Annotated in this window: 113 protein-coding genes and 4 riboswitches (2 of these 117 only partly in view); of the genes, 18 read left to right on the top strand and 95 right to left on the bottom strand. The window is 41.0% G+C overall.

The window, feature by feature from the left end:
* The 21 genes from MKY17_RS12140 to MKY17_RS12040 all read right to left on the bottom strand — a co-directional run.
* On the bottom strand, positions 1–1,219 hold the 5' portion of the coding sequence (locus tag MKY17_RS12140) for a DUF1343 domain-containing protein (protein WP_098372013.1). The gene continues 11 nt to the left of window position 1, outside the view; the window shows 1,219 of its 1,230 coding nt (coding positions 1–1,219); its start codon is at positions 1,217–1,219; the stop codon falls past the left edge of the window.
* A 22-nt stretch (positions 1,220–1,241) separates the two neighbouring features.
* Positions 1,242–3,182 carry a glycoside hydrolase family 3 protein gene (locus MKY17_RS12135; protein ID WP_098371913.1) on the bottom strand — a complete coding sequence of 647 codons (1,941 nt, stop codon included), beginning with the start codon at positions 3,180–3,182 and terminating at the stop codon, positions 1,242–1,244.
* A 202-nt stretch (positions 3,183–3,384) separates the two neighbouring features.
* Positions 3,385–4,395, bottom strand: coding sequence for a MupG family TIM beta-alpha barrel fold protein (locus MKY17_RS12130; RefSeq protein ID WP_098371912.1), 1,011 nt, complete (start codon positions 4,393–4,395; stop codon positions 3,385–3,387).
* A complete protein-coding gene (locus MKY17_RS12125) occupies positions 4,392–5,762 on the bottom strand; it encodes a PTS transporter subunit EIIC (RefSeq protein ID WP_098371911.1) in 1,371 nt (456 codons plus the stop codon). Before MKY17_RS12125 ends, MKY17_RS12130 begins: the two co-directional genes overlap by 4 nt.
* A 32-nt stretch (positions 5,763–5,794) precedes the next feature.
* On the bottom strand, positions 5,795–6,652 hold the full coding sequence (locus MKY17_RS12120) for a MurR/RpiR family transcriptional regulator (RefSeq protein WP_098371910.1): 858 nt from the start codon (positions 6,650–6,652) through the stop codon (positions 5,795–5,797).
* An 11-nt stretch (positions 6,653–6,663) separates the two neighbouring features.
* Positions 6,664–7,572 carry an N-acetylmuramic acid 6-phosphate etherase gene (gene murQ, locus MKY17_RS12115; protein WP_098371909.1) on the bottom strand — a complete coding sequence of 303 codons (909 nt, stop codon included), beginning with the start codon at positions 7,570–7,572 and terminating at the stop codon, positions 6,664–6,666.
* Positions 7,573–7,949: 377 nt separating this feature from the next.
* Complete coding sequence (locus MKY17_RS12110; protein WP_098371908.1) at positions 7,950–9,131, bottom strand: ABC transporter substrate-binding protein; 1,182 nt, start codon at positions 9,129–9,131, stop codon at positions 7,950–7,952.
* Between the two features lie 22 nt (positions 9,132–9,153).
* Positions 9,154–9,861 carry an ABC transporter ATP-binding protein gene (locus MKY17_RS12105; protein ID WP_098371907.1) on the bottom strand — a complete coding sequence of 236 codons (708 nt, stop codon included), beginning with the start codon at positions 9,859–9,861 and terminating at the stop codon, positions 9,154–9,156.
* A complete protein-coding gene (locus MKY17_RS12100) occupies positions 9,854–10,618 on the bottom strand; it encodes an ABC transporter ATP-binding protein (protein WP_098371906.1) in 765 nt (254 codons plus the stop codon). The genes MKY17_RS12105 and MKY17_RS12100 overlap by 8 nt, the downstream gene beginning before the upstream one ends.
* 2 nt (positions 10,619–10,620) lie before the next feature.
* Positions 10,621–11,589, bottom strand: a complete 969-nt coding sequence (locus tag MKY17_RS12095) for a branched-chain amino acid ABC transporter permease (protein WP_286177092.1) — start codon at positions 11,587–11,589, stop codon at positions 10,621–10,623.
* A 28-nt stretch (positions 11,590–11,617) separates the two neighbouring features.
* The gene (locus MKY17_RS12090; RefSeq protein WP_076371380.1) at positions 11,618–12,481 is read right to left on the bottom strand and encodes a branched-chain amino acid ABC transporter permease; all 864 of its coding nucleotides are present in this window, start codon (positions 12,479–12,481) and stop codon (positions 11,618–11,620) included.
* A gap of 859 nt (positions 12,482–13,340) precedes the next feature.
* Entirely contained in the window at positions 13,341–15,038 is a 1,698-nt protein-coding gene (locus MKY17_RS12085) for a sigma 54-interacting transcriptional regulator (RefSeq protein WP_260398162.1), read from the bottom strand.
* Between the two features lie 129 nt (positions 15,039–15,167).
* On the bottom strand, positions 15,168–15,569 hold the full coding sequence (locus MKY17_RS12080) for a MaoC/PaaZ C-terminal domain-containing protein (protein WP_098371904.1): 402 nt from the start codon (positions 15,567–15,569) through the stop codon (positions 15,168–15,170).
* The gene (locus MKY17_RS12075; RefSeq protein ID WP_098371903.1) at positions 15,566–16,018 is read right to left on the bottom strand and encodes a MaoC family dehydratase N-terminal domain-containing protein; all 453 of its coding nucleotides are present in this window, start codon (positions 16,016–16,018) and stop codon (positions 15,566–15,568) included. The genes MKY17_RS12080 and MKY17_RS12075 overlap by 4 nt, the downstream gene beginning before the upstream one ends.
* Positions 16,019–16,036: 18 nt before the next feature.
* The gene (locus MKY17_RS12070) at positions 16,037–16,801 is read right to left on the bottom strand and encodes an SDR family NAD(P)-dependent oxidoreductase (protein ID WP_098371902.1); all 765 of its coding nucleotides are present in this window, start codon (positions 16,799–16,801) and stop codon (positions 16,037–16,039) included.
* A 20-nt stretch (positions 16,802–16,821) separates the two neighbouring features.
* Positions 16,822–17,997: an acyl-CoA dehydrogenase family protein gene (locus MKY17_RS12065; protein WP_098371901.1), complete on the bottom strand. Its 1,176-nt coding sequence runs from the start codon at positions 17,995–17,997 to the stop codon at positions 16,822–16,824.
* Positions 17,998–18,023: 26 nt separating this feature from the next.
* Positions 18,024–19,175 carry an acyl-CoA dehydrogenase family protein gene (locus MKY17_RS12060; RefSeq protein ID WP_063233560.1) on the bottom strand — a complete coding sequence of 384 codons (1,152 nt, stop codon included), beginning with the start codon at positions 19,173–19,175 and terminating at the stop codon, positions 18,024–18,026.
* Between the two features lie 38 nt (positions 19,176–19,213).
* Positions 19,214–20,815, bottom strand: coding sequence for a long-chain fatty acid--CoA ligase (locus MKY17_RS12055; RefSeq protein WP_098371900.1), 1,602 nt, complete (start codon positions 20,813–20,815; stop codon positions 19,214–19,216).
* A 335-nt stretch (positions 20,816–21,150) separates the two neighbouring features.
* Positions 21,151–23,595 (bottom strand): DNA topoisomerase IV subunit A, encoded by a 2,445-nt coding sequence (parC, locus tag MKY17_RS12050; RefSeq protein ID WP_098371899.1) that lies wholly within the window; start codon positions 23,593–23,595, stop codon positions 21,151–21,153.
* Entirely contained in the window at positions 23,585–25,570 is a 1,986-nt protein-coding gene (gene parE, locus MKY17_RS12045) for a DNA topoisomerase IV subunit B (RefSeq protein ID WP_098371898.1), read from the bottom strand. The genes parC and parE overlap by 11 nt, the downstream gene beginning before the upstream one ends.
* A gap of 386 nt (positions 25,571–25,956) precedes the next feature.
* Positions 25,957–26,367 (bottom strand): CoA-binding protein, encoded by a 411-nt coding sequence (locus tag MKY17_RS12040; protein WP_098371897.1) that lies wholly within the window; start codon positions 26,365–26,367, stop codon positions 25,957–25,959.
* 492 nt (positions 26,368–26,859) lie between these two features.
* On the opposite strand from MKY17_RS12040, the gene plsY reads away from it, so the two are divergent.
* Entirely contained in the window at positions 26,860–27,447 is a 588-nt protein-coding gene (plsY, locus tag MKY17_RS12035) for a glycerol-3-phosphate 1-O-acyltransferase PlsY (protein WP_098371896.1), read from the top strand.
* Positions 27,448–27,503: 56 nt separating this feature from the next.
* Here plsY and MKY17_RS12030 read toward each other — a convergent pair whose 3' ends face one another.
* Positions 27,504–28,802, bottom strand: a complete 1,299-nt coding sequence (locus MKY17_RS12030) for a globin-coupled sensor protein (RefSeq protein ID WP_098371895.1) — start codon at positions 28,800–28,802, stop codon at positions 27,504–27,506.
* 326 nt (positions 28,803–29,128) lie between these two features.
* Here MKY17_RS12030 and MKY17_RS12025 point away from each other — a divergent pair, with 326 nt between their 5' ends.
* Positions 29,129–29,272, top strand: coding sequence for a YycC family protein (locus MKY17_RS12025; protein ID WP_098371894.1), 144 nt, complete (start codon positions 29,129–29,131; stop codon positions 29,270–29,272).
* Between the two features lie 53 nt (positions 29,273–29,325).
* On the opposite strand, the gene MKY17_RS12020 is transcribed toward MKY17_RS12025, so the two are convergent.
* Complete coding sequence (locus MKY17_RS12020; protein ID WP_098371893.1) at positions 29,326–29,541, bottom strand: helix-turn-helix transcriptional regulator; 216 nt, start codon at positions 29,539–29,541, stop codon at positions 29,326–29,328.
* Between the two features lie 156 nt (positions 29,542–29,697).
* A complete protein-coding gene (locus MKY17_RS12015) occupies positions 29,698–30,186 on the bottom strand; it encodes an NUDIX domain-containing protein (RefSeq protein WP_098371892.1) in 489 nt (162 codons plus the stop codon).
* Positions 30,187–30,276: 90 nt separating this feature from the next.
* On the opposite strand from MKY17_RS12015, the gene MKY17_RS12010 reads away from it, so the two are divergent.
* On the top strand, positions 30,277–30,573 hold the full coding sequence (locus tag MKY17_RS12010) for a HesB/YadR/YfhF family protein (protein WP_098371891.1): 297 nt from the start codon (positions 30,277–30,279) through the stop codon (positions 30,571–30,573).
* A gap of 37 nt (positions 30,574–30,610) precedes the next feature.
* On the opposite strand, the gene MKY17_RS12005 is transcribed toward MKY17_RS12010, so the two are convergent.
* The 7 genes from MKY17_RS12005 to acnA all read right to left on the bottom strand — a co-directional run bounded on the left by MKY17_RS12005 (position 30,611) and on the right by acnA (position 36,104).
* On the bottom strand, positions 30,611–30,904 hold the full coding sequence (locus MKY17_RS12005) for a hypothetical protein (protein ID WP_098371890.1): 294 nt from the start codon (positions 30,902–30,904) through the stop codon (positions 30,611–30,613).
* 25 nt (positions 30,905–30,929) lie between these two features.
* The gene (locus MKY17_RS12000) at positions 30,930–31,361 is read right to left on the bottom strand and encodes a thioesterase family protein (RefSeq protein ID WP_098371889.1); all 432 of its coding nucleotides are present in this window, start codon (positions 31,359–31,361) and stop codon (positions 30,930–30,932) included.
* A gap of 162 nt (positions 31,362–31,523) precedes the next feature.
* Entirely contained in the window at positions 31,524–31,769 is a 246-nt protein-coding gene (gene tlp, locus MKY17_RS11995) for a small acid-soluble spore protein Tlp (RefSeq protein ID WP_098371888.1), read from the bottom strand.
* 58 nt (positions 31,770–31,827) lie between these two features.
* A complete protein-coding gene (locus MKY17_RS11990; protein ID WP_057275900.1) occupies positions 31,828–31,971 on the bottom strand; it encodes an acid-soluble spore protein N in 144 nt (47 codons plus the stop codon).
* 140 nt (positions 31,972–32,111) lie between these two features.
* Positions 32,112–32,240 carry an FbpB family small basic protein gene (locus MKY17_RS11985; RefSeq protein WP_072272906.1) on the bottom strand — a complete coding sequence of 43 codons (129 nt, stop codon included), beginning with the start codon at positions 32,238–32,240 and terminating at the stop codon, positions 32,112–32,114.
* Positions 32,241–32,651: 411 nt separating this feature from the next.
* Entirely contained in the window at positions 32,652–33,185 is a 534-nt protein-coding gene (locus tag MKY17_RS11980; protein WP_098371887.1) for a TlpA disulfide reductase family protein, read from the bottom strand.
* 207 nt (positions 33,186–33,392) lie between these two features.
* A complete protein-coding gene (gene acnA, locus MKY17_RS11975) occupies positions 33,393–36,104 on the bottom strand; it encodes an aconitate hydratase AcnA (RefSeq protein ID WP_098371886.1) in 2,712 nt (903 codons plus the stop codon).
* A gap of 385 nt (positions 36,105–36,489) precedes the next feature.
* On the opposite strand from acnA, the gene sspO reads away from it, so the two are divergent.
* Positions 36,490–36,642 carry a small acid-soluble spore protein O gene (sspO, locus tag MKY17_RS11970; protein WP_034312428.1) on the top strand — a complete coding sequence of 51 codons (153 nt, stop codon included), beginning with the start codon at positions 36,490–36,492 and terminating at the stop codon, positions 36,640–36,642.
* 140 nt (positions 36,643–36,782) lie between these two features.
* Here sspO and MKY17_RS11965 read toward each other — a convergent pair whose 3' ends face one another.
* Positions 36,783–37,046: a hypothetical protein gene (locus MKY17_RS11965; protein WP_098371884.1), complete on the bottom strand. Its 264-nt coding sequence runs from the start codon at positions 37,044–37,046 to the stop codon at positions 36,783–36,785.
* A gap of 114 nt (positions 37,047–37,160) precedes the next feature.
* Here MKY17_RS11965 and MKY17_RS11960 point away from each other — a divergent pair, with 114 nt between their 5' ends.
* The gene (locus tag MKY17_RS11960) at positions 37,161–37,304 is read left to right on the top strand and encodes a small acid-soluble spore protein P (RefSeq protein WP_063233544.1); all 144 of its coding nucleotides are present in this window, start codon (positions 37,161–37,163) and stop codon (positions 37,302–37,304) included.
* A 171-nt stretch (positions 37,305–37,475) separates the two neighbouring features.
* On the opposite strand, the gene MKY17_RS11955 is transcribed toward MKY17_RS11960, so the two are convergent.
* The 27 genes from MKY17_RS11955 to MKY17_RS11825 form a co-directional block, all read right to left on the bottom strand.
* A complete protein-coding gene (locus MKY17_RS11955; protein ID WP_098371883.1) occupies positions 37,476–38,495 on the bottom strand; it encodes a thiazole biosynthesis adenylyltransferase ThiF in 1,020 nt (339 codons plus the stop codon).
* On the bottom strand, positions 38,492–39,259 hold the full coding sequence (locus MKY17_RS11950; protein WP_076371424.1) for a thiazole synthase: 768 nt from the start codon (positions 39,257–39,259) through the stop codon (positions 38,492–38,494). The genes MKY17_RS11955 and MKY17_RS11950 overlap by 4 nt, the downstream gene beginning before the upstream one ends.
* A 1-nt stretch (position 39,260) precedes the next feature.
* Positions 39,261–39,464, bottom strand: coding sequence for a sulfur carrier protein ThiS (thiS, locus tag MKY17_RS11945; protein WP_076371426.1), 204 nt, complete (start codon positions 39,462–39,464; stop codon positions 39,261–39,263).
* 14 nt (positions 39,465–39,478) lie between these two features.
* On the bottom strand, positions 39,479–40,603 hold the full coding sequence (gene thiO, locus MKY17_RS11940; protein WP_098371882.1) for a glycine oxidase ThiO: 1,125 nt from the start codon (positions 40,601–40,603) through the stop codon (positions 39,479–39,481).
* Position 40,604: 1 nt separating this feature from the next.
* The gene (locus tag MKY17_RS11935; protein ID WP_098371881.1) at positions 40,605–41,216 is read right to left on the bottom strand and encodes a thiamine phosphate synthase; all 612 of its coding nucleotides are present in this window, start codon (positions 41,214–41,216) and stop codon (positions 40,605–40,607) included.
* 40 nt (positions 41,217–41,256) lie between these two features.
* Positions 41,257–42,033, bottom strand: coding sequence for an energy-coupling factor transporter transmembrane component T (locus MKY17_RS11930; RefSeq protein ID WP_098371880.1), 777 nt, complete (start codon positions 42,031–42,033; stop codon positions 41,257–41,259).
* Positions 42,034–43,497 carry an ABC transporter ATP-binding protein gene (locus MKY17_RS11925; RefSeq protein ID WP_098371879.1) on the bottom strand — a complete coding sequence of 488 codons (1,464 nt, stop codon included), beginning with the start codon at positions 43,495–43,497 and terminating at the stop codon, positions 42,034–42,036.
* A gap of 12 nt (positions 43,498–43,509) precedes the next feature.
* Positions 43,510–44,094 (bottom strand): ECF transporter S component, encoded by a 585-nt coding sequence (locus MKY17_RS11920; RefSeq protein WP_098371878.1) that lies wholly within the window; start codon positions 44,092–44,094, stop codon positions 43,510–43,512.
* Positions 44,095–44,108: 14 nt separating this feature from the next.
* A complete protein-coding gene (gene tenA, locus MKY17_RS11915; RefSeq protein WP_098371877.1) occupies positions 44,109–44,792 on the bottom strand; it encodes a thiaminase II in 684 nt (227 codons plus the stop codon).
* Positions 44,793–44,926: 134 nt separating this feature from the next.
* Positions 44,927–45,055, bottom strand: a riboswitch (TPP riboswitch).
* 135 nt (positions 45,056–45,190) lie between these two features.
* Entirely contained in the window at positions 45,191–45,937 is a 747-nt protein-coding gene (locus tag MKY17_RS11910) for an SDR family NAD(P)-dependent oxidoreductase (protein WP_218925114.1), read from the bottom strand.
* A gap of 52 nt (positions 45,938–45,989) precedes the next feature.
* Positions 45,990–47,627: an AMP-binding protein gene (locus MKY17_RS11905; RefSeq protein ID WP_098371875.1), complete on the bottom strand. Its 1,638-nt coding sequence runs from the start codon at positions 47,625–47,627 to the stop codon at positions 45,990–45,992.
* An 18-nt stretch (positions 47,628–47,645) separates the two neighbouring features.
* Positions 47,646–48,446, bottom strand: a complete 801-nt coding sequence (gene menB, locus MKY17_RS11900) for a 1,4-dihydroxy-2-naphthoyl-CoA synthase (protein ID WP_098371874.1) — start codon at positions 48,444–48,446, stop codon at positions 47,646–47,648.
* Between the two features lie 169 nt (positions 48,447–48,615).
* Positions 48,616–49,770: an acyl-CoA dehydrogenase family protein gene (locus tag MKY17_RS11895; RefSeq protein WP_286177065.1), complete on the bottom strand. Its 1,155-nt coding sequence runs from the start codon at positions 49,768–49,770 to the stop codon at positions 48,616–48,618.
* Positions 49,771–50,039: 269 nt separating this feature from the next.
* Positions 50,040–51,362, bottom strand: coding sequence for a sigma 54-interacting transcriptional regulator (locus MKY17_RS11890; protein ID WP_339201956.1), 1,323 nt, complete (start codon positions 51,360–51,362; stop codon positions 50,040–50,042).
* A 5-nt stretch (positions 51,363–51,367) separates the two neighbouring features.
* On the bottom strand, positions 51,368–51,796 hold the full coding sequence (locus MKY17_RS11885) for a MaoC/PaaZ C-terminal domain-containing protein (protein WP_098371872.1): 429 nt from the start codon (positions 51,794–51,796) through the stop codon (positions 51,368–51,370).
* 411 nt (positions 51,797–52,207) lie between these two features.
* Positions 52,208–53,569 carry an aromatic acid/H+ symport family MFS transporter gene (locus tag MKY17_RS11880; RefSeq protein ID WP_286177064.1) on the bottom strand — a complete coding sequence of 454 codons (1,362 nt, stop codon included), beginning with the start codon at positions 53,567–53,569 and terminating at the stop codon, positions 52,208–52,210.
* 25 nt (positions 53,570–53,594) lie between these two features.
* A complete protein-coding gene (locus MKY17_RS11875; protein WP_098371871.1) occupies positions 53,595–54,368 on the bottom strand; it encodes a fumarylacetoacetate hydrolase family protein in 774 nt (257 codons plus the stop codon).
* Positions 54,365–55,384: a 4-hydroxy-2-oxovalerate aldolase gene (gene dmpG, locus MKY17_RS11870; RefSeq protein ID WP_098372009.1), complete on the bottom strand. Its 1,020-nt coding sequence runs from the start codon at positions 55,382–55,384 to the stop codon at positions 54,365–54,367. The genes MKY17_RS11875 and dmpG overlap by 4 nt, the downstream gene beginning before the upstream one ends.
* A gap of 34 nt (positions 55,385–55,418) precedes the next feature.
* Positions 55,419–56,300, bottom strand: coding sequence for an acetaldehyde dehydrogenase (acetylating) (locus MKY17_RS11865; protein WP_098371870.1), 882 nt, complete (start codon positions 56,298–56,300; stop codon positions 55,419–55,421).
* A gap of 16 nt (positions 56,301–56,316) precedes the next feature.
* Positions 56,317–57,099: a 2-keto-4-pentenoate hydratase gene (locus MKY17_RS11860; protein ID WP_098371869.1), complete on the bottom strand. Its 783-nt coding sequence runs from the start codon at positions 57,097–57,099 to the stop codon at positions 56,317–56,319.
* Between the two features lie 17 nt (positions 57,100–57,116).
* Complete coding sequence (locus MKY17_RS11855) at positions 57,117–58,592, bottom strand: aldehyde dehydrogenase (RefSeq protein WP_098371868.1); 1,476 nt, start codon at positions 58,590–58,592, stop codon at positions 57,117–57,119.
* Between the two features lie 47 nt (positions 58,593–58,639).
* Entirely contained in the window at positions 58,640–59,101 is a 462-nt protein-coding gene (locus MKY17_RS11850; protein WP_098371867.1) for a RidA family protein, read from the bottom strand.
* Positions 59,064–60,110: an amidohydrolase family protein gene (locus tag MKY17_RS11845; protein ID WP_179891083.1), complete on the bottom strand. Its 1,047-nt coding sequence runs from the start codon at positions 60,108–60,110 to the stop codon at positions 59,064–59,066. The genes MKY17_RS11850 and MKY17_RS11845 overlap by 38 nt, the downstream gene beginning before the upstream one ends.
* A complete protein-coding gene (locus MKY17_RS11840) occupies positions 60,095–60,655 on the bottom strand; it encodes a 3-hydroxyanthranilate 3,4-dioxygenase (protein WP_098371865.1) in 561 nt (186 codons plus the stop codon). The genes MKY17_RS11845 and MKY17_RS11840 overlap by 16 nt, the downstream gene beginning before the upstream one ends.
* A gap of 38 nt (positions 60,656–60,693) precedes the next feature.
* Positions 60,694–61,443: an IclR family transcriptional regulator gene (locus tag MKY17_RS11835; RefSeq protein WP_098371864.1), complete on the bottom strand. Its 750-nt coding sequence runs from the start codon at positions 61,441–61,443 to the stop codon at positions 60,694–60,696.
* Positions 61,444–61,474: 31 nt separating this feature from the next.
* The gene (locus MKY17_RS11830; RefSeq protein WP_098371863.1) at positions 61,475–62,956 is read right to left on the bottom strand and encodes a 4-hydroxyphenylacetate 3-hydroxylase N-terminal domain-containing protein; all 1,482 of its coding nucleotides are present in this window, start codon (positions 62,954–62,956) and stop codon (positions 61,475–61,477) included.
* Positions 62,957–62,967: 11 nt separating this feature from the next.
* Entirely contained in the window at positions 62,968–63,435 is a 468-nt protein-coding gene (locus tag MKY17_RS11825) for a flavin reductase family protein (protein WP_098371862.1), read from the bottom strand.
* 259 nt (positions 63,436–63,694) lie between these two features.
* Between MKY17_RS11825 and MKY17_RS11820 the strand changes: the two genes are divergently transcribed.
* Complete coding sequence (locus MKY17_RS11820; RefSeq protein ID WP_311609721.1) at positions 63,695–64,480, top strand: protein kinase; 786 nt, start codon at positions 63,695–63,697, stop codon at positions 64,478–64,480.
* A gap of 517 nt (positions 64,481–64,997) precedes the next feature.
* Here MKY17_RS11820 and MKY17_RS11815 read toward each other — a convergent pair.
* The 16 genes from MKY17_RS11815 to MKY17_RS11740 all read right to left on the bottom strand — a co-directional run bounded on the left by MKY17_RS11815 (position 64,998) and on the right by MKY17_RS11740 (position 79,617).
* Complete coding sequence (locus tag MKY17_RS11815; protein ID WP_098371861.1) at positions 64,998–65,270, bottom strand: HU family DNA-binding protein; 273 nt, start codon at positions 65,268–65,270, stop codon at positions 64,998–65,000.
* A gap of 149 nt (positions 65,271–65,419) precedes the next feature.
* Positions 65,420–66,937 (bottom strand): cobyric acid synthase, encoded by a 1,518-nt coding sequence (locus MKY17_RS11810; RefSeq protein ID WP_098371860.1) that lies wholly within the window; start codon positions 66,935–66,937, stop codon positions 65,420–65,422.
* A 13-nt stretch (positions 66,938–66,950) separates the two neighbouring features.
* A complete protein-coding gene (locus MKY17_RS11805) occupies positions 66,951–67,487 on the bottom strand; it encodes a cob(I)yrinic acid a,c-diamide adenosyltransferase (RefSeq protein ID WP_098371859.1) in 537 nt (178 codons plus the stop codon).
* Positions 67,488–67,501: 14 nt separating this feature from the next.
* Positions 67,502–68,065, bottom strand: a complete 564-nt coding sequence (locus tag MKY17_RS11800) for a nitroreductase (protein ID WP_098371858.1) — start codon at positions 68,063–68,065, stop codon at positions 67,502–67,504.
* Positions 68,044–68,853 carry a uroporphyrinogen-III C-methyltransferase gene (cobA, locus tag MKY17_RS11795; RefSeq protein ID WP_098371857.1) on the bottom strand — a complete coding sequence of 270 codons (810 nt, stop codon included), beginning with the start codon at positions 68,851–68,853 and terminating at the stop codon, positions 68,044–68,046. The genes MKY17_RS11800 and cobA overlap by 22 nt, the downstream gene beginning before the upstream one ends.
* Before the next feature lie 35 nt (positions 68,854–68,888).
* Entirely contained in the window at positions 68,889–70,283 is a 1,395-nt protein-coding gene (locus MKY17_RS11790; RefSeq protein WP_098371856.1) for a cobyrinate a,c-diamide synthase, read from the bottom strand.
* A gap of 15 nt (positions 70,284–70,298) precedes the next feature.
* Positions 70,299–71,423, bottom strand: a complete 1,125-nt coding sequence (locus MKY17_RS11785; protein WP_339201947.1) for a cobalamin biosynthesis protein — start codon at positions 71,421–71,423, stop codon at positions 70,299–70,301.
* Positions 71,420–72,196, bottom strand: coding sequence for a precorrin-4 C(11)-methyltransferase (gene cobM, locus MKY17_RS11780; protein WP_098371854.1), 777 nt, complete (start codon positions 72,194–72,196; stop codon positions 71,420–71,422). Before cobM ends, MKY17_RS11785 begins: the two co-directional genes overlap by 4 nt.
* Positions 72,193–72,900: a precorrin-2 C(20)-methyltransferase gene (gene cobI, locus MKY17_RS11775; protein ID WP_098371853.1), complete on the bottom strand. Its 708-nt coding sequence runs from the start codon at positions 72,898–72,900 to the stop codon at positions 72,193–72,195. Before cobI ends, cobM begins: the two co-directional genes overlap by 4 nt.
* Entirely contained in the window at positions 72,893–74,107 is a 1,215-nt protein-coding gene (gene cbiE / locus MKY17_RS11770; protein ID WP_098372007.1) for a precorrin-6y C5,15-methyltransferase (decarboxylating) subunit CbiE, read from the bottom strand. Before cbiE ends, cobI begins: the two co-directional genes overlap by 8 nt.
* Positions 74,091–75,203, bottom strand: coding sequence for a cobalt-precorrin-5B (C(1))-methyltransferase (locus MKY17_RS11765; RefSeq protein WP_098371852.1), 1,113 nt, complete (start codon positions 75,201–75,203; stop codon positions 74,091–74,093). Before MKY17_RS11765 ends, cbiE begins: the two co-directional genes overlap by 17 nt.
* Positions 75,204–75,208: 5 nt before the next feature.
* Complete coding sequence (locus MKY17_RS11760; protein WP_098371851.1) at positions 75,209–75,856, bottom strand: precorrin-8X methylmutase; 648 nt, start codon at positions 75,854–75,856, stop codon at positions 75,209–75,211.
* Positions 75,857–75,868: 12 nt separating this feature from the next.
* Entirely contained in the window at positions 75,869–76,639 is a 771-nt protein-coding gene (gene cobK / locus MKY17_RS11755; protein WP_098371850.1) for a precorrin-6A reductase, read from the bottom strand.
* Entirely contained in the window at positions 76,636–77,559 is a 924-nt protein-coding gene (locus tag MKY17_RS11750; protein WP_098371849.1) for a sirohydrochlorin chelatase, read from the bottom strand. The genes cobK and MKY17_RS11750 overlap by 4 nt, the downstream gene beginning before the upstream one ends.
* Before the next feature lie 18 nt (positions 77,560–77,577).
* Positions 77,578–79,233: a precorrin-3B C(17)-methyltransferase gene (cobJ, locus tag MKY17_RS11745; RefSeq protein WP_098371848.1), complete on the bottom strand. Its 1,656-nt coding sequence runs from the start codon at positions 79,231–79,233 to the stop codon at positions 77,578–77,580.
* Between the two features lie 15 nt (positions 79,234–79,248).
* Positions 79,249–79,617: a (2Fe-2S) ferredoxin domain-containing protein gene (locus MKY17_RS11740; RefSeq protein ID WP_098371847.1), complete on the bottom strand. Its 369-nt coding sequence runs from the start codon at positions 79,615–79,617 to the stop codon at positions 79,249–79,251.
* A 149-nt stretch (positions 79,618–79,766) separates the two neighbouring features.
* Positions 79,767–79,958: riboswitch (cobalamin riboswitch) on the bottom strand.
* Positions 79,959–80,159: 201 nt separating this feature from the next.
* Positions 80,160–80,356: riboswitch (cobalamin riboswitch) on the top strand.
* On the opposite strand from MKY17_RS11740, the gene MKY17_RS11735 reads away from it, so the two are divergent.
* The 5 genes from MKY17_RS11735 to MKY17_RS11715 all read left to right on the top strand — a co-directional run bounded on the left by MKY17_RS11735 (position 80,339) and on the right by MKY17_RS11715 (position 83,213).
* Positions 80,339–80,509 (top strand): hypothetical protein, encoded by a 171-nt coding sequence (locus MKY17_RS11735; RefSeq protein ID WP_179086154.1) that lies wholly within the window; start codon positions 80,339–80,341, stop codon positions 80,507–80,509. Its footprint overlaps the riboswitch before it by 18 nt.
* A 20-nt stretch (positions 80,510–80,529) precedes the next feature.
* On the top strand, positions 80,530–81,273 hold the full coding sequence (locus MKY17_RS11730; protein ID WP_098371846.1) for an energy-coupling factor ABC transporter permease: 744 nt from the start codon (positions 80,530–80,532) through the stop codon (positions 81,271–81,273).
* Position 81,274: 1 nt separating this feature from the next.
* The gene (locus tag MKY17_RS11725) at positions 81,275–81,586 is read left to right on the top strand and encodes an energy-coupling factor ABC transporter substrate-binding protein (protein WP_098371845.1); all 312 of its coding nucleotides are present in this window, start codon (positions 81,275–81,277) and stop codon (positions 81,584–81,586) included.
* Positions 81,573–82,349, top strand: coding sequence for a cobalt ECF transporter T component CbiQ (gene cbiQ, locus MKY17_RS11720; protein WP_098371844.1), 777 nt, complete (start codon positions 81,573–81,575; stop codon positions 82,347–82,349). Before MKY17_RS11725 ends, cbiQ begins: the two co-directional genes overlap by 14 nt.
* 18 nt (positions 82,350–82,367) lie before the next feature.
* Complete coding sequence (locus MKY17_RS11715; RefSeq protein ID WP_098371843.1) at positions 82,368–83,213, top strand: ATP-binding cassette domain-containing protein; 846 nt, start codon at positions 82,368–82,370, stop codon at positions 83,211–83,213.
* A gap of 112 nt (positions 83,214–83,325) precedes the next feature.
* Here the strand turns inward: MKY17_RS11715 and MKY17_RS11710 are convergent, their stop codons facing one another.
* From MKY17_RS11710 to MKY17_RS11670, 9 genes are all read right to left on the bottom strand, one after another.
* Positions 83,326–83,544 carry a YozQ family protein gene (locus tag MKY17_RS11710; RefSeq protein ID WP_098371842.1) on the bottom strand — a complete coding sequence of 73 codons (219 nt, stop codon included), beginning with the start codon at positions 83,542–83,544 and terminating at the stop codon, positions 83,326–83,328.
* 183 nt (positions 83,545–83,727) lie between these two features.
* The gene (locus MKY17_RS11705) at positions 83,728–85,155 is read right to left on the bottom strand and encodes an alanine/glycine:cation symporter family protein (RefSeq protein WP_098371841.1); all 1,428 of its coding nucleotides are present in this window, start codon (positions 85,153–85,155) and stop codon (positions 83,728–83,730) included.
* A gap of 451 nt (positions 85,156–85,606) precedes the next feature.
* Entirely contained in the window at positions 85,607–87,181 is a 1,575-nt protein-coding gene (locus MKY17_RS11700; protein WP_098371840.1) for an AMP-binding protein, read from the bottom strand.
* Positions 87,182–87,208: 27 nt separating this feature from the next.
* Positions 87,209–88,381, bottom strand: a complete 1,173-nt coding sequence (locus tag MKY17_RS11695; protein ID WP_098371839.1) for an acyl-CoA dehydrogenase family protein — start codon at positions 88,379–88,381, stop codon at positions 87,209–87,211.
* A gap of 171 nt (positions 88,382–88,552) precedes the next feature.
* Complete coding sequence (locus MKY17_RS11690; RefSeq protein WP_098371838.1) at positions 88,553–89,458, bottom strand: LysR family transcriptional regulator; 906 nt, start codon at positions 89,456–89,458, stop codon at positions 88,553–88,555.
* Between the two features lie 118 nt (positions 89,459–89,576).
* Positions 89,577–90,815 carry an MFS transporter gene (locus MKY17_RS11685; RefSeq protein ID WP_098371837.1) on the bottom strand — a complete coding sequence of 413 codons (1,239 nt, stop codon included), beginning with the start codon at positions 90,813–90,815 and terminating at the stop codon, positions 89,577–89,579.
* A gap of 295 nt (positions 90,816–91,110) precedes the next feature.
* A complete protein-coding gene (locus tag MKY17_RS11680) occupies positions 91,111–91,218 on the bottom strand; it encodes an alkyl sulfatase C-terminal domain-containing protein (protein WP_098371836.1) in 108 nt (35 codons plus the stop codon).
* 13 nt (positions 91,219–91,231) lie between these two features.
* Entirely contained in the window at positions 91,232–93,100 is a 1,869-nt protein-coding gene (locus MKY17_RS11675; RefSeq protein WP_098371835.1) for an alkyl sulfatase dimerization domain-containing protein, read from the bottom strand.
* A gap of 384 nt (positions 93,101–93,484) precedes the next feature.
* On the bottom strand, positions 93,485–94,363 hold the full coding sequence (locus tag MKY17_RS11670; protein WP_098371834.1) for a LysR family transcriptional regulator: 879 nt from the start codon (positions 94,361–94,363) through the stop codon (positions 93,485–93,487).
* Positions 94,364–94,618: 255 nt separating this feature from the next.
* Here MKY17_RS11670 and MKY17_RS11665 point away from each other — a divergent pair, with 255 nt between their 5' ends.
* Genes MKY17_RS11665 through MKY17_RS11655 form a run of 3 tightly spaced genes read left to right on the top strand, consistent with a single transcriptional unit; the run spans position 94,619 to position 96,010 of the window.
* On the top strand, positions 94,619–95,248 hold the full coding sequence (locus MKY17_RS11665; RefSeq protein ID WP_260399715.1) for a chromate transporter: 630 nt from the start codon (positions 94,619–94,621) through the stop codon (positions 95,246–95,248).
* Between the two features lie 49 nt (positions 95,249–95,297).
* On the top strand, positions 95,298–95,843 hold the full coding sequence (locus MKY17_RS11660) for a chromate transporter (protein WP_260399714.1): 546 nt from the start codon (positions 95,298–95,300) through the stop codon (positions 95,841–95,843).
* A complete protein-coding gene (locus MKY17_RS11655; protein ID WP_339201939.1) occupies positions 95,840–96,010 on the top strand; it encodes a hypothetical protein in 171 nt (56 codons plus the stop codon). Before MKY17_RS11660 ends, MKY17_RS11655 begins: the two co-directional genes overlap by 4 nt.
* Positions 96,011–96,126: 116 nt before the next feature.
* Here the strand turns inward: MKY17_RS11655 and MKY17_RS11650 are convergent, their stop codons facing one another.
* The 4 genes from MKY17_RS11650 to hutG all read right to left on the bottom strand — a co-directional run bounded on the left by MKY17_RS11650 (position 96,127) and on the right by hutG (position 100,161).
* Positions 96,127–97,443, bottom strand: coding sequence for a Na+/H+ antiporter NhaC family protein (locus tag MKY17_RS11650; protein ID WP_339201937.1), 1,317 nt, complete (start codon positions 97,441–97,443; stop codon positions 96,127–96,129).
* A gap of 190 nt (positions 97,444–97,633) precedes the next feature.
* Positions 97,634–97,741, bottom strand: a riboswitch (SAM riboswitch).
* A 288-nt stretch (positions 97,742–98,029) separates the two neighbouring features.
* Positions 98,030–98,701, bottom strand: coding sequence for an SOS response-associated peptidase (locus MKY17_RS11645; RefSeq protein ID WP_339201935.1), 672 nt, complete (start codon positions 98,699–98,701; stop codon positions 98,030–98,032).
* Between the two features lie 60 nt (positions 98,702–98,761).
* Complete coding sequence (locus tag MKY17_RS11640; protein WP_339201932.1) at positions 98,762–98,917, bottom strand: hypothetical protein; 156 nt, start codon at positions 98,915–98,917, stop codon at positions 98,762–98,764.
* A gap of 287 nt (positions 98,918–99,204) precedes the next feature.
* Positions 99,205–100,161, bottom strand: a complete 957-nt coding sequence (gene hutG / locus MKY17_RS11635; RefSeq protein WP_339201929.1) for a formimidoylglutamase — start codon at positions 100,159–100,161, stop codon at positions 99,205–99,207.
* Positions 100,162–100,284: 123 nt separating this feature from the next.
* Here hutG and MKY17_RS11630 point away from each other — a divergent pair, with 123 nt between their 5' ends.
* On the top strand, positions 100,285–101,187 hold the full coding sequence (locus tag MKY17_RS11630; RefSeq protein ID WP_339201928.1) for a LysR family transcriptional regulator: 903 nt from the start codon (positions 100,285–100,287) through the stop codon (positions 101,185–101,187).
* Between the two features lie 138 nt (positions 101,188–101,325).
* Here MKY17_RS11630 and ggt read toward each other — a convergent pair whose 3' ends face one another.
* Entirely contained in the window at positions 101,326–103,401 is a 2,076-nt protein-coding gene (gene ggt / locus MKY17_RS11625; RefSeq protein WP_339201926.1) for a gamma-glutamyltransferase, read from the bottom strand.
* A gap of 680 nt (positions 103,402–104,081) precedes the next feature.
* Between ggt and MKY17_RS11620 the strand changes: the two genes are divergently transcribed.
* Positions 104,082–104,993: a LysR family transcriptional regulator gene (locus tag MKY17_RS11620; protein WP_142323970.1), complete on the top strand. Its 912-nt coding sequence runs from the start codon at positions 104,082–104,084 to the stop codon at positions 104,991–104,993.
* Between the two features lie 232 nt (positions 104,994–105,225).
* Here MKY17_RS11620 and MKY17_RS11615 read toward each other — a convergent pair whose 3' ends face one another.
* A complete protein-coding gene (locus tag MKY17_RS11615; RefSeq protein ID WP_339201924.1) occupies positions 105,226–107,268 on the bottom strand; it encodes a sigma 54-interacting transcriptional regulator in 2,043 nt (680 codons plus the stop codon).
* A gap of 274 nt (positions 107,269–107,542) precedes the next feature.
* Between MKY17_RS11615 and MKY17_RS11610 the strand changes: the two genes are divergently transcribed.
* Together MKY17_RS11610 and iadA are read left to right on the top strand one after the other, a co-directional pair.
* Entirely contained in the window at positions 107,543–108,964 is a 1,422-nt protein-coding gene (locus tag MKY17_RS11610) for a YfcC family protein (protein ID WP_098371826.1), read from the top strand.
* 36 nt (positions 108,965–109,000) lie between these two features.
* Entirely contained in the window at positions 109,001–110,173 is a 1,173-nt protein-coding gene (iadA, locus tag MKY17_RS11605; RefSeq protein WP_098371825.1) for a beta-aspartyl-peptidase, read from the top strand.
* Between the two features lie 659 nt (positions 110,174–110,832).
* Here the strand turns inward: iadA and MKY17_RS11600 are convergent.
* The 5 genes from MKY17_RS11600 to MKY17_RS11580 form a co-directional block, all read right to left on the bottom strand.
* Positions 110,833–111,825, bottom strand: a complete 993-nt coding sequence (locus MKY17_RS11600) for an NAD(P)/FAD-dependent oxidoreductase (protein ID WP_142323969.1) — start codon at positions 111,823–111,825, stop codon at positions 110,833–110,835.
* Between the two features lie 241 nt (positions 111,826–112,066).
* Positions 112,067–112,315 (bottom strand): ferredoxin, encoded by a 249-nt coding sequence (locus tag MKY17_RS11595; RefSeq protein ID WP_098371824.1) that lies wholly within the window; start codon positions 112,313–112,315, stop codon positions 112,067–112,069.
* An 88-nt stretch (positions 112,316–112,403) separates the two neighbouring features.
* Positions 112,404–113,198 carry an alpha/beta hydrolase gene (locus tag MKY17_RS11590; RefSeq protein ID WP_098371823.1) on the bottom strand — a complete coding sequence of 265 codons (795 nt, stop codon included), beginning with the start codon at positions 113,196–113,198 and terminating at the stop codon, positions 112,404–112,406.
* Between the two features lie 238 nt (positions 113,199–113,436).
* Positions 113,437–114,225: an SDR family NAD(P)-dependent oxidoreductase gene (locus tag MKY17_RS11585; protein ID WP_260286232.1), complete on the bottom strand. Its 789-nt coding sequence runs from the start codon at positions 114,223–114,225 to the stop codon at positions 113,437–113,439.
* A 369-nt stretch (positions 114,226–114,594) separates the two neighbouring features.
* On the bottom strand, positions 114,595–115,343 hold the 3' portion of the coding sequence (locus MKY17_RS11580; RefSeq protein WP_098371822.1) for an MFS transporter. Its footprint extends 532 nt past the window's final position; the window shows 749 of its 1,281 coding nt (coding positions 533–1,281); the start codon falls outside the window, past its right edge; the stop codon is at positions 114,595–114,597.

The raw sequence follows: 115,343 nt of genomic DNA, 5'->3' as shown, positions 1-115,343 counted from the left end.
GCAAGTAATTTTTGCGAACCTTTTTAAAAGCATCCTGCTTTGCTTGATATTCTTTCATGATTTCATTTACTGATGAACCTTCTTCAATTCTTGACATTACCCATCCATTGCCAATCAATAAATTGAAATTTTTGGCTGCAAGGAACTCGAAATCTGCAGGATATAGATCCTGAATGGTCTTGATGATGTGAAGTCCGGTAGGGACAGCCTTGAATTCCTCTCTATCCGTTATATAAATTTCCACTCCATGGCTAAGTTTACCTGCATGTTTTGAAAATGTAGGTGTAAAGGAGGCTGCCCTGAATTTTACGCCAGGTAACCTTAATGCATTTAATTTCCCAGCAAGCTCATCGCTGTTTATATAAGGAGCACCAATCAACTCGAATGGTTTAGTCGTTCCTCTGCCTTCAGAGACATTCGTTCCCTCGATCAAGCCTGTAGCCGGATATACGAACGTAGTGGAAACTGTCGGCATATTCGGTGACGGTAAGACAAAAGGGAGACCAGTTTCGTCATAATCCATATCTCGCTTCCAGCCTTTCATCTTGATGACCTTTAGATCTGCACCAATTTTAAATTCCTTATTGAACAAAGTCGCGAGTTCCCCAACAGTCATCCCATGCTTAAGAGGTATTGGATACAAACCAACAAACGATGAGAATTCAGGTTCAAGTACTGGCCCATCTACCGACACCCCGCCTTGTGGGTTGGGGCGGTCCAGCACGATAAATGGGATATCATTTTCTTTGGCTGCTTCCATTGCATAAGCCATCGTGTAGATATAAGTGTAATAGCGTGTTCCGACATCCTGGATATCAAAAACAAGGACCTCAACATCCTTTAACATTTCAGGCGTCGGTTTTTTCGTTTTGCCATATAAGCTATAAACGGGCAACCCTGTTTTTTCATCAATATAATATTCAACGCTTGCACCAGCTTGCGCATCTCCACGCACTCCATGTTCAGGACCAAATAACGCTGTCAAATTAATATCCGGATCATCATTAAGTAGATCGACGATGCTGGTTAATTTAGAATCGATGCCAGTTGGATTCGTAATCAAGCCGACTTTCTTTCCGCTTAACACGTCCTTTTCTTCTTTTAAAAGAACTTCAATACCGGGACTGACCTTTTGTTTTTTCTTCTCTTTAACAGCGGTTACACTTTTTGAGGAAACGATGCCGAAAGTCAACAGACAAATGGTAAATATGGTTATCATTCTTTTCAAATTGCATCCCTCCCTATTTTTTAAAGGGTCTTCCAGATTTAATATCTAATCCATATCCAAATTTATAAAGGCTTTCATTGGGCTTGGTTACTGATGGTATATCGACCGGCAACGTGCCTTTAGGTTTTGATTCTCCAAAAATGGTCGAGATGCCTGCCGGGATATTTGGCTGTCTATAACGCCCATTCGAATACCCTTTGAACCCGTAAACAGCAAGAACCGCTTTCGCTTCTTCAAAGTTTGCAACATCATAAGGGTTTCTTAAACTCATTAAAACAAATTCTTTATCTTTCTTCTTAGCATGATTCATGACCGCCCTAGGGAAGGCTGTTGCCCACTTCGACGAATCTTGAATGCTATCATCTATCACTCCATCATTGACAGCCGGATCGTTTTTGACAATATAGGAACCAGTTATGACAAAGTCCGATTCATCAATGAGTCTGGCCACTTGATCTGAAAATGACTTTCCTGAAAAACTCATACCCGTTATTTGGACTTTCTTGATTTTCTTTTTATCAGCTAATTCGCCGATGCTCCTGGACATGGATTCAACTTGGTCATCAAAAGGAGCAAGAATTAAAACTTTATCATTTTTCTTAGGTTTGAAAGGCAATGTTTTGTCTTCATTTTTCAAAAGAGTGATGGCATCTTCCGCGATTTTCCTTTCTTTTTTCAAATGATCTTCATTCCCGACCACTTTAAGCGCGGTTTCGATTTTTTTATCGATCGGAGTATCGTCAGGGTTTAATATCCCTCTCTTCACTTTCAGTTCAAGTATCCTTGTTACAGATTGATTGACTTGACCTAGAGGAATTTCCCCACTTTCCACTGCTGCCTTCACTGCATTGAATACAGTGGTTATATTCTTTTCCATTTTAAGCGAATTAACCTGTGCAGGCATCAGTGCAATATCAACGCCAGATTTCAGGGCGAGGACCACAGCTTCTTCCTGCCCGAAGTTGTCCGCGATGGCATTCATATTCAAAGCATCTGTAACCACAACACCGTCAAAACCCATTTCTTCACGTAATAGACCCGTGATGACCTTTTGTGACAACGTTGCAGGAACCATAATTTCTTGACCGTCTTTTTTACTGATATACTTAGTGTCATCGAATGCAGGAAATTGAACATGTGCAGTCATCATCATATCAACTCCAGCATCGATGGCCCTTTGGAAAGGAACCAACTCGATGGAACGCAAACGTTCTTTATCATGAGAAACAAGAGGGAGACCATAATGACTATCGACTGCTGTATCTCCATGGCCGGGGAAATGCTTGGTCGTCGCTATCATGTTCTGATTTTGCAATCCTTTTATCGTCTGAATGCCAAGCTTTGATACAAGTTCCGGATCAGAACTGAAGGAACGAACGCCAATAACAGGATTTCCGGGATTATTATTGACATCGACAGACGGCCCGAAATTGACATTTATGCCAAGTGACGACAGTTCCTTGCCAATGATTTCTCCAGATTGATAAGCGTAACTCTCATTTCTGGCTGCACCAAGTGCCATATTACCAGGAAGGTTCGTTCCAGTTTGAAGGCGAGTTACGATTCCTCCTTCCTGATCGATCGTTATGAACAGCGGTATGTCCTGGCTTGCCATCTGCAAACCATCTGTTAGCCGAACCGTTTGTTCGGTTTCGACAACATTCTCAGCAAACAGAATCACACCGCCCAGATGATATTTTTTGATGATGCTTGCAACTTCTGAGTTCATTTCAATAAACCCGGTCGCCTTCGCTTCTCCTTGTTTTTGCCAATTGCGAAAATCGGGCATTAGCATTTGGCCGACTTTTTCATCGATTGTCATGTTTTCTACGATTTCCTGAATATCCGATACAGATTTTTCATTCTCTGATCCCTTTGCTGTTGCATTCCCTCCCAAAATGGATAAAACAAAGAATAATGCGATTCCAGCAGGGGCACATATCCTTTTTATCATTTAGGCTTCCTCCCTTGTTTACTTTTTAGTTCCGTTAGCAACAATTCCATATCCACTTTCATGAAGGGGAAAAAATGATTGGAAATGAACTATATAGATTCTATAAAGAAATCAAGGCAGCATTGGAAACCCCGCAGCCGCCTCTTTTAACAAGCCTTCATGAAATATATCCATTTACCCCCTGTATAATTGTTTCAATTGGTCACTCAATTACAAGGTTTATCGTTTGACCAGGCTTTAGAAGGGACAGCAAGGGAATATCTTCTTCTATAACTCGACCTATCACATTAACTCGGTGATTTGCCCCTAGGTCTCTCTTGCAAATTTGGACCTCTCCCCGATACCTTCCGTAAGCATCATTGTCCATCGTTATGGACCCAAGGCTGCGTGCAACTGTATTACTCGGCTCAACATTTGCTGTGACCCGGGTATTCTGCAGCCGGAAAACATCTTGAGAAACATCTGGCCTCAATTTATACTGACCGCTTTGCAAGATTCGGGATTCCATTCTAACAGTTAGAATATTTAGATTTTTATAGGCAGTTAGATTCTCAAGCAGATTATTCTCCGTTCCTTGATCTCCAACGTAAACTCCTTCCACATGCTGAATTAGCTCAATACCGGCAGCGTAAGGATTCATCAACCTGTGTTTTTCAAGTGTTGGAAGGCCCTCATGAAGAGGACCGCGTTTACTTCCTGCACCCGGGATGAAAGCAAAGATCGGTATGCCGTATTTCTTGAACATTCGATTTTGTTCATGAAAGAACTCTTCCTCAAGGCCCGATTCGGGCCTTGGATAAAAGTTGTGCCAAGCGATCAGACTTTCCGTTTCCACACCGCCCCCAAGCACGGCTAAAAGTTCTTCTTCATTCAATGTACTTGCATTTAGTGAGAGTGAAAACACCTTAGATAAAGATATGACCGTTTCTTTATCAAACCCATCATCAAGGCGAATACCTTTAATACCTAATGGCCATAAATCCGTAAATTTGCTAATCCCTAAATGATCAAGCGTGTTTAATGAGACATCTGCATGGATTTCCATTCCATAGGCATCTGAAAGCTTTAAAAGCGTGATCATCCTCTTCACAAGATCACCCTTTTCTTCAGGAATATGAAGCGAGGTAAATGCTTTCCTCACTCCCAGGTTAGCAGCATGGATGATTTGTGTTTCTGCATGCGGGTCTTGTAGATAAAAAGAAATTCCGATCACTTGAATTCAACCGCCATTTCATCTTTGAATCCAAACAAATACGTAAAAATAAATCCTGCTATATAGGAAATGAACAACCCAGCGAGGAACAGTCCGATTTGGTTTGGATGAACTAAAAAGGTAAGCGGCAGTCCGGACACACCGATGGACGACGTTGCGATTCCGAATTGAGCTTGGAAGGCTCCTCCTACTCCTGCACCTAAACATGCAGTTAAGAAAGGCCTGCCCAATGGCAGGGTCACTCCAAATATAAGGGGTTCACCGATACCTAGCATCCCGGAAGGAAGGCCCCCTCCGATAGCTCGCTTCAAACTTGCTTTCTTCGTTTTCATATAGATGGCAAATGCCGCTCCAACTTGGCCCGCGCCACCCATCGCCAAAATGGGAAGCAGTGGATCATCACCAATCGAATTGATCAATTCTAGATGGACAGGCGTTAAACCTTGATGTAAACCAGTAATGACGAGAGGGAGGAAGGCCGCACCAAGCACGAATCCAGCTACGACACCACCGAAATCCAAAACATTCAATAACCCAGTCGTAATGGCATCCGATAAAAACCCTCCTACCGGCATAAATACAATGTAAGTGACAATCCCAGTAATGAGTAAAGCGATGGTTGGCGTCAAAATGATATCAAGTGATTGGGGAATGAATTTCCTGACCTGTTTTTCCACCAAGGCTATGAAAATAGCTGCAAAGAGGACTCCTATCAACCCACCGCGGCCAGGGAGCAAATTTTCACCGAACAATGAAATGTCGCCGACGGCCGGGTTTATGACTAAGATACCTGCAAGTGCACCAAGTGCAGGTGATCCACCGTATTCTTTTGCTGCATTGGTCCCAACCAAAATCCCCAAATAGGCAAACAGCCCCGACCCGATAACAGTTAAAATGATGGCTAATTGCGATTCTGCTGCAAGCCAGCCGGCTTGAACGATTGCTTTTGTAATACCGGTAATCAAACCTGATGCCACTAAGGCGGGAATTAAAGGGATGAAAATACTTGCAATCCTGCGTAAAAAAAGTTTAAACGGTTTTGCGTTTTTCCTATCAATCTCTGATTTATTCTTCGAGGCTACTTCTTTTAAGTTCAAATCGCCAGAAGATTCCTCCAGAAGCTTTTCAAATTCTGTATGAACCTTGTTCACCACGCCTGGCCCAAGGACGATTTGTATCGTTTCCTCTTCAATGACGCCAAAAACGCCTTCCGTATTTTTTATATCTTCCATTTTTACTTTCGAACGATCGATTGGCAGTACCCTGAGTCTGGTCATACAATGTGCAGCATCGGCAACATTAGATGCCCCACCCAATTTCCCCAATAACTCTTCTGCTAAAATGGCGTACTTATCCCCCTTACCCATTCAAAAGCCCCCTTTGTCAAATCTCATATGAATCATTTATATCGATCTGTCATCGATTTAATGGCAGACCTGGTGTTATCAATATATTGGACAGTCTCTTCATATTGTTCTGAAGCCATCCCCAAAAACAAAATGTCAATCATATATAATTGCGCCAATCGTGAGGATGTTGCTGCACTTCGAAACGGTGCTTCATTCGAATAGGATGTATACAGTGTGACGTCACACAAGGATGATACCGTTGTTTGGCCATAATGAGTCAGCCCGATTGTCTTGACCCCACGTTCCTTTGCCAGTTTCAATATATTGACAACTTCAGGTGTTTCCCCTGAAAATGAAATGGCAAAAACGATGTCATTTTCATCAGCATTTGCAATCAGGGTTGCAACTAAATGCATATCTGTAAAAGCCGTTGCCCCCTTATTGACGCGAAGTAATTTTTGCTGAGCGTCAGCAGCAACTATATTCGAAGCACCCACACCGCAAAAGTGGACGGTTTTAGCATTCAGCATCAGCTTTATCGCATGTTTGAGATTATCGTGATCGATTATTTCAGATGTGTCCCTAATGGTCTGAATCGAATTACTCGTTGTTTTCTCCACAATCCGATACAGTGATTCGGAAGGCTCGATATCCCGGTACCCCTGTTCAACTGTCTTCATCAAATCTCCAGCAATCCTTATTTTCAAATCTTGAAACCCTTTTATTCCAAGCGATTTACACAACCTAATAACAGCGGCCCCGCTAGTTTGGGCAGACGTACTTAATTCCTGTACAGTGCTGTTCACAACTTCATGAGGATTCTGTAGAATATATTCTGCTAGTTTTTGTTCTGATTGCGGCAGCTTGCTCAACATCGTCTGTATGATTGATAATCCTCCTGTAGCCATTGCTTCCCTCCTTAATCTTCATAGATCGAGATGGCTTTTCTGACATCTCCATCCGCATTCTCCAGTAACTCCATTGCTTTTTCATAATCTGTTGCCGTTTTTATCATGACAATCGCTGGTTTAACTTGATTATTTGCCTTTTCAAGCGTATTCAAAGCTTGATCATAGTCAGCATTCGTTACAGTTTCTATGATGCTTATTGCGCGGTCCTTCAGTTTTTGATTACTGACATTAACATCGACCATCAGATTTTCATAGACTTTTCCCAACCGGATCATGGTTGCGGTTGAAATCATATTGAGTACCATTTTATGTGCAGTTGCCGCTTTCATTCTAGTGGATCCTGTTAACACTTCCGGTCCGACTACCACTTCGATCCCTATATCAGCTGCTTCCGTGATGCTCGCGTTTTTATTGCATGATAATGCCACCGCTTTAGCCCCAACTTTTCTGGCATAACGTAAAGCGCCCCTCACATAAGGGGTACGGCCGCTTGCCGCGATGCCAATAACCGTATCATTTGCTGTAAGTTCCACGTCAATCAGATCACATTCCCCAAACTCTTCTTTATCCTCTGCTCCTTCAACAGCCCGAACAAACGCATTTTCCCCTCCTGCTATTATTCCCAGCACCCTATCAGGTGGTGTGCTGAAAGTCGGGGGACATTCCACGGCATCTAAAACACCGAGTCTTCCGCTTGTTCCTGCCCCGATGTATATGAGTCTCCCTCCTTTTTTTAACGATTCGCAAGCCCATTCAACCACCGTTTCAATCTCTGGCAATACCTCCTGAACCGCTGCTGCCACTTTAAAATCTTCCTTATTGATTGCAGAAATGACTTCCATCGTATTTACACTGTCGATATTCATCGTCTTTTCGTTCCGTAATTCAGTAGTTAATGAACGCAAATGTTCCTCCATAGACAATTAAATCCTCCTATAAACAATTACTTAAATATAATTTCATTTTTTAATAGAAAAAAATGAAATTATATTTCATATTATATTCAATGATAGCGTTTTCATTACTCTGATACAAGATATTTTTGAAAAATTTGTTAATTAGCATTTTTCATTCCTCAAACCCCAATGCCGGCGAACTTAAAGAATTCATCCATGGCCGCTTTCTGAGTGCCGTAATTTACCCATAAGAGCCTAGCCTACTATCTTTGGGTGTAGATTTATTCAACAATAAAAAAACGTGTACCGTCCCTATGATCAGGAACGATACACGAACAAGTATTTAACAAAATGCTAAACTAGTATACTACACGGAACACCTGCATCCCTTTACCCAGTTAACGGACAGGGACTACTTTCCCGTTTTCTACTGCACCGACGACAATAGTTGATGCAAATCCTCCATTTTCATCAATCGAGGGAATATCGTATATTTTTTGATCTGGCCCGATATTTGAAAGTCCATCTTGCATATGTTTACGGATGGCCTTCGCATCATCAACGCTGCCTGCAGATTTCATCGCTTCCACAAACGCATACATGGCGATATAATTCAATCCTACTTCGGAGCTTGGATCTTCCTTATAATCCTTTTGATATTTCTCAACGAAAGCAGGCACTGCTTCTTCATCTGAGTCCATCAGTGGCAGAACGCCAATCGAGCCTTCCAATGTTTCATATGACCCTGCAATCGGCTTCATTTGATCCAGCTTTGCTTGATCCATGATGATGAAACCGCCCTTAAATCCTAGCTCCCGAGCTTGCTTCGCTACTTTTGCCGTAGGTTCCGAAGCACCACCGATAAATAGCACATCAGGATCTTTTTTCAAGGCATTGGTGACAATCGTAAAGAAATCGGTTTCTTTGGCGAAATCAATCGAGGAATTATAAACGACTTTTCCGCCTTGCTTTTCCCAATGTGGAAGCACGGCTTCCGTCCAGTCTTTACCGTATTGCGAAGATGTTGGCAAAGCGGCAATCTTCTTGCCGAAATGTTCCATTGCATATGTTGTAAAAGGTTCGATATACCCCTCGTAATTCGGTGGAATCCGGACGGTTAATGAATTTCCGCTCTCGGTCACTGCCGGCTCACTCGTATATGCCCCAATGATGAATTCCTCTTGTTCATTAAAAACCTGAAGTGCCAGCACACCTCCGCTATGAGGCGTGAAAATGATTGGCGTATCATATTCCTGAATTAATCGTTTAGCATTCGACCCTGTTTCATTAGGTAAGTATTTATCATCCAACGATACTAAATTCAGCGTGTAATTCTTACCATCTACTTCAAACCCGCCAGCATCGTTAATTTCATTGACGGCCATTTCGACACCATTCAATGTCCGTTTCCCATATAAGGCTGCTGCCCCGCTTAAAGGACCGCTAAAACCGATGTTAACGACATTTTCACCTTTGCCTTTACTGCCACTGCTTGACACAGAGCTATCCCCTTTATTGCACCCGGCCAAAACAGTGAAGATTAGCAGGAGAAAGACAAATAATACTTTCAGTTTTTTCATAAAAATCCCCCATTCTATTTTTTCAGGCCCCAATATACGCTTTCCTTACTTCATCATTGGCTAATAACTCACTTGCTGTCCCTTGAACGACAATTTCCCCATTTTCGAAAACATATCCTTTATCTGCAATGCCGAGGGCAGCATTCGCGTTTTGTTCAGCAAGCAGGACCGCGATTCCTTCGCGGTTTATTTCTTCAATGACCCAAAACATTTGTTCGACAATAAGTGGAGCGAGTCCCACCGAAGGCTCATCAAGCATCAACAATTTCGGTTTTGACATCAAAGCTCTTCCAATTGCGAGCATTTGCTGTTGGCCTCCGCTCAGGCTTCCCGCTTCATCATGATGTTTTTCTTTTAAAATCGGGAATAAGTGATAGACGTATTCCAAGGAATCCTTGATCTCCGCTTTCTTCTTTCGATGCACATAAGCACCCATCCTCAGATTTTCCTGGACGGTCATCTGTGGAAACAGTTTACGTCCTTCGGCACACTGGACGATTCCCTCCCGAACATTCTGATCCGGGGCACGGCCCCCTATCGGCATGCCCAGAAAATGAATTTCCCCCTTGGACAGCTTACTGATTCCGCTTATGGAACGAAAAGTCGTGCTTTTTCCTGCCCCATTAGCTCCTAATAAAACAACGATCTCTCCCTTGGCAACTTCGATATTCACATGTTTTATCGCAGTGAAACTCCCATAATTCACGGCGACATCGGTTAACTTAAGCACTGGCACTACCTCCCAAATAGGCTTTTATCACCGCTTCATTTCCTCGGATTTCCTTAGGTGTGCCCTCCGCAATTTTTTCTCCGTAATTAAGGACCATAATGTCATCTGCCAAGTTCATGATCATATGCATTTTGTGCTCGATTAAACAAACGGTCAGTCCCGATCGATTCAATTTTTTAATCAGTTCTGTCAAGCCTTCCGTTTCATCCGGGTTGATTCCCGCAGCAGGTTCATCAAGAAAGATAATTTCCGGTTCCGTCGCAAGGGCAAGAGCAATGGCTGTCCGTTTCTTTTCCTCCTGGGAGATGCTGGAGACCATTCTGTCAGCCGATTCCGTCAATCCAACAATATCAAGTACCTCCATCGCCTTATCCCTGCATGCCGCTTCCTCCCGTTTTAATCGTTTTGTTCTTAGAATGGCATCCACCAGATTAGATTTGGTTCGCAGTCTATGCCCGACAATGACATTATCCAATACGGTCGATTGATCAAAAAGGCTTGTCGTTTGAAAGGTTCTTGAAATTCCGAGCCCCGCTATTTCATTGGCAGGAAGTTTGGTGATATCAATCCCTTTAAAAAGGACCGTCCCAGAAGTTGGTCGATGAAAGCCGCTGATCAAGTTAAAAAAAGTTGATTTTCCTGCACCATTTGGTCCGATTATTGCATTGATTCTACCTTTTTCAATTGTAAAATCCACATTATTGACGGCCGCCAATCCTCCAAACCGCTTTGTCAAATTCTTCGTTTCGATTAGCAAATTCATCCCTCCTCAGCTTTTATGTGCATTTCGCTCCTCACCTCGGACAGCTCATTATCTTTTCGCCTTCTTTGCCAATCAAAGAAGGCCCCTGCGATTCCGCGCGGATAAAAGATAATGATCACCGTAAGCAATGGCCCGAATATCAACATTCGATATTCTTGAAGGAATTGCAAATTCTGCGAAAGGATTACTAACAATAATGTTCCTACCAACGGGCCTGAAAGTGTCCCGATTCCACCAACCAATAAATACATCAATAGATCGAACATTATGGCAGTTGATCCGATATCAGGTCCAATGAAACGAATGAATGAAGCATACAAGGCACCTGCCAATCCTGCAAAGAATGTGGATAGGACAAATGCGGTTAATTTATTCTTCATTGTGGATATACCAATCGTTTTGGCAAGGTCCTCGCTGTTCCTGATGGCCATATACGTCCTGCCGGTCAACGAGCGTATAATTCGATACACGATTAAAATCACTGCAAGCAGGAAAATGAGGACTAGATAATATTGGGATGCTGCAGTATCGAATGTGATCGGCCCTATATTCCCAGGAGCAGGTATACCGATTAATCCCCTAACCCCCTCTGTAAGTCCCTCCCATTTATCGATGACCAGATATATGATGTAACCCACACATAGAGTATAAATCGCGAAAAAGTGTTCCTTTGTCCTCAGCGCGATCAAACCGATCAAAAAACCAATTGCACATGTGATTATACATGCCGCTACAAGTGCCAGCCAAAAGTTCATTCCCGCTTTTACCGTCAGCAGGCCTAGTGAATATGCTCCAATCGCAAAAAAACCAGCATGCGCAAGCGAGAGATATCCAGTATAGCCTGATAATAAATTGATTCCATAAACAGCTATCGCCCAGATGAACGAAAGTGTCAGCATATGGAGATAATAGTCGTTTTGCTCGATAAAGGGGAATGAAAAAGCAAAGATGATAAGTGCGATAATCCCATTTCTTTTCGTTAATATCTTCACGCTACCTCTCCCCCTTGGCAAAAAGACCTGTTGGTTTCACGGTTAATATTACGACTAAAAGAATGAATGCAATGATGTCTTTATAATCATTTGAAATATAAGTTGCGCCCAAGCTCTCACTGAAACCTAGGATATATCCGCCTACGATCGCCCCCGGGATGCTCCCCATCCCTCCCAAGATGATAATGACGAATGCTTTTAGGATGACTAAATGCCCCATGCCTGGAAAAACAAGGTTAATCGGTGATGCAAGGGATGAAGCGATCGCTGCTAATCCACCCGATATCATGAAGGTAAGCATCGCGACTTTATTAATGTTGATTCCCACTAATGACGCCCCTTCACGGCTTTGGGACATCGCTATTATCGTTGAACCGGCATAAGTTTTCTTAAGGAAAAGGTAAAGTAAAACCATCACTGCGATAGCTGACACGATGATCAATAATCGCTGAAGTGTGAATGTCAGGCCCATGATATTGACCACTTGCCCGTATGGAGAAGTCATTGTATGGAAGTCGGCACCCCAGACAAATTGGGCAAAAGCTTCAAGAAAAAGGAGAATTCCGATTGCTGCAATCTTATCGTGCAATGGAGGTGCCTCCCTTAACAGGCGGAACACGAAACGTTCCAAAAGGACTCCCAACAAACCAACAACGATAATGGATACGAACATGGCAATCCAGTAATTGACCCCATATAATGTCATCATTGACAATGTGATATATCCACCCAACATATATAGGGCACCGTGGGCAAAGTTCGGGATATGCAAAATTCCATATACTAGCGTCAATCCCAGGGCAACAAGACTATATACGCTGCCAATCGTTAGACCATTAAAAAGCTGCTGGATCAAAATTTCCATTTACTTCCTCCTTGAAAATTATTGAATTTCACTATGCTGTTCAATCCCTGGTCCACAATCCTGTCCATATTTTTAAAGCACACATCTGCGACGAGAAACACTTTCACTTATTTCCCCACAGGCTCAACCTCTTGGAGAGGAACAGCAAGTTTTATTACCCTATATTCTCCACCAACAGATATAGCTTAGCGTGTAGCGGAATAAGCCCCTTAATCATTTGTTAGCGCTTTCATTTCTTATGGCCACTTAATTCAATTGGATATCATCAGAAATCATCATAGTTTCATTGACTCTACTTAAGGATTAAGTGGTATGCTGACAAGCATATGCTGTTTTAGGGATAGCCAATGATTCCATCTTCTCTTTAATAACGGTTTACCCATGATAATCGTCTGGTTCATTCACCCCTTTCACCTTGCACCTTCTATAGGAGGATCATTCAGTAGATTAATTTCCTGTTAATAAATGCAAGTGCCGTGCCAAACATTAAATCACCGTCAATAAGGCTATTCACCAGTCAGTGAATTCATTATTGAATTGTAAAAATCAAAAGTATCGATTCCATATGGGATGTCCGTCATTCACTATTGACTGTAAAAATCATTTCTGAATCAATAAAAGAATTAATTGAAGACATAAAATGTAGAGGATTCAAAAATCCCCTTTTAACTACAATCATTTCACACAATAGCAGGTAAAAAAAACAACTTTACAACCAATAAATTTCTAAAAACCCATAAGGTAATAAAGCCCGTTCCCGCCCAAAAAAACGAGTAAATATAATTAGGAATTTCAGTCAAAAAAACAGCACCCGAATTGTTGAATAATGTCCAACAATGCAGGTGCTGTTCATACTTACCTATTCTTTTCCACTGACCTTTAATCGATATTTTTTAAGTTTCCTCACAATTGTTGCCTGACTGGAATCAAGGGCTTCCGCGATTTCATATGTAGTTTGGTAGGTTTGAGCCGCTTTCGTCAAGATTTCCTTTTCGGCCCTTTCCACCGCTTCTTTTAAAGTTAGGGTAGCATTGAGGTTCGGCTGATTCCGATTTTCCGGCTGATATTCTTCCGGAAGGTCGTTAATCGATAATATTTGATTATCCGTCAGCACGACGAGCCTCTCCACTATATTAATCAATTCACGGACATTTCCTGGCCAATCATGTTGATAAAAATATTCCTTCAACCGCGAATCTATTTCTTTTGAGAATTTATATTGTTCGTTTGCCTTTGTTAAAAATAAGTCAGTCAATGCCAAGATATCCTCTCTTCTTTCCCTTAGAGGAGGAATCGTAATCGGAATGACATTCAGCCTGTAAAAGAGGTCTTCCCGAAAATCACCCGATTTGACCATCTCCGATAAATTTCGGTTCGTGGCTGCTATTATCCGAACATCGATTTTCTTTGGCTTTGTACCTCCGATTCTTTGAATCTCCCTTTCCTGAAGGGCCCGAAGCAGCTTCACTTGAAGTTGCAAGGGCAGCTCACCGACTTCATCCAAGAATAAGATCCCACTCTCTGCCAGCTCAAACATCCCTGGTTTGCCTTTTTGATTGGCTCCGGTAAAAGCCCCTCCTTCATATCCAAAGAGCTCGGATTCCAATAAATCAGCGGGAATTGCCCCACAATTTATTTTGATGAAATCACCTTTTTTAGATCGGATGCTCCGATTATAAATATTGCGGGCAAGGACATCCTTTCCAACACCCGTTTCTCCCAGAATGAGTACGGTCGCATCGATATCCGATATTCTTTCAGCAATCTCATAGATCATTTTCATTTTATCACTGACAAATACGACTCCATCCTTGCTTGTTATCTTCCGCAGTTTCTCAATTTCCTGCTTATATTGATTATTCAGCTCATTAACTTTCGTCAACTCATGCATCAGTTCATTTAAATCAGATAAATCCCTTATATTAGTAACGACTTGCTCTATTTCCCCTTCGGCATTAAAAACGGGACTTCCTGTAATCAATGTTTCCTTTCCAGCAAAATTATCCTGTACGACCGATACCGTTCGTCTCAGCTTCACTACCTTATGCGTCACCGAAGCATTCAAGATGCCGCGTTTAATTAATTGGTCCACCGATTTGCCGATATAATACTCTTTTGGTATACCAGTGATCCGTTCAATTGCCGAATTGGTATAAAGCGTGATTCCATCTTGATCGGTGATGTATATCCCATCATAGGAATTTTCGATAATGGCATCCAGTGCGCGATTCAATTTATCCGTTTTATGAGCATCAATCAATAAATCGTCCAAAAATTCTGTTTCACTGCCTATATATAGACTATTGTCAGTATCCATTTGTTTCATTAATAAAAATAAATACCGTTTATCATGCAGCCTCGCAGCTGCAAGCCTTTTATTATCGAGAAATTGCCACTCATCGAATTGTTCGGTTAGTGTATTATTACCATTCTGACTTAACGATTGATTAAAATAGGTGCCCCAATCCTTTATCCGATTTGCAGAATCCACGACTAGTGCAGGAAAGGTCCACTCTTTGAGCAAATTAATCTGAGAATCCTGTTTCACTTGATTCATTACTATTCACCGCCGCAAAAAGAATTCTTTTTAAGTACAATTCTGGATAAATTTCGAAACTCCTTTAAAATTGTCGAATTTCGCTCCTAAAAAAAGTAGTGATGAAATAATTTTCATCACTACTTTCCCTCAGTAAGTCTTAAAAATAACCTCTCCACTGATCGCTTCCTTACCTGACTGGTTAGTGGCCGCTACATTGAAAAAATACCTATTCCCATTTTTTTCTTTTAGATCCGCATGAAGAGTTATGACATCATTCAAGAAAACCATTCCTTTGAAGCGAATCTTGTATTCTTCGATAAATCCAATTTCATAAAGATTACTGAAAAGCTTTGCGAGGTTTCCCATCGTCCACATTCCATGTGCGATAATACCGGGAAGACCAGCATTTTTTGCTTCCTCATCAATGGTATGAATGGGATTGAAATCACCTGATGCGCCGGCATATTTTATGAGGTCCAATCGCGTTACAGGTGGAAGCTCGATTGAATGTAACGAGTCACCAATATGAAGTTCGGTTAATGTCGTCACTTACTCATCACCATCCTTCTGATCGTTTCATTTAAAATGACAAGCTGTTCAGCAGTGAAGACAATTTCCCCATTTGCATCCGTCCCATAATTTTTAAAGGCTAGAAATCCCATTTCCCCTTGTTTCCCTTTTTTCTCATAGTAGTCTTTCACTTCCGTATAACAGGTGATTTCTTCCCCTACCTTCAGCGGCCTGTGATAGCGATATATCTGCTCACCATGAATCAATCCTTTATTCGGGAGATTTAAACTTTCAATCGTCCCAAACTCAAAGACCCTTGGGAAAGTTGGTGGAGCTATATTCGTTCCGTACCTTGATTGCCTGCCTATTTCTTCATCAATGAAAATCGGGTGGGGATCACCAATCGATAATGCGAATTTTTTAACGGCTCCCCGTTCAACTATATTTTTAACGGGGGTAGATCGTTTTCCAATACTTTCATTGAACATAACATCCCGCCTTTCCCCTTAATTTTTTGGACCGCCCGCAACATATAAAACCTGCCCACTAATGAATGAGGATGCTTCATCGGCAAAGAATGCAACAGCATGAGCAATATCACTTGGCAAACCGCTTCTTGCAACCGGAATACTGTTTGCCCTATCCTGGATGAATTGCTCAAAACTCACTCCCACCCGCCTAGCTGTTTCTTTCGTCATTTCAGTTTCGATAAAACCTGGTGCGACCGAATTAGCCGTTATCCCGTATTTGCCAAGTTCAATCGCCAGTGTTTTTGTTAACCCTTGAAGCCCGGCTTTAGCAGCTGAATAATTAGCCTGACCGCGGTTCCCTAGGGCCGAAGTGGATGATATATTGATGATTCTTCCGTATTTATTTGCAACCATATGCTTCTGGGCGGCACGTACTGCATTGAAAGTACCTTTTAAATGCACATCCATTACCGTCTGCCAATCTGAATCAGTCATTTTGAAAAGTAGATTATCCCGGATGACCCCGGCATTATTCACGAGAATATCAAGCGATCCGAATGTATCGGCTATTTCTTTTATGGATGCTTCCACCTCTTCGGAATTGACCACATTGGCCACTTTGGTAAAAATGGTATAACCCTTATCCCTTAATACATTTCCTGTTGATGTCAAAACCTCTTCGTTGATATCGATAATCGCCACGTTTGCGCCTTCACTGGCAAATAGTTCGACGATCGCCAGGCCAATCCCTCTGCTTCCACCTGTAACTAAAGCCGTTTTCCCTGAAAATCTCCCTGTCATAATCGTTTCCTCCTAATCTATTATAAGAATTGTCCTAATTTAACATGCCCCTTAATCAAATTTCGGGAAATGATCATACGCTGTATTTCATCCGTACCATCATAAATCCTCCAAAGCCTGGCCTCCCGGTACCAACGCTCGATGGGAAGCTCCTTCGTATAGCCCATGCCTCCGTGTATCTGCAATACGCGATCAACGACCCGATTCCCCATATTTGCTCCATAAAGTTTAGCCATTGAAGCTAAATGGCGATTGTCTTCCCCATTATCAAGTGTAAAAGCCGCATTCAATACAAGCCATCTTGCAGCTTCAATCTCTACGGCCGAATCAGCTATCTGCCATTGAATGGCCTGGCGCTCCGCGATCGGTTTACCGAATGTAACTCGTTCTTTAGCGTATTCTATAGCCATTTGCAGCAATCTTTCTGCAGAACCGACAGCGCGTGCGCCCACGATCCATCTTGCAAACCCAATCCATTCCAAGCCTAGTTTATAACCTCCATGCACGTCCCCTAAGATGTTTTCTTCGGGTACCCTGACATTATCAAAAACTAAACCGGCCGGTCCCCATTCTCCCATCGTATTGATATACTCTGATCTCCAGCCCATATCACGGTCTACAATGAAGCAGGTTACCCCCTCCGTTCCGGTTGCTTGATGACGTTCTTTGTCGGTTACAGCAATGACCATGACGAAATCGGCATCATTTCCTCCGGTAATGAAAGTTTTTTCACCGTTAAGCACCCATTCGTTCCCTTCTTTTATTGCCGTCATTTTAATATTTCGCGTATCGGACCCAGCCCCCGGCTCCGTCATGGCAAAACAGGACTTTTTCTCACCGTTAATCGTAGGGATCAGATATTTCTGTTTCTGTTCTTCATTTGCATAATAAAGTATGTTATCAGCCGAACCTCCAAAGCTGAATGGTACAAACGTTTTTGATACTTCCATCAAGACAATTGCCATCATAAGCTGCCCTAGGTCTGCCCCGCCATATTCCTCCGGGGTATTGATGCCCCAAAACCCAGCTTTTTTTGCTTTTTCCTGTAAATCTTTCAATGTCCCCTCTGGTAAACTAGGTTTTCCTGCCATTTCATTGCGAAGCACTTCATTTTCCAAGGGAATCAATTCATTTTCCACGAACTTGCGTATTGTTTTTTGTACCATTTTTTGTTCATCCGATAGTCGTAAATCCATCTTAACCCCTCCGCTTTCCAATTAGACTAGTTTTGATATTTTCTCTTCAATTGTCCGGTAATGATATTTTTTTGGATTTCGGACGTGCCTTCATATATTCTAGTGATTCGGGCATCCCGATAGAAACGTTCAACCGGATAGTCCTTCATGTATCCCATCCCGCCATGAATCTGAACGGCCTTATCAGCGACACGATTATATACTTCCGAACCATACAATTTAAGCATTGCCGCTTCTTTAATGATTTTTTCTTTCTGATCGACCATCCATGCAACCCGGTATGTGAATGAGCGAAGTGCTTCTATTTCCATTGCCATCTCGGCAATCATATGGGATACGGCTTGATGATCAATGATCGGGACATTGAATTGTTCACGTTCTGTGGCATATTTAGTAGATAGGTCAAGCAGATATTGACAGGACCCCAAATTACGGGCAGCAAGGCCTGCGCGGCCATTTGCAAGGATCTTCAATGCATTTACATACCCTTGGCCAACGTCCCCCAGTACATTTTCGGCAGGAACCTCGCAATCTTCAAAAACCAATTCGGCCGAATGTGAGCCTCGAAGACCCATCTTCCTTTCCAGGCTACCAACTCTAAAACCCGGAAAATCCTTTTCTACTATGAATGAGGTGATTCCTTTCGCCCCTTTATCTTTGTCCGTTACGGCCATAACTGTAAAAATATCTGCTACATCTGCATTCGTTATATAATGCTTGGTCCCATTTAGAATATATTTATCGCCATTTTTGACAGCCGTCATTTTGAGATTCGTTGCATGGGACCCCGCTGCAGGCTCAGTTAAAGCAAAAGCGCCAATTCTATTACCGCTTGCCATATCTGGTAGATACTTTTCCTTTTGCATTTCATTTCCCATTTCAACTATCCCTACCGTCCCTATACCGGTGTGGGCCCCTATCAGAGTGGTATATCCATTATGGGTTTTGCCGATTTCCTCATATAAAGCACATTTTCCTACCATCCCGATTCCGAGTCCGCCATACCTTTCCGGGATACTAAGTCCGAATAGCCCGATTTCCTTCGATAAATTTATTATGGATTCCGGGATATGATCTTCATCCTCTATCTGCATGGAAAATGGATCGATTTGCTCTTCGATAAACTGGCGTATATTTTCTTTTAATAGCAAGATGTCTTCATCTAAGCGAAAGTCCATTTGCATTCCCCTTTATTTGTGAATTAGTGTTAACGCTTTCATATTTTATCCAGATAAGCGATATGTTTTTCTTGAAGTTTGCGTTTTAAGATTTTACCTACCGCCGTCTTCGGAAGTTCACTTTCAAATATGATTGCTTTTGGGACTTTAAAGGCAGCGAGCTGCTTTCGGCAATAATCCTTCAATTCGTTTTCAGCTATTCTTTCATTCGGTTTTAGAACTACCGCAGCATGTACCGTTTCACCGCGATATTGATCGGGAACGCCAAAGACGGCAGCTTCCAGAACCTTAGGATGGCTGTATAGTATATCTTCAATTTCAATTGGATAAATATTGAAACCGCCTGCGATGATCATCTCTTTCTTCCGTCCCACAATGTAAAAGAAGCCATCTTCATCCATTTTGGCAATATCACCGGTATGCAGCCATCCGTTTTGAATCGTCTGCCGCGTCTCTTCAGGCATGCCCCAATAGCCTTTCATCACCTGTGGACCCTTTATGACCAATTCACCTGGTGTATCAACCAAGAGGGCTGGCTCCCCTGTAATACTGTCAATGATGGCGGCATCGGTATTTTGTATAGGAATCCCGATACTTCCGGGTTTTTGCAGGCCGCTAACTGGATTCCGATGCGTGACTGGTGACGCCTCGGACAGGCCATAGCCCTCTGCAATCTTTGTTCCACTCAATTCGTTGAATCTTGACAGTACATTCAATGGCAATGGTGACGAACCCGAAACGCAAGATTTCAATGTATCCAAATCAAATGGATGTGACTGGTAATATTGTAATAAAGCAATATACATCGTCGGTACCCCTGGAAAAATAGTCGGTTTAAGATTATTGATAATATCGACGATCTCCGTCACCTGAAACCGGGATACAAGAATTAATTCCCCGCCATTATAAAACGTCAGGTTCATTCCTGAAGTCATGCCGTAAACATGAAATAATGGGGATACGCCAAGTACCCTTTCCTTCCCCTTTTGAGTATTGATACTTGAAGTGGCTGCACTTTGCAGCGTATTGGCAACAATATTACGATGGGTTAGCATCGCCCCTTTAGAACGCCCTGTCGTTCCTCCTGTATATTGGAGAACGGCGACATCTTCGGCAGGTTCAATCTCCACAGTGAAATCTGCCTCTGTTACAGATAGTAGCTTTTTTGTCATTTCACATTTGCCCATTTCCAGCGACACGCTCAACACCTTTTCAACATCGGTTTCAGCTATAACGGCTTCAACTATTGGCAATAAATCGTCGAGCACAATGATGTGCCTTGCACCTGAATCTTTCAGGACATGTATTAATTCGTTCGCCTTATACATTGGATTGATTTGGACAACAATGGCTCCATTCAAAAGGGTTCCAAAAAAACCAATTGGATATTGGGGACAATTGGGAAGCATAAGAGCCACACGATCCCCCTTTCCAATACCTTCATCAGCAAGCACGCGTGCACATCTTTTTACTAACTTCCCCAACTCTGAATATGTATACCTTTGCTCCATGAACGTAACCGCTGTTTTATTCGAATATTGTTCGACTGATTGATAAAATAGTTCTGTCAAAGACATTTCAGGAATATCAATTTCAATTGGATTTCCTTGCGGGATATGCTTTTTCCAAGGTCTATCCATTGGTCCTCCCCTTTCTTCATCCAAAAAAATAAAGAAGTCATACTAAACAATATGCAAGGAGTGTGCCAAAAATAAATCGTTATGTTATATAGATTCAATTAATGGTAAAATTCAAAATTGAATTATTTGCTGTCCTCTTAATAATATTAGGTTCATAATACTAGGATTTAAATTTGACTCAATAAGTCATTTTTGAATTGATTGATTACTTTCGTAAAAGGACTCAACTTGTAGTGCGGGGCAGGCGGGGATTATTTTCTGGAAGGATATAACTAATCATTTATAGGAAAATAAACGGGATGCTGATAAGATCAGCATCCCGTTCAAAAAATGATTCACTGCTCTATGGCGGAGTCATCTTCCAATGATATTTTCCATAATTCTTTCGCTTTCCCACTAACCGTTTCATCAAAAACAAATGACCCATTCGTATACCGATCATGATTTTTTAATGATGCGGCATGAATCGTTTCAATTGTTCCCTTTTCAGAAAGAATGAATAGACTGTCGGTTTTGTTAATGATATCGAAACCAATGACCCTATGAGGATTCGATTTCAATTCCCTCAAGACCACGACACCGCGTTTTGCCCGGCTCGTTTTTTCAAACTCGGTTAATTTCATTTTCTTTATGGCCCCGCGCTGTGTAACGATAAAGATCGATTCTTTACTATCCTTGGCCAAAACCTTTCCGCCAATGACATAGTCATCTTCTTTCAAATTAATCCCTTTTACTCCTGCTGCCCGGACACCGACAACACTTACTTCTTCTTCATCAAACCATAGACCGTATCCGTTATGAGTGACTAGGAAAAGGTCAGCCTGTCCATCGGTATGGTGGACATCGACCAGTTCATCGTCACCTTTTAAATTGACACCAACCAGCGGTTTTGAATGACGCTGGGCTTTATAGGAAGCTAATTCTGTCTTTTTCACCATACCATTTTTCGTGATGAACACTAAGAATTCCGGCATGGTAAAATCTTTGATAGGAATCGCTTTTATGATTTGTTCTTCCCTGTCGATCGGAATGATGTTCGCGATATGCTGACCGGTTTCCTTCCAGCGAATATCAGGAAGCTGATGAACTGGACAGTATAGGTAGTTCCCTTTGGATGTGAACAGCAAGAGGACATCAGTTGTATTCATCTCCAGCCTCTGGAGCAGGCGGTCGGAATCCTTCATGCCAAAATCAAGACCTCCTGATGCTGCATATGATCGTAACGATGTCCGTTTGACATAGCCTTCTTTCGTCACGGTAACCATCACGTCTTCACTAGCAATCAAGACTTCAAGATTGATTTTGATTTCTTCAATTTCTTTTTCGATTTTGGAACGCCGTCCGTCATCAAAGCCCTTTTTAATGAATCTAAGTTCTTTTTTAATTACTTGAAGAAGAACTTTTTCACTGCCAAGAATCTTTGTCAATTCTTCAATTTTGTTCTTCAATTCCGCTGCCTCTGCTTCAAGTGCTGTAATATCGGTATTTGTCAGCCTATATAACTGCAAGGAGACAATGGCTTCAGCTTGCGCTTCTGTAAAAGCGAATTTAGCAATGAGGTTATCTTTAGCATTCCGTTTGTCTTTAGATGCCCGGATGACAGCGATTACTTCATCTAATATGGATAAAGCCTTCACTAAACCATCGACGATATGTGCCCTGTCATGTGCCTTTTGCAACTCATAACGTGAACGGTTCACGATTACCTCTTTACGGTGCTCGATATATGCATCGAGCATTTTAGGCAGGCTCATTAATGTTGGCCGTTTTTTATAAATCGCAACCATATTGAAATTGTATGCGATTTGGAGATCGGAATTTTTGTATAAATAATGCAGAACTCCATTTGCATCTGCTTCTTTTTTCAGTTCAATGACAATGCGCAGTCCTGTACGGTCGGTTTCATCCCTTACTTCGGCAATGCCTTCCACTTTCCGGTCAAGACGGAACTCATCCATTTTCTTGACAAGGTTTGCTTTATTGACTTCATATGGGATTTCAGTGATGACGATTTGCTGCTTGCCGCCCCGAATCGTTTCCACTTCCGCCAACCCGCGAATGATTATTTTCCCTTTACCTGTTTCATAGGCCTTACGAATGCCTTCAATTCCTTGAATGATACCGCCAGTAGGAAAATCCGGCCCTTTAATGACCGTCATTAAATCAGCGACTGTCGCTTCCGGCTTATCGATTCGCATAATGGCAGCATCAATGACTTCACCTAGTTGATGTGGCGGGATTTCAGTGGCATAGCCGGCTGAAATTCCAGTAGAGCCGTTTACAAGCAGGTTAGGGAACATTGCAGGCAATACAATAGGCTCTTCTGAAGTATCATCAAAGTTCGGTACGAAATCGACCGTCCTTTTTTCTATATCCCGCAGCATCTCGGAGGCAATCGATGAAAGCCTTGCTTCCGTATACCGCATCGCAGCAGGAGGATCACCATCGATACTGCCATTGTTTCCGTGCATTTGGACCATGACCTTCCGCAGCTTCCAGTCTTGGCTCATCCGAACCATTGCCTCATAAACGGACGAATCTCCGTGAGGGTGATAGTTACCAATTACATTACCGACCGTTTTTGCGGATTTCCTGAATCCTTTTTCCTGGGTATTTCCTTCGACATGCATCGCATACAATATCCTGCGCTGCACCGGTTTTAAACCGTCCCTAGCATCCGGAAGTGCCCGATCTTGGATAATATATTTACTATAACGCCCGAAGCGGTCACCAATTACCTCTTCAAGCGGCAAATCTCGAAACGTTTCTTCAAATACCATCGTTAATGACCTCCTCTTCAATCGACATATTTTCATTATCTAAAATATTCGATTCCTCTTCGAGACCAAAAGCGACATTGGCTTCAATCCACTTACGACGCGGTTCAACCTTATCTCCCATCAATGTTGTCACACGTCTTTCTGCACGGGCGCCATCATCGATCTTCACACGTATCAATGTCCTTGTTTCCGGGTTCATGGTGGTATCCCATAATTGGTCGGCATTCATCTCACCCAGCCCTTTATAGCGCTGAATCATATAGCCTTTCCCCACCTTGTCTATCGCTCCCTGAAGTTCTTCGTCACTCCAAGCATATTCAATGACTTCTTTCTTCCCGGCCCCTTTGCTCACTTTATATAAAGGGGGCAAGGCAATGTAAACCTTCCCTGACTCTATTAACGGCTTCATATAGCGATAAAAGAAAGTCAGCAGCAGCACTTGGATATGGGCACCATCCGTATCGGCATCAGTCATGATGATCACTTTATCATAGTTAGTGTCCGGCGTGTTGAACTCCGCCCCGACACCTCCGCCGATAGCATGGATGATCGTATTTATTTCCTCGTTTTTAAAAATATCGGCTAGTTTGGCCTTTTCCGTATTGATAACTTTACCCCGTAATGGCAGTACTGCTTGGAAACGGCGATCCCGCCCTTGTTTAGCGGATCCCCCAGCAGAGTCCCCTTCCACAAGATACAATTCATTCCTTTCGGGATTTTTCGATTGAGCTGGTGTTAATTTCCCAGAAAGGATGGCATCAGATTTTTTCCTTTTCTTCCCGCTTCTTGCGTCCTCACGAGCTTTGCGTGCCGCTTCCCTTGCTTGGAACGCTTTAATCGCTTTTTTAACCAATAGGGTACTCGTGGTCGGATCTTCTTCAAAAAAGTAGGCTAAGTGCTCTGATACGATGGAATCGACTGCAGAACGGGCTTCACTGGTTCCAAGCTTGCTCTTGGTTTGTCCTTCGAATTGAAGAAGTTCTTCAGGGATACGTACTGAAATGATTGAAGACAAGCCTTCACGTATATCGGTACCTTCGAGGTTTTTATCTTTTTCCTTTAATAGACCCATTTTTCTGGCATAATCATTAAATGCCCTTGTCATAGCCGTTTTTGCACCAATCTCATGGGTGCCTCCGTCCTTTGTACGAACGTTATTTACAAAACTTAAAATATTTTCTGAATAACCATCGTTGAATTGAAAGGCGAGTTCGACCTCTATCCCATTTTGTTCCCCTTCCAAGCTGACTACACTATGAAGGGTCTCTTTTTCTTCATTTAAATAATCAACAAACGCTTCAATTCCATTTTCATAGTGAAAAATTTCATTATGGTCGTTACGCTCATCCGTCAATTCTATCTTCATGCCTTTTAAAAGAAAAGCCGATTCGCGAAGACGCTCACATAGGATATCATAATTATAAGTCGTCACCGAAAATATTTTCGGATCGGGCTTGAAGTGGATTTTGGTCCCAGCTTGATTGGTTTTACCGATTTTCTCCAGTGTGGTTTCTGGCTTTCCGCCATTGAAAAAACGTTGTTCGTAAATGAACCCGTCCCTTTTGATCGTCACGACAAGCCATTCAGACAACGCGTTAACGACCGAAGCACCTACTCCATGAAGGCCTCCACTCGTTTTATATCCGCCTTGTCCAAATTTACCTCCAGCATGAAGAATCGTCAAAATGACTTCAGGCGTCGGTTTACCTAATTTATGCATGCCAATAGGCATTCCGCGCCCTTTATCAGACACACTTACACTGTTATCTTTATGTATTTTCACACTAATTTGGTCTCCATATCCAGCTAAAGCCTCATCTACGGAGTTATCTACAATCTCGTACACTAAATGATGAAGTCCGCGTGCATCAGTACTGCCGATATACATACCGGGACGTTTTCTGACCGCTTCGAGTCCTTCCAGTACCTGAATTGCATCATCATTGTACTCGATTGTTTTTACTTTCTTTGCCACAGAAATTCCCCTTTCCATACTAAACACAATTTCCGGGCCAAATCATACTGCAATGAAATGACTCACTAGCTTAACAAATTCATTAATACGTTAATATCTTATAAAAAGTATAATACTTTCTCGAACAAAGAACAAGTGTTCTATTTTTTCGTCCTTTTTATTAGCGTTTGCACATTTGTGTGGAACAAAACGTATCATAGCTACCATTCTAATTGTAGCGGTAAATTTTCATTTGGCAAATATACTTTTATTATTTTAATCAAATTAAGCTTTAATGGCCCAAATTTCCCGACCGCTCAATGCCCGCTATGGCTGCCTTTTAGTTTTTTTCTCCGGTTGAGATACAGCGATGCCTAAAAAAAAGAGCGGAAGTTCCGCTCTTCATTTTACTTGGTAAGGGCGTGTTCGACTTTTATGCATCGATTCATGATGACAGTATATCCTTTTTCTTTCAAAAAATTATAGGCTTCTTCATTTTCTACCCCTAGCTGCGCCCAAAAGATATCTGCATCGATTTCTGCAAATTCCTTGGCTATCTCCGGAAGGAACTCTGAACGGCGGAAAACATTGACGATATCGACGTGCCCTTCAATATCTTTCAGGGCTTTAACTGCCTTGACACCTAGCACTTCAGATATAGCAGGGTTTACCGGAATGATTTCATATCCGCTTTCCTGCATGGCCTTCGATACCATATAAGAAGTACGCTCAGGGTTATTAGATAAACCAACGACAGCAATGCGCTTTGATTTTTTCAACATCTTTCCCATTTCTTCCCTGCTTGGATTTTCTATCATTCTTTTCAATCCCCTTTATAATAAAATGTAATATTTGACTAAAGAGTATTCCTAACTAAGGTATTTTACAGACAAAAGCTGTTTATTGCCATTATTAAGAAAAACCATTATACAAGAAAGAAAAAGTTTCGAAAAGGCATGACTCACCTAACTTTCTTATGTTCATACAGACTACCACGTATTGTAACAATTTATACAAGGAGGCATCCATCATTTTATATTGACGAAAATAAGGAAGGCTAAACCTTTCACCCTTCATGAACTTAACCTATATCAAAAGATGTAAGTTCATCAAGGAAAATTCATTTTTTTAGTGGATTTTTTTTGGACAGCCATACCATTTTGTCACGAAAATGTTACAATAAGAGAAGCTTAACAGGTATTTTAAGGCTGTTTTTAGCTATTTCTACACGTTTATTTTTGAAAAAGGGAACAATCGACACTTAAACGTGATAAAAAAAGAAGATTTTTCTTAAAAGAAAGGGTAATAGAATGCTTACATTTATCACTTTACTGGCTGCCTACCTGATCGGTTCGATTCCTTCCGGTTTAATAATTGGTAAAACATTTTACAAAATCGACATCCGGGAGCATGGCAGTAAAAATCTGGGCGGGACAAATACCTTCAGGACACTTGGTGTCAAGGCAGGGCTAACCGTTACTATCATGGATATACTTAAGGGTACCCTAGCAACTTTTCTGCCGTATATGCTAGGCGTGGACATGCATTTATTGCTAGCAGGAGTTATAGCGGTAATCGGTCATATGTTTCCCATTTTTGCAAACTTTCGGGGCGGAAAAGCGGTGGCAACTTCTGCTGGTGTCATTCTTGCTTATGAACCATGGTTTTTTGTCTTTGCCGTCATCATTTTCTTTATATCCTTATACATATCCAAATATGTCTCGCTTTCATCCATGATTGCTTGTCTACTTGCTCTCATCTACAGTTTAGTTTTTCATATTGATGATTTGGCGCTCATTATTGTAATTAGTATAATAACGATCTTCATTTTTTACCGGCATCGCGCAAACATCAAGCGGATTATTGATAAAACTGAACCGAAGGTAAAGTGGTTATAAGAACATGCGCATATCCAAGTGAAAATAGGCCCGTATGCATGGGCCTATTTTCCATTCTACAATTCATTAGCCGTGTTATTCAGGATACCGGCATGCCTCGAAACCTTTTCAGTATCGTTTCCGATTTCCTGGATGATTGACACTAATCCCTGAATTTTCATTTCCATTTCTGCAGAATCGGTTATATTCCCTTTGATAACACCGATTATTTCATTAAAAGAATTTTCTGTTAATTCCGATTCTTTTTCTCCTGCTTGAACCACTTCCTTGACCCTTAGGACAGAATCAACAACATCTTTCATATATTCATTTGATGTTTGCACGATTGCATCTATTTCAGCTATCGATTTTTTAGTCTGTTCAGCAAGTTTCCTGACCTCATTTGAAACAACTGCAAATCCATTACCATGTTCACCTGCCCGTGCTGCCTCGATTGCTGAGTTCAATGATAGTAAATTTGTCTGGTCGGCTATTCCCTGTACAAGCTTAACAAACTCGGTAATGCTTAAGAAAGATTGGTTTAATAAAACGATCTTTTCATCAACATTTTTCATGAAGATAACAAGGTTTTGTATCTTTTCCGTTAAGATCTGCATACGATTCTGCCCCTCTTCAGCCATTGTTTTTGAACGAAGTGATTGTTCAGCACGCGTTGCGATCTGCATTTTGACATATTGCCCGTTTTCTATCAATTGCTTAACGGAAGCATCCGTTTCTTCACTTAAATACAGGACTTCTTGACTAACTAACGAGATTTTACTTCTCACTTCCTCTTTTATTTCCTTATATTGATTTTCCCTAGCTTTTAAATTTTCCACTTCATATGCCTCAAGAACTAATTGCTGTTCGAGATTGAGTATTTTTCCTATCGCTGATATTAATGCACGCTGCTCTTCTTCATTCTGGGATTGTTCAAAGACAATTCTTTGCAAGTAATTCTGTACATTTTGAAAACCGGATGAATACCACCGGGGCTGTAAGCCAATTCGATAATGAGTCTTCGCCACCTTCGTCCGCAATTCAACAAAATCATCGTCAATCACACCATTGAATAAAGATAACATATGAGTAATTAACGTTTTCCTCAATTTTCCCACTGTGCTGTGCACCGTGATAATTCCTTTTAATTCAGGAACCTGTAGAATCGTTTGATAAAAGGCATCAACAACTCCCTCGACCTGAGGTTCAATTGCCTCTCTAAAAGCATGGATCAGCTTTAAATCGAATTCAGTTAAATCAATGATATTCACCTGCAGTTTCACCTGTTCACTGGTAACATCCAATATGCCATCCGTTTCTTTTACTTTTTGAAACCAGAATGCTTTTTCCGGCTTCGCTTTTATGAAAATCCCCATTTCCCTCTCCCCCTTATTTTGTAATTCACGATAAATTGAATCCAAGATATTCCACCAAACCGATATGAGTCCCAATGTCCATTTAATTAAAAATAAATCGATTATCTTTAAAATAAATGATTCCTTAAGACTATATATAATTTATTCTGGCCTCATCGCAATTCTTTTGTCAAGGTAAAAGGACCCAGGATATTTCCACATTAACTTCCCATGAAAGGAATAGTATGGATTTCGTTTAATGGAGAAATGGTCAAGTAAGGATTGAATAATAGTAGAACAGAGGCTACACTGTAACTAGTTATTAAATATCGTTAGGAGAAAGTGCCATGAAGCCATTGCAAATATCACCGGAAACCGCATTAAAGTTATCCAAGTCACTAAACTTGCCTTTAGAACAAATCATGCATATGCCTACACCCGTCTTGCTGAGAAAGCTTGCCGAGGCAGAAGCAAAAGAAAATACAAAATAGCTGCAGGAATCTGCAGCTATTTTTGTGCGCACTCATATGTGTGCAAAAAGACCTTACGGAGTATATCTTGAAACTGAGCAATACCCAATTTCGTCGCATAAATATTTCCTTTTTAGTCCTTCTAAGGAATCCTGCCGGTAACTATTTAAATACTCTTTCTCTTCCAGCCTTTTTAAAGCTGGATACAGCATGCCTTCTTTTATAATGTAAATAACGATCATCTCATACCCATACATATCCTTTTGAGCCAAAAATGAAAGCAGCACCATCTTTTTAACAGCTCCGTTTCCGCAAATCAGCATCTCTAGATGGTATTTTGTTTTTAGCTTTATAATTTTCAGAATCTTGCTTACCCCATTAAATATACCAATTCCCCGAATATTCTAGGAATCAAAATAGGCAAAAAAACCGCACATGGGCGGTTTTCAATTGGTGAAGATCAATTCTTTTGCCAAATCAGGCAATGGCTTCTTTTTGACTGATATTAAGTGTTCAATTTCATAGGTACAGGCAAATTCTAGTGGTGGTTCATCCTGTAATATATCTTTTAGATAATACTTTATGTTGGACACAACTTCATTTGACTCCAAAACCCATTTATATGGCTTCCAGGCAAGTTCCCCTTCATCACAGGCAGATAGTCCGCCCCCTGCATCTTCAGCTCTGTAAACATACATTCCGCCCGTTTGATTCCATGTCACGATCCCTCGAAAGGCCATCCCCCTTACCTTCAATCCAGTTTCTTCAAGAATTTCCCGTTCCATCGATTCATCGATGGTTTCACCTTGTTCTATTTTCCCGCCTATACCATTCCATTTATGCCTATTCGGATTCTTTTGGCGAAATAGCATCAACACTTCAACTTCGTTGGATCTTTTTCGAGTTATGAAACAAATATTATATATAATATCCATGGTTGTTTCCTTTCTTAAACGCACATTATTCGCATCTACCTCATAATTACTTTATACTTAAATAACGAACCTCTAGGAAGGAGAATTAGTATGAAACTGACCATTTCCGATCAAGCAGCCAAGTGGTATATTGATGAGCTGGGGCTTCAAGAAGGCTCTCATTTGCGCTTTTATGTAAGATATGGCGGGCATAGTACCGTCCAAAGCGGCTTTTCATTAGGTATCATGCAAGAAGAACCTGAAACAGCAGCAGCAGTAACAACTATGAATGAGATTAATTTTTATGTAGAAGAAAAGGATTTATGGTACTTTGATGATCACGATTTACTTATTACTTTTAATGAAAAACTGACTGAACCAGAATTCCACTATGAAAAGAGTGCCTGACAATAAAGCAGCGGTGTTAACTGCTGTTTTTTCTTGTTCAATCGAGCAGGCGCTCTTTTATATGTTCCGCCCTTAAAATTTCCGCTTGCTTGTCCCCTAAAAGATCGAAATGAGAATAGCCATCCTTCCTGTGGTGAATCCACTCTTTTTTAAGCCCGTATTTCTTACCCCACTCCGATAAACGCAGTAAATCTTTGCATCCCACTTTTGTAACCGTCTTACAGCCAGGAAATCGGTCATCTAGCCAATAATGAGTTAAAAAAGCTATTTGGCCTTGATCGATTTTCTGCTTCCAGGCCACTACGTCTCCCCGTTTAATCCCAAAAGCCATTTCTTGATCACCTCAATAAATATAATTAAACCAATTCATCCTTCTTTTTATTTTTCTCATAGGCCTCATGCCATTCAGGATACATGCGTTTAATGGATATCGGGCGGAAGCTCTCCTTTTTAACGCAAACGTGAGAAGAATGACCTGTAGCCGCGACTTCATTTTTCCCATTAACGATTTCATACCCATAAATGACCCGTAAGCCGTCATACTTTTCAATCCAAGTTTTAACTTTTACCATATCACCATATCTTACAGGGGTTTTATACGAAGCCTGAATATCCATAACAGGTGAGAGGATGCCATCCGCTTCCATATCAGCATAATAAAATCCTAAATCATTTATCAATTTTGTCCTGCCTAGTTCCATCCATATTAAATAATTCGCATGGTAAACAACACCCATTTGATCTGTCTCTGCATACCGCACTTCAATTTCGTTTTCAGCTATGAACATTTTGTTTCCCCACTTTCATTTCTATTGCAATAAACATTTTACCATAACAAATGTGCAAATTTCATTTAAGCTGACTTAATCCGGGACTCCTTCCCTTTCATTAACCCTAAAAATAAAAGAGGAGAAAGATTGCTCGCCTCTTTCTCCCCTTTACCCGGTTATTTACATATTATCGTTACTATAACCGCTTTCCCGTGCTTCTTGCTCATCTTGCATTTCTTCCTTCATTCCTTCAATGCTTTTTCTTCTTCGGTCATTTTTAGCCTGAATTGCCTGTTTTTCCTCTCCTGAAGAGAATGATAACGTTTCATTTGCAGCGTTTATGTTTTCTTCTGTATTTTGAATTGCATCCTGTATTTTTTCAACATTATCCAAACGGTTATCCTGATTGTGTTTATAAGAGCCCATTAATTTTCACCTCATGTTTTTTTGTTTACATAATATTATTACGACTTTTTATTAAGGGTTACTCGCCTTTAGTTTGAATGACCTGAGGATGTTTACCGGATTTGTCCTGCATTTTCTTACCGTTATTCCCACCCGCTGCTATTGGTTGTGTCCCTAGATGGCTTGGTCTAAAGTGTTTGGAATCTTTTTTTGGATTACCCATTCTATCGCCTCCTTCTCTTATCATGGATTAAAAAGAGGAAATTCATGAATGCCAGTTTTTGAAAAAGCCATGAAAAAAGAGCCAGCACTTTGAAGGGACCTTCATGGCACTGGCTCTTTTTAATATATCTTTTGCAAAACTTATTCAGCCTTTTGCATATGTTTTTTTTCAAGACGTTCCTCAAGTCTTTCCATTTGTTTAACGTCCATCAATAATTCCCTTTTGTTTTCTTTAATTAATTCTTCAAATGTCCTTTTTCTTTTTTTCATGCTTTTCACCTACTTATTTTAATATACTATTCAGTATTGCCAAATTAACGTAAAATTATGACTATATGGTTTCCATCCCTGAAATTGTCATAATTATCAGATTTTTAATCCGATAAAGTTCCATTTCTCCACTCTCTATACTTTAACCCTTTTTTCACAAATATTAACCATAATTTTTTAATTTTTTTGATTTTTCCATTAAATTTTGACAACTTTGTTAACATACAATAAAACGGAACCTAAAGGTTCCGTTTTATTGTATTAAAATTTCGGTGAAAGGCCAATTGACCTACCTTTTTGTTCTGAAAAAAACGTTCCCGTTGTTTTTAAGAATATCCGCTCCTTTACCGCCGACTGTCTGCCAAGTGACGCTAATTTCTTCAATACTGATTGAACTTCATAAAGGTTCCCCTACTGCATACTATTTATATTTCGTTCCATATCTTTAAGTTGCATGGCTGAAATTACCTTATTCCTGATAATGCCTTCTTTGTCGATGAAGTAAGTTGTTGGTATGCTAAGAATCTTGTAACGCTCATTCACTGGATTCTTGGCACTTTGACTGTCCAGCGGAATTGTAAAAGTAATTCCATTATCCTCTACAAATGCTTGTACATCGTTTTCGGGGTCAATATTGACGGCTAGAACGACGACATCATCACCAGCTTGCTGTGCATATTTCTCCATATCCGGCATTTCCTTCTTGCAAGGCGGACACCACGTAGCCCAAAAATTCAGCATTACCTTTTTACCCTTATAATCAGATAATTCAACTTGTTTCCCATCCAAAGTTTTCAGGGAGAAATCCGGTGCTTTAGCTCCAATTTCCAATCCGCCCAAAGCATCTTTTTCGTCATTTCCCTTTGGTTCATTATCCATCGCCTGCACGATCGCTACCGTAATAAGTGACAGTAAGGCCACCGAAGCAATAATTTTTTTAAGCATACTCGTCCTCCTAGTCCCATTACAATAAAAATATTAGTCCATTTCCAGAAATAGAACAACTTCCCTATTCCATCTTAACAATAAATTGACATCCGGAAAAGTGTAATTCCTTCAAATCATATCATGATATCGCTTTGTTTCATAAACTTGACACAAAAAAAAGCGGTAAACCTGACAAGTAGGTTTACCGCTTCCTAAAAGCTGAAATTAGCCTTTTAATTTATTACGTAATACCATTTGAAGGATACCACCGTGACGGTAGTAGTCGATTTCGATTTCGGAATCGAAACGAACAAGCACATCAAATTCTTTTACGTTTCCAGCTTCATCAGTAGCTGTAACTGTTACGATATCACGAGGTTTAACTGTTTCGTCGATTTTAACTGCGATCGCTTCTTTACCAGTCAATCCAAGCGTTTCAGCGTTTTCGCCTTCTTTGAATTGAAGTGGAAGAACACCCATTAATGCAAGGTTAGAACGGTGAATACGTTCAAAGCTTTCAGCGATGACTGTTTTGATGCCAAGAAGGTTAGTACCTTTCGCAGCCCAGTCACGAGAGCTTCCCATACCATAGTCTTTACCAGCGATGACTGCAAGACCTGTTCCATCAGCTTTATATTTCATACAAGCATCATAGATAGCCATTACATCGCCTGTTGGCCAGTAAGTTGTGTATCCACCTTCTGTACCTGGAGCAACTTGGTTACGGATACGGATGTTTGCGAACGTTCCGCGCATCATCGCTTCATGGTTACCACGACGAGAACCGTAAGAGTTAAAGTCACGCGGTTTCACACCGTTTTCACGAAGGTAGATACCAGCTGGTGTATCTTTACCGATTGCACCTGCAGGAGAAATGTGGTCAGTTGTAACTGAGTCACCGAATTTACCAACTACACGCAAACCGGAAAGTGGGTTAACTGAACCAGGTTCTGGTGATAATCCTTCAAAGAATGGAGGATTTTGAATGTAAGTTGATTTAGAATCGAAAGCATAAATCGCTTCGTTGCTAGTTTGGATTTCGTTCCAACGTTTGTTATCGTTGAATACCGTTTCGTATTCTTTACGGAATAACTCAGGTGTAACTGTTGCTTTAACAGCAGCGTTAACTTCTTCTTGTGATGGCCAGATGTCAGCAAGGTATACATCGTTACCATCTTTGTCTTTACCAAGTGAATCGTTGTTTAGATCAAAGTCCACAGTTCCAGCAAGTGCGTAAGCAACAACCAAAGTAGGAGAAGCAAGATAGTTTGCTTTCACAAGTGGGTGAATACGTCCTTCAAAGTTACGGTTACCTGAAAGTACTGATGTTACTAGAAGATCTGCTTCAGCAACAGCTGCTTCGATTTCGTCCGCTAATGGACCTGAGTTACCGATACATGTAGTACAGCCATAACCAACTACGTTGAATCCTAATTGGTCAAGGTATGGTTGAAGACCAGCATCACGAAGGTAACCAGTAACAACTTTAGAACCTGGTGCCAATGATGTTTTAACATAATCTGGAACAGTTAAGCCTTTTTCAACTGCTTTTTTAGCAATAAGACCTGCCCCAAGCATTACGTATGGGTTAGAAGTATTTGTACAGCTTGTGATTGCAGCAATTGCGATCGCACCTGTTTTCATTACCGTTTCTTTACCATCGGCAAATTTAACAGTTACTTCTTTATCCAATTCAGAATTGTCCATGCCGAATCCTTGGTTGCCCATAGGTGCATTGATAGCATCATGGAAAGATTGTTTCATTTGAGAAAGTGGAATCAAATCTTGCGGGCGTTTAGGGCCTGAAAGGTTTGGTTCAATTGCTGAAAGGTCGATTTCTACAACATCATTGTATGCTGGATCTTCGTTTTCAGGAGAGTAGAACAATCCATTTTCTTTACAGTATGATTCAACCACTTTAATTTGATTTTCATCACGGCCTGTTAAGCGCATGTAATCGATCGCTTCTGCATCAACAGGGAAGAAACCAACTGTAGCACCGTATTCAGGAGCCATGTTAGCGATTGTTGCACGGTCAGCAAGTGGAAGGTATCCTACTCCTGGGCCGTAGAACTCAACAAATTTACCAACTACGCCGTGTGCACGAAGAACTTGTGTTACTTTCAATGCAAGGTCAGTAGCTGTTGTACCTTTAGGAAGTTGGCCAGTCAGTTTAACACCAACCACTTTTGGAACTGGGAAGTAAGAAGGCTGTCCAAGCATGCCTGCTTCTGCTTCGATACCGCCGACACCCCAACCAAGAACACCAATACCGTTGATCATTGTAGTATGTGAATCTGTACCGAAAACAGAGTCAGGGAATACTTCGAAGTCGCCGTTTGGAGTTTCAACAGCATGAACCACGTTCGCAAGGTACTCTAGGTTAACTTGGTGAACGATACCAGTTGCTGGTGGAACTGCACGATAGTTGTTGAATGATTTTTGAGCCCAGCTTAGGAACTGGTAACGCTCTGCATTACGTTCGAATTCAAGATCCATATTGGCATCAAGGGAATCCATTGTACCTGCTTTATCAACTTGTACAGAGTGGTCAATTACAAGGTCAACCGGGATTTCAGGGTTGATTTTGTCAGGATCTCCACCAAGTGCTGCGAAAGCATTACGTAAAGAAGCTAAATCAACAACAACTGGAACACCAGTGAAATCTTGTAGGATTACACGAGATGGCTTGAACGGAACATCTATATCTTGTTGCTCGCTTGTTCCCCATTTAGCAAGGTTCGCAACGTGTTCTTTTGTGATAACTCTTCCGTCTACTTGGCGAAGTACCGCTTCAAGTAATACTTTAATGGAATATGGAAGGCGTGATACTTGGCCGTCCCCTGCTTTTTCAATAGCGTCTAGGCTGTAGTAGTTGTAGCGTTTCCCTTCAATTTCAAAGGACTTACGCGCTTGGTATACGTCATTTTTCGTCATGAATATTACCCCCTATTAAACTGTCAGAACTTATTCTGCACATAAAAGTAAAACCTGGTTCACTGAAACCATGTTTACCATAAATATAAGTAAAAAAGTTAGTTTGTCGAATTTTCTCTCTCTTCTCCCACCCTAACTCTTCCTTCAACTTAATACTAATATAGAAATGAGTATAAGTAAATAACAAGAAAGTTATTGTTTTTGATAAGTTTCTCTTATAGAAAAAAATCCCCCACATATTAAAGTGCATTTAGGAAGCCTTGCTGATATGCATTTTATTGAAAATACCCCTATTTGTGACCTGATAAATTATTCCAGCAAAACATCTTAGCACTTCATACATAATCATTCGACATTATCGCATTCTATGGGTGGAGGTGTCGAAATGACAAAACAAAAGGCAAATCATGTTATACCAGGTATGAATGCTGCAAAAGCGCAAGGTAATGGAGCTGGTTACAATGATGAACTGGGAAATGAACCGCCATTATCTGAAATGCAAAGGCAAAATAATAAAAAAAGAAAGAAAAACCAATGATTTCCCTCATTTCTAGGCGTTAAATAGGATAGGCTTTTTGAAATGGCAGATGTACTGCATTTTTCAAAAAGCCTATTCGATTCTAAAATCAGGAAACGCATAATTAAAGCGCATGAACTCACGATGATGGAACCTGTCACTCAATATTCCTCTGAATTGACCTCATTGACGATTGCCTGAATATCCTGTTCGAATTTTTTCAATTGTTCTTTCTGATGTTCTGAAGCGGTGATTAAAGCAGACTGTATTTGCTGATAGGCCTCGTTCACTTCCTGCTTCACATGTTTCAATTCCGTTCCGTAATCCGGTGCGTTCTTCTCAATGGATGAGTATACATCAAATACCTGTTGATAACTTTGCTGGGCTTCCTGGAAAGTCCTTCGCTTATCTTGTTTATCCTGCATTTGGGTTCATCTCCTTAATTAGTGTCCATCAATAGCATGTACGAGGTTTGCAAATATATGTATGTGAATAAAATTTCTCGGACTGATTATCTTAAGAGATAGGAGGGATAGCACATGAACAAAAACGATGGTAAAGATATTCGAAAAAATGCTCCTAAAGGAAATAACCCAGGTCAACCTGCACCGTTAAGCGGTTCTCATAAGGTGAAAAACAGACAGCACACCCGTCAGAAGCATAATAGCAGTCATGATATGTAAGCTGCTTAAATAATCGTTCCATAACAAAGCGGTGCCGCCCAGAAAAGGCAGACACCGCTTTCGTTTTATGTTTGTAGAGCAAATAAGTCCCAAAAAGAATTTTCGATTCTTTCCTATTATAAGGGCCACTGATTTTAACGTTTTAAGTCTTTGTCATTCCATTATTACAGTTCAGCCAATATAACGATGATATAACGTTTTTGCTTCGGCAATATCTTTTGTTCCATGAATCAATGCCCGCCCATCTTTAAAAACGACCAACCGATGGGCTCCGATCGTAAATGAAAGTAAATAAGGATTCCTTACGATCTTACCACCTTGTGCGAGAAGATTTTTTTCGATTTCCGCTAAGTCTCTTTCAAGATTCATCGCCGGCCGAATCTGGACAGAATCCCTTCCGCATAAAACGGCTGTTTTCGTTCGATTTGAATAGGAGAGATGGGGGTACGTTCGATTTGACCCGCATGACAAACAAGAATCTTTTTTTAATTGTGCTACATTTATGGATGAATGTTCATTTTTCCAAAGATCAAATGAAACAATTTTGTTTCTTAGTGACTCATAATCTTCTACAAGGATTTTTAATGCTTCCGCCATTTGTTGGGCAACGACTGTTTGAACAGCAGGGCTGATGATTCCCGCCGTATCACATGTCAATCCTCCCATTGGAACCGTTTCCAGCAAACAATTCAAACATGGGGTCACCTCTGGGATCACCGTGTAACTTATCCCATAACTCCCAACACAGGCCCCGTAAATCCAGGGTATGTTATATTTTTGCGCAGTATCATTAATAAGCATCCTCGTATCGAAATTATCAGTGGCATCCAATATTAAATCCACGCCTTCAACAAGCTTCGCCAGTTCATCAACCGAAACATCCGCCACATGCGATTTTACGATAACGTCCGAATTCAGTGCATTCAAACGATTCTTAGCCGCCACGGCTTTCGGTATTCTTTTTTTTGCATCATCTTCACAATAAAGCTGTTGTCTTTGAAGGTTGCTCCACTCTACATAATCTCTGTCCACAATGGTGAGTTTCCCAATTCCTGCTCGTACAAGACCTTCTGCACTTCCCGTACCGAGAGCACCCGCTCCAATCACCAAAACGTGTTTTTTGCGAATTTTCAATTGCCCTTCTTCCCCTATAGGGCCAAAAAGTTCTTGACGTGAATAACGTTCATTCATCCAATGCTCAATCCTTCAACTGGGCTGCTTGCTATCGCGTAATCATTTTTTGCGATTCTTCCTGCTTCATACCCTAATCGACCTGCCTCAATGGCCAGTTTCATTGCTTTCGCCATTTTGACGGGGTCTTTTGCGCCGGAAACAGCAGTGTTAAGCAATACGCCATCCGCCCCTAATTCCATGGCGATTGCCGCATCGGAGGGCGTCCCAATCCCTGCATCGACAATTACAGGAACCTCAGATTGTTCCATGATGAATCGTAAGTTCAGTGGGTTTATAATGCCTTGACCAGAGCCAATTGGTGAAGCGCCAGGCATGATTGCATGGCACCCCACTTCTTCCAGGCGCTTAGCGAGCAACACGTCATCCGAAGTATAGGGTAATACGGTGAATCCCAGTTTCACTAATTCTTCAGCAGCTTTTAAGGTTTCAATCGGATCAGGCAGCAGTGTTTTTTGACAGCCAATGACTTCTACCTTAATCATGTCACATAAGCCAGATGCCTTTGCAAGATGGGCTATGCGCACTGCTTCTTTGGCAGTTTTAGCTCCTGCTGTATTGGGAAGGAGTGTGTATTTTTTCAAATCAAGCTTTTCTAAAAAATTGGGCTGACTGGCTTCAAAAATATTCATTCTCCGGACCGCAAATGTTAATATTTCCGTCTCCGAAACCTCCACTGATTGCTTTTGAACATCGAAGTTTGGATACTTTCCTGTACCTAATAATAATCTTGAAGAAAATTCATAAGAACCTATCTTTAACATATCATCCGCCTCCTACAAAATGTACAATCTCTACCTTGTCTCCATTTGACAAAAGTGTTTCACTTAGACTTTCTTTTGCTAATATTTCATCATTCAATTCAACAATCACCACTTTTTGATGTAAATCAAAGTGTTGCAGAAGCCCTGTAACTGTTGATTCATCAGCAGGAATCCGTATTTTTTCCCCGTTAATAATCAATTCCAATTCATCCACCTCCATTAAGAAAAAAGAGTTTGTATCGAACGATCCAATCGAAAAGCGGACCATTCGACATTTGTCTTCCTTTCTAAAAGATCAGCTATAAGTACACCTGTAATTGGAGAAAGCAAGATGCCATTCCTGTAGTGCCCCGTTGCAATGAAAAGTCCTTTGTATGCTGGATGTTCACCAAAGTATGGCAAGCCGTCCCCAGTTTGGGGGCGTATACCTGCCCATGTCTTTTCCAATTCCGTTCCTTTAATCGCCGGAAGCAATTGCGTTGCCTTTTCTATTAACGTAGAAATCCCGTCAAGACTTACCTTTTGATCGAAAGTGTTCGCTTTAACCGTTGCCCCGACAATGATTCTTCCACCAACTTTGGGCACAAGATAACAGCCATGTGAGAAGATTGTCTTTTCAAGCAATGGACGATCGGTCAGGACGGAAAAGCACTCACCCTTTACTGGATAACTGTCGAGTCTCATCCCTGTTTTTTCAAGGAGGAAAGCACTCCAAGCCCCACCTGCCACGATGACATTTTCACTTGAAAATCCACCTATGTTCGTGACCACTCCAGTCACACATCCGTTTTCCGTAACTAAATCGGAGACATGAACAAACTCCTTTATATCTACACCAAGGGCAGCTGCAGATTCAGTAAATGCGAGCGACAGCCTAGTGGCTGAAACTTGTCCATCCTTCGGAATGAACATGGCCCCCTTAATCTCATCCGATAGAAGCGGTTCCGTTTTTCTTATTTCTGCAGTCGATAGCCATTCAGCCTCAAGTCCCGCTTCTTGCTGGACTTTGATCATGTTCTTCAACTCGGCTACCTGATCATTCGTTAGCGCCACCTTAAACATGCCCTTGTTCACAAATTCGATGTCTATTCCACTTATGTCTTTTAATTCTTCCGCCAGTGCAGGAAACATCCCCCTGCTGCGGCTTGCCAATGTAAAAAGCGGGTTATCCGCATCCAACTCGGATTGTGCCCCTAACATCCCGGCTGCAGCACTGGATGCTTTACTGGCGAGTCTATCTTTTTCCAATAAAAGGACCTTTTTACCTCGTTTGGCTAATTGAAAAGCGATGGATCCACCTATTACTCCTCCCCCAACAATGATTGCATCATATATGGAATTCATCTTATGTCTCCTTTCCCAAAGACTTCGAATATTCTTTAACGGCTTTAATCGGATTTTCAGATTCAAGCACACCTGACATGACGGCAATTCCCCGTACCCCCGCATCCAGCACGACTTGGCAATTGAAAGGTGTTACTCCGCCTATCGCAATTATCGGAAGATTGACATTTCTTGTGATTGCATGAAGCTCCTTAACTCCCTTAGGAGGAAGTCCGATTTTTGAATCCGTTTCAAAAACATGTCCATAAATCGCGTAATTGGCTCCTTTGCTGAATGCGGCTTTCGCTTCATCCATGGAATGGATCGAACAGCCAACATTCATCCCTGGAAAAGCTCCTTTTACGACTCCCGCATCTAAACTATGAAAAGCCAATTGCACACCAAATACTTTGTGTACCCAGGCTACATCCACCCGGTCATTTATGACGATCTTAGATAGCGGAATCTTATTATCATGTAACAGGGTCACTGCTCGATAGAGTTCCGACGCACTCATCTGCTTTTCCCTTAAATAAAAGAAATCAACATGTTCCTGAATGTTTGAAGCGATCTCAACAAACTTTTCAATTGGCTGTTTCCCAGTAGAAATAATATGCAATTCATGTGCATTCATACTAAGAACCCCTAACTAGTAAAGTTACAATCTCATAAAATCAAATAGATACTAACGGGAATTGAATCGATAGATAAAAGCCGGCCAACAGCAGGATGATAAAATACAAAATGAAACCATGATCCTTTTTTGAAAATCCAAATTCATAAAAGTATGTTCGATCCCGAGTGTCTGTAAATCGCTTTGCCTCCATCGCAACCGCGATTCGGTGAGCACGTCTGATGCTTCCGGATAACAACGGGATGGAATAGGCTTTCATTTTAAAATATACCGATCTTATCCCTTTTCCCCTTTCGAAACCGCGTACCTTCATCGCGTTTCGTATCGTTTGGAACTCCTCCATCATGATGGGAATCAGCCTTAATGCCGCCATGAAACTATAGGCATATTTCGGTTTAAGCTTAACTTGCTGCATTAACGAATAAAACAAGTTCACTGGCCTCGTCGTTAATGAAAAAGTTAAACCAAGAGCCGCAAAGAACAAAGCTCGAAAGCCCACCAGTAAACCCCTCATGAAACTTTCTTCTGTAATCGATATCAGGCCCCACTCAAACCAAAGCGTCTCACCTTGCCCGAATAATATCATTGCGGAAGAGGTGGATATAAAAATGAAACAAAAGGGAATCGACAAAAGTAAGATTCGTTTTATCGAATGCCCGGTAAAAAACAAAAATAAAAGTAATACGCCAATGGTGATATTCATCATATAATTCAGGTCATGAATGAATAACGCCACGATGCATAACACAATCAGTACACCAAGTTTAAGGCTTGGATTAATTCTATGGAGCCATGTTTCTGCATTTGAAACATTCATCTACATGACACTCCTTTTAACTTTGGTCTCCAATAATCCTGATTGCGCAATGTTTTCATCACTTATTACGTTTCCGTCCTTAACCGTCCAGATCCTTGTTGCAAAGTTCTTTGAAATATGATCATCATGAGTTACCATGATCACTGTTATTCCGCGCCTTCGATATTCCTCAAACCATTCCAGTAATGCAAAGGTATTTTTCGAATCTTGGCCAAAGGTTGGCTCATCAAGTAGAATGATTTTTTTGTCTATTACGATTGAAGCAGCTACGCTTAAGCGACGCTTTTGACCCATTGATAATTGAAACGGATGTTTATCCCGATGCGCCTCAAGGCGGAACACTTTAAGCAATGATTGGACTCTCTCATCTATTTCTTGTTGCGGCCTTTTGTCAATTCGCAATGAATAGGCAATCTCTTCATATACAGTATTTGCAACGAACTGAAACTCGGGATTTTGAAAGACAAACGTCATATGATCCGTTGGGTTTTTCACCCTTTTAATGGGGGTCCCCATTAATTCATACTTACCATTCGTTTTTATGAACTGCATCAGTGCATGCAAAAGAGTACTCTTCCCCGCGCCATTTTCTCCCCTGATTACAATCCATTCCCCTGAATGAACCTTCAGCTCTTCAACCTTGATTTTTTCCTCTTTATTCCGAAAACCGCTAAATCCTTGCACATGCATAAGGAGTGAACCATCTGTAAATTTGTGTTCACGAATTGGTGCATACTCATTTACATATTCATCCCAAACACCAGGGAACCAAATTCCATGTTCTTTCATTTCATTTTTATATTGTGAAAGAATGGTGTCTCTTGGACCATCAGCCATGATTTGACCTTCATCGTTTAAAAGCACGATTCGTTCGATGAATTCTAAAACATGGTCAATTTTATGCTCGACGATAATAACCGTTTTGTCTCGTCCGACTTCCTTCAATAAGTCCCAGATTTCTTTTGTTCCTTCCGGATCAAGCATGGCGGTCGGTTCATCTAAAAATATTACTTCTGGTTCAAGGGCCAATACTGAAGCGATTGCCAGACGCTGTTTCATCCCGCCTGATAATGTTTCTATACTTGTATGGCCTAGGTTCAATCCTACTTTACGGAAATGATTTTGGATCTTCTCTCTCATTTCTTCTCTAGGGATGGAAAGATTCTCAAGTACGAAGGCAATTTCCTCATCGGCAAATGGCATGCAAAACTGACTATCAGGGTCTTGAAAAACATATCCCCATGAAGAAGGGCATTTCAATTTATCCGCTTTCATCGGTACTTCGATGGAATTCGGAATCAATCCGCTTAACACTTGCAGAAGTGTGGATTTACCACACCCTGATGGTCCCAACAATAACACTTTTTCTCCTTTATCAAACGATAAGGATAGATCCTTGAATATCAAAGATTCATCACCGGGAAATTTCATTCTTAACTTCTCAACTGAAACGATTGGTTCCATGGCCCTCAACCTCTACTTTTGATCCAGTTCTGCATAATCTTTACTTGTAACCGGACGAACAAGATTGGTTACTCCTGTTGCTTCCAGAACCTTGACTAGATAATAGGCAGTCACACCTGCAAAGAATATGGAACCCACAAACCTCGCTATCATGAACAACAAAAGATTCCAAGTAGAAAGCGCACCTATTTCCCCGTATGCAAAATCCATTATTACTGATGCAAGGCAGGAAGCTATCGCAGCTAAAACAGCCACCGACATATTGAATTTTTTATATTTGAACGCCATGAACACCAGCTCCGCGAACAAACCTTGGACCACCCCATATAACAGTACGGTCAGCCCCCAAGGAGAACCTAGAAAGAATTCCCCGGAAGCTGCAGCAATCTCCGCCAAAAGTGCCACACCCGGTTTCCGTAAAATTAAAAAGGCGACGGGACCAGCTATAAACCACATTCCATAAATAAGTTGATCCAGATGTAATCCTAATGGTTTAACGGAATAGTAAATCGAACCCCAAAGGATATAAACGATTCCAAATGCTACCGCAATCACGATCGTGACTAATATATCAGTTAATTTCAATCCTTTTTTCATTATTTCATTCTCCTTTATACTTCTAGTGTTTCCTGATGCACAGGCCATGTCTCTAAACGATAAGCCATTTCCCAAAATGAGTATTCATATTGGCTGCTAAGGATAAAATGCTCTTTCATTCTCTCCTTATCTTCGTCTGTTACTTTTTCAGCAATCTCATCAAGCCTCGCAATTTGTTCTTCCACCAAAGTGCGGAACCACTCTCCTCCGTAAGCCGCTATCCATTCTTGATAAATCGGCTCTTCGGGTACGCACCCTTGCAGCTTTTCACCTATTTCATAATACAGCCAGTAACACGGCAAGATAGCTGCAATAACATCCCCTAAATGTCCCGAATAAGCTGCACGATACATATGGGAAGTATAAGCATAAGCAGTCGGGGCAGGTTTGAACTTTTCCCTTTCTTCTTTTGTGATGCCTAATCTCTCAGAAAAATTCTCATGAAGCCTCAACTCCGCTTCATATGTTCCTTGTGCATGGCCGGCAAGCCTGCTTGTTGTATGTAAATCTGTAGCTTTTACTGCCCCTAAAGCTTGAACCCTGGCAAAATGAGATAAATAATAGGCATCTTGCATGACATAAAAACGAAAACACTCCAATGGTAATGTGCCATCTCCTATTCCTGCAACAAACGGGTGATTAAAACTAGCTTCCCAAATATGATCAACTTCCCGACGAATTTCCTCTGAAAACTTCATGTCCATTACCTCCAAATTGTATTTTTCAATGAATCTTACAGAAAAAAACCTTTATCACCCCATTTTTTGCAAACAAAAAACCACTTTCTTAAACGTAAAGAAAGTGGTTGTACTTGAAAAAATACAGAAACGTATTGTTCCAGACCCCACTTCCCTACGCTGGTATAAACCAGATCAGGTTCTAAGGGTCTTAAAGTCATACTTTAATCTCAGCTTCTGCGGTAAAATCAACTTTTACCTATAAAGCACCCCTAGTGGTACAAATTGTATATTTAATTTTCATTTGCCTTTATATTAACACGATAAATCCAATTGTCAAACGTATTAGAAAAAGTTTTCAACCTAATGCTTTAGGTTTACTAGCCTTTCAATCTTGCATAACCACCTAACTTGATTGATTAAACCATTGTTAATCCACCATTTACGGAAAGAGTTTGCCCCGTAATATACCCGGCATCTTCCGAAACGAAATAGGCAACGGCATTGGCAATGTCCTCTGGTTGAGCTAGCCGACGAAATGGAATCGCTTTTTCCAAGGCGCCTGCTATACCTTCATTATAAGAGCCTATTTCTTGAAATAGGGGCGTATCAGCAGGACCTGGCGCAATACAATTGATGTTGAGTTTGTGACGTGCCATTTCTCTTGCTATCGTTTTTGTGAAGGCAATCACCCCTCCCTTAGCAGCCGAATAAACTGCCTCTCCACTTGATCCTACTCTAGCTGCATCGGATGCAATATTCACTACCTTTCCGTAACCATTTTCAATCATGAGAGGTAAAATTTCCTTGCAAGTATGGATCTGCCCAAGTAAATTAATATCGATAATCCTTTTCCAAGTGCTAGGATCACTTTTTAAAAAAGGTTCCACCTTATCCCAGCCTGCATTATTAACCAATATATCTATTCTATGATAATGGTTCACTGATTCTTCAACGGCTTTTTTAACACTTTCTAATTTCGTTACATCACAATGGACCGCTCTAGCTTCAAAACCCGACTTTTCGATTAAAGAAACCGTTTCCTCAGCATTTTTATGATTTATATCAGCCACTATGATGTTAAAATTGCGAGAAGCCAATTTTTTTGCAATCTCTCTGCCAATTCCGCTTCCAGCACCGGTAATAAATGCCATTCTTTTATTCATCATATTTCCCTCCGCTTTCACCATTTAGTCAATATGGATTTATTTAAACTGCTTATATATTGTCGATTATCTTTTCATTTATCATTTCCCGGAGCCGGAATTTCTGGATTTTCCCGCTTGCCGTACGAGGAAAATCATCCATTATTTCAAGAAATTCAGGCCAATATTGTTTGGCCAAACCCTTTTCCGAGAGAAATTCCTGCATGGAATCCATCGTGATCGGGCTCTTGCCCGTTTTCATGCTGATACATGCACATGCTTTTTCCTGAAGACGGGAATCTGGAACCGCAATAACCTGAGCACTAGAAATATCCGGGTGTTCATATAATACATTTTCTACATAAGCGACTGGAATATTTTCACCGCCACGTATGATTATGTCTTTGTTTCTTCCAGAAATTCGAATATATCCGTCTTCATCCATGAATGCTCGATCACCGGTAATGAACCATCCGTCACTATACTCAGCTAAAGTATCATCGATCCGTTTAAAATAGCCGACAAAAAGAGCCGGACCCTTTACTAATAAAGAGCCTTCTATATTCGGGGCACAGACCTCCCCTTCAAAATCGACGACCTTTAGTTCCATTCCCGGAAACGGAATTCCATCGGTATTCGTCAGTTTTTCTTCTGGATCTTCAAGTCTCGTCAAGGTTACCAAGCCATCTTCTGTTTGCCCCCATCCTGACAATATCTTGAACGGTACTTTTTCCATGGCTTCCTTTACTAAATGCCTGGGAATCGGGGCACCTAAAGCTACGAAGACTCGTAGCGAATTAAGGTCATACCTTTCTATCCCCTCCATTTGAACCGTATCTTGCAGAAAAGGAGTAGCTCCGGCCGTAAACGTTATCTTTTCCCTCTCAACCCATTCAATAAACTCTCTCGGATTCCAAATGTCTTGATAGACTCCCGTACCTCCAATATGAGTAGGGAGCCTAACTCCATAACCAAAACCTGTTTGATGGGCGAACGTTGACGCCATGAAAAGAACATCATCGGATGTTAAATGTAGGCGGTCAATCCAATAATTCGTTGATATACAAAGAGTATTATGTGTATGCATAACTCCTTTTGGACTCCCTGTGGTTCCCGAGGTAAAGATAATTTCAGTCACATCATTAGGGTCATGTGTGATTTCATCCAAAATGGATGAATCCATCCTGTCTTCCCAAGGTTCCTCAAATAAGGAGGAGAACAGTTTCATCCCATTCGGCGCACTGTCACCAATCACATATATATGTTTCATTGATGGCCATTGATGACTTAGTCTTTCAATCATGTCAGGGTAATAAAACCCACGGAAATACTCTGGTACAACAATCATTTTAGATTCTGCCATCCCAACCATATAGCCAATTTCCCTATCTCGATAAATAGGTATCAATGGATTGCTAATGGCACCGATTCTTGTAATAGCATAGTGCAAGATTATAAATTCATTCCAGTTAGGCAGTTGAAAAGAGACAACATCCCCCTTACCCAATCCTATATGCAAGAGACCCAAAGCGATCCGATCGACCAACTTACCAAGCTGCTTATAAGTAAAACTACTTTTTTTATCGATAATCGCCATCTTATCTGGATGCTTTACTATAGCATCATTCAAGTAATCCAAGATGGTTCGGTTTGGCCAAACGCCTTGAAATTCCCCCACATATTCCTGAGTCAAAACCGTCTCCAATTTCACCAGTTTTCATCCCCCTCATCAACCTCTGAATTTTTTAAAATCTACAGGCCTCTTTTCTAGGAAGGCGTTTTTTCCTTCTTCCGATTCTTTTGTATTGTAAAACATCGCTAAACTGCCCATCGATAGTTGAGAAATCCCTTGAATGTTAGCACTATCTGCATTAAAGGAATATTTGAGCATTTTTAGCGCAGTAGGACTCTTATCAAGGATCTTTCTTGCCCATTCTTCTGCTGCCTCGTGCAGTTGTTCCGAGGCAACGATTTTGTTTACAAGTCCCATTTCTTTTGCTTCTTGTGCAGAATATTGTTCACATAAATACCAGATTTCCCTTGCTTTCTTTTCTCCGACAATCCGTGCTAAATAAGCTGAACCAAAACCTGCATCATAACTACCGACCTTTGGCCCACTCTGGCCAAATTTTGCCGTGTCAGATGCAATTGTTAGGTCACAAATGACATGAAGGACATGCCCGCCTCCGATGGCAAACCCATTAACCGCTGCAATGACCGGCTTAGGAATGTTGCGGATCGTTTGGTGCAGCGTTTCGATTTCCAGTCCCATTCCACCTCCTAAACCACCCGAATGATTATATCCCCCTTCCTCTCCCTTTTCTTTTTGATCTCCACCTACACAAAATGCCTTCTCACCTGCTCCAGTCAGAATCACTATACCAACACGATTATCATCCCAAGCGTCCCGGAAAGCCCAAATTAATTCCTGAATGGTTCTGGCACGAAAAGCATTGTAAACTTTAGGTCTGTTCATTGTTATCTTTGCAATTCCACCTTTTTTTTCATAGATTACATCTGTTAATTCCATCGTTTTCATTCCCTTCATTATCTTAGTCTATTAAGAATGTTTTGCCTTGTATCACATCAATTCACTGTTAATTGCGAACTTAATCGGTACCTAATACGACTGTAAATAATTTCGATTTCTTCGTAATATTTTCCGTTTCAACTGAATGTAAAAATACTAATCCATTGGATTAATGAGAACGGAACTCCTTTCCTATAATGTCCTTTGCAATGACCATCATATTGGCTTGTGCAGTGCCATCACCAATTTCCAACCCAATCACATCACGCAAGCGTTGCTCAAGAGGCATTTCCTTCGTATAAGCATAATGACCATTCAACAGTAAACATTCATGGATAGCTTCTACACTATATTTAGGACCTAACCACTTAACGGAAGCCGATTCTTTACTATGATTCAGCCCTTGGTCACGAAGCCAAAGTCCTCGGTAGGCTTGCCACTTCACCAGTTCTAATTGGGTATAGTGGGTCACAATGGGGAAGGAGACCCCTTGATATGTCGCCAACGGTTTACCAAATGAATGTCTGATTTTCACATATTCGATGGTTTCATCGATACTTTGTGAAGCGGTGCCCACACATTGCAGCCCTATTAACAGCCGACTTAAATCGAACCCATTCATCACTTGGGAAAACCCTTTATTTTGAAGACCGATCATATACTCTTCCGGAATCTCTACATCGGTTAAATATATCGAACCTCTTCCAATGGGGATATTCCCCATGTCCGTGTACCCTCTACATTCAACACCCGGAATATCGGCAGGAACCAGGAAAGCACTTATCCCTCGATTTCCCCATTCAGGTTCCGTCTTTGCAAATAAAACAAAGGCATCTCCACACATAGCTACACTTATTCCAGACTTTTCTCCATTAAGCACATACTTATTTCCTTTATGTACAGCTGTTGTTTTAATTCCGCCTGCATCCGTACCGGCGGATGGCTCCGTAATGGCAATGCCAACAATTTTTTCACCACTTGATATTTTGGGAAGCCACTCCTTTTTCAGTTCCTCGCTAGCATGATTATTGATAATTTCACCGATTAATGCATTCAACATCACCGCGTAAGTGAGATTGAAATCACCACGACCTATCTCCTCAGCAGCTATCCCCGTTGTCACACAGTCCGCACCGCTTCCGCCATATTCCACTGGAATCCGAAGACCATTCACGCCAAGTTCCCCCAGCTTTTTCCACAAATGTTTTGGAGTAATCTCTTCGCGATCCCATTTTGTATAATGCGGAAGCAACTCTTCCTTCGCAAATTCTTTCAATATTTTACGAAAATAATCTTGCTCTTCCGTGAAAGAAAAATTCAGCACATCATTACCCCCCTGATTAATTACTAATTTATCTGACACCTATATTTTGAACATTCTACGAAACATGAAACCTCTTACATGAAAAACTATTATTGCAAGATGTGTGCCAACTTGAATCCGCTACAAATTTGGCTATAGTTTCCAAAACCTTTCGCATGTTTGCATTTTTCTCATTTATGCAAATCAAATTTGCGAAACTTCAAAAAAAATACACACTTTATAAGTGTGCTCTAATGGTTACCCTGATTACATTTCATTGGATGATACAGCTATTTCAATTTGTATTTAGCAATTTTCCTATATAAACTAGCAACATGAATTTTCAGCTTTTGAGCTGCTAAAGAACGATCACCTTCCGAATCTTTTAATGCTCGCTGAATGGCGGATTTTTCAGCATTACCTACAACTTCATCCAACGTACCGGACATAGAATTATCCATAGATGAGGGAACCTCCAATATGAAATTAGGTGTAAAATATAAAGAATCCAGAGTTAGAGTCCCTCCATCTACGATATTCATTCCCCGTTCGATTATCGCTTTGATTTCACGGATGTTACCAGGCCATTCATATTGGATAAGCCAATCTTGGAGTTTAGGATCAATTTCTTTCACATTGGACCCTAACTTGTTATTGAAATACTCGATGAAATGATATGCCAGAGGAAGAATATCTTCGTGCCGCTCCCTTAAAGAAGGAATTTTCAATTCAAAAACATAAAGTCGATAATATAAATCTTGGCGGAATTTCCCTTCTTGAATAAGGGTTCTTAAATCCCTGTTCGTCGCTGCGATAATACGTATATCAACATTTTTAGTCCCCGTCCCGCCTAGTCTTTCCACTTCCCTTTCCTGTAAAACTCGTAATAGCTTTCCTTGAGCCTGATAAGGCAATTCAGAAATCTCATCTAAAAACAACGTACCATTTTGGGCTAATTCTATTTTTCCAGGCTTACCTTCTTTTTTCGCCCCGCTAAAAGCGCCAGCTTCATAACCAAAAATCTCCGATTCAAATAATTCATCTGGAATCGCGGCACAATTTACCGGCACAAAAGGCTGTGCTTTTCTTGTACTCAAACTATGGATCGCTTGGGCAAAAAGTTCCTTTCCCGTTCCCGTTTCCCCTGTAAGCAGTACTGTTGAACTGCTAGTAGCTATTCTGGCGGCCAGCTCTTTTACCCTCTCTATCTCCTTACTCTTTCCAACAATCTCTTCGAAGCTATATCGACTTTGAACCACGGAATTTTTCTTGGCTTTATTCTTCTCCAAAGTGTTGGCAAAATACACTAAATCACTGTATTCCAGTTCGTCTTGGCGGATTATTATGGTATAGATGGTATCAGCTTCTCGTCGAAATACCCTTATAAAACAAGAATGTCCGCTGATCACACCAGAAAACACATGTTTGTGGGCCAGACCTATCAAAGAAAAGTTGGAAGAAGTGTGAATGACTCTCGTAATGGACTTTCCTATCAAATCAGTCGGCATAATCATGAAATATTCATAAAAATCAGCAGTGGCGCCTATAATTCTTCCATTTTCATCAACTTCAATTGATCCCCAATTCCTTATTACGTTTTTAACATTTTCCATTCACATCACCTAATACCTTGATTACTTAAAACAAAGATTACAACTTGACCCTTAATGACTTCAATTCCTGCCTGATTAAAGCAAGTCACCTTTTGCGTAACCCAATCTCTATTCAAATTAATATCAATGACCTCCAGTTCCGCTGAAATCATATCGCCTATATGTACTGGATGATAAAAGACCAATTCCTTTTGTAAAAGTATACAGGCACTACCAGGGAGTTTTTCACTGATCACTTGAGTGATAAGGCCTTCCGTTAACAAACCAGGTACAACCGGCTTGCTGAAATTACTTTTCCATGCTTCTTTATTCACTTGATAAATCGGACTGTAATCTTTTGTTAATTCATTACATAATTTTACGTCAGATTCATTAAATGTACGTTGCATACTAGCAACCTGGCCGATGAACAAATCAGTGATTGTTAAACTCATAACACCGCTCCTTACTTTTTCAGAATATTCAATTTTAATATAATACTAACTATACATAACTTTCCTCTGAAATACTATAAAATGGGAGTTCGTTTGTAGTTTTACTCGCGAATTTGGAAGGTTTACCCTTGAGCTTGGCCTTTTTACTCATGAATTTGGATGGTTACACATGAAATTGATTGGTTTACCAGTGAGTTCACCCGGTTTACTTTGTGAATTTGGGTGACTTACTTGTGAATTTGACGGTTTTACTCGTGAGTTTAGATAGTTTACTCGTGAATTCAGCCGGTTTACTCGTGAGTTTGGACGATTTACTCGTGAATTCTTTTATTTTCTAAAAAATTGCCTATATGTCAGGAAACAGTCTGCATGCTGTCCACTGACATATAGGCAATCTACTAAAGAACAATATTATACATTCGATGTTGCTTTTAGTTTTATATTTTCCTCGATCTGCGGTTTATCATAGCTGCCAAACCTCTCTTTCACAACGAGTAACGCCAGGGCAGCCATTATGCTCGGGACCGTGAAGGCCATAAATGCATTTTGTGGCGAATAATTTGCAGCCAGCAATAATCCTATTAATGTAGGGGCAAAAATCGCTCCAATTCTACCAAAAGCCAAGGCCCAACCTATCCCGGTTGTCCTAATCTCACGCGGATAATATTCGGATATATACGTATTGGCCAAATTCATCGTGCCAACTGTACAGGCGCCTCCAAAGGCGATCAGAATATATAATGCTAGTACATTTGAGGTCAATCCTAATATGACAAAACAGACGGTACCTATGGCACAGAGGGATACAAGTACTCTTCTATGGCCTATTTTCCCAACCAAGTACCCTCCAATTATTGATCCGCCAATTTGTCCTATTCCCGATATAAGATTGAAAGATAAACTGGATGATAGGCCGTATCCGGACTGCTGCATGATTTTGGGTAACCATGTATTGAGTCCGTATACCATAAGTAAACAATTAAAGGCAGCTACCCAAAAAGCAAAAGTGCTAAGAGTACGCTTATTTTCAAAGAGCTTCTTGACTGGAAAGCCCTTTGCCCTTTCTTGGACTTTGGCAAACTCATAATCGTCCGACTCTTTATAGTCGCCGTCTGGGTCAATGCGATTCAGAATTCCAGCAAGCTTTGCTCCTTGTTTTCGAATAACATAATAGGAAAGCGATTCAGGAAATTGCTTCATGAAGAATGGCAGTGCCAGTAAGGGAAGAGCCCCTATCCAATATAAAACCCTCCAACTCATTTGTTCCATCACATACATTCCAATTAAAGAAGCAAGTATGCTTCCGATAGAATAACCACAGTACATAGTGGTTACAATGAGCACCTTATTCTTTTTGGGTGAGTATTCCGCCATTAAGGAGATGACATTTGGCATTAATCCTCCCATTCCCAAGGCTGCTATAAATCGCATAACCGAGAAAAAGGCAGGATTCGGGGCAAAACTTGAAAGTAATGTAAAAACACTGAATAAACATATACAAATGGCAAGCACTTTTTTCCTCCCTAGTTTATCCGCCAGGGGGGCAAAAATGAGGGCTCCCACCATCATTCCGAACAAAGAATAACTTGCTATTCCGCCAGCTTCAACGGGCGTCAAGTTCCATTCCTCCATCATCAAAGGTAAACCTACTCCGTACATGGCTATATCAAATCCATCGAAGGTAATTGCGAACAAACACCACATAAAGACCATTAAGTGAAAACGGCCAAATCTACTATTACCTACCACTTCCGAAGCATTAACTTCACGCAATTAATTCCCTCCCCTTTGCCATATTTCACGATATAACATGTAATGTCAGTTTCCCTAGTTCACCGTAATCTGCTATAATTTCATCGTTTGCCTGTATGGTAACGGCATCTGTAATTCCGCCTACCAATACAATCATTCCAGCCTGAATGGAAAGTCCTTCACGGCTAATCATTTTTACAAGTTCCACAATCGAGTGAATCGGATGATCGAGTACAGCTTCTCCAAGACCCCTCTTTTGCATTTCACCATTTTGATAAAGCGTAACTTCTGCTTGAGCCCAGTCCGTATGGTACGGAGAATAAGCTTGATTGCTAAGCAGGATTTTGGCTGAGGATGCGTTATCCGCTACTACATCGGTAAGTGTAAAAGAAAAATTTTTATAACGGCTGTCAATAACTTCCAGAGCGAGGAATACACATTCTACAGCCGGCCAGACATCTTTCGCCGTTATATTTGCATCTTTCAATTCATCCTTGAACAAAAAAGCAAATTCAGGTTCCACTCTCGGATGAATGAGTTCCCCAACTTTTAATACTGGTTTAGTTAGTTCCATTGCAGATGTCAACCTGCCATAGATTGCTTCCTCTACCCCTACTTGCTTTTGTTTGGCTTTGCTCGTCAAGCCCATCTTCCACCCGATGAATCTGTTATCACCAGTGATCGTCTCATTTATGCTCAACTTCTGAATTTCATATGCTTGATTTACTGTTAGTTCAGGATTGGATAATGTAAGCTTATCCATTTCACGTCCGCTTTTTTGCGATTCGGCTACCCGTTTTGCTAGTTGATCTAGTTTCATCTTAAAGTCCCTTCTTTCTGAAAAACCATTTGCTCAGCTACTTCAATTATGGTATCTTCCTGACCGCCAACCACTTTTTGTCGACCAAGCTCCAGCAAAATATCCCGGGCATCAACTCCATACTTTTTCGCCGCTTTATTTGCATGCAATAAAAAGCTGGAGTACACGCCACTATAACCCATGATTAAACTAGAGCCTGTTATTTCCTGGGGCTTGGGCATGATTGTATTTCCAACTTCCTCCGAAAGATCGAGCATTTTATATAAGTCAATTTCGGTACAGATACCCATCTTATCCAGAACGGCAACAAGCACTTCCGTCTGGGTATTACCAGCCCCTGCACCGAGACAGCGGATGCTGCCATCGATTCTATTCGCCCCTTCTTCAATTGCCATAAGCGAATTTGCCACAGCTAGCGATAAGTTATTATGAGCATGAAAACCAATATCGATATTCAGCTTTGATCTTAATAACTGGATCCGCGTCTTCACATCTTGGGGCAAAAAAGATCCTGCGGAATCAACAACATACACAGCATCCGCTCCATAGGATTCCATTAATATGGCTTGTTCAAGAAGTTTTTCCGGAGATGCCATGTGAGACATCATTAAAAACCCGATTGCTTCCATACCGAGATGTTTCGCAGCTTCCAGATGTTGCTTTGAGACATCCGCTTCGGTTACGTGGGTTGCAATCCGCGCCATTTTCGCCCCAACTTGAGCCGCTTCCCTTAATTGGTCGATCGTCCCTATACCAGGGATTAAAAGTACTGAAATAACGGATTGGCCTGCAGCTTCAACAGCGGCTTCCACCAATTCAATATCATTAACTTTTGAAAAACCATATTGTAAGGATGATCCGCCCAGGCCATCTCCATGCGACACTTCAATATAAGGGATACCTGCTGCACTGAGTTTCCCAGTCATGTTTTTTACTTGATCGATGGTGAATTGATGTGCCACTACATGGCTCCCATCCCGCAATGCAACTTCAGTCACCAATACATCTTTACTCAAATGAACCCCACCTTTATAGTTCCGATTACCTTTTTCAAACAAATTGTTCGAATTGGCTTTTAGCGATCTCTTCCCCTACTTTTACTGCTGAAGCCGTCATTATATCTAAATTACCGGCATATACGGGAAGAAAATCCCCTAACCCTTTCACTTCAAGAAAGACCGTTATTTGTTTCCCATCACATATCGGCTCTGTCTTCAGGCGGTACCCTGGAACATATTCAGATACTTTTTCCGCCATCTTATTTATGGACGTTGTTATTTCCTTCACATCATAAGAATCCGATTGAAGCAGACAATGAATGGTATCCCTCATGATGAGTGGCGGCTCGGCCGGATTTAGCAGAATGATAGCTTTTCCTTTTTTCGCTCCACCCACCTGTTCCAGGGCCCTTGCCGTTGTTTGGGTGAATTCATCAATATTGGCACGGGTTCCGGGACCGGCACTCCTGCTGGAAATTGTCGCTATTATTTCGGCATATTCGACCTGTGCTACTTGACTGATCGCATGAACGATGGGGATTGTCGCCTGTCCGCCGCATGTAATCATGTTAACAACCGCCTCATTCAAATTTTCTTTTAAGTTCACGGAAGGAACGATAAACGGTCCGATTGCGGCAGGCGTCAAGTCTATCAGCTTCTTGTTCATCTTTTTCAAGGCTTTGCAGTGATAAACATGCGCCTTCGCAGATGTGGCATCGAATAAAATGTCTGCAAGTTCCGGCCTTTCCAAAAAACCATCCATGCCATTTTCAATGACATGATGTCCGTGCATCCTAGCCTTCTTCAAACCCTCTGATTCCGTGTCGATACCAATCATTACCGACATTTCGAGAACATCCGACCGATGAATTTTCATCATTAAGTCCGTGCCGATATTCCCTGATCCAATAATGCCTACTTTTAGTTTTTTCAAAGCCGCTGGCCTCCTTTCACTCAAAATTAACCGAAACCTTTCCAAGTTTTTCTCCAAAGTCAGCAGAAAAACGGTCACCTGGTTTCGCTTCGATTGCTGCGGATAACGCACCGGACAAAATTACTTCGCCCGCATTCAATGAACCTTTAAACCCATGCAGTTTATTTGCCAGCCAGGCTACGCAAGTTGCTGGATTTCCAAGTACTGCTTCACCTGTTCCTTGGTTCATGAATTCGCCATTTTTATAAAGGCTCATTTGAATGGAAGGAAGGTCGATTTCACTCAAGTGAATTTTGCGATCTCCCAGAATATATAGGCCCGATGATGCATTATCCGCCACAGTGTCCGGAAGTTTAATCTTCCAGTCCATCACCCGGCTATCAACCACTTCAATCGAAGCAACCACATAATCAGTGGCATCGATTACATCATTAACCGTAATATTGGGACCATGTAGATCTTTCTTTAAAATAAAAGCTACTTCTGCCTCCACTTTCGGTTGGATCAACCGCAGACTCGAAATACAGCCATTATTTTCTATTTTCATTACATCAAGTAAATGTCCGTAATCTGGTTCATTCACTCCCAGAACCTCCTGCATAGCCTTTGAAGTCAAGCCTATTTTCTTACCTGATACTTCCAGACCGGACTGGGTTTTCCTTCGAATGGTTTCAAGCTGAATTTGGTAGGCATCCTCCACATCCAAATCGGGAATTTCACTGGTGGGGGCCGAAATCCCTATTCCTGTTTTTTCCGCTTTCAAAAACCTGGCAGACCATTCTGTTAAACTAACGTTCATGATGCTTCCCTCCTTCTTTATAATTTAATCGTGACGTTAGACAGTTCACTGTAAAATTCGAAACTATGAGACCCGCCTTCACGGCCGATGCCACTGTGCTTCATACCACCAAAAGGTGTGCGCAAATCACGCAAATACCAGGTATTCACCCAGATAATTCCCGCCTCTATTTTAGAAGCGACACGATGCGCTCTCCTTAAATCATTGGTCCAGATCGTTGCCCCCAGTCCGTAATGAGTATCATTTGCGTGCTCCAGTACTTCTTCTTCCGTTTCGAAAGGCATGACCGTTACCACAGGACCAAAAATTTCTTCCCGTACACAACGGGATTCACGCGTAACTCCTGCAATAATTGTCGGTTCAATGAAAAAACCCTTTTCAAACTGTCCGGCTCTTCTTCCTCCAGTTAATATTTTCGCTCCTTCTTCTTTCGCCAGGTCAATGTAACTCATCACTTTTTTATAATGTTCTTTTCCTATTACAGCTCCTACTTCCGTTTCGGAATCAAACGGATCCCCGACTTTTAATTTTTTTGTTCGCGCGACCATCTTTTCCAGGAATTCGTCATACAATCCTTGCTGAACATAGATTCGTGATCCACATAAACAAACTTCACCTTGGTTCATGAAGCTTGATTTCAATGTCGTTTCGATTACTTCATCAAGATTCGAGTCTGCAAACACAATATTCGGATTTTTCCCGCCCAGTTCAAAAGAGATTTTTTTCAACGTGGGCGCTGCAGCTTTCATAATCGCCGTTCCCGTTTTTGTTTCCCCAGTGAATGTTATCGCATCGACGTCCGGATGCTCACTTAGAGCAGCCCCAGCTGAATTTACACCATATCCATGCACAAGGTTGACAACTCCATCGGGAACTCCCGCTTCCTTACAAATCTCCATTAACTTTGTCGCTGTCATCGGCGTCAGTTCAGCCGGTTTCATAACCGCTGTATTGCCAGCTGCCAGGCATGGTGCCAATTTCCATGTCAACAATAGCAAAGGTAAATTCCAAGGATTGATCATTCCTACCACTCCTACGGGCCGCCTAATGGAATAATGAAGTGCAATGTTGTTCTGATTGAAGGATTCATTACCAAGTGTAGTGATATAGTCCGCAAAAAAGTGGAAATTGTGAGCTGAACGCTTGATATCCATTTCCAGTGCAAGGCTATATGGTTTCCCTGTATCAAGGGTCTCCAACATTGTCAGTTCTTCTTTCTTTTCCAAAATGAGATCGCCGATTCGCCTTAGAACCGCAGAGCGTTCATTATCGGTAAAAGATTTCCAAGGACCTTTAAGCGCATGTCTTGCTGCAGAAACAGCCTGATTCACCTCCTCTTTACCTCCTTCTGCAACCCATCCAAGTATTTCTTCCGTTGCGGGATTGATATTGTCAAAAGTCTTGGATTGATCTGGATTCAGGAATTCCCCGTTAATAAAGTGACGGCAATCTATTGATTTAGTTGTATTTATGCTATCTTTTGCTGCTTGCATGAAACATCCCTCTCCCTTTATTGAGACACCCGCTCATTTCAAGTGCCTCAATCTTGTATTTCCACAATCATTTCAATTTCAATTGCAGTGTTATTTGGAAGCTGGGCCATTCCCACTGCTGACCGAGCATGTTTACCCCTCTCTCCAAATACGGTCACAAGCAGGTCTGATGCGCCATTCAATACTTTGGGCTGTCCTGTGAAATTTTCGGCTGAATTAACCATTCCGAGAATTTTGATTACCTTCTTCACTCTGGATAGTTCTCCAAGCTCATCCTTCAGTACCCTTAGAAGATTAATCATTGACTGCCTCGCTGCCTGATACCCTTCCTCTTCCGTCAGCTCTTTGCCAAGCTTGCCGTGATATTCATCAACACCTTGTCCGGATGTGAAAATCAAATTTCCCACCCGGACGTGGCTAACGTAGTTGCCGACCGCTTCCCTTGGCGGCTCAAGCATGATTCCAAGTTCTTCAAGGACTTGTTCGGGTGCTTTTATCTGTTTTTCCATGCTTCTCCCCTCGTGATTCCAAATTTAAAAACCTCAGTGCATTTCTCCCTAGAAGATTCGCTTTCACTTCATCTGATAGATTTAGAGTGTCATCAATTACTTGACCTGGGGGCTTTTCTCTCAATAAAAATGGATAGTCGGAACCCATCAGCACTTTCTTATATCCAAAACGGTCAATCAGATACTGAATATTCCGGGTATCATAGTTCAGTGAATCGAAATAAAACTTTTGCGCATAGTAGCTTGGCGGCATTGATGTTTTTCTTAAATCAGGCCATACTTCCCATCCCTGATCGATCCGCGGTAAAATATATGGAAATGAGCCTCCGCCATGTGCAAAACAGATTTTCAGATCCGGGAACTTTTCCATGACGCCACTCCATAAAATGCTTGCTGCCGCCAATGCCGTTTCACTCGGCATCGCCACTGTATACATGAGGTTATGCCGTTCCGTTCGGTCTTTTGCCATTGTCTCCCATGGGTGTATAAACAGTGGGACATTCCACTTTTCAGCCATTTGGAAGAATTCCAATAAAACAGGAGAATCCAGATTTTCTCCATTTACGTTAGTACCGATTTCGATTCCCGCCATACCAAGCTCAAATTTACAGCGTTCCATTTCCCTGATTGCCACTTTCAAATCCTGAAGCGGTACAGTACCGAGACCGATGAACCTGTCTGGATACCTGTTCACAGTCTCAGCAATGAAATCATTCTGGAGCTGGGACATGTATAGCGCCTGGTCAATTGGCGCCCAGTATGAAAATGTCACTGGCACCGGTGAGAGCACCTGCATATCGACTCCTTCCGCATCCATATCCTGAATGCGTTTTTCAGGGTCCCATACCTGGTCAGTCACTTTCCTGAACAGTTTTCCGCTTACCATGATATCCGCCCCGCAAGAACATTTCTGCTCTAGCACTGGCCAGCGTCCCTGACCAAATTTACCGGTTAAGTCTGGCAGGTCCAACGGAAGAATATGTGTATGAAAATCTATTCGCATTTCCAAGCCTCAACGTTTTCTGACATAACATGACCGCATTCACTACAGGTGCGAAGTTCCTTACTTCCGTTGAAAGCCTCGATCGCCTCTTTCACCTGGACCTCAATATTCGTCAATTGGATCGTAACTTTGTACATCTCATGGTTACAATTCCCGCAAAACCAAACAAAATCTTCAAGCTCATCTTTAGCACGCTTGCGCTCTATGACAATGCCGTAAGTATCAGATACACGATGAGGAGAATGAGGTACATCAGCGGGCAGCATAAACATTTCCCCCTCTTTCACCTCCACTACTTCACGGTCCCCGCTTTGGTTGATGCATTCTACATAGCAGGAGCCTTTTATCTGATAAAACAACTCATCAGAAGGGTCTACATGAAAATCACGCCGATAATTCGGACCACCAAGAAGCATGACAATGAATTCGGAATCTTCCCAAAGCACTTTGTTATTAACCGGCGGTTTCAATAAATTTTTATTGTCTTCAATAACTTTTATTAGATTTAATGATCTAGCCTGTAATTTTGAAGATTGAGCATATCCTTTCATAAATAAACTACCTCCATTTTTCTTAATAGTCCGAAAATTCACATTAACGACATATAACCTACTTGTTTTGAAATCATTTGTGCCGATCGTATTACAGACTGAATAATTCTCGTTTTTTCTTTCCCAATCATATAATTTCGATCCCCGACAAGGTTAAGTGCTGCAATAACTTGGCCATTATAGGATTTAATGGGTGCTGCAACGCCATATAAACCATAATCATTTTCATCATCACTAATCGCAAATCCTTGTTTGCGGATGTCCTTTAATTCTTCATTCAATTGGTTGATGCAAGTAATCGTGTTAGTTGAGTGCTTCAATAGCCCTTTTGCAAGCGTAGGCTGAATAAAGGATGGGTTAAAGGCAAGTAATACTTTCCCGCTGCTCGTACAATGAGCTGGTTTTCTTGCTCCTATATATGTGGTCATATGCTCGGCATGAGGGGACGACATTTTCATCACAAACCTGACTTCGCCTTCGTGAAACATACCGATGTGAGAATTACCTTTAAATTGCAGGACAAGATTACTGATAATTGGACCTGCCTCATAATGAATATCCTGCTGATACATGACTTTACTGCTCCACTCAAGTAACTTCCATCCAAGCCGGTACTTTCGATCTTTGCCTTGGATCAGCATCCCTTCCTTGCACATCGTTTTCACTAGATGATGAGATGAGCTTGGACTCATATTCAATTTTTCAGCTATTTCCTTATTTCCAAGTGCGGGTTCTTCATTAGTGAATAAATCAAGTATCTTTATAAGCTTCTCAACGGACGAAATCATGACGGCCCCCCTCCCCATTCAACTATTAAAATTACTGGTTAACCGCATCTATGGCTACTTGCATCGGTTTGTTAAGCACTTCATCAACCATGTTAAAGTTGTTGTTTTTCTTATATTTATTATAAAAAATGGCTCTTTTCCGTACTGGATCTCCCGTGTAATAGCGCTCGTATTGAAGGAGGCGCTGTCCAAACGCTTCCCCGCATAAATCCCAAGCAAGTTTAAACACGCGAACGCGCTCTTCCGCTGAAACCCCGCTACGTCCTCCATAATATTTATCGAGATCAATGCGCAATTCGGGATTATCAAAGTCGGCCCCTGTCGGAGACATCAACAGCCCTCCAGCTCCAATGGTCTGGATAACCTCTATGGCACGTGGATACATCTCCGGAAGGAAACCGCGAATCGTTTCCAATGCATCCGGATTTGGCCGGGCCTCACCGTAGTCATTAATCGTGTACTCATATTCCGCTACCCGAAGCAGTGAACGGATGACTTCCACAGATTGAACAAGTTCACCCAAATCACGCTGTACATGCAGGAATCCATCGACTCCGATAGAGTCTGCCACTTTACAAGCGACTTCAACGGCAAATGCCATTTTAATATATCCACGCACGCCTGATTGGTGAGCAGGCTGTTCAGCGATTCCCGTCATTGGATACAAGCGGTTTGCCGCCTCCACATTGTTGTATAAGAAGACACGATTCCAAGGAACCAGAACATCATTAAATACAAGCAGGGCATCCATTTCCTCATAGCGGGAGGCCAGTGGATGGTCAAACATCGAGCGTGTTCCGTCCTGCATTGGTTCCCGGCAGATTATGCGCAGTCCAGGCGTATCGATCGGCAGTGCAAATGCTACCGCATGACGTTCATCCCCTGGTGTGAATCCTGGGAAAGAATAGATAATCACCTCATCTGTAATCGGTGCCAGCGTTGCTAACATCTTTGCACCCCGAACAAGTATCCCTTCTTCTCTTTCCTCAACAGTCCCTAGGTGGGTATATGTTTCTTTTTGTTCATGAGATTGCTTGCTTCGATCATTTTGAGGATTAATGATTGCATGCGTCAAGAATAAATCATTGTCACGAATATAGGCATAATAATCCTTGATGTTCTTAGACCAGTCTTTGTTGTATTTATCAAGAAACCAGGAATTATGTGCCATGGAAGTGACCACGACATTTAAAAAGTCAGGCGTTCTCCCCATTAGCCCATATGTCATCCTTGCATACACTTCAAATAATTTACTTCTTTTTTGCAGATCCTCCGATGTCTTCGGGAATAAGAAAGCATTGTTAACACGTTCACCAGTCTCTTTGCAAATGTGGGTGATTTCATCTTGATATTCCGGGTCATGTTGAATGTCATACAACTTCGCAATTTCTTGTATCGGCTGCTTAAAAATTGGCTCATTATAAATATCCTCAACCACTCTTCCACCAAGCCAGACTTCTGGCTTTCTCGATTTAATTCTATTAATATATTCTTCACCGGTTTTAATGCCCATAAGAATCCCCCTCATTTTACAAGTTGTTTAGCAGACCCCATATTCCCTTGATAAAAAGTAAGCGCTTCCAAATCTTCGAAATGTAACTCCTGGATCTCACCGATGAACAATACATGATCACCAGCCTCAAACTCTCTCCATGGTTTGCATTCCATCCAGGCAACACTTCCATTTATTTTTGGCGTAATCCCCTTGTTATCCCAGTCAATTCCAAGTGTGTCCTGTTTACTGCCCGCAAATTGCCATGCAATGGATTCTTGCTCATCCGACAAAATATTAATGGTAAAAGATTTATCTTTCAAGCTAGTGCAGGCTTTTGCTTCTTTATGAATCGAAATTAAAGCAAGCGGGGGATCCAAGGAAACCGAGGTGAATGAATTCACAGTAATGCCCTTTTGAACTTTCCCATCAAACCAGCTCACTATTGTGACTCCGGTTGGGAATTTACCAAAGCAATTTCTTAACTCACGCCCATCCATCTTTTCACCTCCTACTCTTTTATTATGAATTCATTATAGTAAACTTAATAATTTTAAAAATCATATAATTTCATAATATGAAATTTAAGGAAATTTTTTTAATAGCTCTTTTTAATTGTGAATTATCGTAAAAAAGACTTTCATTACCGCATTACCAAAAATCAGTGTTAAACTATCCATGATCATTCATAATTCCAGCTTAATGAATAATGGTCTTTTTCGACTCGAATATATGAAAGTGGTGAGGGAAGTTTCAATTTTGCGTTCCTTAAGAAAGATCTACCAATTCTTTGTGGATATTCCTTTTAAAAAAGGAGTGGTTTTGAATGACCGTTACGAGGTGAAAACTGTAATCGGTACAGGAAGCTACGGTATTGTTTACCTTTGCGATGATTTGAAAATGAATGAAAATAAAGTGATCAAGCAGCTCCGGAAAAGTAAACGCCGCAGCAAAAAAGAACTGAGACAGTTTGAAAATGAAATCTCCATATTACGAAAGTTAAACCACAAAAACATCCCCAAATTTCACGAGAAATTTTCACATGACGGAAATGTATATTTTGTGATGGATTTTATAGAAGGGGATAATTTAGAAGACCATATTTTCTTGAATCAATTAACGTTCAATGAGAAAGAGTCTCTATTTTTTCTGGATGAGCTGGCCGGTTTAGTATCTTATCTACATGACCATGACATTTGCCATCAAGATTTACGTATTCCAAATATTTTACTTAAGAACCATCAGCCCATTTTGATAGACTTTGGTTTGTCCAAAATGATCAATTCGGCCGATCTCGCAAAAGACTCCGTTTTACAGCTGAAAAGGCAGGATTTTTACGACTTGGGGGAAATACTTCTATATGTACTTTATACGACATACGCTTCCAAAAGTAAAAAGGCTCTTCCTTGGACAGAAGAGCTTTCGTTAGAAAAAGAAACCGTGCATATACTGAAAAGGTTATTAAGCATCCAAGAACCTTATTCAGATATTAAAGAAATCTCAATGGACCTGCAGGCTGCATTGAAGTCAAAGAAATTGAATTAGCTGCTGCTGCCACGCCCCTTTCTCTTGTAGCGGTCACTTCCACTCATGGGATACCTTTTATACCCTCGGCTGCTGCTGCTGCCTCGGCGATAATGACCATGTCTTCGCTCACTGCTTCCTTGGGAAAGTTGTTTGATTTTTTTCATTATTTTCTTCAGCATTTATTTCACCTCTTTTATTTTGGTTTTAAAGCTGGTTATTCATTTAGCCTAACATAGTCACAGTATAAACCTTATTAATAAGTACTATAATTTTTTTTCATTTGTGTTACATTCCATTACTGCTTATTTTTTTCATGGAGTCGGCATATTTCATAGTTGATCAAATGAAAAATGGCCTATAAAAAACAACCAATTAAAGAGACGCTTAATGGCCTTTTCAAAAAAATATCTTGCCTCACCAGATGACAAACCGTTTTTTATCTTTCCATTAAAGATTAACCGGGTTAATTGAAAGTAAAGTAAACAGAAAAAACCTGGCGAACATTGCATCGCCAGGTTTTTTCTTCGTTCATCATTTATTTTACAGCTTCTTTTAATTCCTTACCTGCTTTAAAAGCAGGTACTTTACTAGCTGCAATTTGTATTTCTTCGCCAGTTTGCGGGTTTCTTCCTGTACGGGCAGCACGGTCACGCACTTCAAATGTACCAAAACCAACTAATTGGATTTTTTCTTCTTTAGCAAGTGTAGCCGTGATTGTTTCAAACAATGCATCCACAACTTTTTTTGCTTCGTCTTTTGTCAGTTCAGCTTGTGCTGCAACACTGCTCACTAATTCTGTTTTATTCATATGAACACCTCATCCTTTTATTTTGTATAAAGTATGTAGAGAAGACAACATAACATATCTTGTATGCCTCTGTCACTTATTATGGCTAAATAAAAGGAATTGTAGCTCTAAATTGATCTTTTTTGAAGTTAAAAGGGCTTTGATTAACATTAATTTTCTGCAGTTTCCAGCTGCAGCCATTGATAGATGGTATCCATATCAATGTTTTCCTCCAAATGGGATGCCAAGAGATTGTACGCTTCCTCCCTACGCTCCGAGTCGCTTTGGACGTTTTCCTTCACTTCTTCCAACCCCTTGTTCCGTCGAATTTGGTTAACTAGTAATCTAGTGAACAAGCGATTATGGAATATCCCATGAAGATATGTTCCCATTACTTTGTTGTCATTGGAAATGGCTCCATCCTCTCTTCCATCCTTCAATAAAAGAAAGGGCCTTACTTGCGACTTCAATGTCGTTCTGCCCAAATGTATTTCGAAACCGTTAAGATTCATTTGACCTTCCATTATCCCGGCAGAAAGGACACCTTCCATTTGTACCGTTTTCTTTTCTGCTTGAAATACGGTTTCCACCGGAAGAAGCGAGAGCCCATCTGCGTTCTCACCGTCACCTTCGACCGCGTCAGGATCGAAAAGTTTAGTCCCTAGCATTTGAAAACCGCCGCATATGCCAAATATCATCGTTCCTTGTTTCCGCAATTCATTGATGGCCCGATCCATCCCCATACGATTCAACCACTTTAAATCTTCCATCGTGTTTTTTGTACCAGGCAAAATAAGCAGATCGGGATTACCTATCTCATGGACACTGCTTACTAGGCGGACACCTACTCCGGGTTCATCAAAAAAAGGATCCACATCTGTAAAATTGGAGATCCGTGGAAATCTCAAGACGGCTACATCGATCGGAAACTCAGCCTTTTTAGGTTTTTTAAAACGCAAGGAAGAGAGGGCAAGTGAATCTTCCGCTTCAATATTCACGTCAAGATAGGGCAGCACCCCGAGAACCGGAATCCCGGTTTCCTTTTCGACCCATTCAATGCCATCGTCCAACAATTCACGCATGCCACGAAATTTATTGATGATGATCCCCTTTACACTATCTCGTTCATCTTGATCCAATAAAGCAAGTGTGCCGATGATGGACGCAAATACTCCACCACGATCAATATCGGCCACCAAAATGACAGCCGCATCCGTGAGTTTAGCCATTCGCATATTCGCTATATCCCGGTCCTTAAGGTTAATTTCAGCCGGACTTCCTGCCCCTTCGAGTACGATGATGTCATAGTCTTCTTGAAGTTTTTCGACCGATTTACGGATGATGGGCATGGCTTCCTGGACAAATTGGGACCGATAGCTTTTTGCATTCATATCAAGAAAATGCTTTCCGTGCACGATGACTTCCGAAACCATATCCTGCTTAGGTTTCAGTAATATCGGATTCATATCGGTCGTTGCCGTGATCCGTGCTGCTTCCGCCTGTACTCCCTGAGCCCGTCCGATTTCACCGCCATCCAAGGTTACATAAGAATTCAAAGCCATGTTTTGTGATTTGAATGGGACGACACGTAATCCTTTATTGGAAAATACCCGGCAAAATGCCGTACAAATCAAACTTTTCCCTACATCAGACGACGTCCCTTGTATCATGATGGATCGTGCCTTCATTACGCTCACCCCCTTAAAACTCTAATCCTTTGACAGCGCCGATGCCCTCGTCATAATAATGCTTGGTCGCCTCAATCGTTGAAACCAAATCGGCCATTTCCATAAGCTCTGGCTTGGCATCCCTGCCGGTAATGACTACATGCATATGAGCGGGACGATTTCGAATCGCATCGATGACTTCAGTCAATGGCAAGACATCTTCAATCGGGAATTTGGAAATCGCCAATGCATTGTTCAACTCATCCAAAACAAGTAAATCAATGCCGGGATCACTAAGGGCCAGTCTCGCCTTTTCCCAAGCCAACGATAATGCGTTGCGATGCTCTTCTGGAGTTTTGGTCCATGTAAAACCAATACCTAGCTGCTCCATTTCAACTCCTAATTTTTTCAAAGCCAATGCTTCCCCATATGTACGCTCTGGAGATTTTATGAACTGAAGGTATTTGACATTCATTCCTCTGCCGATTGCCCTCAAAGTCACCCCTAATGAGGCAGTCGTCTTCCCTTTCCCGTTTCCTGTATAAATAAGCATTAATCCTCTGCGTGCCACTCACTCACCTACCTTCATAGCCAAACTGTTTTTTCTATGTATGAAGTCCTTTTAGTAGCAGGAACCGGTTGATCGCCTTTAGGGTATCCGACAAAAATGGTGCTGATCACTTTTTTGTTTTCCGGTGAACCGATAAATTCGTGCAGGCGTTCATCCCTGACAAGACCCACTCCTCTAGTGCGCCAAACGAAGCCGAGACCAAGTTCTTTTGCGGCAAGCCACATCGAATGAACGGCACAACAAGAAGCAAATACATTGTCTTCGGATGAATCTGGATCATCAGGCAAAATATCGGCAGTCACGACAATTATTAGCGGTGTCGTCTTTACAACTTCCAGTGAACTTTCAATCAATTTTGGTTTGGTCGGGAAGCGTTCATGTAAATACCTTTCTGCCAATCTTTCATAACGGTGCTTCGCTTCTCCCTTGATTACATAAAAACTCCAAGGTTCACGCAATCGGTCGTTAGGGGCATAGGTAGCCGCTTCCAATAGCTGCCTGATTTTTTGGTCTTCCACTTCTTTTTCTTCGTAATTCCTTATTGCCCTGCGTTCCTTCAATTCTTGAATGATGGACATTCCGACTCATTCCCTTCAATTATGGACTTTGAATCAATCACTCTTTCAAACCATTGGATTTTTTCTCTTAATTGGACGACATCCCCTACTAGAAAGATTGATGGATTTTGAATTTCTTCTTTTATAGCCTTCAAAGAAATCGAATTCAAAGTACCGGTAATCGTCCTTTGTTTATCAGTCGTGCCCCATTCAATGACAGCCACTGGCGTATTGCCGTCCCTGCCATGCTCCATCAATTTTTCACAGATAAACGGCATATTACCTATTCCCATATAAAAGGCGATGGTATCGATGCCCTGAGCCAATGCCTGCCAATTCAGGTTATCCTGCCCCTTGTAATCACGGCCATGGCCTGTCACAATCGCATAACTTGAGGCATGATCACGGTGGGTCACCGGGATGCCCGCATAAGCCGGTGCTGCGATTCCCGCTGTGATTCCTGGGACGATATCATATTCAATCCCGTTAGCAGCCAGTATCTCTGCTTCCTCACCGCCCCGCCCAAAGACAAACGGATCTCCACCCTTCAGACGGGTAACGTTTTTCCCCTGTAAGGCTTTTTCCACTAAAAGTTCATGTATTTCATTTTGAATGAGATGATGTTTCCCTGGTGATTTCCCGCAATACACCAGTTCTGCATCTTCTTTTGCATAAGTTAATAATTCTGGATTGACAAGCCTGTCATATGCAATGACATCCGCCTTTTGGATACATTCCAGTCCATATACCGTAATCAGTTTCGGATCTCCGGGACCCGCACCGACCAGATGAACTTTTCCCGGTTTCATGCTCGCGCCTCCTCTTAATCTTCGTAAAATATCTTTTACTTGTTGATAGTTTCATGGGCAGATCTGTTTTTTTGTTTTAAGCAAGCATCGATCCAGTTCTTTGCAAGTGTTGGATTGGAAGCAAAATGAAAGTGAGTATACCCAGCAACAAGGTTACCCAATACACACCCCTCTTGTTTCGAACCGAATCTGCCTTTGGCTTCATAAGCATGTGTAAGATCATCATCCGCTTCGAATGTCGAGTAGTGGAATTCATGTCCTTTTGCCTGCTCCATTTCATTGATCAAAAAATTGCCTGGAGTTCCTGTAATTTCTCGATACCCAAGTGCTGCAAGTTTTTTCTGCATTTTAATCCTGCCCGGTATAATACCTGCCATCTGATGCGTTTCTTTGGAAGTTGTTTCAATCGATTTGCTCAAAAACATGAAACCGCCACATTCCGCTAGAGTCGGCATCCCCTTTTCAATGGAGCTTCTGATAGATTTGATAGCACCCACGTTACCGGAAAGTTCAGCTGCAAATTCCTCAGGAAAACCGCCTCCAAGGTATAAACCATCAGCATCCAATGGAACTTCATCCCCTTTTAATGGAGAAAAATACTTGATGTTCGCCCCAAATGCTTCAAGCAACTCAAGGTTTTCCTGATAATAAAAATTGAAGGCTGCATCTTTTGCGACGGCAATGCACACTTCCTTTTCATTTTGGGGTTGAAATATATTTGAGTTTCCACTGGAAACGGAGCTTGTCTTGGATAAACGGTACAACTGATCGATATCGATCGTTTCCATGACTAATTGTGCAAGCTTATCGAAAAACGGATTTAGTTCCCCGCGTTCAATAGCAGGAATTAAACCCAAATGACGGCTTGGAATATCAATATCCATTTCCCGCTTCATATAACCCAGCACCGGTACATCACACTCTTGCTCAATGGCTGATTTGACAATTTTGTAATGCCCTTCACTTCCCACTTGATTGGCAATTACACCAATGATGTCCGGACCGGTCGAAAAGTCCTGAAATCCTTTTACGATGGCAGCTGCACTCCGTGCCATGCTGGCACAGTTGACTACCAACAGGACAGGGCTTTGCGTGATGATGCTGATTTCAGCCGTCGATCCTGTATTGGATAAAGGACTTTTGCCATCGAAGAAGCCCATGACTCCTTCGATGATCGATATATCAGCTCCGGTACCTGCTTTGGTAAGAATTTCTCGGACAGTGTCATGTTCGAACATCCAACTGTCAAGATTGCGTGAAATCCGTCCTGTAACGGCTGTATGATAAGTAGGGTCAATATAGTCAGGACCACATTTAAACCCTTGCACAGTATAGCCTTTCTTCTGGAGGGCTGCCATGATTCCGATGGTCAATGTCGTTTTACCGACACCGCTTCCGGTACCCGCAATTACCAATCTTCTATCGTTCATATTACTTCTCCCTCCTTAAAAAGGAATGATCCCCACTGAAATGGTTACGTTCCCCGATTTTTTCTTAACCAGCTCCAATTGTTCAGCTTTAGTATAAATCCTCACAGCCGGTTCACTTACACCATATGCACCCGTGTATTTAAATACTGTTTCTGATGGCGCTTCGATTTTAACTTGATTAAGCTCTTCCGGTTCAAAATGCACGAATTCCCAGCCATATTTTTCGACCACTTCAATCAAGCCGATTTCGTCTTTCTTTAAGGAAATTGTACAGATCGCTTTAACGCTTTTTAGGGAAAATGATAATTCCGCTAGTGTTTCTGCAATCACCTGCTCAATTTCAGCTGCCGCTGTTCCCCTATTGCACCCGATACCGAGAGCAATGACTTTTGGACGATATACGATCCCATTTTCAAGGATCCTCTTTTCCGACTGGCTAAGAATACGGTGAGTTACGACCAGCGCTGCTTGCGGCTTTGCGTGAAGCGCTTCTTCAATGGATGGATATACGATTATCCGTTCAGGTAATGCCGTTTCATAAGTCCACCAATTCCGTTCACCTGATTCCTGTACAACGGCAACATGCTCTTCATTTACAACGGACGCACTTACTGGCGTCAATTTTTCTGCAGAATCCCAAATCCAGCCGAAGCGCTGGCCGAATAAGTCGACAGGAATCGTTTTTTGTACATCTGAAGCGGTGGTGATTATAGCTCTTGCGTCAAGGGCTGCAGCAATTTCCTTAGTCAGTTCATTCGCTCCTCCCAGATGCCCTGACAGTACACTGATAACATTTTCCCCTTTATCATCAATGACAACGACACCCGGATCCGTTTTCTTATCCTTCAAAATTGGTGCAATCATCCTGACTACTGCGCCGAGTGAAATAATTAAGATGATTCCTTTATATTCCTTGAATAAAGCTGGTAATAGCATACGGACACTGCCCGAAAAAAGCTGGATCTGTTTATGCTCTTCGTCCCCTTTTTCAAACTTGCTCATGTAATATAGATCGGAATTCGAAAAAGCGGTATGTAATTTTCGTGCCAGCTCGACACCATGCTTTGTAATCGCCACGATCGCATAAGTATGAGACCGTTTAATGGGAGCAAGTTCCGCTTCTTTCAGTTCAATGATCATGGCTTAACACCTTTTCTGAAACCGTGGGTAAAACTCGCATCATATAATTTGGAACGGTATTCATCTTTATCATGAATGGTAGGGTCTAACGCCCATCCAGCCAAAATCATCGCATGCTTGCGGATACCATTTTGACGCATATCATCATCCAAGTTCACTAACGTGGTACGAACGATTTTTTGGTCCGGCCATGTTGCCCTTTGAATGACTGCTACCGGAGTATCATCCTTCCAACCGGCTTCCTGGAGTTCTTTAACGATTTTTTTGGTCAAGGTCGCACTCAAGAAGAGGGCAATCGTACAGTGGTGACTTGCCAAATCACGTAGCTTCTCAAATTCCGGAACAGGCGTACGTCCTTCAGCCCTCGTCAATATGAGTGTCTGAGTTAAATCAGGGATGGTCAGCTCTGCTCCTATTGCCGCTGCTGAGGCGAATACCGAACTTACGCCAGGGATCACCTCATAACCAATACCCTCTTTCTTCAAAAGGACAATTTGTTCCATGATTGCACCGTACATGGCAGGATCACCTGTGTGGATTCTAGCAACCATCTTTCCTTCTTTAACACGCTCAACCATGATGCCAACAATTTCCTCCAAATGCATTCCAGCCGTTTTTAGCACCTCGGCCTCGGGTTTTGCCTTTGCAATCAATTCTTCATTCACTAATGAATCCGTATATAAAATCACATCAGCCGTTTGGAGAATGTTCAATCCTTTTACAGTAATCAAATCCGGGTCACCCGGGCCAGCACCTACAATATATATCTTCATTTTCTCACCACCATCAATGTTAAGTATTCTAGTTCAAGTCCTTCCAATTCACTCACTTTCCAAATCACTTCTTCATCCGAAGTGACTTTGGTTACGACCGAGGCCTTTTCAAGTAAGTCCAAATCTTTTAAAACGGTAATCATTAAATCGATGACCTTTGCGACTTTGATGAACACAACTGCATCATGATCTTCTATCGCCTTCTTCATCGCTTCATAGTCATCCCTTGCAGGAACTATCGCAACATGATCATCACCATCAGCCAAAGCGATGCCCAGCCTTGACGCTGACCCATTAAACGAAGAAATGCCCGGGACTGTCTTGATTTCTACTTCGGGATGCAACTCCTGCATCAATTTCATCATATGTATGAACGTACTATATAAAAGCGGATCGCCTTCCGTAACGAAAGCAACATCTTTACCTTCATTTAATTTTTGCCAAACTTTTTCAACCGTTCCGTTCCATTCCCGATCCAAAATCGCTTGATCTTTCGTCATCGGAAAAACTAGTCCCAGCATATCCTTCTCTTCAGGACGAATGTAAACTTCAACAATGCGATGGGCGTAGCTTTTACTCCCTTTTCTTTTTTTTGGATACGCAATGACCGGAGATTCCTGAATCACGCGAAATGCCTTTACTGTAATAAGCTCTGGATCGCCCGGGCCCACGCCAAGGCCATATAATGTACCAAGATTACTCATTCATGTCTTCCTTTCGTTGTGCAGTAATTATATACACCGGATTAAGCGGAACAAATCTGTTCATTCCCAATATTGGCTTACTTCTGGAGATTTGGGCATGCATGATGGAAGTGTGAAAACCAGCTTCAGCAAATGCCTCATTAGCCCGGTAAAGATTCTCAATCGTCGCAGCATTTAGAACGATCCTGCCGCCTTCTTTTAGCCGTTTGCAGCATGTACTGATTAGATCTACCATTTCGCCGCCAGTCCCTCCAATGAAGATTGCATCAGGATCCGGAAAAGTTTCCAGTCCCTGCGGAGCTTTTCCATGAATAGCAGTTATATCAGTACGGAATTTACGCTGGTTTAAATAACAGTTATCTAAATCAGGCTCATTTTTTTCAATTGCGAAAATTTGGCCTTCGGATGCAAGCTTGGCCGCTTCAATTGCCATTGAGCCCGTACACGTCCCAACATCCCAAACGGTGCTGTTTTTCCGGAGTTTCAACGCATGCAGGCTTAATACCCGAATTTCCTTTTTGGTTATGAGGCCTTTATCCGGTTTACGCTGCGAAAATTCTTCATCTTCTATCCCCAAGGACCAGCTTGGACCTTCTGATTTTCTTTTCAAAATGACGACATTCAACGGGGAGAATTCCCGCTCCATCATTTCTTCAAGTTCATACCAGCCAGAGTCTTCGGTTTCTCCTTGAAGATTTTCAGCCACAAATGCCCGGTATTCAGTCATTCCGAATGAAATGAGATATTTAGCAAGTTGATTTGGACTATTTTCGATGTCAGTAAGCAAAGCTACTTTCGCTTTTCCATCAATCCTTTGGGCCAGCCCTTTCATACTGCGGCCATGAACACTAACTAGGAAGGCATCTTGCCAGCTTTCACCCATTTTTGCAAAAGCAAGCTGAATTGAACTGAAATATGGGTAAACCTCTATGTTGATTTTGCTAGAAAGATAGCCTCCCATTCCATAAAACAATGGGTCACCGGAAGCTAAGACAACTGTTGGACGAGTTTCATCCTGCAGTTGTTCCACCACCTTTTTCAAACCGCCCTTTATGACAATCTTCTTGCCAGTATAGTTCGGGAAAAACGATAAGACCCGCTCACCTCCGACCAGCACTTCACTTTCTTCTATCCATTGGGCATATTGGGGCAGTAAGCTTTCCTGACCGTTATCCCCTATCCCGATTAATTTAATCGATTGACTCAATTCCAACAGCCCTTCCCAGTAATTGTCCTTTCAACGAATAAATCGCCGTTTCCATTTCAATTCCGCCCTTCACTTGCTTTATGGCAGAGTGACAGCAGGATTCACATAGTTTATTAAAAAAATCAAAATTATTTATCGCTGACATCATGTCCCCGACTTGTGACGCTGTGTTTGCATTCTTGATTTCAAGAACAAGATCATCTTCAGCTCCGACGCTTTGGGCTATTTCCGATAGAAAACCGAAGTCGACCGGCGCACTTTTTGAATGCACCATCATCACACCTTGGGCCACTTTGGAGAATTTCCCCATCATGCCGACCAATGATACCTTTTTAATTCCTTGCCTCTTACATTGCTTAAGTGAGAAGCCCACAAAGTCACCCATTTCAATAAAGGCTTCCTCAGGTAAATCCTGGAGAAGGCCCATCGCATACTTTTCACTGCGCCCGCCAGTAGTTAAGACAAGATGCTCGCACCCACTCGCTTTGGCGACACTGATAGCCTGGACGATGCTTGCCATATAGGCTGAACTGGAAAAAGGGACGACAGTGCCCCTTGTTCCTAAAATAGAAATGCCCCCCACAATCCCTAAGCGGCCATTTAATGTTTTTTTCGCTATTTCTTCACCTGCTGGCACGGAAATGACGACTTTCACTCCTCTATTGATCTTAAATTCTTCCAATGTTTGTTTCACAGTGGTTAAAATCATTTTGCGCGGTACAGGATTAATGGCCGCTTCTCCTACAGGAACAGGAAGCCCGGGTTTGGTCACACGACCCACACCTATCCCCCCATCCAGGATAATCCCAGGTGCATCAGACCAGCTGACAGTAGAGATAATATGTGCCAGATGGGTGGCATCGGGATCATCTCCGGCATCTTTGATCGTTTCAGCACTAACCGCATTTTCCGATATATCATATTTCTCAATAGTGAAAGTGGCATCTCGCCCGATGGGCAAGGAAATCGTGGCTTCCTCAAGTGCATCCCCCGTGATCAATGCAGTCAATGCCGCTTTAGTCACGGCAGTCGAACATGCCCCTGTCGTATACCCATGACGCATTTGTGAGGGGTCTTTTTTTACTTTCTTTTCCATGATTTTTAACTATCAGCTAAAAGGGAAATCGCGTTCAATGCAGCAACAGTGACAGTACTTCCACCTTTTCGGCCAATATTCGTAATGAATGGAATTTCCGTGATCTTAGCGAGTTCCTCTTTCGATTCTGCTGCAGAAACAAACCCAACAGGCATTCCAATGATTAAGTCCGGTTTTGCAATCCCTTCTTTAATAAGGCGAATGAGCTCAAGTAAAGCTGTAGGTGCATTGCCAATGGCATAAATGCCCCCTTCATTTTCCTTTACGGCTTTTTGCATCGAAATGATCGCCCTTGTCGTATTCAAACGTTTTGCTTCGACCATCACATCCGGATCTGAAATATAGCAATGAACGTCCCCGCCGTGTTTTTGAAATCTTTTTTTGCCTGTACCGCTCTCGATCATTTGCACATCCGCAATGACATGTCTACCTTTGCGAATTGCTTCCACACCAGCTTGAATGGCATTTGGATGGATGATGACACTTCTTCCCAATTCAAAATCCGCTGAAGCATGAATGACCCGGCGGACGATCTTCCATTCATCTTCAGAAAAATCATGATTGCCCATTTCTTCGGCTATGATCGAGAAGCTATAATCATATATTTTGTCTGGGTCTACCGTTAGTGGTTTAAAATCCGTTTTAAAATCCATCTTGCATTCCTCCTATTTTTCATTTAGCTGTTTATTCAACTCGGCGATGACATGATCAAAACTGGAATGAACATTTTGATAGTCAACATCCGGTCGCGATATCATAATCGTTTCTATTCCACATTCCAACGCGGCTTCCAATTTCTCATCAACCGCACCGACCTTGCCACTTTCTTTCGTTATCATCAATGTGACGCCATACTGTTCATATAGAGCTTTATTTAATTCTTTGGAAAATGGACCTTGAATCGCAACGATATTTTTTTGTTCAATGCCCAGCTGCGCACATTTTTCCATATTGTCCATGCGTGGCAGCATTCTCGCTATGACTCTGGTATTCTCGAGCCCTAGCAATTCTTTTGCGAACACGGCTAGGGTTTTACTTCCGGTCGTGAGCATGATGACTCCCCGTTTCGCAGCGGCAAGTTTGGCAGCTTCTTCATAATCACGGACAACTATCAATTTATCATTCTGAAACCGTTGACTTTCACGCTCATAACGAATATAAGGGACATTTGCTGCCTTTGCTCCGTTAAGGGCGTTTTTGGATGCTTCTTCGGCAAATGGGTGACTTGCATCAACTACAGCCTGAAAACCTTTTTCAGAAATTAAAGATGTCATATCCTCTGCAGTTAATCGGCCAATCCGGGTGGATATGCCTGCATCTTGCAAACTTTTAGCCGCCGACCCGGTTACAACAGTTGCCAAAACCTTGAATCCCACCTGCTGCATCTCAATAGCTAATTCCCTTGCATCACTTGTACCCGCCAAAAACAATATCATTTTGACGTCCCCACCACTTGCCCATCGTGATCGTGGTGATGGTCGTGGTCGTGATGGTCGTGGTCATGATGGTGATCGTGATCGTGGTCGTGATGGTGATGATGGTGGGCATGCCCATGTTCCTCGACATGTTTACGATAGTTTTCCAAATCACGTGCCCCGCTTGATCTGCCTTCACTAGCTTCAATTACACGTTCTTGCAGAATGTTCTGTAATGTTGGATGATACCCAAAATACTTCGCCAAAATGAATTCTTGATCTTGATATAGCTCTTGATAGCCTTTCAGCATATCCTCCATTCTTTCCATCAACACCCCTGTGAAGAGGAAATATGGCAGCATCACTACTTTTTTTGCCCCTAAGCGAGTGCATCGCTCAATGCCTTCATCAACGTGCGGGTCCGTTACACCCATGAAAGCTGTTTCGACCCATTTAACGTTTAATTTTTCCCATAATAATCGTGAAATTTTATATATATCACTATTTGCATCAGCATCACTGCCACCTCGGCCAATTAGCAATATTGCTGTCTCAGCATGTTCAGAGGTTGTATCGAATCCCGCTTCCTCAAGACGGTCTGTCAGGATTGTCAATACATCATGGTGGACCCCGATCGTTTGGCCATATGTGAATTTCACTTCTGGATACTTTGTTTTCCCATCTTCTATTTCAGCTGGGATATGTAATTTCGAATGACCTGCATGCAACAAAATGATCGGTATGACGATAACTTCAGTAGCCCCTCGTTTTACACAATTATCAATGCCTTTGGATATATTCGGTGCCGCAAATTCCAAGAAGCACGTTTCTACAAGGAAGCGCTCATCCAATGCCGGAATCATATTTTCAATAAAATGAAGGACTTCTTCGTTTCCCGAAGCCAAGCGGCTTCCGTGTCCTACGAACAAAACTGCTTTCATTTACTTTCCCCCTCTTGATTAGTCTTCACAAGGCGCAGGCTCTATGTTTATTTTTGGAGCGATGTCCTGATAAGAAAAATTCTGTATCTTTTTCGAACGTTTGAAGTATTTAAAAAGCCGCTCATTTGGATGGGCATTTTGCTTATACTCCGCGACAATGTCCGTAATCAGTTCAACAAGCTGTTCCGGTTCAATGCCTTCCGCAACCGGCTGACCTGGATGGGCTGTTCTTCCAACCGGTTTAGCTCCAAGAAATAAGTCGAACTTCCCTTTTCGGAAGACAATCCCGATATCATCCATCACAGCACTATAACAAGCCATCCCACACCCATTAAAACCGATGTTAAGTTCCTTGGGCATTTTCATTCCGCCAAGCACCCGATGTATTTCATCCGCATAAGGAATGGATTCCGTTTTTTCACCATCACAGAAATCACAGGCTTTTAATGTCAGTACATCTCCAATCGGCGATAATAGAAAGTTTGCTGATTGCAATTTCCCCGTAATGACTTCCGGATCCGTTGTCGGAATCTTTAATACGATTTTATGATTTGGCGTGTATTCCATCGTGCCCTTTTCCCCGACAACTTCCGCAAGTGTCATCATTTGTTTGGGAGTGAATTGTTTATTCGCCACACCTGGACTAACGGCAAGTTCGAATACCGACTCCATTTTTTGCTGAACAATTGGCTCAATGGATTGCTGAACGGTTTGACCCTTGACTCTTGACAGTGCTTCCATTGCCATTTCAAAGGAAGCTGGCTTCTTTTCTGGTGCTTTTGTAAGTAATCCAACTCCTCCAGCGGATTCGATGAAGACTTCTTGCACAGAATCGGCTTCTTGATCTAATGCCCACGGTTCCGCTTCTTTTTGCAGACGCTGATGCGGCTTCAATGGTTGCTTTTCCGAATTCAAAGTATATTTCCTCTGATAGCCTCTTGGTGTGATGATTTTGTCATCATATAAAAAGGTGGATGAATTACCAATAATGACGGTGGTCAACATTCCAATATCGTGATTCAACATATCTTTCAAATTGGTTATGACAATATCCTGCCTATCGCGATAAGCACTTTTCACCAACCCGACAGGTGTATCGGGCGAACGGTAGCGAAGGAGAATGTTCTGTGTTTCAACAATTTGCCTCGTCCGCCTGCCGCTGCGCGGATTATACAGGGCAATGACAAAGTCTGCCATTGCAGCTGCTTCAACCCTTTTAGCGATCAGTTCCCAAGGAGTTAAATGATCACTGAGACTGATCGTACACGAATCGTGCATGACTGGTGCCCCAAGTAAAGATGCACAGGAGTTGATTGCCGAAATGCCAGGAATGACTTCAATGCCCACTCCAGTTTCTTCTTTCCAGCCTTTTTCAATCAATACTTCATAAACCAAGCCAGCCATTCCGTAAACTCCGGCATCCCCGCTGGAAATTACCGCAACTTTCTTACCCAGCTCCGCTTGTTTCACTGCTTCCTGTGCACGTGATACCTCTTCAGTCATACCCGTACTAATAATCGTTTGATCTGTGAGCAGTCCCTGAATGAGTTCAACATAAGTTTTATAACCAATGATGTAGTCACTTTCTTGAAGGGCTTCGACAGCACGTTTGGTAATGTGTTCAAAATTCCCTGGCCCAAAGCCCACGACGAATAATTTACCGTTTGTACTCATTAAGACATCTCCTTTTTACGCTTTGTTCTTTGAAATACCCGTATGAGCAGGAAAATCTGGATTCGGTGTCATTTCCCCATCATTGAATTGGTAGATCATTTGTGGAACAAACTCCCCATCATCAATATGGCTGACAATCTGGCGACCGAAATCAGGCGTTTCCACTCGATACCAGTTTCCTTGAGGATAGGCAATCACAACGCAGGCATCCTTACATCTTCCGTTACACCGTGTCCTGGTTGTATGGATTTTCAAATCCAGTCCTTTGGAAGCAATTTCATCGCGAATCGCTTGGGTTACTTCTTCCCCGCCCTTCTTCATGCAGCTGCTTCCATTACAAATCAACAGATGTGTATTTGTACCCATTAAGTTCCAAGTAGTCATCTTCTTCCTCCTGCGTTCAGGGAAAAGGCAAAATAAAAAACCTTAACATAAGAGTCAAGGTTTAAAAAAACTATATGAATGAGGAGCCCCAGGCAAGAATGCCCAATCTCCCAAAATCGTCATAGTCCTTCTACCTTTCCCTCCGAAAAGTATCATGCAATTTTAAAAGCAGGTTTCCTGGCTTACGCTTCATTTTACTTTGTCCCTTCCCGGCAACAATGCCAGTGGCTATCGACAATTTCATCAGCGTTTACAGTAGCGGGGGCTGCATCGGATTTTCACCGATTTCCCTATTATCCCTTGCTTATTCACACAAGAGCACTTTTAAAATATAATATTTGGTTTTAATATACATTTCTAACTAACTTTATCTATCATATAACAACTTTATCAAAATTCAATAGTTTATTCCGACTGTTTAGAAAAGTTTAATAGTGTATATCCTTCCCACAAGCCTTTCCTTGCAACAAACTTAGTCAAAAAAAAAATATAGTGTAGCTGGAATTATTTCTTTATGGTACACTATACGAGAATTTTCTAAATAATTACATAAGTTTTATGGTGTTGAATTTTTCGGAATTCAGCTTAAAAGGGAAGCCGGTGAAAATCCGGAGCGGTCCCGCCACTGTAAAGGGAAGTCCTATTACTTTAACTTTAATCCACTGTCAAATTAGATGGGAAGGATGTAATGGGATGATGAACCAAAGCCAGGAGACCTGCCATGAAGCGTGAAACTGTTTCAACCTACGAGGATGGGTGTGCGGATCAGGCAGAAAGGCCCATGGTTGGTTTATGCTGCAAAATTCCTGTTCATTACGCACTTCTTTCCTTTGAGAGAAGTGCTTTTTATGTTGGGCGCGCCTTTCTTCTCAAGATTGATCAGAAAAATTAAAAGTGTTGAAAGGAGAAAGAATGAAAAGAACCAATTGGAAAATTATTTATTTTGTCATTTTACTGCTTTTTGTCCCAAAAAGGGCAATGGCCATGCATATCATGGAGGGCTTTTTACCCATTGAATGGGCTATATTCTGGTGGGCCGTTACCCTTCCATTTTTAATCTTGGGTTACCGGTCCATTAGATCCAAAGTAAGGGAAAACCCAGAAACAAAAATGATGCTTGGCCTATCGGGTGCATTTGTATTCATTTTATCGGCCCTAAAGATTCCTTCCGTTACGGGAAGTTCTTCACACCCTACCGGAGTTGGTTTGGGATCCATTTTATTCGGACCATTGGCCATGAGTGTCGTTGGCTCCATCGTTCTATTATTTCAAGCTGTTTTACTGGCTCACGGAGGATTGACGACATTAGGGGCCAATGCATTTTCCATGGCCGTTTGCGGACCGTTCATTGCTTACTTCGTCTTCAAGGGCGCAACTAAATTGGGGTGGTCTTTTTCACTTGCCGTTTTCTTGGCAGCTGCTTTTGGAGATTTGGGAACCTATGTGGTGACTTCCGTTCAACTTGCTCTTGCTTTTCCATCCGAGGTAGGAGGATTCATGGCCTCTTTCAGTAAATTTGCAGGGATTTTTGCCCTGACCCAAATTCCCTTGGCAATCAGTGAGGGGTTATTGACAGTCGTCGTGATGAATTTCTTAAAAAAATACAATCTAGGCGAATTGAAATTGCTGCGAGTTTTATCTAAGGAGGCCCGTTAACATGAAAAAAAGTTTACTGCTGCTTTTCCTGGTCGTCATTCTTGCTACCATACCGTTAATCACACAACAAGGAACGGAATTTGGCGGTGCCGATGGCGAAGCTGAAGAAGCCATCACTAAAATCCAGCCGGAATACAAGCCATGGTTCAACAGTATTTGGGAGCCGCCAGGTGCAGAAACCGAAAGCTTATTATTTGCGCTGCAAGCTGCAATCGGAGCTGGTTTCATTGGTTATTTCATAGGTGTAACGAGACAAAGAAATAAGCAAACCAAACAAGAAATTCCCGAAAAATCGAATCATGTTACTCATTGATAAATATGCCTATTTCAATGGGCTAAAGGATGTACATCCGTTGGAAAAGATGGTTTTTGCACTCTCCCTTTTGCTATTTTCGTTAACGGTAAGGGATATGACCGTTTCGCTCATCACTTTTACGGTGATGAGTGCTTTAATCATTTTTGGGGCAAAAATCCCGCTTTCTTATTATCTTAAATTACTTCTATTACCAGGATTTTTTATACTATCAGGAACAATTACCATCCTTTTTTCTTTTACAAGCAAATTTACTTCGATTTCGAATATATGGTGGTCCTGGAAGGTCGGGAACTGGCAAATTTTCATCAGCGATGACAGCATAGGTACAGTGATCAATTTGATCACTGTCGTATTAGGCAGCATCAGCTGTTTATATTTCCTTACCTTGACTACACCCATTACCGTCATCCTATCGGTGATGCGAAAACTTAAAGTGCCTTCCTTATTGGTCGATTTAATAGAGCTGACCTATCGCTTCATCTTTATTTTTTTAGATACAGCTTTGGCCATTCACCAATCACAAGCTTCACGGCTGGGGTATGGTTCGTTAAGGAAAGGCATTCGATCTCTCGGATTACTAATCTCATCATTATTTTTAGGAGTATTGCAGCGCTCTGGACATTTGACGATGGCCATGAACGCAAGAGGCTATCAGGAGAACCTTTCCTATATCGAGGATACTTACACCTATTCCTCACGCAATTGGCTGATCGCGATTGTAATACTAGGAAGCTTAATCTTTATTAATGGATTTTTGTAAATTGGAGGCAAACCAAGAATGGACGAGCATATTTTTCATATAGAAGGCCTCACCCATCAATTCGCAGATGGAACGTTCGCTTTAAACGATCTTTCGCTAACGATTCAACATGGTAAAAAGATAGCGTTATTAGGCAATAATGGTGCCGGCAAATCGACTTTATTCCTGCATTTAAATGGTCTTTTACAACCTACAGCAGGAAAGATCAGATTTAAGGGCAAGAAAATGAAATATGACCGTAAAGCATTATTATCATTACGAAAGCAAGTCGGGATCGTTTTTCAAGATCCCGACTCGCAGCTCTTTTCCGCTAATGTACAACAGGATATATCGTTTGGACCGATGAATTTAGGTTGGGATAGAAATGCAGTCCAGGAGAAAGTAAATTGGGCAATGGCTGAAACGGAAGTAACCGAACTGAAAGACAGACCCACCCATTTTTTGAGCCTAGGGCAAAAAAAACGTGTCGCCATTGCAGGGGTACTCGCCATGGAACCCGATGTCTGGCTCTTGGATGAACCTACCGCTGGATTGGATCCTTATTTCTCAAAGCAGATCATGGCTCTGCTGGACAGTATCCACCACCAGGACAAAACGATAATCCTGTCAACTCATGATGTTAATTTAGCTTATCAATGGGCTGATGAAGTCGTGGTCATGAACGATGGTAAGGTCATATACCAAGGGGACCCCGTATCCGTTTTCCATGATGAAGACGTTTTGCTGCAAGCGCATCTGGAGAAGCCGTGGGTTTTTGAAATGTTTCAAGCCCTTCATCAATCAAGGGAACCTGCAGAACGGGACCTTTTCCCAAGAACGAAGGAAGAATTGCTTCAATTGTTGGAGACTGAAAGTATTTATTAATCAAGCATCCCCTAGTTCTTGTTTCATCCAAAAACTAGGGGATCAAACCGATATATCTTTAAAATAACAGGCGATAATTCTTGTTCCTAAAAAACAAAAATCTTATTATTTATTACTTTTCTTCCTCAGTTCTTTCTTTTGCAAGCTCAATATCTCTTCCGTTTACATCATCAACGACTGCTTTTATCTCGCCTTCCGCATAAGTATCCGATACTTGTTCGTGGGTTGTAGCCAGTCCAGAGGATAAATTATCTTCCCGTTTATAATCACTAACATCATATGTTCTTCCGGCAATTTCAGAAGATTCATTTTTTGATTGCTTGCTATCCATTTTTTTCACTCCTAGTTTTTTTAATTGTCCAATCATCCATTGACAGCAGTATTAAAGACAAAAGTATTTTGTGTAAAAACTGAAGCAATATTCAATAATGATAAAAAAAGGAGGGAAAAGGGAAAAAAAAGCTTACAAGTAAAATCCCCTTTCAAGGACTTTACATGTAAACTTATTGAGAGCTTAGGCTTCCTTCTTCACATCCACATTATCGGATGGGTCACCCCAACATTCCACATTCTTCAAACCTTTAATATTGTTCACATGGAAGACAGGATTTTTCCCACTTTTCTTTTGCTTTTGATAATCCGCCAGTGCAGCAAATGCAATCTTCCCTAGTAATGCTATGGCGATCAGGTTGATAATGGCCATAAGGGCCATCAGCAAGTCAGCCAGTCCCCAAACAAAATCCAGTGAGGCAAGAGAACCGAATATCACCATCCCTACGACTGCGATACGATAGATGTTTAACCAAACCTTTTTTTCATTGATGAAGCCAATGTTCGACTCTCCATAATAATAGTTGCCCACAATGGAGCTAAAAGCGAATAACAGTACAATAATGGCAAGGAAAATACCCGCCCAAGATCCCAATGCCGTTCCAAGGGCATTTTGGGTAAGGACGATTCCGTCCGTTTCCTTCGATGTATAAAGACCTGAAAACAAAATGATGAAGGCAGTCGAACTGCAAATGATGAGCGTATCGACAAAAACACCTAGTGACTGAATGAGCCCTTGTTTAACGGGATGACTGACATCTGCCGTCGCACCAGCATTAGGTGCACTACCCATCCCGGCTTCATTTGAAAATAGGCCGCGCTTGATTCCCTGCATCATGGCTGCTCCCAGTACTCCGCCAGCCACTTCTTTTATTCCATTAAATGCACTTTCAAAGATCAGAACAAAAACACCAGGTAACTCGGTAATATTCATGATGATGATAATCAACGCCACTATAACATAGGCTCCTGCCATGATCGGAACGATGACTTCAGAGACCTTTGCAACCATTTTGATCCCGCCAAAAATGATGACAGCCGTGACGATTGCCAGGATGACAGCCGTAACCCACTTTTCAATTCCAAACGATTCATTGAATGCGCTTGTAATCGTATTGGCTTGAACCGAATTGAAAGCAAGTCCAAATGTAAGCGAAATCAACACAGCGAACGTGATGCCCATCCAGCGGGCATTCAATGCTTTTTCCATATAATACGCAGGACCGCCGCGGAATGCATCCCCATCCTTGACCTTATAGATTTGAGCAAGTGTACTTTCAATGAAAGCCGAAGCAGATCCGATCAGTGCTATTAACCACATCCAGAAAACGGCTCCAGGTCCGCCCATCGTGATCGCTATGGCAACACCTGCAAGGTTACCCGTTCCCACCCGGGAAGCCGTACTAATACAAAATGCCTGAAAGGATGTCACACCTTTTTTTTCCGCAGTGGCCCCTTCACCCAATAGCCGGAACATTTCCCCTACCATTCTGAATTGAACAAACTTCGTGCGTACGGAAAAATAAAGTCCCAATCCAATTAACATGATGATTAAAATGGATGACCACAACACATCATTTGTCTCACTAATAAAATTTTCTAACATCTCCATTAAAACAAACCCCTCTACTACACTATAATTATTATTATAAAAACATATACAGCTATAATTTATTCCCCTGTTCATTGGGGAGATAAAAAAATGAAGCCATAAAAAAAAAGGAAATTCCGTTATGAATCTCCAATACAATAATATATTATATCCTAACACTCTATTTTTTTCATTCATGAATTGGTGTAATCAATAGAAAAATATAATATTTCAGTATCATTTCCTTTAGATAATAATCTTTCTTCCTCACTTCATTTAACGTTCACTACAACGTTAATTAAATTTCTATTCAAAAACAACTTAGATATAGTACATAAATGCCTCACACGTCCTGATTCCAGATTAACGTGCGAGGCTTATTTTGCATTCATCTGCTCTATCTTATATTCTGGATTGCTGTAGGTCTCAAGGTTGAAATTAGCTCTTTTATGATATCCTTGTTCTGCCTCTCCTAGATGGTTAGAATACCTTGTGCAAACATCTTTCTTAATTCTTTCTTATCAATTTTTCCAATCGGCGTTAATGGAAACTTATCTAGAAAATAGACAACTTTAGGAACCATATACTTTGAGGTTCTTTGTTTGCAGAAATCAATTAATTCCTCACTAGTACAGTTCAACCCTTCTTGCAGTGATGCAACGACACACACTACTTCTCCCCAATCTGGATGGGGAACACCTATGCAAGCACTTAATGCAACAGAAGGGTGCAGGTTCACCACCCGCTCAACTTCTGAAGAATATACGTTCATCCCGCCTGAAATGATCATATCTTTCTTTCGATCTACGATATAAAGGTAACCGCTTTCATCCCATTTACCAATATCACCAGTGTAGAACCAGCCATCACGGATGTATTCCTGGGTAAGATCAGGTCTTTGATAATAGCCTGCCATCATCGCTGGGGATTTTACGATAATTTCGCCAAGCTCGGAAGGTTCTACATCATTTCCTTCATCATCAATCAGTCGAACTTCGGTAAGAATGCACGGTTTTCCACAGCTTTTCAAAATTTCCGAATTGTTATGATAAGCCCATACATGAGCGCTTTTCGATAGTCTTGTAATGACAATATTACATTCTGTCATGCCGTATTGCTGGCGCATAATGGGCCCGAATACTTCAAAAGCTTCTTTAAGGCGCTTTTGTGAAATTGGTGACGCGCCGTAGAAAATATTGCGCATGGAGCTCATATCATATTCCATCTTCTTTGTCTGATCAAGTAATCTGTATAACATGGTCGGTACCATGAAAGTCGTCGTAATTTCATGTTCCTTTATCGCCCGTATGAATTCTGCAGCGTCGAATGAGCCCATCACATAGACATGGACGCCCGAAACAAGGGATCTCCAAAGTAATGAACCGGCTGAATGCACAATAGGCGTACTTAGCAATACTCGGTCTCGGTCGTCAAGTGGGTCTTCAATAGCGGCAGAAAGTATGGCGGCGCCGAGTCCCTTTTGGGAATGCATGACGCCTTTCGGTGTACCCGTTGTCCCGCCTGTATATGAAAGAAGGGCAATGTCTTCCGCTTCAGCTAATGGCAAGTCTAAATTATTTATTTCACTGGGCCATTGAAACCGTTCAAACTCCTCTGGATAATTAATATTAAAGCCAGGAAGCCCAATGACATGGACATCTTCCTTCTTCATTTCTTCCAAATACTCAAAGAAGGTATCAAAGTGTGTCTTTGTAGCTATTATGACCACTTCTGGTTTTGCTTCCTTTAGGATGAATTGTATTTCTCGTTTCCCCAGTTTTTCACTTAATGGCACTAAGGTAGCTCCACATTGCTGGATGGCCAAACCAAACATCACACTTTCCAAACTGTTTGGAATGATGGTCGCTATGCGGACACCCCTTCCTGCACCTAAGCGAAGTAAATAAGAAGAGATAAGTTCAGTTTTCTTCCATAACTCGTCGTAGGTTATCGTTTCCCCGGTTGGCAACAAGGTAATTGCAGGCAGTTCGCCGAATCGTTTCATTCCTTTATTCAACAGTGACTGAAATGTCAACTTATGCAGCATGTATTTTTTCCTCCCTCGAAAAAGGTTTTACCCTTTTAATAATGCTTTGGCAATTGTATTTTTTTGAATTTCCGAGGTTCCGCTCAGAATCCGATACATCCGTGCACTCCTGTACATTTTTTCTACTGGATGACCTTTTACCAAGCCTTTGGAGCCAAAGATTTGGATGGCCTTGTCAGCCACACGGCTATTTACTTCTGAAGCAAACAGCTTTGCCATGGACGTGCCTGCCCGATCCTCTTTTCCTTGATCAATTTTTTCAACCACATCATAGACCATGCACCTTGCTGCATAGATTTCCGTCGCCATTTCTGCGAGCATATGCTGAATTGCCTGGAAGTCACCAATGGGCCGTCCATGTTGGACTCGCGTTTTAGCATGCTCAATAGATAAATTGAGAAGGTGTTGAGCCATTCCGATAAATCCGGCCGCATGGGAAGCGCGATTTGTGTTTATTCTCTTCAATCCGAGCAGCAACCCTTTTCCTGGTTCTCCGATTATATTGGCGGCAGGCACTCGACATTGATTGAAATTTAATTCAGCATGTATGCGCTCTCCTGATAGGGGAACTTGAATGTCTCCTAGTTCAAACCCCGAATATTCGGGTGTTTTTTTATCTACTAGGAAAGCAGTGATTCTTCCTTTTTCTCCTTCCTGATATTCTTTCGCTATGACAATGGCGAAATCAGCATAGGGTGCAGCACTGATAAAATGTTTTTTTCCATTCAATAAATAATCATTTCCGTCTTTGACAGCTGTTGTTTCGATAGCAAAGGCATCCGATCCGGCATTTGGTTCTGTAAGGGCAAAGCAGCAGCTAGCTTCCCCCTTCACGACGGGCATCACATATTTTTCTATTTGCTCCTGTGTAAAACTTTCCAGCATCTGACCAATTCTTAGCGGCCCGCCAATCTCGCCGATAACCTGCCCCCATAACACCGCTCCGGAACGGGCCAATTCCTCCTTGAACATGCATAATCCTTTTAAGCTAACATCTTGTCCACCATACTTTTCAGGGAGGTTAATTCCATAAAAACCCAATTCCCTGGATCGTTTTCTTGCCCATTGTATGGCTTCCCTCGGTATATCCTCTTCAGCGTTCAATCCATGCTCCTGTTCATATGGAAGCAATTCATTTTGAATGAAATCCTGCAACTTTGCTTGAAGTACCTCTAATTTCTCTTCCTGCGTTGTTACCATAAGTTTCCCCTTTCATTTTTTGGTTTTTGTCAAACTGTTCAAATATTTAAAATGTTATAAAATTAATTTTAATTGTAAATAATACTTAAGTAAAATAATCATATATGATATAAACATAAGAAAAATTGATGTAAATACAAAAAAATATTAGTTCCCCTTCATCATGGGAAACTAATATTTAAGAGTAGTATAGAATTCGAGACATTTAATAAACTCCCTGGCAGCTTTTGAAAAATACTGCTTCTTAGAGCGAACATAACCGAATTCCATTGTATTATTTTCTAGCTCCACCAAAGGAATGGCCACAAGTTCCCCGCTTAGGAAATAGGGGTCGCTGTTAACTCCAATATCAAAGGAAAAGGCAATGGCTAATCCCTCAGCGACGGTTTTTTTGATGATTTCTGTATTATTTGTGAAAAACAAAATATTCATCTCACCGTAATGATCAAAAAAACCTTTGATGAACGCCTTCATTCTTGGTCCATTGTAAACGACCAAATTTTCGTCCATTAGCTCTTGTGGGGTTATGCTTTTACGTTTGGCTAAAGGGGAATTCTTACTGACAGACACAATCACTTTTGCTTCCATTAAAGGTTGAAATTCCAACTCATTTTCTTTTGGTTTAACCTTTGGAATGTTTAATAGCCCGATGTCTATCTTATCATTCAGTACTTCATCGGTTATCTCTTGTCCCCCCTTTTCTTCAATCACGATTTTCACCTCTGGATACTTCTTCTTAAATAATGCCAAGGATTTAGGCAAAACCGTCAGAAATAAACCTTGTGTAGAGGATAGGCGTAATTCTTTTTCCATCGTATCTGAATGTATTTGTGCACTGTCTCTTATTTCTTCTAATTTGCTTAATACTTCAAGAGCTTTCTGAATGATTTCCTTTCCGTCTTCTGTAGGTATCGTTCCTAACCTAGACCGCTTGAAGATTTTTATACCTAATTCCTTCTCCAGACTCGTAATGGCCATGCTGATTCCAGATTGAGAGATATGGAGGCTCTCTGAAGCCGTGGAAATCGAGTTAACCTCGGCTACCTTAATGATATATTCCAATTGTTCAATATTCATGGTTGATTCTCCTTCTAGCCTATTACTAATATCATACCTCGAAAAGAAAGCCCTTTCAATTTTAGAGATGTGGAATCAGGACATCTCAAACTGTCTCCTCAAAAGCAGAATGCCAATTTTATACAATGGTAGTTGTTTTTTCGTATTCTTTAGCGGGTTGTGCCCGATTATTTTTAATAGAAACGGCAACAACCGTTCCCAATAACGCCATTATTACTAAAAACAGGAAAGCTGCATTATAGGAGTCATTAAACAGACTGATAATCAAACCGAGGGCTAAAGGCGAAACCGCACCTGCAATTTGACCAGCAAAAGTTACGAGTCCGGAGGCAGAGCCCGTAAGTTCCTTTGGTGAGTATTTTATGATAATCGTATATAGAACGGTTCCAAAGAAAGACAGCGCTATGGAGTTGAGAGTGAGATAAGTGATGAAAAGTGCTATGGACGTGGCGTTAGACATTAAAAAGAGAAAAATTGCCGATAATAAAGCGCCTGCAGCAGCAAGATACTTCTCCCGGTTAGCCATATGCTTATCCAGAAGCCATCCGCTTACATTAAACATCAAGAAACCAAAAACATAAGGGATTGCCAATAAACCCCCGGCGTCTATTAAATCCACCCCTTTTTCCTTAACCAAATATATAGGCATCCAAGTGATCAGACCATAGTTGATAATATTTGAGATAAACTTGAAAGTTATGAGTTTCCAAATGTTTTCGATTTTAAATAATAGTTTCAGGGCTACCTTTTTTTGTTTCGGATTGTCTTTTTTAACCTCTTGAGTTCCTTGAGGCTTTAGAATGAACCAAATACCGAAAGAAATTATTATCCCTAGAATTCCGGCAATGGTAAACATGCCCCGCCAACCGAAAGCTACAACCATTGAAGCGGCAAGAGCAGTACCTAATATCCCGCCAATATTCTGGGCGGACAGGAAAAACGAATTGGCCCGGCCCCGTTCTTCTTCCGGGAAGTTATTTCTTATAGTGGACATACTGGCAGGATAGAAAGGCCCTTCACCTAACCCGAACAGAAAACGAATGAATAATAAAGACATAAATGACCAAGCAAACCCACACATTACAGTGAATAAAGACCAACTAAATAAAGAAACTGTAACCATGACCCTCGCTCCATATTTATCGGTCATCCATCCGCCAAGCGGTTGCATGAGTGAGTAACTAACAAAAAATATACTAATTAAAAAGCCTGTCTGGGACGTATTGAGATGAAACTCATCTGCAATAGGAATAATTCCGACATTTATGGCAACGCGATCAAAAAAGCTTAAAATCATCCCAACAAATAAAAGGCCGCTAATCACTAATTTTCGTTTCTTACTTGCATACAGCTGCATTCCTCATCACTCCATTTTTTATATTTTCACAAAACTTTTGAATTATATAAGGGAAGCGCTTACATTCCCTTTCGAAATGCCAAGCCTGAAAATTCACTTTTCACTTATTGATTTTTGTTCTGTGACTATTAGGAGCGTTTTCATTAAAAGACAATAAAGACAATAATGATTTAAAAAAACGAAACTGGGATGCCTACAAGATTATTTGATACATTCAAACCCACGAGACTAATAAGTAGACTCGTGGATAGAAACATCCCTCACTTGATCCATCATGCTATAAAGTAGTTGATTATCACGGAGTAACGATATTGACCTTTGGTTGAAATTGATCAAGCAAAGACAGGAAATCTTCAAACTGTTCTTTATCACCGGAAATGGAAACTTTACCGGCCGCTGCCATTTTGGATAAATCTTCACGACCTAGAGCAAAGATAGAAGGTTATTCTATCCAGTATTAATGTTGCATCAGGGTTGGACGCCATTTTCCCTTTTTTGAAGTTCAATACAGAATTATCCAGATCAAACATGTAATTGGTTTTTGAATCTGTAAATGTCAAATTGAATGTCATAATTTTATTTTCCGCTTTTGTTCCATTTAATTTAATGGACAAGAATTTCAAGAAATCATCCATTGGCATATTGAGCAGCGTATCGAGATTCATCATTCCGCCAGTTCCCTTGGAGTCTGCCACACCATTCCTTAACTCATCTGCGCCGGTTAGATAGAAATTACGCCACACAGAAGATTCAGCTGTGTATCCTAATTGTTCATAAGCATTAGCCAGTAAATTTTTTGCTTCTGTATTTTTGGGGTTAGCCATGACCACATGCTTTAAGACTTGAGCCACCCAGCGATATTCCCCTTTTTTATAATCAAGTTTTGCCTGTTTAATGACCTTCTTTTCCCCACCCATATATTCTATATATTTAGCGCCCGATTCTTCTTGTGGTATAGTATCCAAGTCGGATGGATTACCGTTGAAATATCCTAAATAAAAGTTGTACACCGCTTTTACGTTGTGTTTCAATGTTCCGTAATACCCCCGATTGGCCCAAACTTTATCCAACTTTTCAGGAAGCTTTAACTTTTCCGCGATTTCTTCAGGTGTGAGTCCTAAATTAGCTAATCGTATGGTTTGGTCATGAATATATTTATACAAATCACGCTGACTTTCCAACTGCTCCAGAACATGGTCTTTTCCCCATATGGGCCATGTATGGGCGGTAACCATAGCATCTATATCTTCATTCCCAAACAGATCAACTGTTTCATCAAGTGCTTTCACCCATTTTAAGGTATCTCTGGTTTTAGCTCCCCTTAATGTATAAATGTTATGTAACGTGTGTCCTGTGTTTTCGGCTACGACTAAAGTTTTGTAATCATTGATATAATAATGCATCTCAGATGGAGCTTCTGAATCCGGCGTCAATAAAAACTTAAATGTTATTCCGTCTATTTCCACCGTTTGAATATCATCCTTTACTTCCATTGTTGGAGGTAAATAGCTAAAATTTCCGTTACTTAATCCCGGGCCAATTCCAGAAGTAACAAATCCTCTTTCATTTGCGGGTAAAAGATTTCCAAACATATAACCTGCACGGCGAGACATTATATTACCTAAAAGAATGTTTTCACTTAGCGCTTCATCATTAAAACCTGCGGGGACAATAATGGGCACCTTTGCTGGATTTTCAGCGTACTGAGCAATGCCTTTCATACCACCAAAGTGATCCGCATGACTATGACTAATAACAATGGCACTTACCGGATTTTTGGGTCGATGTTCAAAATACAGCTCCATCGCTGCTTTGGCCGTTTCAATTGTAGAAAGTGTATCCAAAACTATCAATCCTGTTTTTCCTTCCACAATGGTAAGCACTGATAAATCCTGGCCCCTAACTTGATAAACGCCATCTACCACTTTAAATAAGCCTGTTATATTTTGTAGTTGTGCCTGTCTCCACAAGCTAGGGTTTACAGTAAAACTTGCCGGCTGATCTTCTTTGATGAATGAATATCGATTACTATCCCATACTACGTCACCTTTTGAATTTTTTATTGGATTCATATTCAAGGGTGCAATGAATCCTTTATGTGCATTCTTGAAATCTTCCTTGTCTTTAAAATTCAACTGTTCATAAAAAGCCTTATTTGCTGATATAGTTGCATTTGTTGCGGGCATTGGCTTATCGGATGAAGCATTTGTAGCAGAAGTTCCTGCGAGTATAGCAAAAATAATGGGAACGGAAACAATTCCTTTAATAAAAGTTACTTTGGACATTTCATACCCCTTTCTCGTTTGAATAAGCAGATATCATGTCTATATTCCGTATGTTGAAGAAGTAAACTTTCTCTTTTTATAGAAATTTTTAGAATAATTGAATTTATTTTATAATTAATTAGCCATTAAGTATATTTCATATTTCTAATAGTAACTTCAATTTTATTTATATATAAACTGCTTGTTTACATACGTTTGTTCGGCTAATCTGAACATCCCAATACAAAAAGCCCCTCCCGATAGAGAAGAGCTTTTATGAATAATCATGGGGTTTATTCAATTTGCTATGACTTTTTCAAGGTAAGGGGGCCGGGGGCACATCGTTAACCATGAAACTGAAAACGCTGCCAAATTGTAATAGTAAACCAAAGAGGCTTTCCTTCCTTATTGAAGAAAATTAACAAATTTAGACACCCCTATTTTATTAAAACGATTGTTTTTCCTGACTAGCCATAAATTTCTTGTTATATCTATTCTGGAAATAACCACTTCCCGCAAAAAGCCTTGCTCCAATTCCCTGGCCACTGTCAACCTTGGCAAAATGCTGATTCCAAGTCCAGCTTCAACCGCACTTTTTATCGCTTGTGTGCTACCAATCTCCATGTAACTTTCTATTTTTGCTAAAACCCCATGCTCCCTTAACATGTTTTCTACTATAAGCCGTGTTCCTGAAATGGATTCACGCCAAATCATTCTTTCATTCCCCAATTCCTCAAGCTGAATTTCTTTTCTGTCTTTCCATGGGTGGTCGGACGGACATACCAATATCAATTCGTCCTCGGCGAACTTTTCTACAATAAAATCGCTGTTTTCCACAAGCCCTTCCACCAAGGCCAAATCAATGACATCGTTTGAAAGATCCTCAAGAACCCGGGGGGTATTTTTTATCGTTAATGTCACTTTTATTTCAGGCTGTTGTTTTTTAAATCTCCCAAGCAAGCTCGGCAACAAATACTCACCGATTGTCAAGGATGCCCCAACTATGAGGTTTGCATTGTACTTGCCAGTTGATTGCTGAATCACTTCTTTTGAATGGTTGAAGTCATTTACAATAGCTTTCGCAAAAGGGTATAACAACTTTCCTGCCTCTGTAACTCTCAGCCTTCCTTCCTCACGGTCGAATAACAAAGTGTTATAATAATTTTCCAGTTGATGGATTTGTCTTGTTACAGCGGGTTGAGATAGGAAACTTAACCTCGCTGCCTGGCTTATGCTTCCTTCATCCACCACTAAACAAAACATTTTTAGATTTTCTAATTTCAAGAAAACGACCTCCATGTTTTTTGATAGTTAATTAAAATGATAGCATCATAAAGGTAAATGGTGAAATGAAAAACGAGTGCTACATCCCTGAATAAGTGAGGCTATTAAATTATTGGCGACATTCTTTATAAAACGGATAAACCTTCTGGGTATAACGTTTTGTTATACCCGATGATTTTGTTGCAATTTACCCATTCCTTTTTCTTTGATATGTTAGTAATAAGATTAAAACAAAGCATGCAAAGGAAGTGACTGATGTCAATGAAAGGACAATGGAAAACTCTATTCCATTTATTTTGGACCTTTTTTAAAATAGCACCTGTCACATTCGGAGGCGGGTTTGCGATGATCCCTTTAATCGAAAAAGAAGTGGTCGAGAAGAGGAAATGGATGAAAAGCGAAGAAGTTACGGATGTTTTTGCGTTATCTCAGTCCGTACCGGGAGCTGTAGCCATTAACTCCGCCACCTTTATCGGCCATCGAATTGCCGGAATGAAGGGGGCAATGGCAGCCATGATCGGTGTTTCATTACCTACCTTTTTAATTGTTCTGCTCCTAGGCATTTTGTATTTTTTCATTCAGGATAATCCGAAGATAGAATCCGCATTCATATCGATCAGAGCTTCCATAGTAGCCATCATCGCCTATGCGGCTATCAAGATAGGAAAAACGGCTGTTGTAGACAAAGCAACTTTCTGTATTTTACTAGTAGGAATTCCAGTCCTCTTCTTTCTTCACCCTGTGATAGTTATAGTAGCAGGAGCTGTAGCGGGTATTGTGACAATCTCCATTAAGAGAAAATTAGGATACGATGTCAAGTTGGACAGAAAAGATATGAGAAAAGAAGAAAATGATTTCGAACCTTTCATGGGTGCTGGCATATAGGTAAATCTAAAAAAGGGTCTAACTAACTTTCAAGAAAGCGTGTGATATTATGATGGAATTGTGGGAGTTGTTTAGCACCTTCTTTATTATCGGCTTTGTATCGTTCGGAGGCGGATACGCCATGATTCCCGTAATAGAATCGGAAGTCTCACAGCATGGATGGATGACGACGCAGCAATTTACCGATATAATCGCCATTTCCGGGATGTCCCCAGGACCCGTCACAGCCAATAGTGCCATTCTCGTTGGCTATTCGACTGCTGGATTAGCAGGAGCCATATCATCCGCTCTCGGAATCTTGCTACCTGCTATTATATTCGTGACCGTTATAGCCACCTTCTTCAGCAAATTGAATCATTTTCCAATTATTCAATCCATGTTTTATGGATTAAGACCCATTGTCACTAGTTTAATCCTCTTTGCAGCAATCAGTTTAGCACTTTCCAATCATATGATAGCCCCGAACTTTTCATGGCATACGATTAGCTTATTACTCGTTTTTGGATTATCGTTATTTGCCCTAATGAAATTACGCTGGCACCCAGCCTATGTAATTATTCTTTCTGGTTTAGTTGGTGTTGTCCTCTATTCATGACAAATGCCTCACGCAAAACCATTATCAATATGGACCGGAAAGAAGCACAGTTATTTTGGTTATGGAAAAAATTTGTCTATCATAAATTAAAGAAATATCAAACAGATGAATTGGTATTTTCAGGTCAGATGAAGACGGCCTTGATTAGTTTAGGACACTTATTCTGAAATAAGAGCGAGGGTGACTTCTGAATAATTTTTATGCTTATGTTTTAGTATTTCGATCATACAGAAAACACCCTGTATCCAATGATCCAGGGTGTTTTTCATTACCTATTCTCATTTTAAGAAGTACGTTTCTTCGCTACATCTTCTCCAGGCCGAAACCGTGGAAAACCAATCAAGATGGCAACGACTCCACAAAATCCAATTAGTATTGGGTAATATGAATACGGCAAGATGCTTATCGGTGAAATCTTTGCTACTCCTGCTGCAACAAGCAGCTGTGCCCCATATGGAATCAACCCTTGGATACAACAGGCAAAAACGTCAAGTAAGCTCGCCGATTTACGCGGATCAATCCCATACTTTTCAGCAATATTTTTGGCAAGTGGCCCGGCAATGATAATCGAAATCGTGTTATTTGCCGTTGAAAGGTTCGTCAAACCAACAAGCCCGGCAATGCTGAATTCCGCCCCTTTTTTTGATTTGCTATTTCGGGTCACGAGGTGGAGTAGATAATCGATGCCACCATTATGTTTGATTACAGCAACCATACCTGCAATTAAAATGGCAAGGAAGGATATTTCATACATTCCCGCCATTCCTTCACCAACTTTTTGAATGACACCCAACGGTTGATAACTTCCATCCGCCAAGCCGATTATTCCGGCAAATACAATTCCGATAGAAAGGACCAGGAACACATTGACTCCTGCCAATGCAGTGATCAATACGCAAAGGTATGGAAGAATCTTCACCCAATTATAAGAATTTTGGGTGATGTCGGCTTGTTCACCCATCGTTAAAATTCCAAGAATGGCACATGTGATGATGGCCGCAGGTAAAACGATGAAAAAATTCACCTTAAACTTATCCTTCATTTTCGTTCCCTGTGTTCGAACTGCAGCGATTGTCGTATCTGAAATGAAGGATAGGTTATCTCCAAACATCGCACCACCAATAACGGCAGCCATTGAAAAGGCAAGCGAAATATCGGTTTGCTCGCTAATTCCCACCCCGATAGGTGCTAGGGCTACAATCGTTCCCATGCTAGTCCCCATAGATAGAGAAATAAAACAAGCGATAATGAATATCCCTACCATTAAAAGATTTTGCGGAAAAACGGCTAAGGCAAGATTCACCGTTGATTCAACTGCCCCCATGCCATTTGCAACTTCGGCAAAAGCGCCGGCTAAAAGGAAAATGATAACCATTAACATAATATTGGCGTCACCGGCACCTTTACAGAAAATATCAACCTTTTGATTGAAACTTTCTTTCCGATTCATTGCCAATGCAGCTGCTGATGCAATAGAAATTGCTACAATCACCGGAAATGAATAAAAATCTTTAGTGACGATTCCGGACCCTATAAATAAAATTAAAAATACGACAAATGGAATCAAAGCCCATGGATTCCCTTTATTGTTTGCACTCATGATGTACACCTCTTTTTATTTTTCCCATGACATGTGTCATAGCTTTTATTCTTTTAACAGTTTTCGCAAATAACACCAATTTGAACTTGATTACCCATTCATGGAGCTATAGCTAAAAAAACTGTCAGCATAAAAAAGACCCCTTCTATTAAACAACAAGAAGAGGTCTTTTAATTTATAAAAAACACCCTCCTTATCTTTCAGGCGAAAATCAGCCTGCTGGATTTGGCACAGCACTCCTATTAAGTCCGCTGCCGAGACATCTTCGGGCCAGTCCCTCCGTCTCTCTTGATAAGAAGATCAAAATTATATAATTTATAAAATATTACGATGCCTGTCAGAAAAGTACCAGGCTGGAAGCTTGCTGAAACCATCTTAGTTTGTGAAAGTGACATCGAAGTCGTTTTGAAAAGCAAATATAAGAGTACAGCATTTTGTCTATTTTCGCAAGGTTTAGTTTTAAAGTATTCACATGCACTTCTTACTGATTAATAAGAGATCTTGAAATGTGCAGTTAATCAGTACAATGAGTCTTCTATGATATTTATCGGGACGGAATTAATATAAAAAGAGGTCTAATGACCTCTCAGCAAATTTGTTGTATTAGGTTAGGTGAATTTTTTTTAGTCGAGTTCACATCAGTCGATACCTCAAAAGCTTCCATTAGTTCCGAATCGAATGACTTTAAATACTGCTGCAGATATGCAGGATCATTAATGGATGGATTCAACCAATCTTTTTCATCTTCTGGATTAAGGATTACAGGCATGCGATCATGAATGCTGGTCATCAGCTCATTAGGAACGGTTGTTATAACGGAGCACGTGTAGATGCTGCGGCCTTCAGGGGATTTCCAGGATTCCCATATACCGGCCATTCCAAATGGAGCATGATTCTTCAGTTTTATTCGCATCGGTATTTTTCTTTCTGGTGTCTTCTTCCATTCATAAAATGAGTCAGCGATTATCAAGCATCTCTTCTTCTTATACGCATTCTTAAAGCTAGCTTTCTCTGCAATGGTTTCCGCTCTGGCATTGATCATTTTATAGCCCACTTTTTCGTCTTTTGCCCAGAAAGGAATGAGTCCCCACCGAAGATATCCAAGTCGGTTCATTGCCCCGTCATTAATGACGGATAGCACGGATTGGGAGGGAGCAATATTGTAGCTGAATTGGTATTCCTCATCAAATGATCCTTGAATATCAAACCGATCTTTTATTTCTTCAATGTCAGTGAAAAGGGTGAAACGTCCACACATAATATCGCCTACCGTATTAAGATTTATTACAGTGTAACAAATGGAACGGGAAGGCACAAATCAGCGTTCTAAAATCCTGATGTCGGTAAATGGTTGATTAAATAATTCGCTGGAAATCAAAAGGGTGCCAAGGACTTCTCTTTCATCTTCAGCTTTAATGATTTCCGACAAAATTAAGGTACTGCCATTCCTTACCGTTACTTTATATTCCTTCATGGAATCCCCCCTCAAAAGGCTAGATGGTTGTTATTATAAACCAAAAACCCACAAGTATCAGTATTGAACTATGGCAGAGTCATGGTTAATCTTCTAATGAAGAGGCCGCATGGAGGTTCCTTTACACTTTAAAGGGTTAGTCGAACAATGCCCGGGACCATAAATCCTTGATAGGCGGCAAAAAAAGACTGTCCATGAATGATTCATGGACAGTCAGGATCTGTCAAAGGTTTTTCGCTTCAATACCGATAATTGATTAAGGAGATGGCATTGAGGAAAGCCATTCATTATTTAAAATGCAGTAAAACCTCATTTATTAAATGTGCTGCCAATGTAACGGTTTTATTATTTTCGTCCAACGAAGGATTCACTTCCGAGATATCAAAGGAGAGGATCTTTTCATTCGATACGATATGCCTGATAATGGCACGGACCAATTTCGGATTCAGTCCAAACGGCGATGGAGCACTTACCCCAGGTGCGTAGGCTGAATCAATAACGTCTGTACATAATGTAAGAATAATGTAGTCATATTCCTTAGCGAAATCATTTATCCGCCGCTTAGTTTCATCCATTTCGTTCAATGATAAATCTTCTTCCAAAATGTAGTCAACCTTACTTCTCTCGGCAGTTTCAAACAGTGCCTTCGTATTCCCCTGCTTCTGAATTCCGATACATAAATAGCCACAACTTTGATCTTCGTCCAAAATCTGCTTAAACATCGTTCCTGATGAACTTTCTTTTTCATAAGGCCTCATATCAAAGTGAGCGTCAATATTAATGATCCCCAATCTAGCTTTGGGTCCAATGGATTTCCTAATCCCAAGATAATGGCCATACAGGGTTTCGTGCCCTCCCCCAAGTATGATAGGAATCGCTTTACTCTCCAGTATCCGGGTAACAGCCGATCCCAGTTGGGATTGGGCGGCCTCCATCTCTGTACCTTCACATATTACATCGCCAGCATCCACCAGCTCGGTTTGGGAGGGTAAATGGCAGGGTAATTTTGCCAATGACTGCCTAATATGATCAGGCCCCTCTGCAGCACCAATCCTGCCTTTATTCCTTTTGACGCCTTCATCACATTTGAAGCCAATCAATCCAAAGGTACTTGATGCATTGGAAGAGATGGCTAATTCAGAAATCGGTGCCAAACGTACTCTTTGGTGGTATCTGAAGCTGCCCATGTCAGATTGCGAATCAATTCTTCCATTCCAATATTTTAAAGTCGGATTTGTATACATAATTTCTCCTTTATTTAAAAAATTCCGAAATATCTTTTTTCAAAATTATAAATGAGATAATATATAATTACCAATACAAAATTTCAATATATCTATAGTTTAAAGCTATAGAAAGGAGAATATATGGATCTTCGTCAACTTCGATATTTCACTACAATTGTCCGGGAAAAGAATTTCTCAAAAGCGGCAAAAATGCTGCATATATCACAACCTTCCCTAAGTAATGCCATAATGAAATTAGAAAATGAAGTTGGTTTTCAGCTTTTGGAACGTAATACAAGGGGGCTTGAGCTTACGGAAGCAGGGGGGATTTTTTATACGAGATCCGTTGATCTGTTAAGAAGATTCGATAATATGCAAGTGGAGCTTAAGGAAATGAAGGATGTTGGAAGCGGAACCGTATCAATAGGTTCCATAGAATCATTCAAATTTTGGTTCCCGAAGATAATCAAGAATTTTAAAATCAATTATCCTAATATTCATATAAAAGTCAGGGAAATATTAGGGGAAGAGAAGGTTTTCGATTCGTTAAATCGGTATAATGTTCATTTCACCATCACGAACCAGCCCATCAACAACGATGAAATTCTGTCCACTCCCCTTTATAATGAAAAATTCATGCTTTTGATCCATAAAGATGACGAGTTAAACGAAAAAGAGTCCATCACTTTCCAAGACATAGCAAAGAAAGAATTGATCATCAGTACAACTGGATTTCAAACAAGAGATGATATCTTAAGAGCATTTAAGGGTGAAAATGCACTTCCCAATATCCTATATGAAATAGAAAGGCTTGAAACGGCTTGCAGTTTGGTGGAAGCAGGGCTTGGGGTTACAATTTTACCGGAAAACTATATAAGATCCGCTGCAACCCCCAATACTGCAATTCGCGCGATCGATTCGAATTATTTGGAAAGGACTGTTTACCTGGCTTATTTGAAAGATCGATATCTGTCTCCTGCGGTATGTAAGTTGATCGAGGACATACATAGCTTTTTTAAGGGTGATGTTAGGAACGGGGACTAAAAAAATCCAACAATAATGACAAAAAAAACATTCCCCAAATGCACATTGCACAAGGGGAATGTTTGATTAAATGCTCTGGCCGTTTTCCTTATTAACATCTTGCTAGAGGAATTTCATTCTATATTCTTCAGGGTAAAATTAATTCGTGACACTGCCATCATCATCTGGATCTTCAATATCCGCCGGATCTTTTTCCAGTAGTGCCTCTTTGTCTTTTTCGTTCCATTTTGCTTTATATCCTAATGATTGTGCTACTCTTAACACCGGTAGATACGATTTTTTATCTGGTTTAAAAGTTTCTAAGTCCCCTGTTCCAATTGCACCCAAACCAAGTAACAATTTGTCTGATTGGATATAGGGTTTTTCATCTATCAGTTTCATTTGTTCAGCTGTATAAGGATAAACGGCTCCATTCACTTTTAAGGTAAATGGTCCCTTTTTTTCTTCTTTTATTTCTTTTGGCTTTTTCGATTTATAGGAAACATTATACACTCCTTGAACAGTTCCTTCTCTCGTATTATCGGCTCCTCCATACATTTTCCCCTTTTCATAATCATAAATAACAGCTTGCACATTTCCGATATGCTGGGGTTTTTCTTCATAAACATGGCCTTTTGCCATTAACTCCAACCGAGTATTTTGTTCAATTCCCGGTTCCCATCTAACTGTCGGATATCCAGCGGAATAAATACGTGGCGCTAAAATGGCATCTTGAATTGGCATTTTATGATCAAGCACGTTCATAATCGTTTCAGATACAGATGCTATTATCGTCGCTCCCCCAGGTGAACCAATGGCCATGAAGGGATTGCCATCCTTTAATACGAAGGTCGGGGACATACTGCTTCTTGGTCTTTTTCCTGGTTCCACCTGGTTAACTCCACCCGGTGTTGCATCAAAATCCGTCATTTCATTATTTAGCATGAATCCATAATCAGGTACCATGATACCTGATCCGAATACTTGCTCGATTGTAGTCGTATAAGCAACCATATTTCCCCATTTATCCATTACAGAAAAATGGGTTGTTTGACCGATCGGTGTTTTCTCCTCTTTTACCTTTTTCATTGGAGTGGGTTCTTTGCCCTCATACTTCCATGGATCGCCTGCTTTGACATCAGCTGTTGATCTATTTGGTTTGATGAGTTTTCGCCTTTCTTTAATATAATCTTCATCCAATAGTCCTTTTGTAGGTACATCATAAAAATCTTCATCTGCCATATAGGCAGCTCGATCGGCAAAAGCAAGATGCATGGCTTCCGTGAGATAATGAAGATACTCAGGTGTGTTCGCCCCCATCTTTTGTACATCGAATCCTTCCATAAGCTCTAGGATTTGTAGAACGGTCAAACTGCCTGAGCTTGGTGAAGCTGCCCCTACCACTTCAAATCCCCTATATTCCGATTTAATCGGCTCTCTTTCTTTCACCTCATAGTTTTGCAAATCCTCAGTTGTCATCGTTCCTTCACGCTTTTGAACTTCTTTGGTAAGTGCTTCCCCGATTTCACCTTTATAAAAAGCCTTGGAACCTTGTTTTTTTATTAACTTAAGAGTCTTTGCCAGATCTGGCTGAACGAGGGTGTCTCCCTCTTCCAATGGCTTTCCGTCTGGTACAAAAACTTTTGCAGCCGCTTGGTTATTTTTAAGCTTTGTTACATTTTCATCGATATATTGTGCTGTTGCCCAATTGACTCTTACCCCTTGTTCAGCTTGTTTAATGGCCGGTCCTATGACTTGTGATAATTTCAATGTTCCATATTTATCCAGAGAAGTCTCTACACCCATCAGAGTTCCAGGAACAGCAACCGCTTTACCAGATGTGTGCCGCTTACTAAAAGGAACAGGTTTTCCCTTTTCATCTAAAAAAAGTTCAGGCGTAACATTTTTCGGTGCCATTTCGCGATTTTCAATCATCGTTATTTTATTTTCCTTTTTATTATAAATCATGATAAAACCACCGCCACCGATTCCAGACATCATTGGTTCAACTACATTTAACGATAATTGAATGGCTGCTGCTGCATCGACTGCGTTTCCACCTTGTTTTAATATCTTTATGCCCGCTTCAGCTGCTAACGGGTGGGAAACTGATACGATACCTTTTGTTGCTCCCTTTCCCATTGACCCATCCACTCCAGGGACACTTGCAAAAGCTGGTGTCATCATACAAAAGAAACTGAAAGTAACTAAAATAAAACTTTTTAAAAATTTCATGAATTAGTCTCCTTTCAAAAATAAAACAAATTGGGATTTACCATAAGCCAACTGGATATACGAGCAAATGACTCTGCTTTTGCAAGTAGGAATATGCTGGTCGATCTCTGCAGTCTGCACATTCCCTGCTCTCTTTAATGTTTCACTTCAAAAAATCACCCCCCGAATGCCGCGATAATACCGGTTAACGTCAAAATCATAATCAATAAAAAACACTTATGAATTTTTCGAAAAAACTCCACCTCATGTGTTTTCATCAACTGCAAAAAATTATAATGTTATTATTCTACCAACCACCTTACTTTCCCTTTTTTTACAAAATTAGACACACCCTCCAAAAGCACTAGCAATCCATTAAAAAGTTTTATATAAATCAAAACAACAAACATAAATGTGTAATAACACCTATTATAAACAAGAAAAATCGGTTATTTAATAGGGATATTTTACCTTTTATTACCTTTTCTTCCTTTCTTTAAGGATAATATTGACTCTTCCAATTTAGAAATATATTATTGTTATAAACTTATAAGACTATGTTATAAAATCAACATCCTAGCATTTCTATCCTTTAATAGTTATTTCCAGCTTTTGATAGAGAGGGAATTAAAAGTTCACCCTTTCTTTTACCAGCAGGTTTTAGCCATGTATTTTCAAATCCAACTGAAGTGGGTGATTGTTTGAATTTCCTATCCCTCCGCTATTTCATAGAGGTTTCTAACCATCTTAGTTTCAGTGAGGCTTCCAAAACCCTGCATATATCCCAGCCCGGACTTAGCCAACAGATTTTATCCCTCGAAAAACAATTAGGCTTTAAACTATTGAATCGAACGACAAGAAAAATTACATTGACGGAAGAAGGTGAGTACATCTATAAAAAACTAGCTCCTTCCTTCGAAGATATTGAGAAAACAGTGAATTACATAGTTGAAAATAAAGCCATCCCCAAGCCTAAACTGAAGATTGCTACCGTCCCTTCTGCAGCTAGTATATATATCCCGAAGTTATTGAAAAAGATAGTGGGGGATTACCCGGAAACAGAATTTTACGTGCATGAAACAACATCTTCAAGGGCTGTAAAACTCTTAAACCAACAAAATTATCACATCGGTTTCATCCGGACGCCCATTAACAGTAACATCATTGCCAATGAAGGATTAAGCATGATTGAATTCATGAGGTTCCCTTTACAATTGGTCGTCTCCATTGATCATCCACTAGCCCAAAAAGATGCTATACATTTATACGAAGCAAAAGACGAACCTTTTATCCATTATGATTCCGTCCAAGCACACTCCCTTCAATTCCTTTTGGAAAAGGCTTGTCTGACTGCTGGATTTTCACCTAAAGAATTATGTAAAGGCTCTGAATTACTGACGATCGCCAATCTAATATCCAATAACTTAGGCGTAGCGCTCATGCCGGAAGATATGGTGAGTTTGTTGGGAAAACGCCAAGTCAAAGCCTTGAACATCGATAACTCGGAATTATCAAGTTCCATATCGGCAGTTTGGAAAAACACGGATGCATCAAGTCTGACTAAGCATATTTTGAATACGTTAAAAAATGATCATGCTTTTAGCGACATATGAAATTATTTATTAGGAAAATATGCTAAACGACTCGGAATGAAAAGGGTCATTTATAATAAGAACTATACTAATCGGTATTAAAAAGCCCCATTTCTCTTGTGACATAGAGAAATGGGGCTTTTAATATAATTTCAACTCTTAAACTTCTTATTGGCGATGGGACGGGACCCCTTCCATAATTTATTAAAACCTTAAATTAGCAAACTCTCCTTATTGGTAGTGACTAATTATATCAATGCATAGCATGATTTGACTTAAGAAAATATAAATACTCCATTCCCTCAGCGGTGATCTTAGTGCCGGCCCTTCCTCTGCCTTTGACGACAAATCCTTCGATTTCTAAAATATCCAAGCGGCGACGGATTTGCTGAGGGGACAAGACAAAGTCCGATTCTTGACTCTGACTAGAAATCAGTTCTCTGCTTGCAGCTTTTCCTTTATCGTTGTATTGCTTGATTACTTCCAAGATGAAAGTGCGCTCCTGAATTTCCAGCATACTTTCACAGACGGGATAATCTGCCGTAACACTTTCTTCCGCATGCCCGTGCATGAACGGAAGATCCCTCTTCGTCACGATATTCCCCTCACAAACCGTCAGCATGTAATCGATCGTGCTTTTAAGTTCCCTTATGTTGCCGGGCCATTCATATTGCATGAAAAACTCCATAACGTCTTGCTCTACTTTTACCCACTTCCCGCTTTTTGTGATGAGATGCTTTATCAAAAGTGGAATATCCGCTCTTCTCTCTTTTAGTGACGGTATGTAAAGATTGAGTACATTCAGACGGTAAAACAAGTCTGTTCTGAATGAACCGTCCCGCATCTTATCATGAAGATTTTTATTCGTCGCAGTGATCACCCTGACATTTATGGGAATGATTCTCTTGCCGCCAATTCTGCGGATTTCACCCTCCTGAAGAACTCGAAGCAGATGGGATTGAACTGTGAGACTTATGTCACCAATTTCATCCAAAAAGATAGTCCCGTTATCCGCCATTTCAAACAGTCCTTTCCTGCCTCCCCTTTGTGCTCCTGTAAATGCCCCTTCTTCATAACCAAACAATTCACTTTCAAGTAAAGTTTCTGTTAAAGCACTACAGTTAACCGCTAGAAACGGCCCGTTCTTTCGCAATGAATGATCATGAATCGCATGAGCAAACAGCTCTTTTCCTGTTCCTGTCTCTCCCTGAATCAAAATCGGGTGCTCAGACAGGGCAAGCTTCTTGGCAATCTGCTTACGCTCTTTCATTACTTCATTCTCGCCGATAATATCTTCAAAGCGGTATTTTGAATAAAAGCCTTGATTTCGCATTTCCCTTTGTGCAGTCTTTTCTATTTCGAAAGCTTGATGTACGCTTTTGAAGGTTGCGACGATTGTATTTTCTTTCATCATTTGCAATCGAAAAATTACGACATCCACTCCGTCTATGTTGAAGAACTTGCTTTCGTCATTACTTCCCATGATGAAATCGATAATATCCCGGCGATTCAATACATGCTCTAGATACTTATTAACCACATCTTTTGCATCAACATGGAATAATGCCGCAAGCTGGTTATTGAATACCGTTATCAGCCCTTCCTCGTTAACGACCAATATGCCGTCATCGACAGTCCCCAACACATTTTGGATATGATCGCTCATTTGCTTGGCATCACGCTCTGCATATAACAGCTTCCGTTGTAATTCAATGATATTGCTAATATACCTTTCTGAAATCTTTGAGGATATATCCTTGTGTAAACCACAGCATTCTACAACTTCCAAAATTGTTGTTATATCAAAAAGACGCACACCTATATCGATTACTTCTTTTATGTAAGAAGGACATAGGTGAGTTTCTCCTGGTGAAACGGCTATTTGGACATTCTCATAAAATAATATCCCCTTCCTGAAAGGGATAAATTGAACATGATCGACACCAAGCTGATATAAGGATTCAATAAGGTTCATAGTTGCATCATCATCATCATTCACCAAAAGAACTGCCGAACCCTCTGGTATTCTTAATAGCTTGTCAATGTATTCATGATTAACAGTTCTCTTTCCCACGATTATTTTCTCGGGATTTACGCTATACATTCCCTCTTTCTTATCATAAGCGGCATCTGATGAAAACAAGATAATTCCATCTCCCAGAGAACGAGGTATTCCCTCATCGGTAGAATGGCTTTTGACGTGCACGTAGTCTCCAAGCAGTTGTTCCAGTTGCTCCTGCAAGGCTTCCTTTGTTTTTGAGCTTCCCGCTATAAGTGTAAGTGAGGATTTTGACATAAAAACACCTACCTGTCTTTAATTGGTACTATTATATCACCAAAAAGAACCATTAAAGACCTAAAACTTCAATTCAACCATTAAGTTTTCATAAAAATCAATTACCCCATATTGGCACAGATTTTGCATATCTATTGACATTGACGTGCCTATGGTTTTGAAAAGGAGGGAAACAGCAGAATACTAGAAAAACAGATGATAGCCGATAGGCCGGCAATATTTTGTAAGCGTATTAGTTCCATGAACTTATTTTAAATTCAAAGGAGAGACACTTATGAGCCGAATAGAAGAGAAAGCTGTTTTGCTGGAAACAGCGGGGGAAAAAGAGAGAAAAATCAATGTTTTTGTATTGCTGCTCTGCATTCTCGCCATAGCAACTCTATTTACTTACATTTTGCCGGCCGGGGAATATACACGAATCGAAGCAGATGGACGGACAACTGTTGACGCCACTTCTTTTAAATGGATAGAATCTGCACCGGTGGAATTTTTCGATATGATAAAAGCTATTCACACAGGAATGGTTGAAGCCGGCAATATCATCTTTTTCTTATTGATTATTGGAGGGTTTTTCGGTGTTTTAAGAGCAACAGGGACGGTTGATGTGCTTATCGCCACAATGGCTCGGAAGTTGGCGACACGTGAAAAGCTATTAATTCCTGTCGTGATGTTGTTTTTTGCTGTAGGCGGCTCCTTAATGGGAATGGCGGAAGAAACACTAGCATATCTTCCTCTTATCATTCCGCTCGCGTTGGCTCTCGGATTCGATACAATTACAGGAACCGCCATCGTCATTGTTGGGGCATTGTCGGGGTTCACGACTGCCATAATGAATCCATTCACAGTAGGACTAGCGCAAGGCATTGCTGAATTGCCGATGTTCTCAGGTATAGGGTTACGCCTTATTTTATTTATTATCGTCTACCTTGTTTCCGTTCTTTATATCCATCGTTACGCAATGAAGGTAAAGAAAAATCCTTCCATCGGTATCTATGGGAAATATACAAAAGAAGAATCGAAAAAACTGCTGCAATCAAGTGGGAAGTTAACAGCGAGACATAAGTTCATCTTAGGCAGTTTCTTAATTAACTATATCGTCTTGGCGTTTGGAGTCATCAAGTTCCAATGGTACATGACAGAAATCGCTGCCTTATTCATTATATTGACAATTGTTATTGGAATCATCGGAAAATTGTCTGCGGATCACATTGTCAGCTCCTTTACCAATGGATCTGCAGCCTTGCTGGGCGGTGCTTTGATTATTGGCGTATCACGCGCCATTCTTGTTGTATTGAATGAGGGACATATCGTCGACCCTATGCTCCATCAAATATCTGAAACTATTCAGCATGTTCCGGCCTATTTAAGCGTTGCCGGCATGTACAGCTTCCAAACTCTCATTCATTTTATTCTAGCTTCCGGCACCGGCCATGCGATGTTGACCATGCCAATTATGGTTCCGCTCGCAGACTTATTGGATATTACACGTCAAACTGCAGTGTTGTCTTTCTCTTTTGCGGACGGAATTGGAAATATGATTTTCCCGACCGCTACCACCTTGATGGCGGGCTTGGCAATTGCAGGCATACCTTGGACAAAATGGGCGAAGTGGATTCTGCCCCTAGTACTCATTCAATATCTCATCGGATTAATAGCCGTCATCATGGCTCACTTCATCGGATATGGTCCATTCTGATAAAAATCACGAATTAATTACAGGAGGAGAAACGCATTGCTTACTTTAATCAAAAATGGCGAGATATACTCACCCAATTACTTAGGACGGAAAGACGTTTTGATCACAAATGATAAAATCGCATTCATCGATGACAGTATCGAGATTCCTGACAACTTTGCTCCTATTCATATCATTGATGCGACCAATCTTTTAGTTGTTCCAGGTTTCATAGATTCACATGTTCATATTATTGGCGGAGGCGGTGAGGGCGGATTCAAAACCCGCACCCCTGAGCTGATGCTTACGGATATTACGACTTCCGGTATTACAACGCTGGTCGGCTTGCTCGGTACGGACGGAACTACGCGTAGAATGGAAAGCCTGCTTGCCAAGGCCCGGGCGCTTGAAGAAGAGGGTATTTCCTGTTTCATTCATACAGGTTCCTACCAGGTGCCAGTAAAAACATTGACAGGAAAAATCGAAGATGACCTTATACTCATCGACAAAATCATCGGTGTCGGGGAGATTGCCATCTCCGACCATAGATCATCAGAACCCACTTTTGAAGAATTGACCAAGATCGCCGCAGCGGCACGCAACGGTGGTATTCTGTCAGGAAAAGCTGGTATATTAGAAGTTCATGTAGGAGACGGAGATGGCGAGCTCTCGTTGTTACATGCAATTGCTGATAAAACCAACATTCCGATTCGGCAGCTCCATCCGACACATATCAACCGAAATGAAGAATTATTCAAGGCGGGAATTGATTACGCTAAGCGCGGCGGGTACGTAGACTTTACAACAAGCACCATTCCTCAGTTTCTGGATGATGGCGAAGTGAAGTGCAGCATTGCCTTGCGGATGATGCTTGAAGAAGGGGTACCAGTCGGACACATAACCTTCTCTTCAGACGGACAGGCCAGCCTTCCGTTTTTCAACACCCATGGAGAGTATGCAGGCCTTCAAGTGGGAAAAGTATCTTCGCTATATCAGGAAGTGCGTGATTCTGTTTTAGAAGAAGGAATCCCCCTTGAAACGGCACTGAAGGTCATCACCACGAATCCCGCACAAGTGCTGAAACTATCGAACAAGGGCAATATCCAAACCGGGAAGGATGCAGATATCGTACTATTGCAAAAGGAAACTTTGGCAATTAGCACTGTAATGGCAAGAGGACAAGTTATGGTAGAAAAGGGTATTCCGTTGATAAAAGGAACATTTGAATGAGTTAAGACAAGATACCCGTTATCGAAAAATTTACACGACTAGCATTGTTTAAGATTTCGTATTAGGTATCTCCTATCCTTAATTGGTCCGTATTTCCCAGAAGTCCATCCTGGTTTAATCATATCCATTGCAATGGTAAAAAAGCATGCTCACTGGCCACTATGAATATTCTGCTGTCCCGATCGATTCAGGTAAACAATCATTTATTCTTAAATTCTTTGTATTAGCCATCGTAGGTGCAATGGGATTTTATTTCACCAAAGGTATAACCGAACCGCCCCATGTCGTGGCAGAATAACCGGGGATTTTGTTAGAAAGCAACCTATTATTTAACACTAACAAGCATGCTCATTTCTATCTTTTACTTACAAAGATTAATATTTTGAAGAATCGCTATAGAGACGTTACTTAAACAAACTAAAAAGTCGAATTCCTAACCGTGAAGGAATTCGACTTTTATTTTTCAGTCATCTTAGCCTGTCTCCTTTGCTGAACTATCAACCAGTTAGTTCATTAGGCAACAAAACCTGTAAAGCCTCGATATCTACTTTAAGTTTCATCTCCATTAAAAATCAGGACTATCGAGACCCCTATCCATCACTCTTTATTTTGCGTCTGGCTACGTGCATTTCTTCAGAATAGGCTTATTGCCAAATATATCAACCGAATAAGGAAGTACTATGCAACGGCTGAACTTTCGCCATGGGATCAATATAGGCTTTGGCATTATTAACTGCCGTAGGGCCTTCACCAAATCCGGAAGCAATTAATTTAACCTTTCCATCATACGTACAAATATCCCCGGCCGCGTAAATGCCTGAAATGTTTGTTTCTTGTTTGGAATTAACGATAATTGCATTTTTATTGATGTTTAAACCCCATTCTTTAATCGCTCCAAGAGAAGAGACAAAGCCGTAATTAATAATTAAATCATCTACGTCAACCACTTCTTTTTGTTGAGTCTTAGTATGTTCTAAAACAATTTGAGAAATTTGATCTGCTCCAACCAGTTCGGAGGGAATATAAGGTGTTTTGACCTCAACAGAGGAATTCACTAATTTTTCTACACTATGTTCATGGGCACGGAATTTATCTCTTCTGTGTATCAATGTTACCTTTTCTGCAATCGGCTCTAACATAAGGGCCCAATCAACAGCAGAATCCCCACCGCCTAGAATCGCCACTTTTCTTCCTTTAAATCGGTTCATATCATTCACGAAATAATGCAAATTCTTATTTTCGAACTGTGTTGAATCTTCCAATTCCAGTTTACGGGGTTGAAAGGCTCCATTTCCAGCAGTAATGATAACTGATTTAGAAAAATGAGTATCAAGGTTTGTGGTGATCTTAAATGTTCCGTCTTCTTGCTTTTCCATCTGCTCAACTGCTTCTTCAAGACAAATTGTTGGTTCGAATACTTTCATTTGTTCTTTTAAATTCTCTATCAATTCCTGTGCCCTTACTTTTGGAAATCCAGCTATATCATAAATGAATTTTTCGGGATAAAGAGCCGAGAGCTGTCCTCCCAATTGAGGAAGACTTTCAAGGATTTTTACCTTTGCTTGCCTCATTCCGCCATAGAACGCCGTAAACAAGCCAACTGGGCCGCCGCCAATAATTGTTATGTCATATACCTTCTTATCTTCTGTCAATGTAATCACTCCTTGTTTTTCTAGGTTGGTTGTTCATACTGAACGTGATTTACAGGTTGTAAGGGATTGACTTGTAATGTTTACACAAGTAATTCTTCCTTTTCACCTTATAATAATTATGGATAATATTGTAAAATATCCACCCTTTCAAAAGACAAACTAGTGACGTCAATTTCCCTAGTTTTAAAATCTATAAATCTATAATCAGTACAAACGCCCTCATTGATTATATCTATAAATATTATTCAAATTTATTAGGGTTACCATCAAAGGATATTTGAGCCACTTTTATAGAATCGGTTGGACATCCTTCTGAAGCATCTATCATATCTTCCTCGAGTTCTTCTGGTATAATCGTTGCCCCAACATTATTATCCAATATAACAAACGCAATACCTTCTTCATCGTAATCATAAATATCCGGAGCTGAAGCACCACAAGCTCCGCAAGCAATACAAGTTTCTTTATCCACGATTGTATAATTAGCCATTTTTACTATCCATTCCTCTCTATAATCTAAACCCTGTTTTTTACTAAGGCATTTATAGAAGCCTTAAGCTATCGAATTCGTTTTTACCCTACTCAATATTGTTCAAAAATTCCAAAATGCTTGAATTAAACTTTTCAGGATTTTCCTGGTAACACAAATGACCGCCTTCTGGAATTATCACTAGCCGGGAGTTTATTAACTCTTCATGAATTGCTTCCGACTCCTTTATAGGAGTTACAGTATCCAACTCACCACAAATTACAAGAACAGGAACATCTATATGAGATAACGATTTCATTTGATTTAGATGATAAAGTGAATATGCTACCGAACGATACCCTGCTGGTCTTATCTGTGTCATAATCTCTTTTACTCGTGTATGGACTTTTTCTGAAGCATGGGGGGATAGCAGTGCTTGTATCCTCTTTTCCGCTATCTCCTCTGTAGAAAGGTTTTCAATTGAAAATAATCGATTTTTCAATTTCGTCTCGTTCTCTTCTGGGGTTAGAGCAGCAGCCCCTCTTGTCGAATCGGCTAATATTAGTTTATTAATCTTATCAGGGTACAGGCAACAGTACTCTATCGCAATTGCTGCTCCCATTGAATGGCCGAGCAGGTGGATTTTTTCCAACTTTAGCTGATCCATCATGCCGTTCAGAATACGCGCAAACTCTTTAAAATTTCTAAATTCTTCAGCTGGATCTGAACTTTTCCCATAACCCGGGGCATCCCATGCAATTACTGTATAATGCTCCTTTAATTCCTGGATCTGTTCCTTCCATGACTGTGAATTATTGCTCATACCATGTAATAATACTAAAGGTTCTCCATTACCTTCTAATTCATAATGTATACTTAAATCTTCTACTTTTACGTATGGCATAATATCAGTCCCCCTTATTTTTTTGGGCATAACTTTGAACAATACAGTTTAGGTAATAACTTGAAATATATTACCTTAAAATAGCAAATGATTTACTAAAATAATATTTCGCCTGGAAATAGCTTTCGTTTTGATCTGATAAAAAAAGTGCTTCCTTTTTCTTGAAGATAAGCAGGAAAATCGACTTCCGTTCCCGTCTTTCAACTTAACTAAAACAGTATTCAAAAACTGTGCCAGCTTAGCCAAGTCCTCGCACTGACAATCCGCCGTCGCTTGAAATGATTTCACCGGTGATCGCACGTGATTCGTCAGAAGCTAACAGCACATACGCCGCAACGTGATCTTCCGGCATCTGGGCAAGTTGAAGAATATTCCGTTTTTTAATGCTGCTTGCTTTCGTATCATTATCGACGATTTTCACAAATGGACGCAGCGGTGGAATCACCGTGAGTGCTGTCAATGTCCCACCTGGGGCTACCGCATTCACCCGGATGGAAGGAGATAGTTCGAACGCAAGCTGGCGCATCAATCCAATTTGGGCGTGTTTGCTCGCTGTGTACCATACACCGCCGCCATCTGGATAAAAACTTGCACCGGACACGGTAAAAATAATATTGCCATTTGTTTTTTTCAGTTCTTCAAGAGCGGCTTTAGCCCCGAAAAAAGAGCCTTTTACGTTAATATTGAGAAGGAAATCATACGCTTCGGAAAGCGCCTCAGGAGTCACATCGGCAAATTTGGCAAATCCATCGAACACGCCGGCATTCGCAACGAAAACATCTAACTTTCCGAATTGCTCAACAGTAGCTTGGACCGCTTGCTCATTGTCTTCGTATTTGCTTACATCTCCCTGATAAGTAAGGATATTTTCACCAAATTCTTCTTTCATTTTCGCCAACGTGTCTATAGAGCGGCCGATAATACTCACTTTTGCTCCTTCTTGTATAAAACGGCGTGTGACAGCCTCTCCTATTCCAGAAGCTCCCCCTGTAATCAATACGACTTTATCTTTTAAGGCCATGCCCATTGTCTCCACCCCTTCTGTTATCTTTCAACCGTGATGAATGGTTATCCAAAGATCCATTCAAGTATAAGGTCTTGTAAGCGAGCACATATTTTTTAATAATGATCATATTCTGTTTTGTATACAAAACAGTGTTTTTTTATATAAACAATTCTAAAATGTAATCGCTTTATTGTCAATGTAAGCTATAAAAAAACTGAAGCCATCGTTCGGGAAAACATTACTTGTTTTCTATCAATCTGTGGTTATCCTTACTCCTATGTACTCGTCAATGAGTATTCAAGATTTTATTGTGGTTTCTCAGTAAGAATCCAGCGCCCCTTCTTACTGAGAAACCCTACTAAAAAACGTATTATATTAACTTTTTGCTCTCTATAAAGTTAGTTTGTTTCCTGTCGTATTACTTAGGTGATATTCAGCAACTTCTTGTTTAATCATAAACAAGTACGCAACAAACCCAAGAGTGGCTGCTACGATCAGCATGGCAATCGAGGGACCAAAATCACCGCCGGACAAATCGCGGCTCCACCCCATAATATAGCTTGAAAATCCACCCATAATATTTGTGAATCCCATTAAACCGGCTGCGCGGCCCGCTGTTTCAGGTGTTGAAAATTTGATGATGAAGAAATTGGTTAGATGGAACATTCCACCCTGAGTTCCCATTGCAAGCCCCATGGAAACGCCGGCAAAAATAGGATTCGGTGTAATGACAGCGATTGTCAAAAATACAGCTGTTAGTATGAACAGAATGGTCGCAAGCAAACTCGGGCGCTTCGTTTTGTCCGCCAGAAATCCGCCAGCTAGGACAAATCCAAGCGCGAATAGCCACGATAATGAAGTAATGCCAGTCATTGCTTCCCTTTCAAAGCCTTTGGCTTCAACGAGATATGTAGGCAACCAAATACTGATTCCAAAGAAAAGAAAGGACGACATCAAATTGCCGAACCAAACAACCCAATAACGATAATCCTTTGCGAAGAATTGCTTCGACTGAACATCATCCGCTTCGTCTTTTTGGCGAATATAGGAGACTTCTTCATTACTCATGCGTGGATGTTCTTCTGGCGTATTACGAGTCAAAAACAGGAACATTGGAATATTTATAAACAAGTTAAAGG

Origin of the sequence: Peribacillus sp. FSL P2-0133 (genome assembly GCF_037975445.1) — a bacterium.
Taxonomy (GTDB): domain Bacteria; phylum Bacillota; class Bacilli; order Bacillales; family DSM-1321; genus Peribacillus; species Peribacillus simplex_E.
This window is presented reverse-complemented; position numbering and strand designations above follow the sequence as displayed.

Coding starts and splice junctions, on each gene's coding strand:
- MKY17_RS12135 (WP_098371913.1), bottom strand. CDS start 3,182: ATGATAAAAAGGATATGTGCCCCTGCTGGAATCGCATTATTCTTTGTT.
- MKY17_RS12125 (WP_098371911.1), bottom strand. CDS start 5,762: ATGGGTAAGGGGGATAAGTACGCCATTTTAGCAGAAGAGTTATTGGGG.
- MKY17_RS12120 (WP_098371910.1), bottom strand. CDS start 6,652: ATGGCTACAGGAGGATTATCAATCATACAGACGATGTTGAGCAAGCTG.
- murQ (WP_098371909.1), bottom strand. CDS start 7,572: ATGGAGGAACATTTGCGTTCATTAACTACTGAATTACGGAACGAAAAG.
- MKY17_RS12110 (WP_098371908.1), bottom strand. CDS start 9,131: ATGAAAAAACTGAAAGTATTATTTGTCTTTCTCCTGCTAATCTTCACT.
- MKY17_RS12090 (WP_076371380.1), bottom strand. CDS start 12,481: ATGGAAATTTTGATCCAGCAGCTTTTTAATGGTCTAACGATTGGCAGC.
- MKY17_RS12085 (WP_260398162.1), bottom strand. CDS start 15,038: ATGAATCAAGTGAAACAGGATTCTCAGATTAATTTGCTCAAAGAGTGG.
- MKY17_RS12075 (WP_098371903.1), bottom strand. CDS start 16,018: ATGTTCAATGAAAGTATTGGAAAACGATCTACCCCCGTTAAAAATATA.
- MKY17_RS12070 (WP_098371902.1), bottom strand. CDS start 16,801: ATGACAGGGAGATTTTCAGGGAAAACGGCTTTAGTTACAGGTGGAAGC.
- MKY17_RS12065 (WP_098371901.1), bottom strand. CDS start 17,997: ATGGATTTACGACTATCGGATGAACAAAAAATGGTACAAAAAACAATA.
- MKY17_RS12060 (WP_063233560.1), bottom strand. CDS start 19,175: ATGGACTTTCGCTTAGATGAAGACATCTTGCTATTAAAAGAAAATATA.
- MKY17_RS12055 (WP_098371900.1), bottom strand. CDS start 20,815: ATGGATAGACCTTGGAAAAAGCATATCCCGCAAGGAAATCCAATTGAA.
- parC (WP_098371899.1), bottom strand. CDS start 23,595: ATGGTATTTGAAGAAACGTTTCGAGATTTGCCGCTTGAAGAGGTAATT.
- MKY17_RS12040 (WP_098371897.1), bottom strand. CDS start 26,367: ATGATAGAAAATCCAAGCAGGGAAGAAATGGGAAAGATGTTGAAAAAA.
- plsY (WP_098371896.1), top strand. CDS start 26,860: ATGCTTACATTTATCACTTTACTGGCTGCCTACCTGATCGGTTCGATT.
- MKY17_RS12030 (WP_098371895.1), bottom strand. CDS start 28,802: ATGGGGATTTTCATAAAAGCGAAGCCGGAAAAAGCATTCTGGTTTCAA.
- MKY17_RS12025 (WP_098371894.1), top strand. CDS start 29,129: ATGAAGCCATTGCAAATATCACCGGAAACCGCATTAAAGTTATCCAAG.
- MKY17_RS12020 (WP_098371893.1), bottom strand. CDS start 29,541: ATGGTGCTGCTTTCATTTTTGGCTCAAAAGGATATGTATGGGTATGAG.
- MKY17_RS12015 (WP_098371892.1), bottom strand. CDS start 30,186: ATGGATATTATATATAATATTTGTTTCATAACTCGAAAAAGATCCAAC.
- MKY17_RS12010 (WP_098371891.1), top strand. CDS start 30,277: ATGAAACTGACCATTTCCGATCAAGCAGCCAAGTGGTATATTGATGAG.
- MKY17_RS12005 (WP_098371890.1), bottom strand. CDS start 30,904: ATGGCTTTTGGGATTAAACGGGGAGACGTAGTGGCCTGGAAGCAGAAA.
- MKY17_RS12000 (WP_098371889.1), bottom strand. CDS start 31,361: ATGTTCATAGCTGAAAACGAAATTGAAGTGCGGTATGCAGAGACAGAT.
- tlp (WP_098371888.1), bottom strand. CDS start 31,769: ATGGGCTCTTATAAACACAATCAGGATAACCGTTTGGATAATGTTGAA.
- MKY17_RS11990 (WP_057275900.1), bottom strand. CDS start 31,971: ATGGGTAATCCAAAAAAAGATTCCAAACACTTTAGACCAAGCCATCTA.
- MKY17_RS11985 (WP_072272906.1), bottom strand. CDS start 32,240: ATGAAAAAAAGAAAAAGGACATTTGAAGAATTAATTAAAGAAAACAAA.
- MKY17_RS11980 (WP_098371887.1), bottom strand. CDS start 33,185: ATGCTTAAAAAAATTATTGCTTCGGTGGCCTTACTGTCACTTATTACG.
- acnA (WP_098371886.1), bottom strand. CDS start 36,104: ATGACGAAAAATGACGTATACCAAGCGCGTAAGTCCTTTGAAATTGAA.
- sspO (WP_034312428.1), top strand. CDS start 36,490: ATGACAAAACAAAAGGCAAATCATGTTATACCAGGTATGAATGCTGCA.
- MKY17_RS11965 (WP_098371884.1), bottom strand. CDS start 37,046: ATGCAGGATAAACAAGATAAGCGAAGGACTTTCCAGGAAGCCCAGCAA.
- MKY17_RS11960 (WP_063233544.1), top strand. CDS start 37,161: ATGAACAAAAACGATGGTAAAGATATTCGAAAAAATGCTCCTAAAGGA.
- MKY17_RS11955 (WP_098371883.1), bottom strand. CDS start 38,495: ATGAATGAACGTTATTCACGTCAAGAACTTTTTGGCCCTATAGGGGAA.
- MKY17_RS11950 (WP_076371424.1), bottom strand. CDS start 39,259: ATGTTAAAGATAGGTTCTTATGAATTTTCTTCAAGATTATTATTAGGT.
- thiO (WP_098371882.1), bottom strand. CDS start 40,603: ATGAATTCCATATATGATGCAATCATTGTTGGGGGAGGAGTAATAGGT.
- MKY17_RS11935 (WP_098371881.1), bottom strand. CDS start 41,216: ATGAATGCACATGAATTGCATATTATTTCTACTGGGAAACAGCCAATT.
- MKY17_RS11930 (WP_098371880.1), bottom strand. CDS start 42,033: ATGAATGTTTCAAATGCAGAAACATGGCTCCATAGAATTAATCCAAGC.
- MKY17_RS11925 (WP_098371879.1), bottom strand. CDS start 43,497: ATGGAACCAATCGTTTCAGTTGAGAAGTTAAGAATGAAATTTCCCGGT.
- MKY17_RS11920 (WP_098371878.1), bottom strand. CDS start 44,094: ATGAAAAAAGGATTGAAATTAACTGATATATTAGTCACGATCGTGATT.
- tenA (WP_098371877.1), bottom strand. CDS start 44,792: ATGAAGTTTTCAGAGGAAATTCGTCGGGAAGTTGATCATATTTGGGAA.
- MKY17_RS11910 (WP_218925114.1), bottom strand. CDS start 45,937: ATGAATAAAAGAATGGCATTTATTACCGGTGCTGGAAGCGGAATTGGC.
- menB (WP_098371874.1), bottom strand. CDS start 48,446: ATGGAATTAACAGATGTAATCTATGAAAAAAAAGGTGGAATTGCAAAG.
- MKY17_RS11890 (WP_339201956.1), bottom strand. CDS start 51,362: ATGGAAAATGTTAAAAACGTAATAAGGAATTGGGGATCAATTGAAGTT.
- MKY17_RS11885 (WP_098371872.1), bottom strand. CDS start 51,796: ATGAGTTTAACAATCACTGATTTGTTCATCGGCCAGGTTGCTAGTATG.
- MKY17_RS11875 (WP_098371871.1), bottom strand. CDS start 54,368: ATGAAACTAGATCAACTAGCAAAACGGGTAGCCGAATCGCAAAAAAGC.
- MKY17_RS11860 (WP_098371869.1), bottom strand. CDS start 57,099: ATGAACGTTAGTTTAACAGAATGGTCTGCCAGGTTTTTGAAAGCGGAA.
- MKY17_RS11855 (WP_098371868.1), bottom strand. CDS start 58,592: ATGCAAGCAGCAAAAGATAGCATAAATACAACTAAATCAATAGATTGC.
- MKY17_RS11850 (WP_098371867.1), bottom strand. CDS start 59,101: ATGGAAAAACAGATAAAAGCACCCGAACAAGTCCTTGAAGAACTTGGA.
- MKY17_RS11840 (WP_098371865.1), bottom strand. CDS start 60,655: ATGAAAGGATATGCTCAATCTTCAAAATTACAGGCTAGATCATTAAAT.
- MKY17_RS11835 (WP_098371864.1), bottom strand. CDS start 61,443: ATGATTTCGTCCGTTGAGAAGCTTATAAAGATACTTGATTTATTCACT.
- MKY17_RS11830 (WP_098371863.1), bottom strand. CDS start 62,956: ATGGGCATTAAAACCGGTGAAGAATATATTAATAGAATTAAATCGAGA.
- MKY17_RS11825 (WP_098371862.1), bottom strand. CDS start 63,435: ATGGATGGGCGTGAGTTAAGAAATTGCTTTGGTAAATTCCCAACCGGA.
- MKY17_RS11815 (WP_098371861.1), bottom strand. CDS start 65,270: ATGAATAAAACAGAATTAGTGAGCAGTGTTGCAGCACAAGCTGAACTG.
- MKY17_RS11810 (WP_098371860.1), bottom strand. CDS start 66,937: ATGAAGGCACGATCCATCATGATACAAGGGACGTCGTCTGATGTAGGG.
- MKY17_RS11800 (WP_098371858.1), bottom strand. CDS start 68,065: ATGTCCATCATTCAAGAATTGAAGGAACGCAGGGCAATAAGGAATTAC.
- cobA (WP_098371857.1), bottom strand. CDS start 68,853: ATGAAACCGGGAAAAGTTCATCTGGTCGGTGCGGGTCCCGGAGATCCG.
- MKY17_RS11790 (WP_098371856.1), bottom strand. CDS start 70,283: ATGAACGATAGAAGATTGGTAATTGCGGGTACCGGAAGCGGTGTCGGT.
- MKY17_RS11785 (WP_339201947.1), bottom strand. CDS start 71,423: ATGATCATTGAACTGAAAGAAGCGGAACTTGCTCCCATTAAACGGTCT.
- cobM (WP_098371854.1), bottom strand. CDS start 72,196: ATGAAGATATATATTGTAGGTGCTGGCCCGGGTGACCCGGATTTGATT.
- cobI (WP_098371853.1), bottom strand. CDS start 72,900: ATGAGTAATCTTGGTACATTATATGGCCTTGGCGTGGGCCCGGGCGAT.
- MKY17_RS11765 (WP_098371852.1), bottom strand. CDS start 75,203: ATGGAAAAGAAAGTAAAAAAAGACCCCTCACAAATGCGTCATGGGTAT.
- MKY17_RS11760 (WP_098371851.1), bottom strand. CDS start 75,856: ATGGATTTTAAAACGGATTTTAAACCACTAACGGTAGACCCAGACAAA.
- cobK (WP_098371850.1), bottom strand. CDS start 76,639: ATGATATTGTTTTTGGCGGGTACAAGTGATGCAAGGGAATTAGCTATT.
- MKY17_RS11750 (WP_098371849.1), bottom strand. CDS start 77,559: ATGAAAGCAGTTTTGTTCGTAGGACACGGAAGCCGCTTGGCTTCGGGA.
- cobJ (WP_098371848.1), bottom strand. CDS start 79,233: ATGAGTACAAACGGTAAATTATTCGTCGTGGGCTTTGGGCCAGGGAAT.
- MKY17_RS11740 (WP_098371847.1), bottom strand. CDS start 79,617: ATGACTACTTGGAACTTAATGGGTACAAATACACATCTGTTGATTTGT.
- MKY17_RS11735 (WP_179086154.1), top strand. CDS start 80,339: ATGAAGCGTGAAACTGTTTCAACCTACGAGGATGGGTGTGCGGATCAG.
- MKY17_RS11730 (WP_098371846.1), top strand. CDS start 80,530: ATGAAAAGAACCAATTGGAAAATTATTTATTTTGTCATTTTACTGCTT.
- MKY17_RS11725 (WP_098371845.1), top strand. CDS start 81,275: ATGAAAAAAAGTTTACTGCTGCTTTTCCTGGTCGTCATTCTTGCTACC.
- cbiQ (WP_098371844.1), top strand. CDS start 81,573: ATGTTACTCATTGATAAATATGCCTATTTCAATGGGCTAAAGGATGTA.
- MKY17_RS11715 (WP_098371843.1), top strand. CDS start 82,368: ATGGACGAGCATATTTTTCATATAGAAGGCCTCACCCATCAATTCGCA.
- MKY17_RS11710 (WP_098371842.1), bottom strand. CDS start 83,544: ATGGATAGCAAGCAATCAAAAAATGAATCTTCTGAAATTGCCGGAAGA.
- MKY17_RS11705 (WP_098371841.1), bottom strand. CDS start 85,155: ATGGAGATGTTAGAAAATTTTATTAGTGAGACAAATGATGTGTTGTGG.
- MKY17_RS11700 (WP_098371840.1), bottom strand. CDS start 87,181: ATGCTGCATAAGTTGACATTTCAGTCACTGTTGAATAAAGGAATGAAA.
- MKY17_RS11695 (WP_098371839.1), bottom strand. CDS start 88,381: ATGGTAACAACGCAGGAAGAGAAATTAGAGGTACTTCAAGCAAAGTTG.
- MKY17_RS11690 (WP_098371838.1), bottom strand. CDS start 89,458: ATGAATATTGAACAATTGGAATATATCATTAAGGTAGCCGAGGTTAAC.
- MKY17_RS11685 (WP_098371837.1), bottom strand. CDS start 90,815: ATGCAGCTGTATGCAAGTAAGAAACGAAAATTAGTGATTAGCGGCCTT.
- MKY17_RS11680 (WP_098371836.1), bottom strand. CDS start 91,218: ATGGCAGCGGCCGGTAAAGTTTCCATTTCCGGTGATAAAGAACAGTTT.
- MKY17_RS11675 (WP_098371835.1), bottom strand. CDS start 93,100: ATGTCCAAAGTAACTTTTATTAAAGGAATTGTTTCCGTTCCCATTATT.
- MKY17_RS11665 (WP_260399715.1), top strand. CDS start 94,619: ATGTCAATGAAAGGACAATGGAAAACTCTATTCCATTTATTTTGGACC.
- MKY17_RS11660 (WP_260399714.1), top strand. CDS start 95,298: ATGATGGAATTGTGGGAGTTGTTTAGCACCTTCTTTATTATCGGCTTT.
- MKY17_RS11655 (WP_339201939.1), top strand. CDS start 95,840: ATGACAAATGCCTCACGCAAAACCATTATCAATATGGACCGGAAAGAA.
- MKY17_RS11650 (WP_339201937.1), bottom strand. CDS start 97,443: ATGAGTGCAAACAATAAAGGGAATCCATGGGCTTTGATTCCATTTGTC.
- MKY17_RS11645 (WP_339201935.1), bottom strand. CDS start 98,701: ATGTGTGGACGTTTCACCCTTTTCACTGACATTGAAGAAATAAAAGAT.
- MKY17_RS11640 (WP_339201932.1), bottom strand. CDS start 98,917: ATGAAGGAATATAAAGTAACGGTAAGGAATGGCAGTACCTTAATTTTG.
- hutG (WP_339201929.1), bottom strand. CDS start 100,161: ATGTATACAAATCCGACTTTAAAATATTGGAATGGAAGAATTGATTCG.
- MKY17_RS11630 (WP_339201928.1), top strand. CDS start 100,285: ATGGATCTTCGTCAACTTCGATATTTCACTACAATTGTCCGGGAAAAG.
- ggt (WP_339201926.1), bottom strand. CDS start 103,401: ATGAAATTTTTAAAAAGTTTTATTTTAGTTACTTTCAGTTTCTTTTGT.
- MKY17_RS11615 (WP_339201924.1), bottom strand. CDS start 107,268: ATGTCAAAATCCTCACTTACACTTATAGCGGGAAGCTCAAAAACAAAG.
- MKY17_RS11610 (WP_098371826.1), top strand. CDS start 107,543: ATGAGCCGAATAGAAGAGAAAGCTGTTTTGCTGGAAACAGCGGGGGAA.
- MKY17_RS11595 (WP_098371824.1), bottom strand. CDS start 112,315: ATGGCTAATTATACAATCGTGGATAAAGAAACTTGTATTGCTTGCGGA.
- MKY17_RS11590 (WP_098371823.1), bottom strand. CDS start 113,198: ATGCCATACGTAAAAGTAGAAGATTTAAGTATACATTATGAATTAGAA.
- MKY17_RS11585 (WP_260286232.1), bottom strand. CDS start 114,225: ATGGGCATGGCCTTAAAAGATAAAGTCGTATTGATTACAGGGGGAGCT.